The sequence below is a fragment of the Alcanivorax jadensis T9 genome, assembly GCF_000756655.1.
Taxonomy (GTDB): Bacteria; Pseudomonadota; Gammaproteobacteria; order Pseudomonadales; family Alcanivoracaceae; genus Alcanivorax; species Alcanivorax jadensis.
The window spans coordinates 1-112691 of record NZ_ARXU01000007.1 but is presented as its reverse complement, the minus strand read 5'-3'; the positions used below and the strand labels follow the sequence as shown (position 1 = coordinate 112691).

The 112691-nt window shown below is 60.1% G+C and carries 105 protein-coding genes, 1 tRNA gene, 1 other RNA gene and 1 pseudogene (1 of these 108 running past the window's edge); 64 read left to right on the top strand and 44 right to left on the bottom strand.

What is annotated here, in order from left to right:
- From tgt to secF, 4 genes are all read left to right on the top strand, one after another.
- Positions 1-741 carry the 3' portion of a tRNA guanosine(34) transglycosylase Tgt gene (gene tgt, locus T9A_RS10670; RefSeq protein WP_035248254.1) on the top strand. The gene continues 372 nt to the left of window position 1, outside the view, so the window shows 741 of its 1113 coding nt (coding positions 373-1113); its start codon lies beyond the left edge, outside the window; its stop codon occupies positions 739-741.
- Positions 742-764: 23 nt separating this feature from the next.
- Positions 765-1121: a preprotein translocase subunit YajC gene (gene yajC / locus T9A_RS10665; protein ID WP_269530044.1), complete on the top strand. Its 357-nt coding sequence runs from the start codon at positions 765-767 to the stop codon at positions 1119-1121.
- 126 nt (positions 1122-1247) lie between these two features.
- Positions 1248-3128 (top strand): protein translocase subunit SecD, encoded by a 1881-nt coding sequence (gene secD / locus T9A_RS10660; protein ID WP_035248168.1) that lies wholly within the window; start codon positions 1248-1250, stop codon positions 3126-3128.
- A 13-nt stretch (positions 3129-3141) separates the two neighbouring features.
- Positions 3142-4065, top strand: coding sequence for a protein translocase subunit SecF (gene secF / locus T9A_RS10655; RefSeq protein ID WP_084573474.1), 924 nt, complete (start codon positions 3142-3144; stop codon positions 4063-4065).
- An 88-nt stretch (positions 4066-4153) separates the two neighbouring features.
- On the opposite strand, the gene T9A_RS10650 is transcribed toward secF, so the two are convergent.
- The 7 genes from T9A_RS10650 to T9A_RS10620 form a co-directional block, all read right to left on the bottom strand.
- Positions 4154-5362: a pyridoxal phosphate-dependent aminotransferase gene (locus T9A_RS10650; protein WP_035248164.1), complete on the bottom strand. Its 1209-nt coding sequence runs from the start codon at positions 5360-5362 to the stop codon at positions 4154-4156.
- A 66-nt stretch (positions 5363-5428) separates the two neighbouring features.
- Complete coding sequence (locus T9A_RS10645; protein ID WP_035248162.1) at positions 5429-6835, bottom strand: amidase; 1407 nt, start codon at positions 6833-6835, stop codon at positions 5429-5431.
- 77 nt (positions 6836-6912) lie between these two features.
- Entirely contained in the window at positions 6913-7884 is a 972-nt protein-coding gene (locus T9A_RS10640) for a D-2-hydroxyacid dehydrogenase (RefSeq protein ID WP_035248160.1), read from the bottom strand.
- Between the two features lie 36 nt (positions 7885-7920).
- Positions 7921-9207 (bottom strand): aspartate aminotransferase family protein, encoded by a 1287-nt coding sequence (locus tag T9A_RS10635; RefSeq protein ID WP_052042811.1) that lies wholly within the window; start codon positions 9205-9207, stop codon positions 7921-7923.
- Between the two features lie 37 nt (positions 9208-9244).
- Positions 9245-10384: an isocitrate/isopropylmalate dehydrogenase family protein gene (locus tag T9A_RS10630; protein WP_035248158.1), complete on the bottom strand. Its 1140-nt coding sequence runs from the start codon at positions 10382-10384 to the stop codon at positions 9245-9247.
- 173 nt (positions 10385-10557) lie between these two features.
- Positions 10558-12012 (bottom strand): NAD-dependent succinate-semialdehyde dehydrogenase, encoded by a 1455-nt coding sequence (locus T9A_RS10625; protein ID WP_035248155.1) that lies wholly within the window; start codon positions 12010-12012, stop codon positions 10558-10560.
- A gap of 315 nt (positions 12013-12327) precedes the next feature.
- Complete coding sequence (locus T9A_RS10620) at positions 12328-13146, bottom strand: inositol monophosphatase family protein (protein WP_035248152.1); 819 nt, start codon at positions 13144-13146, stop codon at positions 12328-12330.
- A 184-nt stretch (positions 13147-13330) separates the two neighbouring features.
- On the opposite strand from T9A_RS10620, the gene T9A_RS10615 reads away from it, so the two are divergent.
- Together T9A_RS10615 and cysE are read left to right on the top strand one after the other, a co-directional pair.
- Entirely contained in the window at positions 13331-14104 is a 774-nt protein-coding gene (locus tag T9A_RS10615) for an RNA methyltransferase (protein ID WP_035248151.1), read from the top strand.
- 50 nt (positions 14105-14154) lie between these two features.
- Positions 14155-14922 (top strand): serine O-acetyltransferase, encoded by a 768-nt coding sequence (cysE, locus tag T9A_RS10610; RefSeq protein WP_035248149.1) that lies wholly within the window; start codon positions 14155-14157, stop codon positions 14920-14922.
- A 193-nt stretch (positions 14923-15115) separates the two neighbouring features.
- Here cysE and ychF read toward each other — a convergent pair whose 3' ends face one another.
- Positions 15116-16207: a redox-regulated ATPase YchF gene (ychF, locus tag T9A_RS10605; RefSeq protein WP_035248147.1), complete on the bottom strand. Its 1092-nt coding sequence runs from the start codon at positions 16205-16207 to the stop codon at positions 15116-15118.
- 184 nt (positions 16208-16391) lie between these two features.
- Between ychF and T9A_RS10600 the strand changes: the two genes are divergently transcribed.
- Positions 16392-17132, top strand: a complete 741-nt coding sequence (locus T9A_RS10600) for a glutathione S-transferase family protein (RefSeq protein ID WP_035248145.1) — start codon at positions 16392-16394, stop codon at positions 17130-17132.
- A gap of 134 nt (positions 17133-17266) precedes the next feature.
- Here T9A_RS10600 and pth read toward each other — a convergent pair whose 3' ends face one another.
- From pth to T9A_RS10565, 7 genes are all read right to left on the bottom strand, one after another.
- Positions 17267-17854, bottom strand: a complete 588-nt coding sequence (gene pth / locus T9A_RS10595; protein WP_035248247.1) for an aminoacyl-tRNA hydrolase — start codon at positions 17852-17854, stop codon at positions 17267-17269.
- 14 nt (positions 17855-17868) lie between these two features.
- A complete protein-coding gene (locus T9A_RS10590) occupies positions 17869-18513 on the bottom strand; it encodes a 50S ribosomal protein L25/general stress protein Ctc (RefSeq protein WP_035248143.1) in 645 nt (214 codons plus the stop codon).
- Between the two features lie 284 nt (positions 18514-18797).
- The gene (locus T9A_RS10585) at positions 18798-19757 is read right to left on the bottom strand and encodes a ribose-phosphate diphosphokinase (RefSeq protein WP_035248141.1); all 960 of its coding nucleotides are present in this window, start codon (positions 19755-19757) and stop codon (positions 18798-18800) included.
- 69 nt (positions 19758-19826) lie between these two features.
- Positions 19827-19902, bottom strand: a tRNA-Gln gene (locus T9A_RS10580).
- 21 nt (positions 19903-19923) lie between these two features.
- Positions 19924-20832 (bottom strand): 4-(cytidine 5'-diphospho)-2-C-methyl-D-erythritol kinase, encoded by a 909-nt coding sequence (ispE, locus tag T9A_RS10575; protein WP_035248139.1) that lies wholly within the window; start codon positions 20830-20832, stop codon positions 19924-19926.
- Entirely contained in the window at positions 20829-21413 is a 585-nt protein-coding gene (gene lolB, locus T9A_RS10570; RefSeq protein WP_035248136.1) for a lipoprotein insertase outer membrane protein LolB, read from the bottom strand. Before lolB ends, ispE begins: the two co-directional genes overlap by 4 nt.
- The gene (locus tag T9A_RS10565; RefSeq protein ID WP_035248134.1) at positions 21410-23113 is read right to left on the bottom strand and encodes a tetratricopeptide repeat protein; all 1704 of its coding nucleotides are present in this window, start codon (positions 23111-23113) and stop codon (positions 21410-21412) included. The genes lolB and T9A_RS10565 overlap by 4 nt, the downstream gene beginning before the upstream one ends.
- A gap of 289 nt (positions 23114-23402) precedes the next feature.
- On the opposite strand from T9A_RS10565, the gene hemA reads away from it, so the two are divergent.
- From hemA to T9A_RS10545, 4 genes are all read left to right on the top strand, one after another.
- Positions 23403-24674 (top strand): glutamyl-tRNA reductase, encoded by a 1272-nt coding sequence (hemA, locus tag T9A_RS10560; protein ID WP_035248132.1) that lies wholly within the window; start codon positions 23403-23405, stop codon positions 24672-24674.
- 17 nt (positions 24675-24691) lie between these two features.
- Positions 24692-25777 (top strand): peptide chain release factor 1, encoded by a 1086-nt coding sequence (prfA, locus tag T9A_RS10555; protein ID WP_035248130.1) that lies wholly within the window; start codon positions 24692-24694, stop codon positions 25775-25777.
- 1 nt (position 25778) lies between these two features.
- Positions 25779-26615, top strand: coding sequence for a peptide chain release factor N(5)-glutamine methyltransferase (prmC, locus tag T9A_RS10550; protein ID WP_035248128.1), 837 nt, complete (start codon positions 25779-25781; stop codon positions 26613-26615).
- A gap of 99 nt (positions 26616-26714) precedes the next feature.
- A complete protein-coding gene (locus tag T9A_RS10545; RefSeq protein ID WP_035248126.1) occupies positions 26715-27458 on the top strand; it encodes a HesA/MoeB/ThiF family protein in 744 nt (247 codons plus the stop codon).
- Between the two features lie 167 nt (positions 27459-27625).
- Here the strand turns inward: T9A_RS10545 and T9A_RS10540 are convergent, their stop codons facing one another.
- The 6 genes from T9A_RS10540 to gatC all read right to left on the bottom strand — a co-directional run bounded on the left by T9A_RS10540 (position 27626) and on the right by gatC (position 33068).
- Positions 27626-27823, bottom strand: coding sequence for a hypothetical protein (locus tag T9A_RS10540; RefSeq protein ID WP_035248124.1), 198 nt, complete (start codon positions 27821-27823; stop codon positions 27626-27628).
- Between the two features lie 118 nt (positions 27824-27941).
- Positions 27942-28724: a cyclic nucleotide-binding domain-containing protein gene (locus T9A_RS10535; RefSeq protein ID WP_035248123.1), complete on the bottom strand. Its 783-nt coding sequence runs from the start codon at positions 28722-28724 to the stop codon at positions 27942-27944.
- Between the two features lie 241 nt (positions 28725-28965).
- The gene (locus tag T9A_RS10530) at positions 28966-29781 is read right to left on the bottom strand and encodes a crotonase/enoyl-CoA hydratase family protein (protein WP_035248121.1); all 816 of its coding nucleotides are present in this window, start codon (positions 29779-29781) and stop codon (positions 28966-28968) included.
- Between the two features lie 83 nt (positions 29782-29864).
- Positions 29865-31304, bottom strand: coding sequence for an Asp-tRNA(Asn)/Glu-tRNA(Gln) amidotransferase subunit GatB (gatB, locus tag T9A_RS10525; protein ID WP_035248119.1), 1440 nt, complete (start codon positions 31302-31304; stop codon positions 29865-29867).
- Positions 31301-32761, bottom strand: coding sequence for an Asp-tRNA(Asn)/Glu-tRNA(Gln) amidotransferase subunit GatA (gene gatA / locus T9A_RS10520; protein WP_035248245.1), 1461 nt, complete (start codon positions 32759-32761; stop codon positions 31301-31303). The genes gatB and gatA overlap by 4 nt, the downstream gene beginning before the upstream one ends.
- Before the next feature lie 19 nt (positions 32762-32780).
- Positions 32781-33068 carry an Asp-tRNA(Asn)/Glu-tRNA(Gln) amidotransferase subunit GatC gene (gene gatC, locus T9A_RS10515; RefSeq protein ID WP_035248117.1) on the bottom strand — a complete coding sequence of 96 codons (288 nt, stop codon included), beginning with the start codon at positions 33066-33068 and terminating at the stop codon, positions 32781-32783.
- 241 nt (positions 33069-33309) lie between these two features.
- Between gatC and T9A_RS10510 the strand changes: the two genes are divergently transcribed.
- The 9 genes from T9A_RS10510 (at position 33310) to T9A_RS10470 (ending at position 44504) form a co-directional block, all read left to right on the top strand.
- Positions 33310-34347 (top strand): rod shape-determining protein, encoded by a 1038-nt coding sequence (locus T9A_RS10510; RefSeq protein WP_035248243.1) that lies wholly within the window; start codon positions 33310-33312, stop codon positions 34345-34347.
- Positions 34348-34353: 6 nt separating this feature from the next.
- Positions 34354-35208: a rod shape-determining protein MreC gene (gene mreC, locus T9A_RS10505; protein WP_035248115.1), complete on the top strand. Its 855-nt coding sequence runs from the start codon at positions 34354-34356 to the stop codon at positions 35206-35208.
- Positions 35198-35689, top strand: coding sequence for a rod shape-determining protein MreD (gene mreD, locus T9A_RS10500; RefSeq protein WP_035248113.1), 492 nt, complete (start codon positions 35198-35200; stop codon positions 35687-35689). The genes mreC and mreD overlap by 11 nt, the downstream gene beginning before the upstream one ends.
- A 127-nt stretch (positions 35690-35816) precedes the next feature.
- Complete coding sequence (locus T9A_RS10495; protein WP_035248112.1) at positions 35817-36404, top strand: Maf family protein; 588 nt, start codon at positions 35817-35819, stop codon at positions 36402-36404.
- 2 nt (positions 36405-36406) lie between these two features.
- Positions 36407-40234: a YhdP family protein gene (locus T9A_RS10490; RefSeq protein ID WP_035248111.1), complete on the top strand. Its 3828-nt coding sequence runs from the start codon at positions 36407-36409 to the stop codon at positions 40232-40234.
- A complete protein-coding gene (locus T9A_RS10485) occupies positions 40231-41079 on the top strand; it encodes a carbon-nitrogen hydrolase family protein (protein WP_035248110.1) in 849 nt (282 codons plus the stop codon). Before T9A_RS10490 ends, T9A_RS10485 begins: the two co-directional genes overlap by 4 nt.
- On the top strand, positions 41069-42511 hold the full coding sequence (gene tldD, locus T9A_RS10480; protein ID WP_035248108.1) for a metalloprotease TldD: 1443 nt from the start codon (positions 41069-41071) through the stop codon (positions 42509-42511). The genes T9A_RS10485 and tldD overlap by 11 nt, the downstream gene beginning before the upstream one ends.
- Complete coding sequence (locus T9A_RS10475; protein ID WP_035248106.1) at positions 42511-42972, top strand: Crp/Fnr family transcriptional regulator; 462 nt, start codon at positions 42511-42513, stop codon at positions 42970-42972. Before tldD ends, T9A_RS10475 begins: the two co-directional genes overlap by 1 nt.
- Positions 42973-43004: 32 nt before the next feature.
- Positions 43005-44504 carry a C13 family peptidase gene (locus T9A_RS10470; RefSeq protein ID WP_035248104.1) on the top strand — a complete coding sequence of 500 codons (1500 nt, stop codon included), beginning with the start codon at positions 43005-43007 and terminating at the stop codon, positions 44502-44504.
- A 184-nt stretch (positions 44505-44688) separates the two neighbouring features.
- On the opposite strand, the gene yjgA is transcribed toward T9A_RS10470, so the two are convergent.
- Positions 44689-45228 carry a ribosome biogenesis factor YjgA gene (gene yjgA / locus T9A_RS10465; RefSeq protein ID WP_035248101.1) on the bottom strand — a complete coding sequence of 180 codons (540 nt, stop codon included), beginning with the start codon at positions 45226-45228 and terminating at the stop codon, positions 44689-44691.
- An 84-nt stretch (positions 45229-45312) separates the two neighbouring features.
- Here yjgA and pmbA point away from each other — a divergent pair, with 84 nt between their 5' ends.
- Positions 45313-46668 (top strand): metalloprotease PmbA, encoded by a 1356-nt coding sequence (gene pmbA / locus T9A_RS10460; RefSeq protein WP_052042809.1) that lies wholly within the window; start codon positions 45313-45315, stop codon positions 46666-46668.
- A 59-nt stretch (positions 46669-46727) separates the two neighbouring features.
- Complete coding sequence (locus T9A_RS10455; RefSeq protein WP_035248239.1) at positions 46728-47480, top strand: BPSS1780 family membrane protein; 753 nt, start codon at positions 46728-46730, stop codon at positions 47478-47480.
- 68 nt (positions 47481-47548) lie between these two features.
- Here T9A_RS10455 and mgtE read toward each other — a convergent pair whose 3' ends face one another.
- The 11 genes from mgtE to T9A_RS10400 form a co-directional block, all read right to left on the bottom strand.
- Positions 47549-48913 carry a magnesium transporter gene (gene mgtE, locus T9A_RS10450; protein WP_035248098.1) on the bottom strand — a complete coding sequence of 455 codons (1365 nt, stop codon included), beginning with the start codon at positions 48911-48913 and terminating at the stop codon, positions 47549-47551.
- Between the two features lie 112 nt (positions 48914-49025).
- Positions 49026-49295: an HPr family phosphocarrier protein gene (locus T9A_RS10445; protein WP_035248097.1), complete on the bottom strand. Its 270-nt coding sequence runs from the start codon at positions 49293-49295 to the stop codon at positions 49026-49028.
- Between the two features lie 14 nt (positions 49296-49309).
- Complete coding sequence (gene rapZ / locus T9A_RS10440) at positions 49310-50161, bottom strand: RNase adapter RapZ (protein ID WP_035248096.1); 852 nt, start codon at positions 50159-50161, stop codon at positions 49310-49312.
- A 97-nt stretch (positions 50162-50258) separates the two neighbouring features.
- Positions 50259-50732, bottom strand: coding sequence for a PTS IIA-like nitrogen regulatory protein PtsN (gene ptsN / locus T9A_RS10435; protein WP_035248095.1), 474 nt, complete (start codon positions 50730-50732; stop codon positions 50259-50261).
- Positions 50733-50748: 16 nt separating this feature from the next.
- Positions 50749-51051, bottom strand: a complete 303-nt coding sequence (hpf, locus tag T9A_RS10430) for a ribosome hibernation-promoting factor, HPF/YfiA family (protein ID WP_035248094.1) — start codon at positions 51049-51051, stop codon at positions 50749-50751.
- 39 nt (positions 51052-51090) lie between these two features.
- Positions 51091-52557 (bottom strand): RNA polymerase factor sigma-54, encoded by a 1467-nt coding sequence (locus T9A_RS10425; protein WP_035248093.1) that lies wholly within the window; start codon positions 52555-52557, stop codon positions 51091-51093.
- A 263-nt stretch (positions 52558-52820) separates the two neighbouring features.
- Positions 52821-53546: an LPS export ABC transporter ATP-binding protein gene (gene lptB / locus T9A_RS10420; protein WP_035248092.1), complete on the bottom strand. Its 726-nt coding sequence runs from the start codon at positions 53544-53546 to the stop codon at positions 52821-52823.
- Positions 53543-54100 carry a lipopolysaccharide transport periplasmic protein LptA gene (lptA, locus tag T9A_RS10415; RefSeq protein WP_052042806.1) on the bottom strand — a complete coding sequence of 186 codons (558 nt, stop codon included), beginning with the start codon at positions 54098-54100 and terminating at the stop codon, positions 53543-53545. The genes lptB and lptA overlap by 4 nt, the downstream gene beginning before the upstream one ends.
- Positions 54084-54641, bottom strand: a complete 558-nt coding sequence (lptC, locus tag T9A_RS10410) for an LPS export ABC transporter periplasmic protein LptC (RefSeq protein ID WP_035248090.1) — start codon at positions 54639-54641, stop codon at positions 54084-54086. Before lptC ends, lptA begins: the two co-directional genes overlap by 17 nt.
- Positions 54638-55141 (bottom strand): KdsC family phosphatase, encoded by a 504-nt coding sequence (locus T9A_RS10405; protein ID WP_035248088.1) that lies wholly within the window; start codon positions 55139-55141, stop codon positions 54638-54640. The genes lptC and T9A_RS10405 overlap by 4 nt, the downstream gene beginning before the upstream one ends.
- Complete coding sequence (locus tag T9A_RS10400; protein WP_035248086.1) at positions 55142-56110, bottom strand: KpsF/GutQ family sugar-phosphate isomerase; 969 nt, start codon at positions 56108-56110, stop codon at positions 55142-55144. It abuts the gene before it with no gap.
- 183 nt (positions 56111-56293) lie between these two features.
- On the opposite strand from T9A_RS10400, the gene T9A_RS10395 reads away from it, so the two are divergent.
- From T9A_RS10395 to T9A_RS10365, 7 genes are all read left to right on the top strand, one after another.
- Positions 56294-56938 carry an MlaC/ttg2D family ABC transporter substrate-binding protein gene (locus T9A_RS10395; protein ID WP_035248084.1) on the top strand — a complete coding sequence of 215 codons (645 nt, stop codon included), beginning with the start codon at positions 56294-56296 and terminating at the stop codon, positions 56936-56938.
- Positions 56939-57063: 125 nt separating this feature from the next.
- On the top strand, positions 57064-57318 hold the full coding sequence (locus T9A_RS10390) for a BolA family protein (RefSeq protein WP_035248083.1): 255 nt from the start codon (positions 57064-57066) through the stop codon (positions 57316-57318).
- A gap of 40 nt (positions 57319-57358) precedes the next feature.
- Positions 57359-58621: a UDP-N-acetylglucosamine 1-carboxyvinyltransferase gene (gene murA / locus T9A_RS10385; protein ID WP_035248081.1), complete on the top strand. Its 1263-nt coding sequence runs from the start codon at positions 57359-57361 to the stop codon at positions 58619-58621.
- A gap of 18 nt (positions 58622-58639) precedes the next feature.
- Positions 58640-59284: an ATP phosphoribosyltransferase gene (hisG, locus tag T9A_RS10380; protein WP_035248079.1), complete on the top strand. Its 645-nt coding sequence runs from the start codon at positions 58640-58642 to the stop codon at positions 59282-59284.
- Positions 59285-59463: 179 nt separating this feature from the next.
- On the top strand, positions 59464-60762 hold the full coding sequence (gene hisD, locus T9A_RS10375; protein WP_035248076.1) for a histidinol dehydrogenase: 1299 nt from the start codon (positions 59464-59466) through the stop codon (positions 60760-60762).
- Positions 60763-60960: 198 nt separating this feature from the next.
- Positions 60961-62049, top strand: coding sequence for a histidinol-phosphate transaminase (gene hisC / locus T9A_RS10370; RefSeq protein WP_035248074.1), 1089 nt, complete (start codon positions 60961-60963; stop codon positions 62047-62049).
- Positions 62050-62411: 362 nt separating this feature from the next.
- Positions 62412-64007 carry a DUF4139 domain-containing protein gene (locus T9A_RS10365; protein WP_035248072.1) on the top strand — a complete coding sequence of 532 codons (1596 nt, stop codon included), beginning with the start codon at positions 62412-62414 and terminating at the stop codon, positions 64005-64007.
- Positions 64008-64182: 175 nt separating this feature from the next.
- On the opposite strand, the gene T9A_RS10360 is transcribed toward T9A_RS10365, so the two are convergent.
- Entirely contained in the window at positions 64183-65295 is a 1113-nt protein-coding gene (locus T9A_RS10360; protein ID WP_035248071.1) for a S1C family serine protease, read from the bottom strand.
- A 123-nt stretch (positions 65296-65418) separates the two neighbouring features.
- Between T9A_RS10360 and T9A_RS10355 the strand changes: the two genes are divergently transcribed.
- The gene (locus T9A_RS10355) at positions 65419-66174 is read left to right on the top strand and encodes a Nif3-like dinuclear metal center hexameric protein (protein ID WP_035248069.1); all 756 of its coding nucleotides are present in this window, start codon (positions 65419-65421) and stop codon (positions 66172-66174) included.
- 28 nt (positions 66175-66202) lie between these two features.
- Positions 66203-67075 carry a diacylglycerol/lipid kinase family protein gene (locus T9A_RS10350; protein ID WP_035248066.1) on the top strand — a complete coding sequence of 291 codons (873 nt, stop codon included), beginning with the start codon at positions 66203-66205 and terminating at the stop codon, positions 67073-67075.
- 293 nt (positions 67076-67368) lie between these two features.
- Here the strand turns inward: T9A_RS10350 and T9A_RS10345 are convergent, their stop codons facing one another.
- On the bottom strand, positions 67369-67899 hold the full coding sequence (locus T9A_RS10345; protein ID WP_035248065.1) for a Z-ring associated ZapG family protein: 531 nt from the start codon (positions 67897-67899) through the stop codon (positions 67369-67371).
- Positions 67900-68334: 435 nt separating this feature from the next.
- Here T9A_RS10345 and T9A_RS10340 point away from each other — a divergent pair, with 435 nt between their 5' ends.
- The 4 genes from T9A_RS10340 to T9A_RS10325 all read left to right on the top strand — a co-directional run bounded on the left by T9A_RS10340 (position 68335) and on the right by T9A_RS10325 (position 72898).
- Positions 68335-68970: an alpha/beta hydrolase gene (locus T9A_RS10340; protein WP_035248063.1), complete on the top strand. Its 636-nt coding sequence runs from the start codon at positions 68335-68337 to the stop codon at positions 68968-68970.
- A gap of 64 nt (positions 68971-69034) precedes the next feature.
- Positions 69035-70117 (top strand): cell division protein ZapE, encoded by a 1083-nt coding sequence (gene zapE, locus T9A_RS10335; protein WP_035248061.1) that lies wholly within the window; start codon positions 69035-69037, stop codon positions 70115-70117.
- Positions 70118-70275: 158 nt separating this feature from the next.
- Positions 70276-71421, top strand: coding sequence for an acyl-CoA dehydrogenase family protein (locus T9A_RS10330; RefSeq protein ID WP_035248235.1), 1146 nt, complete (start codon positions 70276-70278; stop codon positions 71419-71421).
- 187 nt (positions 71422-71608) lie between these two features.
- Positions 71609-72898, top strand: a complete 1290-nt coding sequence (locus T9A_RS10325; RefSeq protein WP_035248059.1) for an OmpP1/FadL family transporter — start codon at positions 71609-71611, stop codon at positions 72896-72898.
- Positions 72899-73073: 175 nt separating this feature from the next.
- Here T9A_RS10325 and T9A_RS10320 read toward each other — a convergent pair whose 3' ends face one another.
- From T9A_RS10320 to T9A_RS10305, 4 genes are all read right to left on the bottom strand, one after another.
- A complete protein-coding gene (locus T9A_RS10320) occupies positions 73074-73811 on the bottom strand; it encodes an SGNH/GDSL hydrolase family protein (protein ID WP_052042804.1) in 738 nt (245 codons plus the stop codon).
- Positions 73812-73814: 3 nt separating this feature from the next.
- A complete protein-coding gene (locus T9A_RS10315) occupies positions 73815-75440 on the bottom strand; it encodes a phytoene desaturase family protein (RefSeq protein WP_035248057.1) in 1626 nt (541 codons plus the stop codon).
- A complete protein-coding gene (locus tag T9A_RS10310; RefSeq protein WP_035248055.1) occupies positions 75437-76048 on the bottom strand; it encodes a TetR/AcrR family transcriptional regulator in 612 nt (203 codons plus the stop codon). The genes T9A_RS10315 and T9A_RS10310 overlap by 4 nt, the downstream gene beginning before the upstream one ends.
- A gap of 395 nt (positions 76049-76443) precedes the next feature.
- Positions 76444-77481, bottom strand: a complete 1038-nt coding sequence (locus T9A_RS10305) for an aldo/keto reductase (protein ID WP_035248053.1) — start codon at positions 77479-77481, stop codon at positions 76444-76446.
- Between the two features lie 246 nt (positions 77482-77727).
- On the opposite strand from T9A_RS10305, the gene rplM reads away from it, so the two are divergent.
- The 7 genes from rplM (at position 77728) to T9A_RS10270 (ending at position 82431) form a co-directional block, all read left to right on the top strand.
- Positions 77728-78156 carry a 50S ribosomal protein L13 gene (gene rplM / locus T9A_RS10300; RefSeq protein WP_035248051.1) on the top strand — a complete coding sequence of 143 codons (429 nt, stop codon included), beginning with the start codon at positions 77728-77730 and terminating at the stop codon, positions 78154-78156.
- A gap of 11 nt (positions 78157-78167) precedes the next feature.
- Positions 78168-78563 carry a 30S ribosomal protein S9 gene (gene rpsI / locus T9A_RS10295; protein WP_035248049.1) on the top strand — a complete coding sequence of 132 codons (396 nt, stop codon included), beginning with the start codon at positions 78168-78170 and terminating at the stop codon, positions 78561-78563.
- A 212-nt stretch (positions 78564-78775) separates the two neighbouring features.
- Positions 78776-79363 (top strand): ubiquinol-cytochrome c reductase iron-sulfur subunit, encoded by a 588-nt coding sequence (gene petA / locus T9A_RS10290; protein ID WP_035248047.1) that lies wholly within the window; start codon positions 78776-78778, stop codon positions 79361-79363.
- Positions 79360-80643, top strand: a complete 1284-nt coding sequence (locus T9A_RS10285) for a cytochrome b (RefSeq protein WP_084573472.1) — start codon at positions 79360-79362, stop codon at positions 80641-80643. The genes petA and T9A_RS10285 overlap by 4 nt, the downstream gene beginning before the upstream one ends.
- Positions 80643-81299 (top strand): cytochrome c1, encoded by a 657-nt coding sequence (locus tag T9A_RS10280; protein WP_035248045.1) that lies wholly within the window; start codon positions 80643-80645, stop codon positions 81297-81299. The genes T9A_RS10285 and T9A_RS10280 overlap by 1 nt, the downstream gene beginning before the upstream one ends.
- Before the next feature lie 92 nt (positions 81300-81391).
- The gene (gene sspA / locus T9A_RS10275; protein ID WP_035248043.1) at positions 81392-82030 is read left to right on the top strand and encodes a stringent starvation protein SspA; all 639 of its coding nucleotides are present in this window, start codon (positions 81392-81394) and stop codon (positions 82028-82030) included.
- A gap of 2 nt (positions 82031-82032) precedes the next feature.
- Positions 82033-82431, top strand: a complete 399-nt coding sequence (locus tag T9A_RS10270; RefSeq protein WP_035248041.1) for a ClpXP protease specificity-enhancing factor — start codon at positions 82033-82035, stop codon at positions 82429-82431.
- Positions 82432-82912: 481 nt separating this feature from the next.
- On the opposite strand, the gene T9A_RS10265 is transcribed toward T9A_RS10270, so the two are convergent.
- Genes T9A_RS10265 through T9A_RS10250 form a run of 4 tightly spaced genes read right to left on the bottom strand, consistent with a single transcriptional unit; the run spans position 82913 to position 86354 of the window.
- On the bottom strand, positions 82913-83500 hold the full coding sequence (locus T9A_RS10265) for a BON domain-containing protein (RefSeq protein ID WP_035248038.1): 588 nt from the start codon (positions 83498-83500) through the stop codon (positions 82913-82915).
- Positions 83501-84088, bottom strand: coding sequence for a phosphoheptose isomerase (locus tag T9A_RS10260; protein WP_007150375.1), 588 nt, complete (start codon positions 84086-84088; stop codon positions 83501-83503).
- Positions 84089-84124: 36 nt separating this feature from the next.
- Entirely contained in the window at positions 84125-84502 is a 378-nt protein-coding gene (locus T9A_RS10255; protein ID WP_035248037.1) for a YraN family protein, read from the bottom strand.
- Positions 84483-86354: a penicillin-binding protein activator gene (locus T9A_RS10250; protein WP_035248035.1), complete on the bottom strand. Its 1872-nt coding sequence runs from the start codon at positions 86352-86354 to the stop codon at positions 84483-84485. The genes T9A_RS10255 and T9A_RS10250 overlap by 20 nt, the downstream gene beginning before the upstream one ends.
- Positions 86355-86435: 81 nt before the next feature.
- On the opposite strand from T9A_RS10250, the gene rsmI reads away from it, so the two are divergent.
- The 19 genes and pseudogenes from rsmI to lpxC all read left to right on the top strand — a co-directional run bounded on the left by rsmI (position 86436) and on the right by lpxC (position 106636).
- Positions 86436-87272 carry a 16S rRNA (cytidine(1402)-2'-O)-methyltransferase gene (gene rsmI / locus T9A_RS10245; RefSeq protein WP_035248032.1) on the top strand — a complete coding sequence of 279 codons (837 nt, stop codon included), beginning with the start codon at positions 86436-86438 and terminating at the stop codon, positions 87270-87272.
- A 190-nt stretch (positions 87273-87462) separates the two neighbouring features.
- An RNA gene (gene rnpB, locus T9A_RS16645) (RNase P RNA component class A) lies at positions 87463-87828 on the top strand.
- Between the two features lie 165 nt (positions 87829-87993).
- Entirely contained in the window at positions 87994-88800 is an 807-nt protein-coding gene (locus T9A_RS10240) for an oxygen-binding di-iron domain-containing protein (protein ID WP_035248030.1), read from the top strand.
- Positions 88801-89126: 326 nt separating this feature from the next.
- Positions 89127-89567 (top strand): division/cell wall cluster transcriptional repressor MraZ, encoded by a 441-nt coding sequence (gene mraZ / locus T9A_RS10235; protein ID WP_035248027.1) that lies wholly within the window; start codon positions 89127-89129, stop codon positions 89565-89567.
- A pseudogene (rsmH, locus tag T9A_RS10230) lies at positions 89567-90503 on the top strand (16S rRNA (cytosine(1402)-N(4))-methyltransferase RsmH). The gene mraZ and the pseudogene rsmH overlap by 1 nt, the downstream one beginning before the upstream one ends.
- Positions 90503-90769, top strand: coding sequence for a cell division protein FtsL (gene ftsL, locus T9A_RS10225; protein WP_035248025.1), 267 nt, complete (start codon positions 90503-90505; stop codon positions 90767-90769). Before rsmH ends, ftsL begins: the two are co-directional and overlap by 1 nt.
- Positions 90766-92487, top strand: a complete 1722-nt coding sequence (locus T9A_RS10220; RefSeq protein ID WP_035248023.1) for a peptidoglycan D,D-transpeptidase FtsI family protein — start codon at positions 90766-90768, stop codon at positions 92485-92487. The genes ftsL and T9A_RS10220 overlap by 4 nt, the downstream gene beginning before the upstream one ends.
- Positions 92484-93956, top strand: a complete 1473-nt coding sequence (locus T9A_RS10215; RefSeq protein ID WP_035248021.1) for a UDP-N-acetylmuramoyl-L-alanyl-D-glutamate--2,6-diaminopimelate ligase — start codon at positions 92484-92486, stop codon at positions 93954-93956. The genes T9A_RS10220 and T9A_RS10215 overlap by 4 nt, the downstream gene beginning before the upstream one ends.
- A complete protein-coding gene (locus T9A_RS10210; protein WP_052042801.1) occupies positions 93953-95311 on the top strand; it encodes a UDP-N-acetylmuramoyl-tripeptide--D-alanyl-D-alanine ligase in 1359 nt (452 codons plus the stop codon). Before T9A_RS10215 ends, T9A_RS10210 begins: the two co-directional genes overlap by 4 nt.
- Entirely contained in the window at positions 95311-96393 is a 1083-nt protein-coding gene (gene mraY / locus T9A_RS10205; protein ID WP_035248018.1) for a phospho-N-acetylmuramoyl-pentapeptide-transferase, read from the top strand. The genes T9A_RS10210 and mraY overlap by 1 nt, the downstream gene beginning before the upstream one ends.
- Positions 96394-96410: 17 nt before the next feature.
- The gene (murD, locus tag T9A_RS10200) at positions 96411-97736 is read left to right on the top strand and encodes a UDP-N-acetylmuramoyl-L-alanine--D-glutamate ligase (protein ID WP_035248015.1); all 1326 of its coding nucleotides are present in this window, start codon (positions 96411-96413) and stop codon (positions 97734-97736) included.
- Complete coding sequence (ftsW, locus tag T9A_RS10195; RefSeq protein ID WP_052042798.1) at positions 97729-98886, top strand: putative lipid II flippase FtsW; 1158 nt, start codon at positions 97729-97731, stop codon at positions 98884-98886. The genes murD and ftsW overlap by 8 nt, the downstream gene beginning before the upstream one ends.
- Entirely contained in the window at positions 98883-99956 is a 1074-nt protein-coding gene (gene murG, locus T9A_RS10190) for an undecaprenyldiphospho-muramoylpentapeptide beta-N-acetylglucosaminyltransferase (protein ID WP_035248013.1), read from the top strand. The genes ftsW and murG overlap by 4 nt, the downstream gene beginning before the upstream one ends.
- Positions 99946-101376 carry a UDP-N-acetylmuramate--L-alanine ligase gene (murC, locus tag T9A_RS10185; RefSeq protein ID WP_035248011.1) on the top strand — a complete coding sequence of 477 codons (1431 nt, stop codon included), beginning with the start codon at positions 99946-99948 and terminating at the stop codon, positions 101374-101376. The genes murG and murC overlap by 11 nt, the downstream gene beginning before the upstream one ends.
- Positions 101369-102292 carry a D-alanine--D-alanine ligase gene (locus T9A_RS10180; RefSeq protein WP_035248009.1) on the top strand — a complete coding sequence of 308 codons (924 nt, stop codon included), beginning with the start codon at positions 101369-101371 and terminating at the stop codon, positions 102290-102292. Before murC ends, T9A_RS10180 begins: the two co-directional genes overlap by 8 nt.
- Positions 102285-103058 (top strand): cell division protein FtsQ/DivIB, encoded by a 774-nt coding sequence (locus T9A_RS10175; protein WP_035248007.1) that lies wholly within the window; start codon positions 102285-102287, stop codon positions 103056-103058. The genes T9A_RS10180 and T9A_RS10175 overlap by 8 nt, the downstream gene beginning before the upstream one ends.
- Positions 103059-103077: 19 nt before the next feature.
- Positions 103078-104313 carry a cell division protein FtsA gene (gene ftsA, locus T9A_RS10170; protein WP_035248224.1) on the top strand — a complete coding sequence of 412 codons (1236 nt, stop codon included), beginning with the start codon at positions 103078-103080 and terminating at the stop codon, positions 104311-104313.
- A 125-nt stretch (positions 104314-104438) separates the two neighbouring features.
- Positions 104439-105608, top strand: a complete 1170-nt coding sequence (ftsZ, locus tag T9A_RS10165; RefSeq protein ID WP_035248004.1) for a cell division protein FtsZ — start codon at positions 104439-104441, stop codon at positions 105606-105608.
- A gap of 110 nt (positions 105609-105718) precedes the next feature.
- Positions 105719-106636, top strand: coding sequence for a UDP-3-O-acyl-N-acetylglucosamine deacetylase (gene lpxC, locus T9A_RS10160; RefSeq protein WP_035248002.1), 918 nt, complete (start codon positions 105719-105721; stop codon positions 106634-106636).
- A gap of 329 nt (positions 106637-106965) precedes the next feature.
- Here the strand turns inward: lpxC and T9A_RS10155 are convergent, their stop codons facing one another.
- Complete coding sequence (locus tag T9A_RS10155) at positions 106966-107424, bottom strand: hypothetical protein (RefSeq protein WP_035248000.1); 459 nt, start codon at positions 107422-107424, stop codon at positions 106966-106968.
- Positions 107425-107525: 101 nt separating this feature from the next.
- Here T9A_RS10155 and T9A_RS10150 point away from each other — a divergent pair, with 101 nt between their 5' ends.
- The 3 genes from T9A_RS10150 (at position 107526) to argJ (ending at position 112661) form a co-directional block, all read left to right on the top strand.
- Positions 107526-108458, top strand: a complete 933-nt coding sequence (locus T9A_RS10150) for a M23 family metallopeptidase (RefSeq protein ID WP_035247997.1) — start codon at positions 107526-107528, stop codon at positions 108456-108458.
- 173 nt (positions 108459-108631) lie between these two features.
- A complete protein-coding gene (gene secA, locus T9A_RS10145) occupies positions 108632-111346 on the top strand; it encodes a preprotein translocase subunit SecA (RefSeq protein WP_035247996.1) in 2715 nt (904 codons plus the stop codon).
- A gap of 112 nt (positions 111347-111458) precedes the next feature.
- Positions 111459-112661 carry a bifunctional glutamate N-acetyltransferase/amino-acid acetyltransferase ArgJ gene (argJ, locus tag T9A_RS10140; RefSeq protein WP_035247993.1) on the top strand — a complete coding sequence of 401 codons (1203 nt, stop codon included), beginning with the start codon at positions 111459-111461 and terminating at the stop codon, positions 112659-112661.
- The last annotated feature ends 30 nt before the right edge of the window (positions 112662-112691 follow it).

The window sequence follows — 112691 nt, the reverse complement described above, 5'->3', positions numbered from 1 at the left end:
GAAAAGGCCATGCAGGTGCAGCGTTCCCTGGGCAGCGATATCTGCATGATCTTTGACGAATGCACGCCATTCCCTGCCACCGAGCAGCAGGCCCGGGATTCCATGCAGCTGTCCCTGCGCTGGGCCCAGCGTTCAAAAGAGGCTCATGAGGGTAATGATGCGGCCTGTTTCGGCATCGTCCAGGGTGGCATGTACGACAACCTGCGCCAGGAGTCCCTGGCCGGGCTGGTGGATATCGGTTTTGACGGTTATGCCATTGGCGGCCTCAGCGTGGGCGAGCCCCAGGAAGAGATGCTGCGCACCTTGGGTGCCATTGCCCCGCATATGCCGGAAGATCGTCCCCGTTACCTGATGGGCGTGGGCAAGCCGGACGACATCGTTGAGGCGGTCCGGCGCGGTGTGGACATGTTCGATTGTGTGATGCCCACCCGTAATGCCCGTAACGGGCACCTGTTTACTGCCGAAGGCGTGGTGAAAATCCGCAACGCCCGGCATCGTCACGATCTGGCTCCCCTGGAGTCGGATTGTGACTGCTATACCTGCCAGCATTTCTCGCGCAGCTATCTGCATCACCTGGATCGCTGCAACGAAATGCTGGGCTCCCAGCTCAATACCATCCACAACCTGCGTTATTATCAGCGGCTGATGGCTGGATTGCGGGGGGCCATTGAAGGGGGTACATTGTCCGCCTTTGTGGACGACTTCTACGCAGCGCGAGGCCAACAAACCCCCGCGTTGTAGCTATTTGAAAACTGGAGTAATCAATGAAAATCGCAATGCGTTCCATCCTGGCCCTGTTGGCCACGGCCCTGATCTCCCCGGCGTACGCTGCTGCGCCTGCCGGCCCCGGCGGTGTGGAGCTGATCATGCTGGTGGTGATGATGGTGGTGTTCTACTTCTTCCTGATTCGCCCTCAGCAGAAGCGTGCCAAGGAACACAAGAACCTGGTGGAAAGCCTGAGCAAGGGTGATGAAGTGGTCACCAGCGGTGGCATTCTGGGCCGGATTACCAAGGTCACCGATGATTTCGTGGTAGTGGAAATCAGCAACAACCTGGAAATCAAACTGCAGAAAGGTAGCGTCCAGGCGACCCTGCCCAAAGGCACCATGAAGTCCATCTAAAAACAACGGTCAGCCCCGTCGAGTACGGGGCTTTTTGCAGGCCAGTTGATGCCTGTATTGCCAAGGGATTGAGAGCTCAGCGTTTTCAATACCCAGCCCAAAGGACCGGCACCACCGGAAAGAACTATGACCCGCTACCCCCGCTGGAAATTTTTCCTGCTAATGGCTGCGCTGATTGTCTGCGGCCTTTATGCGCTCCCCAATCTGTATCCCGATGCGCCTGCCATCCAGATCAGCCATGCCGAAGCCGGTGGCGAAGTCACCGATGTGGCACGTCAGCGAGTGCTTGGCGCTCTGGATAATGCCGGCCTCAACCCGGGCCCTGGCGAGAGTGTCGGCACCTCTTTGCTGGTACGCCTGAGCGATACGGAAGCGCAATTGCGTGCCCGGGAAATCGCCTCCAACCTGCTGGGTGATAACTATGTGGTGGCCCTGAACCTGGCCGCGACCACCCCGCAATGGCTGCGTGCCGTGGGCGCCAGCCCGATGAATCTGGGTCTGGATCTGCGTGGCGGGGTGCACTTCCTGCTGCAGGTGGATATGGAAGAGGTGGTGACCAGCCGCATGGAAGCCTGGGCGGGGAATGCCAAGCTGACCCTGCGCGATGCCGGGGTTCGCTATCGCGGTGTAGAGGTTGATGGCACTACCATCACCGCCACCTTCGCCGATCAGGTGGCAGCCGATGCCGCCCGGTCGCCGTTGCGTCGGGCACTGGACAACTTCTCCATGAAGCCTGCCGGTGATAGCCCGGAAGTGGTGCTGACATTGAACGATGCCGCGCTCAAGGAAATGCAGGACTATGCGGTGGATCAGAACCGCACCGCCCTGAACAAGCGTGTCAACGAACTGGGTGTGGCTGAAGCGGTGGTGCAGCGTCAGGGTTCTGATCGCATTGTCGTGCAGTTGCCGGGGATTCAGGATGCCTCCCAGGCTCGCCGTATTCTCGGTCGTACCGCCACCCTGGAATTCCGTTTGGTGGATAACAGTGTGTCTTCCGCCCGCTTGCGCACCGGTGTAGCGCCGCCTGGGCTGGAATTCTTCCCCTTCAAGGGTCAGCAAGGCCGTATTGTGGCGTTGAGCAAATCCAAGATTGCGACCGGCGATCAGGTGATTGATGCGCGCATGGGCTTCGATCAGCAGAACGGGTCACCGGAGGTGAACGTGACGCTGGATGCGGATGGCGCCAAACGCATGCAGCGCATCACCGGCAAGAATGTGGGTAACCCCATGGGTGTGCTGTTCATCGAAACCAAAACCGATGTTCAGACGTCTACCGATGCCGATGGCAATACCGTGGACAAGATGGTCAGCACCACGGAGAAGTATGTGATCAACGTGGCGACCATTCAGGATACCCTGGGCAGTCGCTTCCGCATCACCGGCCTGGATAATCCGGCGGAAGCCTCCGAGCTGGCGCTGCTGCTGCGCGCCGGGTCCCTGGCGGCGCCGGTGAGTATTGTTGAAGAGCGTACCGTGGGGCCAAGCCTGGGTGCGGAAAATATTGAAGCCGGTCTTAAATCCATGGCGCTGGGTCTGGCCCTGGTGCTGATCTTTATGGCGGTCTGGTACAAGGTATTCGGGCTGGTGGCCAATGTGGCGCTGCTGGGTAACCTGGTAATCATCGTTGGCATCATGTCATTGATTCCCGGTGCCACCCTGACCCTGCCCGGCATCGCCGGTATCGTGCTGACCGTGGGGATGGCGGTGGATGCCAACGTGCTGATTTTCGAGCGGGTGAAAGAAGATCTGCGCCGGGGCCTTAAACCGCTTCAAGCCATTGAAGAAGGCTACGGCAAAGCCTTTACCACCATTCTGGATGCCAATATCACCACCCTGATCGTGGCGGTGATCCTGTTTGCTGCCGGTACCGGATCGGTACAGGGCTTCGCGGTAACCCTGTTCATCGGCATTCTCACTTCCATGTTCACGTCTATCATCGGCACCCGTGCCATGGTGGAAATGATCTACGGTCGCGGTGCCCGTGCACCGGCCAAACTGAGTATCTAAGGCGGTGATGGCGATGAGTAAGGAAGAAAGGAACATCAATTTCATGGCTGCCCGGAAACCCCTGGGCATGCTGTCCATTGCGCTGGTGGTCATCTCCGTGATTCTGTTGGTGACCCGTGGCCTGAACCTGGGCCTGGATTTTACTGGCGGCACCACCATCGTGGTGAAAAGCCCGGTGGATGTGGAGCTGTCCCAGACCCGGGCGGACCTGGCCGAAGCCGGCTTTGGTGATGCGGTGGTTCAGCATTATGGTTCGCCCAAGGAAGTGAATATTCGGGTGGCCCCCAAGGACAGTGTCGATGCGGACAAGATTGGCTATGTCGTGTTTGACGTGCTCAAGGCGGGCAACGGTGATCTGGAATTGCTGAAGGTGGAATTTGTTGGCCCGCAAGTGGGCGATGAGCTCCGCGATGAATCCGGCACCGCCATGTTGCTGGCGCTGGGGCTGATGATGCTCTACGTCTGGTTCCGCTTTTCCAACAAGTTCGGGGTGGCCACTGTAGTGGCCCTGTTCCATGACGTGATTGTTGTGCTGGGTCTGTTTTCATTGTTGCAATGGCCGTTTGATCTGACGGTGCTGGCGGCAGTGCTGGCGCTTATCGGTTACTCACTGAACGATTCCATCGTGGTGGCGGACCGGATTCGCGACGAGTTCCGCAATACCCGTGAAACAGATCCGGTGGCCATTATTAATGGTGCGGTGAACCAGACCATGACCCGAACCATCAACACCTCGTTGACGACGTTGCTGGTGCTGGTGGCATTGTTCTTCTTCGGTGGCGAAGTCATGAAGGCGTTTTCTGAAGCGCTGATCGTGGGTGTGCTGGTGGGGACGTATTCCTCCATCTACGTGGTGACCAACATCCTGTTCATGATGAAGGTCGACAAGGAAGACTTCCTGATTCCGGAACCGGAAGAACTGGATGAAACACCATAAAAGACAGTGAATAGTAAACAATTAATAGCTAAACCAAAAAAGCCGCGATTGTTCGCGGCTTTTTTGTGTCTGGCGTTTTGGTGTTTTATTACCCGAAATTTTGTTTTTTCATCCATGGGATAATGCGTTCAAAGGCTTCCTCGATCTGGTCCAGGGAGGTGGAATAGCTGATGCGCAGGGCGTTTTTGCCGGCTTCGCCGAAGGTGTCGCCGGGGATGGTGCAGACGCCGGTCTCGCGTAGCAGTTTCAGGGCCACATTGGCGCCATCCACGCCGTCCGGCAGGGACGGGAACAGGTAGAAAGCGCCGTCCGGTCGGTAGCCGGTCAGGTATGGGGTCTGCTCCACCAGTTCCACCAGCCGGTCGCGACGGTGCTGGTATTCCGCCACCATGCCGTCAATAAAATCATTGCTGCCGCGCAGGGCGGCGACACCGGCCCACTGACAGGGAGTGTTGGCCACGGTAGTGGTGAACATGTGGTAACGCCGCAGTTTCTTGATGGCGCCCTGGCTGCCGATCAGCCAGCCGATGCGCATGCCGGCCATGGAAAACGTCTTCGAAAAACTGCTGATCACCATGACATGGTCCAGGTCCGAGCAGCATGACAGCACGCTGGGATAATCCCGGCCATCATAGATCAGGTGGTCATAGACCTCGTCGCTGATCACATGAATGCCCCGGTAGGCCGCTTCTTCCACGATGGCTTCGATGGTCTCCCGTGGATAGATGGTCCCTGTTGGGTTGCTGGGGGAATTGAGTACCACGGCAAAGGTATTTGGCCCCATGGCATCAATCACTTCCTGGGGGTCCAGTTGGTGATTGTTCTCTGCGCGGGTAGCAATGCTCTTTACAGTGCCGCCATTCATGCGGATCAGGGGGCCGTAAAGCATGAACGACGGGTCTGGGACGATGAACTCCCGTCCGGGTGCGGAAGTGGCCGTGAGCGCCAGATAGATTGCCTCGGTGGCGCCAGTGGTGATCATCAGGTTTTCCGGCACCAAAGGACGTTGGTATCGGTGGCTGTAATATTCGGCCAGGGCTTCGAGCAGTTCCGGGAGGCCCGCGTCCATGGTGTAGCCGGTTTGCCCTGCGTTCAGTGCGTCCACGGCGGCCTGGATGACATGGTCAGGTGGCTTGAAGTCCGGTTGGCCAATGGAAAGGTGAATCACGTTATCCAGGTCCGACGCCAGATTCACCATGCGGCGAATGCCCGGCACCGGAATGGTGAGCAGCGCCGGATTCCAGATCGGGTCTTCGCTTTCGTAGAAATCCGTATCCAGATTGATATTGCCCATCATGTGCTCCTTCTCTTTGATTCGCTGCTCTGTAGAGGTGTCGACTACGCCCCTCGCAAAGACCTTTTTTTAGTTTTGCAGCAACGGTGGCAACACGGTAAACGGCTTGGCTTGCTCGAAGGCGTGGCCGGCAGCCAGGACCCGGGCATCATCGAAACGCGCACCCACAATCTGCAGCCCCATGGGCAAACCGTTGCTGTCCAGCCCCATGGGCACTGACAGTGCAGGCTGTCCGGTAAGGTTGAACGGATAGGTAAACGGGGTCCAGGTGGGCCAGCGGGTGCTGGGCCAGTCCACCGGCACTTCGCGGTTGGTGTCGAACGCCCCCAGGGGCAGCGTCGGGGTGATCAGCAGATCGTATTTGGTGTGGAAGACCGCCATGCGTTCACTGACCGCCATTCGCTCGTTCATGGCGCCCAGATAATCCAGCATGGAGAGTTTCTCGGCCTTGGTGGCAACTTCAATCAGCGCCGGATCCATCAGGCTACGTTGGCGCTCACCGAGATCACGCATGGCATTGGCCGCACCGCTATAGAAAAGGTGGCTGAAGGCGGCCAGCGGGTTGCTGAATCCGGGGTCGGCCTCGGTGATGGTCGCGCCCAGATCTTCAAATACCTTGGCCGCGTCCTTGAACGCTTTCTCGATGTCCGGATCCACATCCACATAACCCAGATTGGTGCTCATGGCGATTTTCAGCCCTTTCATGGGCTGGTCCAGAGCCGCCAGATAGTCTATATGACGGCGGGGTGCGGCCAGGCTGTCGCGGGCATCGGCTTCGCACATCACGTTCATCATCAAGGCCGCATCCGCTACGGTGCGCGTCATCGGGCCGGCGTGGGCGAGGGTGCCAAACGGGCTGGCGGGCCAGTGAGGGACTTCACTGAAGGTCGGCTTGTGGCCGACGATACCGCAGAAGCTGGCGGGGATGCGGATGGAGCCGCCGGCATCGGTGCCGAGAGCCAGTGGGGCCATGCCTGCGGAGACCGCGGCGGAACTGCCGCCGCTACTCCCGCCGGCGGTTTTAGAAGGATCCCAGGGGTTGTTGGTGGGCCCGCACATGGGGCTATCGGTAATGCCCTTCCAGCCGAACTCCGGGGTTGTGGTCTTGCCCAGAGGAACATAACCATGGCGTTCCAGAGCGGCTACTGCCGGCGAACGCTTGTTCAGCGTGGAGGCCGGATCGATGGTTCTGGAGCCTTTCAGGGTCGGCCACATGGGGGTGAGGAAGACATCCTTGACGGCCACAGGTACGCCATCCAGCAGCCCTTCTGATGTGCCTTGCTGATAGCGTTGTTCTGATTCCCGCGCCCATTGCAGGGTGGTGTCGCGGTCAATCAGGCACCAGGCATTCAACGCCTGATCATGTTTCTCGATATGGTCCAACAGGTTGGAGCAAACCTCCACTGGGGATAGGGCGCCGGTCTGGTAGGCGGCTTTCAGCGCCTGGGCGCTCATGGTCAGTAGTTCCTTGCTCATCGGCATCGCTCCTGGTTGACGCTAATCCTGTCTTGCTCTGCGCAGTACGCTGCTGGGGTTCTTGTCTGGCTCAGACCTCAGGCATTACTGACATAGCCGTGTTCCTTGCTGACCGGGTTGTTCAGGGGCTCTCCCTTCTGCCAGCGTTGAAAGTTATCGACAAATTGTTGCCCCAGCGCCGCACGCCAGCCAATAAAATCACCAGCCATATGAGCGGACAGCATCGCGTTGGGTTCATCCCAGAGCGGGTGGTTGGCGTGCAGGGGCTCTTCTTCGAATACATCCAGAGCGACCCCTCCCAGGCGTCCGCTTTGCAATGCGGCAAGCAGAGCCGAGGTTTCCACGATCGGGCCGCGACCCACATTGATCAGTACCGCGCCAGGTTTCATGCGCAGGAACTGGTCGGCGTCGAACAACCCTTCGGTCTGCGGCGTCAGTGGTGCAGTGATGATGACGTAGTCTGCTTCCGGGAGAAGATCAGGCAGATCCTGTTGGGCATGAACCCGCTCGAAAGCCGCATCCTCCCGGGCGTTACGGGCGGTGCCCACCACGCTGACACCCATGGCGCCCAGTACGGTTGCCACTTCCCGGCCAATGGAGCCGGCCCCCACGACCAGTGCCCGACTGCCTCGCAGCAGACGGGTTTCCCGATGTTGCCAGCGATGCTGCTTCATCAAAGACAGGTTGGTGAGCGTGTCTTTGGCAAACAGCAGCATGGCGCCGAGCACATATTCGGCAATACCGCGGTCAAAGATACCTCTGGCATTGGTGACTGGGATATCGCTGTCACGGACCGGTGGAATCATCAGGGCATCCACCCCCGCACTGGTGGCATGTATCCAGCGTATGTTGCAGGGATCCGGCCAGACTTCCTGCAGCATGTCGGTGCGAAAATCCGTCACCAGCAGAATTTCCGTTTCCGGAAGTGCCGCTTCCAGTTCCTCCCGATGCCGTGCCTCGCGAACCACCGCTTGCCCTTCAAGGGCTTCAAGCCCGGGCATGGGCGGCTCATCTTCGGCCATCAGTACCGTAATTACCGGTTTGCTCATAATGTGACTCTTTCACTTTCCGGTGGCTTTCGAATGTTAGCTTTTGCAGCTTGAGCAGCGCTTATCCTGATTCTTGCACGTGCTGGCCAGCGCCTTGGCGAAGGCGCCCACGGCGATATCGATTTCCTCCCGTGTCACGTTGAGCGCAGGAAGCCAGCGAACCACCTGTCCCTTGTGACCACAGCGAAGCAGCAGGACGCCATCATCCTCGCAGGCCTTGAGAATGGCAGCAGCGTGGTCGCCATCCGCCACGCCCGGTGAGCTGGTGATCTCGGCGCCGAGCATGAGGCCCTGGCCGCGTATCTCTTCGATACAGGGGAAATCCTGTTGAATGGCGGTGAGTTTTTCCAGCAGGTAGTCACCCATCTCGCGGGCGTGCTCTACCAGCCCTTCTTCTTCGATCACGTCCAGTGTGGCGATGGCTGCGGCACAGGCAACCGCATTGGCGCCGTAGGTACCGCCCTGGGAGCCCGGGTAGCCCTTGTCCATGAGAGATTTGCTGGCAGCAATGGCAGACAGCGGATAACCACTGGCCAGCCCTTTGGCTGTGATCAGGATATCGCCGGATACTCCGCTGTGTTCGTGGCTCCAGAACTTGCCGGTGCGCCCATAGCCAGCCTGGATCTCGTCCATAATCAGCAGGATGCCATGTTCCTTGCAACGTGCCTGCAGGCCTTCCATGAAGCGTTTCGGCGCCGGGTAGTAGCCGTATTCACCTTGAACCGGTTCGATGATGATGGCCGCAGTGTCCTTGGGGTTGCACTCGGTAATCATCAGGTGGTCGAGTTCTTCCAGACAGAAGTCCACCGTGGTGTCTTCGTCCCAGCCATAGCGGTAAGAATGCGGGAAGGGAGCAACCGACACGCCGGCCATCAGCGGGGCCCAGCCGGTGCGCACCTTGTTGTTGGAGGTAGTCAGCGAGGCCGCGCCCATGGTCCTGCCATGGAAGCCGCCCCGAAACACCACAATGTTGGGGCGACCGGTAGCCTGGCGTGCCAGGCGAAATGCCGCTTCCACGGATTCACTGCCGGAATTGGAAAACGCGACAGCATCCATATGTGCTGGGAGATGCTTGTAGAGCCGGTCAGTCAGTTCAAGCAGGTTGGGATGTTTGACGGTGGCATATTGCGCATGGACCAGTTTGCCGACCTGCTCCTGAGCGGCGGCCACCACTTTGGGGTGACAGTGCCCGGTGGAGGTCACACCGATACCGGAGGTGAAATCCAGCCAGCGATTGCCATCCTGGTCGTAGAGCCAGTTTCCTTCGCCGCGCTCCGCACAAATACCGCTGGATTGCACCAGCAGGGGGGACAGGTGACTCATAGTGCCTCCTTTCTGTTGTTGGCTTGCCAGCGCCGCTTCAGGCTGCCAGCCACTGACATAGCCGTTGTCCGGTTTCCCGGGTGCCCGAAAAGGCTTCGCCGTTTGCCTCGCGGGCTAGGTCTGCCTGGATCAGGTCATGCAGATGTTGTGCCGCGCTGCCGATGGCCGGGTGATGGTGGGCCAGATTGTCTAGCAGCATGGCCAGGCTCATCAGGGTAGCGCGGGGGTCGGCCAGGTTCTGGCCGGCAATATCCGGGGCGCTGCCGTGCACGGGTTCGAACAGTGCCGGCAGCGACGGTTCATCCGGGTTCAGGTTGGCGGATGGGGCCAGGCCCGGGCCGCCACACAGTACCGCCGCCAGGTCGGTAAGAATGTCGCCGTGCAGATTGCTGGCGACGACCACGTCGAAGCGCCAGGGGCACTGTACGAACTTCATGCAGGCGGCATCCACCAGCTCGTGATGGATGTCCACATCGGGGAACTCGGCGGCGATGCGGTGAAAGGTGTCGGTGTACAGGTCGCCCCAGAAGGGCTGGGCGTTGCGTTTGGTGATCAGGCACACCTGGGCGTGCTTGTCGTTCTTGAACTGGCGCGGAACCTCCCGCTGGGTGGACCGTTGACGGGCCCGTCGGAACGCATGGCGGATCAGCCGTTCGGTGGCGCGGGCGGTGAACACTTCTACCTGGGTGGCCACTTCCTGTGCTGTACCCGGGGCGAGCCGGCCACCTTGGCCGCTGTATTCGCCTTCACTGTTTTCGCGGATTACCAGCATGTCCACCTCTCGGGCGCGCGGGTCGGCCAGATACTGGGGCGCGCCGGGCAGCCAGCGGGCCGGGCGTTCGCAGGCCCACAGGTCCAGCTGTTTACGCAGGGCCAGTAATGGCGCCAGCGAGACGCTGTCGGAAAGGACAAAACGGGAAGAGTCTTCCAGCGGCCCCGGGTCACCCAGGGCGCCCAGCAGCATGGCATCAAATTCGCGCAGTTGTGCAACCCCGTCGCTGGGCATCATCTGGCCGTGGCTCTGATGCCAGGCATGGGAAGGCCAGTCAAAGCGGGTATGCCCCAACGGCAGCTGGTAGCGCTGTATCAGCAGGTCCAGCACCGCCTCCGCCACGTCCATTACTTCCGGGCCGATGCCGTCACCGGGGAGCAGGGCGATGTTCAACGCTTGTCCCATTCCGCCTCCTTATCAGCTGCAGGTCGCTATCTCCACGCTGCAATACAGGCTGTCTGGGCCGTGGCGGCAATGCGTGCCCGCGATGCAAGCCTGTTTGTGTGGAGGTGAAGCGCTCCGGTTTCTGCAAGCGATGCGATAAAGCCCAGCTTGCAGTCTGTCTTGTGAAGCTGTTGTTAGCTACCCATACACAGGTACTTGTCTTCCAGGTATTCGTCCATGCCCTGGTGGGAACCTTCGCGGCCCAGGCCGGATTCCTTGACCCCGCCGAAGGGGGCGGCGGCGTTGGAGATCAGACCTTCGTTGACGCCCACCATGCCGCTTTCCAGTGCTTCTGCCACGCGCCAGCAGCGGTGGATGTTGTCGCTGTAGAAATAGGCGGCCAGGCCGTAGGGGGTGTCGTTGGCAATGCGAATGGCGTCCTCTTCCGTGCGGAATGGAATCACAGCGGCCAGCGGGCCAAAGGTCTCTTCCTGGCAGAGTTGCGCATCGGTGGTCACGCCGGTGATCAGGGTGGGCTGCACGAAGTTGCCACCTCGCTGATGGCGTTGACCGCCGGTAACCACTTTGGCGCCCTTGCCCAGGGCATCTTCCAGATGCTCCATGACCTTGTCGGCGGCATCGCGGTTGATCAGGGCCGCCTGGCTGACGCCATCTTCCAGACCATCACCGACTTTCATGGCCTCGATGGCGGTTTTCAGCTTTTCCACGAAAGCATCGTGGATGCTGTCCTGTACCAGAAAGCGGTTAACGCACACGCAGGTCTGGCCAGTGTTGCGGAACTTGCTGGCCATGGCGCCTTCCACGGCCTTGTCCAGGTTGGCATCGTCAAAGACGATAAAGGGCGCGTTGCCGCCCAGTTCCAGGGACACTTTCTGAATGTGCTTGGCGCACTGGGCCATCAGCTTGGAGCCCACTTCGGTGGACCCGGTAAAGCTCAGTTTGCGAAGAATGGGCGAGTCAGTGAGGGCGGTGGAAATGGCCCCGGCGCTGCCGGTAATCACATTGAACACGCCAGCGGGAATGCCCGCGCGCTCGGCCAGCTCAGCCAGCGCCAGGGCGGAGTAGGGGGTGGCGCTGGCGGGTTTGACCACCATGGTGCAGCCGGCTGCCAGAGCGGCCCCGGCCTTGCGGGTGATCATGGACGAGGGGAAATTCCAGGGGGTGATGGCGGCGGTGACGCCGATGGGTTGTTTGATCACCACAATCCGCTGGCCCGGCTTGGGGGCAGGGATGGTATCGCCGTAGGCGCGCCGCGCCTCCTCGGCAAACCATTTCAGGAAGGAGGCGGCATAGGCGATTTCGCCCTTCGCCTCGGCCAGGGGCTTGCCCTGTTCCAGGGTCATCAGTCGCCCCAGATCATCCTGGTGTTCCATCATCAGGTCGTGCCAGGCCTCCAGTAAAACGGCCCGTTGCGCGGCGGGCAGATCCCGCCAGGCAGGAAAAGCCCCGTGGGCGGCATCGATGGCCTGGCGGGTTTCTGCTTCGCCCATCCGCGGCGAGGTGCCCAGGCTTTCATCAGTGGCCGGGTTGGTCACGGTGAAGGTGGCGCCGTCATCCGCATCGCACCAGCGGCCATTGATATAGCACTGCTGGCGAAACAGGGCGTTGTCAGTGAGGGTAACCGTCATCGTACATCTCCCGAGCTTTTTGCAGCGTGTTGCGTATTACGCTAGCAAAGCAAGGGCAGATGTCCATGCCGGAAGAGAAAAATCGGTTCGGGGTCTAAGGAAAAGACAGGAAGGCGCAGGGAGGGCGTTGCAATAACGCGGCCGTAGGAGCGCCGCTTGAGGCGCGAATGATACGGAGCGAGTACCGAGAAGCGAGTAACGAAAATCAAAACCGAAGTTCGTATCGCCTTTCGCGACTCGCTTCTCGGTACTCGCCTCGAATTTTGCCGATTCGCGCCTCAAGCGGCGCGCCTACAACGACGTCCGATAGAAAATCTATCGACGCAAACCGTCGTTCAGGTGCGGCTTGATCTTCTGCAGCAGCCCCTTGAAGACTTTCGGGCTGCCGGCAACGATGCCGCCGCTTTCCAGGAATTTGTGGCCACCGCTCAGGTCGCCCACCAGGCCACCGGCTTCGGTGATCAGCAGGGCGCCGGCGGCCAGATCCCACTCGGACAGGCCGAATTCGAAGAAGCCGTCCAGGCGGCCAGCGGCCAGCCAGGCCAGGTCCAGGGCCGCAGAGCCCGGGCGGCGCAGGCCGGCGGTGGCAGCAGCGATGTCGGCAAACATGCCCAGGTAGGCGTCCATGTGTGGCGCCTGGTCCTTGCGGAACGGGAAACCGGTGCCGATCAGGCAGCCTTCCAGACCGGGGCGGTTGGTGCAGCGGATACGGCGGCCGTTAAGGGCAGCGCCGCGACCACGGCTGGCGGTAAATTCTTCATCCCGGTTGGGATCGTAAATGACCGCGTGTTCCAGCTTGCCGCGGTATTTCAGGGCAATGGAGACGCAGTACTGGGGAAAGCCATGAATGAAGTTGGTGGTGCCATCCAGCGGGTCGATCACCCACTGATAGTCAGCTCCGTCACCCTTGCCGCGGGTTTCGCCGGATTCCTCGGCCAGGATGCTGTGATCCGGGTAGGCCTTGAGGATGACCTCGATGATGCGCTGCTCGGCGGCACGATCCACTTCGGTGACGAAGTCGTTCATCCCTTTCTTGCTGACAGATAACGGGTCATTGCTTTCGGCGGCACGACGAATCAGGTTACCCGCCTGACGGGCGGCTCGCAGGGCAATATTCACTTGCGGCGCATGCATGCATCTGTCCTCAAAAAAGTATTAGGGCTGTCAAAGAGCGCCCGGCCAAATAAACCGGGGCGCGGATTGTAGCAGAGCCTGCGCGATCAGGGCAGCGTTAGGCGCCACTTAAGGGATTATTCAGTGATTCCCATGATAACATTGCCGCCTTTTCCGGCCAGACCCGAGTACAGGTACCTCTTCCATGCTAGAAAATGTGCGTATTGTGATGGTGGAAACCACCCATCCCGGCAATATTGGTGCCGCAGCCCGGGCCATGAAAACCATGGGCATGTCGGACCTGAGACTCATCCAGCCCCGTGATTACCCGTCCGTGGAAGCCACTGCCCGGGCTTCCGGGGCAGGAGACGTGCTGGAAGCCGCCCAGGTCTGCGAGACCCTGGATGAGGCTCTGGAAGGCGCCACCCTGGTGATCGGTACCAGCGCCCGCCAGCGGCGTATTCCCTGGCCCTGTCTGACGCCCCGACAACTGGCGGCGCAATTGTCCCACGAGCCGGATGACACCCGTATTGCGGTGCTGTTCGGTCGTGAGGACCGGGGGCTCACCAATGACGAGCTGCGCCGCTGTAATCTGCATGTGAGCGTGCCCACCAATCCCGAGTACGGGGTCTTGAATGTGGCGTCGGCGGTCCAATTAATCAGTTATGAGCTGCGCATGGCTCTGCTGGGCGATGATTTCGATCTCAAGGAATCCCGTTCCCGTCGCGAGGCCATGCCGCTGCCGGAGATGTTCTGGGATGAGCCGCTGGCCAGTAATGAAGCGGTGGCCGGTTTCCTGGATCATCTTGAGAAGGTCATGGCGCAGAGCGGTTTCCTCAATCCGCAGCAGCCTGGCCAGGTCATGACGCGCATGCGCCGTTTGTTTATGCGCGCGCGACCGGACAAAATGGAAATGAGTATTCTGCGTGGTGTGCTGGTGGCGCTGGAAAGAAAAATGCCGAGCAATGACGGGAAGTAGCACGCGCTCCCCCGTGTTATCCAACCGGCTATGCCCAAGACGAGGTATCTATGTTTGATCGAGTACGCGAGGACATCGCGTCGGTATTCCACCGGGACCCCGCGGCGCGCAACACGCTGGAAGTGTTGCTCAATTACCCTGGCCTGCATGCGGTGCTGTTTCATCGTCTTGCCCATGGCTTGTGGAGGCGTAATTTCAAGCAACTGGCGCGCTTCGTTTCCACCTTCGCCCGCTGGATGACCGGCATCGAAATTCATCCCGGCGCCAAAATCGGTCGACGTTTCTTTATCGACCACGGCATGGGGGTGGTGATTGGTGAAACCGCAGAAATTGGCGATGACGTGACGCTCTATCATGGCGTCACTCTGGGTGGCACCAGCTGGAGCAAAGGCAAGCGCCACCCGACCCTCGAGGATGGCGTGGTGGTCGGTGCCGGTGCCAAGGTGCTGGGTCCGTTCACCGTACACAAGAACGCCAAGATCGGCTCCAACTCCGTGGTCACCAAGGAGGTGCCGGAAGGGGCGACGGTGATAGGCATTCCCGGCCGGGTGGTCAGTAAGCCGATTACCGAGACGGAAAAGAACCGTCAGGAAATGGCAGAGAAGATCGGCTTTCAGGCCTATGGTGTCAGCAACGACATGCCCGACCCGGTGGCCGAAGCCATTCATCTTCTTCTGGATCACATGCACGCGGTCGACAACAAGCTGGACCGGGTCTGCAATAATCTCAAGAAGCAGGGGATTCAGGGGTGTGACGAGAAGTTACCGGAGTTGAAGGATGAAGACTTCGAGCCGGTCAACGCCGGCGGAACAGACTAAGCTATTGGCACCGTAGGAGCGACGCTCTCTGTGCTCTGCAAGGATGAGTCGCGAAGCCCAAAGGGGACGTCCGGGAAAGCATTCGCAAGTACGTTCGCGGCTCGAGCGCCGCTCCTACGAACAAAGAAAAGGCCGCCCCGGAAGGGTGCGGCCTTTTTTGTTGAGCTAGAAGCTCGCGGCTAGTCGCTATGCTTCAGACGTTAAACCGGAAGTGCACTACGTCGCCGTCCTTGACGATATATTCCTTGCCTTCCAGGCGCCATTTGCCGGCATCCTTGGCGCCGGCCTCGCCGTTATTCTCGACATAGTCATCGTAGGCGGTGACTTCGGCGCGGATGAAGCCCTTCTCGAAGTCGGTGTGGATCACGCCGGCAGCCTGGGGGGCGGTGGCGCCAACGCGAATGGTCCAGGCGCGGACCTCCTTCTTGCCCGCCGTGAAGTAGGTCTGTAGACCCAGCAGGTTGAAGCCGGCGCGGATGACCCGGTTGAGGCCCGGCTCTTCCATGCCCAGGTCGGCCAGGAAGTCGGCTTTCTCTTCGTCGTCCAGCTCGGCAATTTCCGATTCGATCTTGGCGCAGATGGGCACCACGGAGGAATTTTCCTTCTCGGCCAGTTCGCGCACGGCGTCCAGCAGGGCGTTGTCCTCAAAACCGCCTTCGTCCACGTTGGCGATGTACATGGTCGGCTTCAGAGTCAGCAGGTTCAGACTCTTGATGGCCTTGCGCTCATCATCGGTCAGATCCACGGAACGTGCCGGTTCCCCTTCGTTGAGGGCGGGCAGTACCTTGTCCAGCACGGGCAGCAGGCCCTTGGCGTCCTTGTCCTGCCCCTTGGCGGCTTTGGTGGCACGCAGGTGGGCCTTCTCCACGGTGTCCAGATCGGCCAGCGCCAGCTCGGTGTTGATGATGTCGATATCATCCAGTGGCGAGACCTTGCCGGACACGTGGATCACATTTTCGTCATCGAAACAGCGCACTACGTGGGCGATGGCATCTGTCTCGCGGATGTTGGCGAGAAACTTGTTACCCAGGCCTTCGCCCTTGGAGGCCCCGGCCACCAGGCCGGCGATATCCACGAATTCCATGGTGGCAGGCATTATCCGCTCCGGGCTGACAATGGCGGACAGCTTGTCCATCCGCGGGTCAGGAATCGGTACTACCCCGGTGTTGGGCTCAATGGTGCAGAACGGGAAGTTCTCGGCATCAATCCCCGCTTTGGTCAGCGCGTTGAACAGGGTGGATTTCCCCACGTTGGGCAGACCGACGATACCGCATTTGAAACCCATGACAGACCTCCGTTTTTCGAGGCCGCAATGCTACGCAAGCCGGGGCAAAAAAGCGACCGTGGCAGGTGTGGGATCAGGGTGAAACCGGGTTGCTGGCGGGACGGACGTGTCAGGCGCTGTTGCCGCTAACGATGGGGCGGGGTGCGGCTAGACTGCCAGTCCGCAAAACTGAACAAGAGTCACCATGGCCGAGCGTATTCTTTACCAGTTCCCGATCTCCCATTATTGCGAGAAATCCCGCTGGCAGCTGGACCACAAGGGTCTGGCGTACCGTACCGTTAATCTGCTGCCGGTGACGCATCGGGTGCGTACCCATTGGCTGGCCCGTACCAATACGGTGCCGTTGCTGCGCGATGGCAAGCGTCGGGTGAGCGATTCCACCAAAATTGCCTATTACCTGGAAAAGTATTACCCCGACCAGCCGCTGTTGCCCAAGGCCGGTGATGCGCGTGCCCGGGTGATTGAGCTGGAGCAGCAGTTTGACCGTTACGGTGTGCATGTCCGGCGCTGGGTGTACGGTCAGATTCTGGATCGATCGGAAGTAATGACGGCCCTGGTGGGCGACTGCGGCCTGCCCGGCCCCTTGGAGCGGTTGGCCAAGCCGCTGGTTCGTGAAGCAATACGTCGAGGTTATGCCATCAACCCGCAACGGGTGATGCGGTCCGAGCAGCGGGTGGAAGAGGCTTTGGTGTTGCTGGAAAGCGAGTTGAAGAAAGGCCAAGGCCAGTATCTGGTGGGCGACCGCTTCAGCCTGGCAGATATCACCGCTGCCAGCATGCTGGCGCCGTTAATTAGCCCGCAAGGCTCACCCTGGGATCTGTTCGATGAAACAACGCTGTCGCCGACATTGCGCAAGCAGATGGAAAATTGGCGAGCCCGGCCGGCGGGTAAGTGGCTGTTGGCGATGTACGCGCAGGATAGATAATAATCAGCTACGAGCTAAGCTCATTGGATAGGGAAGGGGCATTTCTACGAGGCCGCAGTAGGAGCCCATGCTTGCATGGCGAACCGTGCGAAGCACGGAATCGTCCGTAGGGCGATCAAAGCTAGAAGCTACCGTCAGGCTTTAAACCCGTTCAGTCGATTCATCGCCCCGTTCAAATCCCCGCGCAGCATATCGGCGGTGTGATAGGCCGCTTCGTCAATGGCGCGGTCGATCAGGTCGCGGTCGGCCTGGGAGGGCTTGTTGAGTACATGGGGAGTGACGCGGTCGGCGGAGCCGGGGTGGCCGATGCCGATGCGTAGCCGGTAGAAGTCGCGGCTGTTGCCATGCCTGCTGATGATGTCGCGCAGACCGTTATGGCCGCCATGGCCGCCGCCTTGTTTGAAGCGGGCACAACCGGGGGGCAGGTCGAGTTCGTCATGGGCGACGAGCATCTGCGTGACAGGAATCTTGAAGAAATTCGCCAGAGCGGCGGTGGCCTGACCACTGCGGTTCATGAAGGTAGTGGGGACCAGTAGACGAACGGTTTCGCCTTCGAAGGTAAAGGTGCCGGTAAGGCCGAAGTATTTCTTGTCTTCAGAAAGGAAAACGCCCTGGCGACGAGCCAGGGCGTCCACATACCAGACGCCGGCATTGTGGCGGGTGTCCTCGTATTCGCGACCCGGGTTACCCAGGCCTACGATCAGTCGAACCGGTTCCGCCACAGCCACAGTGCGTCTTATTCCTCGCCAGCGGCTTCAGCTTCGCCTTCGCCGTCTTCGTCGTCAGCAGAAGCACGAACTTTCGGCGCGTGAACCGCGGCTACCGGCTGGTCGTGGTCGTCGCCCAGCGCGAGCTGAGTCAGTTCCACGCCTTTCGGCAGTTTCAGATCGGACAGGTGGATAATGGTGTCCAGCTCGGCCGCTGCCATGTCCACTTCGATGAACTCTGGCAGGTTCTGGGGCAGACAGCTGATCTCCACCTCGGCGATGTTGTGCTGGATCTCGCCGCCCTGTTTCTTAACGCCAATGGAGCTTTCTTCATTGGTGAAGTGCAGGGGCACGTTCATGGTGATCTTGTGGGTCTTGTCGACGCGCAGGAAATCCACGTGCATCGGGTGACCTTTGGCCGGATGACGCTGCATATCGCGCAGGACTGCCTGCACCTCGGTGCCATCCAGTTTCAGGGTCAGTACGTGGCTGTAGAAAGCTTCGGTTTCCAGAGCCTTTTTCAGTTCGCGCAGTTCCACACTGATCATCTGCGGCTCGTCTTTGCCACCGTAAATGATGCCGGGAACACGTTCTTGCAGACGACGCAGGCGGCGGCTCGCACCTTTCCCCATGTCGCTGCGGCTTTCAGCGAATAGCTGGAATTCATTGGACATGATATGTCTCCATTAAGCTCTCGGGCGTCCCGCGACCAGGTCGGCCAGAGAGGTTGATAAACCACGGAGGATTCCGCGGGGGCGCGATTATGAACGAAAAGGACGCCAGACGCCAGACGGAGAGGCGGGTTGCGAGTTGAAAGTTCCAGGTTGCAACGCGGGATAGGCTGGTACTAGCGCAAATGCAGGAGGCCGCGCCCCAAATGGGTGCGCGGCCTCTGCGGTGGCGGTACAAGAGGGTCCTGTCCGCGCTTCAACTTTTCCCTTTCAGCTGGAAACCGGGGTTATACCAGCTCCAGGCGGTCGAACATGGCGCTCAGGGATTCTTCGTTGTTCACCCGGCGTACCGTTTCGGCCAGCATGGGGGCCAGGCTGAGCACGCGGATGTTGGCGCAGGCGCGGCCGGCTTCGGACAGCGGGATGGTGTCGGTGACGACCAGCTGGTCCAGCGCGCTGTTGGCAATGTTGTCGATGGCCGGGCCAGACAATACCGGGTGGGTAATGTAGGCGTAGACCTTGGCGGCGCCGTGGTCTTTCAAGGCCTGGGCAGCCTTGCACAGGGTGCCGGCGGTATCGACCATGTCGTCCACCAGGATACAGGTGCGACCTTCTACTTCACCGATGATATGCATCACCTGGGAAATATTGGCCTTGGGGCGGCGCTTGTCGATGATGGCCAGGTCGGCATCGTTGAGCTGCTTGGCCAGGGCGCGGGCACGAACCACGCCACCCACGTCTGGGGATACCACCATCAGGTCATCGTGGTTCTGGCGTTCGATATCCGCCACGATCAGCGGGGTGGCGTAGACGTTGTCCACCGGAATATCGAAGAAGCCCTGAATCTGGTCAGCGTGCAGGTCGACGGTAACAACCCGGTCGATGCCCACAGCGGTGATCATGTCGGCGACCACCTTGGCGGTGATCGGCACCCGTGCGGAACGCACCCGGCGATCCTGGCGGGCGTAACCGAAGTAGGGCATCACGGCGGTGATCCGGCCTGCAGAGGAACGACGCAGGGCGTCGGCCATCACCAGCAACTCCATGATGTTGTTGTTGGTGGGGTTGCAGGTGGATTGCACGATAAAGACGTCTTTGCCGCGCACGTTTTCCTGGATTTCCACGGCCACTTCACCATCGCTGAAGGTGCCCACATCGGCGTTGCCAATGGGCAGGTTCAGGTGTTTGACCATGGCCTGGGCCAGTTCGGGATTAGCGTTACCGGTGAAAACGACGAGTTTGGACACTGGCGTCCCTCTTGAGTCGTGAATTTCGGGAGCCTCCGAGGAAAGGGGGGAGGGCTCCGGGCAAGAAAATGGCTGGGGTACCAGGACTCGAACCTGGGAATCACGGGATCAAAACCCGTTGCCTTACCAACTTGGCTATACCCCAACACTCGGTCTCAGGTCTGCACTATTTACCAATTTGTGCAGATTTTCCTGAATTCTGTGTCTCTCGAAACTTCGCCAGTGTCTCTCCCAGTATCTGGTGGAGAGGAGAAGTATTACAGCCTCGAGCGACGAAACCTGTCCAGTGTTGTGGCAACTGTTGCAGCAAATGCTGCCCCTGTTGCACTTCGGCAAGGCGTGCAAAACAACAAGCGCCAGTGCCGGTCATACGGGCATTTCCCGTATGTTGCTTGAGCCAGTGAAGCAACTCCCCGATTTCTGGAAATTGCCGTATTGCTGCCGCTTCACAGTCATTGCGAAAGTCGCGGGTCAGCACCACCTCAAGCGAGGCCGGTAATTTACTGACGGGGGTATCCCTTGTCAATTGCCGGTCGCCGAAAATTCGAGCAGTTGACACATGAATTCCGGGATGAATGACCAAAAAAGCGTCGTTCGGCAGAGAAACCGGGGTGATTCGCTCGCCGATCCCTTCCGCCCAGGCACTTTTGCCGCGCACAAAGACCGGCACGTCCGCCCCCAGCGACAGCCCCAGTTCTGCCAGGGTGTCCTCGGACAGGTTCAGCCCCCATAGCGCATTGAGTCCCAGCAGGGCGGAAGCCGCATCGGAGGAGCCCCCGCCGACGCCACCGCCCATGGGCAGGTGTTTCTCCAGGACGATGCGGGCACCTTGCTGGCAGCCGGTATGGGTCTGCAGCAGGCGGGCGGCGCGCAGGATCAGATTGCTGTGGTCGGTGGGTACCTCGGCCTGATCGCATTCCAGGGTCAGGGTGTCCGCCGGAGCAAAGTGCAGGGTGTCGCCTTGATCGAGCAGGGCGAACAGGGTTTGCAGCTCATGGTAGCCGTCTGGTCGACGGCCGGTGATATGCAGGAACAGGTTCAGCTTGCCGGGGGCGGGAAGGGTCAGCATGGTCATTTTTCGGCGCCGGGCTGCCAGTCCTTGATCAGCAGGGTGAAGCGATTACCGTTCTGCCGTGCCTTGATGCGATAGGGCAGGGTGACGCCGGCGACCGGCTGGTAACGGTCGAACTCCAGGCTCCAGCCCAGTTGCTGCAGGGTTTGCAGGTGGCCGCCTTCGTCATAGGCTGCCTCGCCGTGGGCGCCGGGCCAGGGCAGGCCACGGGCCCAGTATTGCAGGGCGGAGACCGGCAGCCAGAAGCCGGTCAGGTGCCAGGCCAGCTCGCCGGGGCTGCGCGCCTGATACTGCTCCTTGGCGGTAATCAGTTCGGCTCGGCCACTGTCCCAGCGCAGGTCGGCGCTACCGAAACCCAGCGGGCCGGAAAAGCGGATCTGTCCCCGATTGGGTTTCTGGGTCCAGTCGAAGGAGGCGCTGCCGCCGTCATTGGCGGTGCGGTAGCCGAGCTTCCCGCTCATCGCCCAGCGGTCGATCTGGTTCGGATGCTCGAAGGTGCCGGTGGTAGTGGGGCGCAGCTGACAGGCGCTCAGGGCCAGGGCGACAAATACCAGGCTGATGATGCGGATGGGGCTCAGGGTCACAGGCGGGCTCCGAGTTTTTCCATGACTTCACGGATATGCGGGGCGTCCGGGTTGCTGTCCAGGGTGTCACGCCATACCTGGCGGGCCCGGTGCTGGGCGCCCAGTACCCAGAGGACTTCGCCGTAATGGGCGGCCACTTCCGGGTCGGGGAATTTGTCGTAGGCCCGGCGGAGGTAGTCCCTGGCGGCTTCCATCTCGCCACGTTTGTAGAGTACCCAGCCCATGGAATCCAGGATGGCCGGATCGTCCGGGCGTAATGCCAGAGCTCGGGAAATATAGTCGTAGGCTTCGTCCAGGCGCTGGGTGCGGTTGGCCAGTGTATAGCCCAGGGCGTTGAGGGCGCTGGCATCGTCTGGCTTGATGGACAGTACCCGCCGCAGATCGCTTTCCAGTTTTTCCATATCGCCAGTCTTTTCCGCGATCATGGCCCGACTGTAGAGCAGTTCGGTGTTATCCGGTTCTGCCTTCACAGCCCGGTCAAGCAGGACAAGGGCGCCTTGAGGGTCACCGATATTGTTACGCATTTCCGCTTCGGTGACGGTGAGGCTGGTGGCCAGCTCCGGATGCTGCTTGGCCAGGCTGGCCATCAGCGCGCTGGCCTGATCGCTGTTGCCCTGCTGGTAGAGCAGACGGGCAGCCTGGACGCTGGCGCGAACCGCCTGGGGCCCCTGGACTTTGAGGTAATGGTCCACTGCCTGGTCCGGCTGTTCGGCCTGTTCGGCGGCCTGGCCCAGATAGAGGTGCATGTCATCGGGTCGATAATTCTCGGCCAGCAGGGACTGGAGTTGCCGGCGGGCCGGTTCGGTGGCGCCCGCTTCCAGGGCCAGCAGGGCCAGCGAGAAGCGCAGATCCAGATCTTCCGGATGCTGCTCGGCCATGGTGACAAGCTGTTTCTCTGCCTTGCCGGTTTCACCGGCGGCCAGCAGCATGCGGATGTAGGCAATCCGGGGGCGCCGTGCCTGTGGATATTTGCGAACCAGTTTTTTCAGGTGGCGCAGGGCCTGCTTTTCTTCGCCAAGTTTGTGCAGTAACTGGGCTTTGAGAAGCAGGGCATCTTCGTGACGGGGCATCAGATCCAGCGCCCGTTCGTTTGCCTCAAGGGCGCCGGCATAATCGTTTTCATGTTCCAGCCACAGGGCGCGGGCGTACCACAGTGGTGCCTGTTTCGGATAACGGTCGGACAGTTGCGCCAGTGCCTGTACCAGTTGCTGGTTGCCCTGGGCATCCAGCCCGCGCGCCTGGCTGACCAGTCGGCCCAGGGCGTCGCCGCCGTGTTCGCCGAGCAGGGTGTCCAGATAGCGGCTGGCCGCGTCGATGTTGCCCAGACGAATTTCCGAAAGAATGGCCAGTTGCAGGGCCTCTTCGTTGGCGGGGGCCTTCTCCAGCCACAGCTGACTCAGCGCCAGGGTCTGCTGGTGATCTTCCAGATAATGGGCCAGTTGTGCCGCCTGGCTGATCACCTGTGGATCGCCGGTGGTACGGGCCGCCTGGCTGTAATAGGCGAGGGTCACGCCCAGAGACTGCCGCTGGGCGGCCACTTCCGCTACCAGCAGGTCCGAAAGGGTCTCGCTGTCATAGCTCGGGGCGCTCTGGGTGGCCGCAGGTGGCTCAGGGTCGGCGGGTGTCGGGGCCGGTGTCTTGCTGGCGCAGCCGTTGAGCAGCAGGGCGCCGCACAGCGGCAAAAAAGCGAATCGCGTCATTAACCAGTATGCCTGTTTGATGGTCCGGCTATCATGGCACAGCGATCCGGGATTGCCCAAACCCGGTCGTTATAAGTCCTTCCTATGCCGTTGATCAGCGGGGTCGTCATTGTTTTGGAGGGCGCTTTCACGCAAAATGCGTGACCCTTGCGTGGCCTGTTTTCACCGGGCTATTGCCTTCTGACGGGTGCGGCAGGCAGACAGTTCCATAATGATCGCTCCATGAACTGCCGCCCTTGTGTAAACCGGTGAGGAAAGTGGCCCGGGTCTGCTGCGGGCACGAGAGTCTATGAATCTAGTCGCTGTTGGCGTAAATCACACCACCGCGGATGTGGAGTTGCGTGAACGTCTGGCGTTCTCCACGCAGCAGGCGGAAGCGGCGCTGGCCAGCCTGCGAGACATGCCCGGGGTGCGCGAGGCGGCCCTGCTTTCCACCTGTAACCGTACCGAACTGTATTGTCTGGTTGACGAGGCAGTGCCGGATTTTGCTGCCTGGCTGGCGCAAAGCCGCCACCTGCCGGTGGACAAGCTGGTGTCCGTGCTCTATCAGCACCAGGGCGAGCAGGCCCTGGAACACATGATGCGGGTGGCCGGCGGCCTGGACTCGCTGGTACTGGGCGAGCCGCAGATTCTGGGTCAGATGCGAGAAGCCTATGCCCGTGCCCATGAGGCGGGGTTGTTGAATGGCGAGTTGTCGCGGCTGTTCCAGGAAGTGTTCTCGGTGGCCAAACGCATCCGCACCGAAACCGGTATCGGCGCCAACCCGGTATCCGTGGCCTATGCAGCGGTGTCCTTTGCCCGCCATATCTTTGCCGACCTGAAAAAGAGCCGCGCTCTGTTGATCGGCGCCGGGGAGATGATCGAGCTGGTGGCGCGTCACCTCAACGAACAACAGGTCAGCGAAATCACCATCGCCAACCGTACCCAGCAACGGGCTGCGGAGCTGGCTGCCAGTGTCGGCGGTCGCGGCATCAGCCTTGAAGAGTTGCCGGTGGCTCTGGAGCGGGCGGATATCCTGATTTCCTGTACCGCTGCGCCCCTGCCTATCCTGGGTAAGGGGATGATCGAACGAGCCCTGAAAAAACGTCGTCACAAACCCATGTTCATGGTCGATATCGCCGTGCCTCGCGATATCGAGCCCGAGGTGGGTGACCTGGATGATGTCTATCTGTACACGGTGGATCATCTGCAGGAAGCGATTCAGGAAAATGTTCGTGCCCGACAGCAGGCCGCCCAGGAGGCTGCCGAGCTGATTCGCGATGCCATCGTCCGCCACCGTCGCCAGCGCCGTGAGCAGGATGCGGTGAGCGTGCTGCGAGAGTATCGCCAGCAGCGTACCAGCCTGGCCGAGAGCGAGCTGGAGAAAGCGCTCCAGCAGCTGCACAACGGCGGAGACCCGGAGCAGGTACTGCGCAAGTTTCAGCATTCCCTGGTCAACAAGTGGCTGCATACGCCCAGTGTGACCCTGCGCAAGCTGGCGGCGGAGGGCCGGGCAGAATCATTGCTGCTGGCCCGCGAGTTGCTGCTTGACGACCCGGACACCCCGTCCGAACCGAAATAAATCCCTCTGAGGGCCTTATGAAAGCGTCTTTGCAAGGCAAGCTGGAAAAGCTGGCCGACCGTTTTGAAGAATTGTCCGGCCTGTTGTCGGACCCGGAGATTATTGGTAACCAGAAAAAGTTTCGGGACCTGTCTCGAGAATATTCGGAAATCGATCCGGTGGTGAAGTGTTATCAGGATTACCTGAAAGTCGCTGCCAACCTGGACGCCGCCAGGGCAATGCAGGATGACAGTGATCCTGAGATGCGCGAAATGGGCCAGGAAGAAGCCCGTGACGCGACCACCAGGATGGATGCACTGGCTGACGAGCTGCAGAAGCTGATGTTGCCCAAGGACCCCCGCGACGGTGCCAATGTGTTTCTGGAAGTACGCGCCGGTACCGGCGGTGATGAGGCGGCGATTTTTGCCGGTGACCTGTTCCGCATGTACAGCAAATATGCCGAGCAGAATGGCTGGAAAGTCGAGCTGGTGAGTGCCAGCGAAGGCGAGCATGGCGGCTACAAGGAAGTGATCGCACGGGTCATCGGTGATGGTGTCTATTCCCGCTTCAAGTTTGAATCCGGTGCCCATCGGGTGCAGCGAGTGCCCGCGACGGAATCCCAGGGGCGTATTCATACCTCCGCCTGTACGGTTGCGATCATGGCGGAAGCCGAGGATCTCGGTGATATCCAGATTCGCACCGAAGACCTGCGTATCGACACCTACCGTTCCTCCGGTGCCGGTGGTCAGCACGTGAACACCACCGACTCCGCTGTGCGTATTACCCACCTGCCCACCGGCGTGGTGGTGGAATGCCAGGACGAGCGTAGCCAGCACAAGAACAAGGCCAAGGCCATGAGCCTGCTCAGCGCCAAACTGTATGATGCCCAGCAGAATGCCGCCCATGCGGAGCAGGCGGCCGAGCGTAAATCCCTGGTGGGCTCCGGGGATCGTTCCGAGCGTATTCGTACCTATAATTATCCCCAGGGTCGGGTGAGCGATCATCGCATCAACCTGACGCTTTACCGGCTCGGTGAAATCATGGAAGGGGACCTGGATGAATTGCTGGGTGCGCTGATGTCCGAACACCAGGCGGATCTGTTGGCGACCCTGGGCGACAGCTGAGATGCGCATTGATGCGGCCCTGCGTCAGGCCCGTGAGCGGCTTGCAGCGTCTCCCAGTGCGAGCCTGGACGCCCAGGTGCTGCTGTGCCATGTGCTGGCGCGGCCGCGCAGCTATCTGTTCACCTGGCCGGAAAGAGAGCTGGATGCGCAGCAGCAGCAGCGATTTCTGGCCCTGCTGACTCGCCGCGAACAGGGTGAGCCAGTGGCTCACCTGACCGGCGAGCGTGAATTCTTTGGCCGTCGTTTCACCGTTACCGCCGACACCCTGATCCCCCGCCCGGACACCGAAACCCTGGTGGAGCTGGCTTTGCAGCTAGGGCCCGCCGGCCCCGCCCGGGTCGTGGACCTGGGCACCGGTACTGGTGCCATTGGCCTGTCCCTGGCTCTGGAGCGCCCCCAGTGGCAGGTGACCCTGATTGATCTGAGTGCCGAGGCCCTGTCGGTGGCCCAGTGCAACGCCCGTGACTTGTTTGCCCGGGTCACCTTGCAGCAGGGCAACTGGCTGGAGGGCTGCGATGGCCCGTTCGACCTGGTCGTCAGCAACCCGCCCTATATCGACCCGACGGATCATCACCTTGAAGAAGGCGATGTGCGCTTCGAACCGCGCTCTGCGTTAGTGGCAGATCAGCGGGGCCTGGCGGACCTGGCCACCATCATCAAGCAGTCTTCAGGCTGTCTGGTTGCCGGTGGCTGGTTGCTGCTGGAACATGGTTACCAACAGGGCAGTGAGGTGCGAGCACTGATGGAAGAGGGCGGCTTTGACGCGGTGCGCACCGAGCAGGACCTGGGGGGGAATGAGCGGGTGACGGTGGGGCAGTTAACAGTTAATAGTGAATAGTTAACAGCGAAAACCCCGAACACCGAATCAGTAGGGTGCACTGAGCGCAGCGAACTGCACCATGGAATGCCAGAGCCTTTGCGTGCCAGCGAGATGACGATGCTCAACGATGACCAGCTACTTCGCTACAGCCGCCAGTTGATGGTGGAGGAATTTGATCTGGCCGGGCAGGACGCCCTGGCCGGGGCGCGGGTGTTGGTGGTGGGCTGTGGCGGGCTGGCCAGCCCGGCAACGTTATACCTGGCTGGTGCCGGGGTCGGCGAGCTGGTGCTGGCAGACGATGATGCAGTGGAATTGAGCAACCTGCATCGGCAGGTGGCCTTTCGGAGCGCAGATGTGGGCCAGTCCAAGGCCGAGGCCCTGAAGGCGCAATTGCTGGCGCTGAACCCGGAGGTGTCGGTGCAAGCGCATACCCTGCGGGTCGACGTCGACTGGCTGGACCGGGAGGTGGCAGCGGCCAGTGTGGTGCTGGACTGCACCGATAATTTCGCCACGCGTCAGAGCATCAATCAGGCCTGTGTGGCTCACCGGAAGCCGCTGATCAGTGGCGCCGCCATCCGCATGGACGGGCAATTGGCGGTGTTCGACCTGCGCCAGGCGGACAGCGCCTGCTACGCCTGCGTCTACGGCGATGGCACCGACGGCGATCTGGCCTGCAGCCAGGCGGGCATCGTCGGCCCGGTGGTGGGTACCATCGGCACCCTGCAGGCCTTGGCTGCCATACAGGTGCTGCAGAGCAAACCTTTGCCCGCCACCCTACGGTTGTTTGACGGTCGAACCCTGTCCTGGCGGGAAATGCGCTTTCATAAAGATCCGACCTGCCCGGTCTGTTCCCGGCCATAACCGCAGGGCCTGGCTTGTGTTGGTAGACGCAAGTCTTGAAGGGCAAGGCTCTCGGCTATAGTAGTTTTCTGCTCTTAACTTCTCGCCCCTCGCCCCTCGCCCCTCGCCGTCAGCCGTTCCGTTTGTGGATCCTCCCGGTGCAGTCTGTGTCCGCCAGAGAGCCGGGATCAGTACTCTGCGGGCGAGGACGTTTCACCGGGATTATCCTGGCGGCTGGAAGCGGATTGCGGTGTGGTAACGGTTTGCTGCTCTGGCTCCAGGATAAAGCCGGGCTGGGTGATCTCGGGCTCGGAGTCAGACAGGAAATAGACCGCCACCAGAATCAACAGGCAGATAATGATGGCGATGGAGAGAATATGGCGCATGGTCGGGACCTCCCTGGCTGTGGACGAAGGTCGGCCTTGCGAGAAGTTGTCCGGGCCAACCTCTGTGACTCCAATATAGGCCCCTGTTCCGGGAGGGACAATACAGGACCTTACAGGCTCAGGCGGACAGCTGGACCACCTGACTATTGAGATCGGTGACCTGCCGAGCCATGTCGGTAAGCAGGCTGTGGATCATGCCAGGGTTGGTGCGGATCAGGTCCTTGAATTGATGCTTGGGCACCTTGACCACGGAGCAGCGGCGTTTTGCCCTCACCGTGGCGCTGCGCGGTGAGTGGGTAAGCAGGGCGATAGCGCCGAGGACTTCGCCTTCGCTGACATGGCCCACGACCACATCATCCACCAGCACATCCGCCTGACCTTCGAACAGGCTGAAGACATAATCCGCCGGTTCCCCCTGGCGGATGATCACGTCGCCGGGTTCAAAGTAGGCAAAGCCTGGGGTGGTATGGCTTTCTTCCGGCACATGGGCCGCCAGCAGGCGTACCAGCATGGCCTGCTGGATGGTGAGGATGCGTGTCCACAGTCGCGCCAGTTGTTCATCGGCCAGCGCCGCTTCCACCAGTTTTACGGTGGGGTAGGCGGCCAGTAACACTGCGCTTTCTGCGTAGTAGTTGACCTCGTCGCTGCCAGCGTCTGGGAGAATCATGTCCCCCTCGTCCCAGGTAAACAGTTTGCGAGTCTGGCAGCGCATGCCCAGCATGCCACCTTTCACCACATAGGTGGTGTCGGCACACATGCCTTGCTGGAAGGCATCCTCGGTGGGGGCCAGAGGGAATGACTGGGGTTGCAGCGGGAGCTGCCCGATAAATTCATCGACCAGACGTTTGTACATGCGGGTCAGGGCGGAAAAGCCGCCGCTGGCTTCGGCCACGGAAATCATGCTGTGCCTCAACAAACTCAGATTTTTGCCTGAGTATGCCGTAAGAAGCGGCTACGAAACAGGGGTGAGTTGGCAGTGGATGGTGCTGGATGGCAAAAGTTGGAGACAGGGTGGCAAAGAAAACAGCAAGGACGCCTGATGCGGGGCGCCAGACCGGTCAAAACAGATAAAGCGCGTGGCGTGGAAAAGGCGTCCTTACGCTGCTCAGGGGCTGGCGTCAGGCGTCAACTCAGAGATTCCCTCAGTAGTCCCGCTCGCGGGGGCCGAATTGCGGTGCTTCCTTTTTCTGTCCCGCCTGCAGGGCGCGACGATAGTTTTTGCCGCGCAGCAGCTTGAACTGCAGTTTGCTTTCGGTATCGAAGGCTTGGGCTTCCGGTGCATTCCAGGTTTGCTGGAACAGACTCTTGGCCGCGCTGATGCCATCCGGGGAACGGGTCTTGATGGCCTCGGCCAGTTGCTCGGCTTCCGCCAGTGGGTCGTCGGCAACCCGGGTGACCAGATTCAGGGTCTTGGCTTCGTCACCCTTGAACAGGCGGCCGGTCATGGTCAGTTCTTTGGCCACATCCATGGGAACCAGTTCGCGCACGGTGACACTGCCTGTCATGTCCGGGATCAGCCCCCACTTGATTTCCATGATCGACATTTCGCAGTCCGGGGTGCTGATACGGAAATCCGCTGCCAGGGCGATCTGCATGCCGCCACCGTAGCAGTAACCATGCAGCACAGTGATGACCGGAATGGGCAGCTCGCGCCAGCACCAGCAGACTTCCTGAAACAGGTTGGTTTTCTTGACGCCGTATTTGGTGAAACCTTTCAGTAATTTCAGCGGCTGTTTCATCACCGTGCCGAAATCCAGCCCGGCACAAAAGGCCTTGCCTTCGCCCTGCATGATGACCACGCGCAGGCTCTTGTCCTTGCGTACGGCTTTGGCAGCTTCCACCAGTCCTTCCATCATGGCGAAATCCAGGCCGTTGTACTTGTCGGCCCGGTTCAAAGTGACATAGGCAATGTCATTTTTCTTTTCCAGGGTAACGCGGTTCTGGAAGGTGGTGGTCATATAGCCTCCGGCTGGCTGGCACGCCACACGCTTCACGCCAGCACGCAAAAAGCGTGACGAGTGGAGCGTGTGGGTGTGATGCGTTATTGCAGTTTTTTCTGCAATAACTGGTTCAATTGCTGCGGGTTTGCTTTGCCCTGTGTCGCCTTCATTGCCTGGCCCACAAAGAAACCGATTTTTTTCTTTTTCTTGGCATCGTCAGAGTTGCGGTAATCTTCAACCTGGGCGGCGTTGTTGGCGATGATGTCATCGACGATTTTTTCCAGCTCGCCGCTGTCGCTCATCTGTTTGAGGCCCTTGGCTTCAATGATGGCATCCGGGTCACCTTCGCCGGCCCAGCAGGCTTCGAATACCTGCTTGGCAATTTTGGAGCTGATGGTGCCGTCCTTGAGACGGGCAATCAGTTGCCCCAGTTGTTCGGCAGAAACAGGGCTGTCGCTGATGGTTTTTTCTTCCGCGTTCAACCTGGCGGCCATTTCACCCATCACCCAGTTGGCTGCCAGCTTGGCGTCGCCGCCAGCCTTGGTGACCGCTTCAAAGAAGGTGGCGGTGGCGACGGAGCCGGACAACAGATCGGCGTCGTACTCGGACAACTGATAGTCGTCGATGAAACGAGCCTTGCGCGCATTGGGCAGTTCCGGCATGGCGGCTTTCAGTGCCTCGATATCTGCGTCGGTAATGGCTACCGGGAGCAGATCCGGGCAGGGGAAGTAGCGGTAGTCGTTGGCATCTTCCTTGCTGCGCATGGAGCGGGCGGTGTGCGTGTCGCCATTGTAGAGACGGGTCTCCTGCACGATTTCGCCGCCGTCTTCGAGCACATCAATCTGTCGTTCCACTTCCAGCGCAATGGCTTTTTCCATGAAGCGGAAAGAGTTCAGGTTTTTGGTCTCGGTACGGGTGCCCAGTTCATCGCCGGGCTTGCGGATGGATACGTTCACATCAAAACGCATGTTGCCCTGGGACATGTCGCCATCGCAGATGCCGATAGAGGTGACGATGGCGTGTAGTTTGCGAGCGAATGCCACCGCTTCTTCGGCATTGGACATATCCGGTTCCGTGACCACTTCGATCAGCGGCGTGCCGGCCCGATTCAGGTCGATGCCGGTCATGCCATGGAAGTCTTCGTGCAAGGATTTCCCTGCGTCTTCTTCCAGATGCGCATGGTGGATGCGCACGTTTTTCTTTTCGCCGCTTTCCAGCTGAATTTCCACGACGCCGGCACCGACAATAGGTTCGGCTAACTGAGTGGTTTGATAGCCCTTCGGCAGATCCGGATAAAAATAATTTTTCCGTTCAAACACACTGTGGCGACAGATGTCCGCATTGATGGCCAGACCGAACAGTGCGGCCTTGCGCACCGCTTCCTTGTTCACCACCGGCAGGGTGCCGGGCATGCCCAGGTCTACCAATGATGCCTGGGTATTCGGCTCGGCGCCGGTGGACAGTTTGCTGCCGGAAAACAGTTTGCTGACGGTGTTGAGCTGGACATGAATTTCCAGACCGATCACGACTTCCCAACTCATTGGTCACCTCCAAAAGCGGGTGCCTGTTTATGCCAGTCGGTGGCCTGCTGATATTTGTGCGCCACGTTGAGGATTTGTCCTTCCCGGAAATAGTTGCCGATCACCTGGGTGCCGGTGGGTAGGCCATTGATAAAACCGGTGGGCATGGACAACGCCGGCAGGCCGGCCAGGTTAACGCCGATGGTGAACACGTCGGCCATATACATGCTCACCGGGTCGTCTTTCTTGGCGCCCAGTTTGAAGGCGGTTTCCGGAGCGGTGGGACCCATCAGCACGTCCACTTTTTCGAAGGCGCGTGCAAAGTCATCACGAATCAGGCGACGGACCTGCTGGGCGCGGCGGTAGTAGGCATCGTAGTAGCCGGCTGACAGGGCGTAGGCACCGACCAGAATACGGCGTTTCACTTCGTCGCCGAAGCCTTCGGAGCGGGAGCGTTTGTACAGGTCTTCCAGATCTTTCGGGTCGTCACAGCGATGGCCGAAACGCACGCCGTCGAAGCGGCTCAAATTGGAGCTGGCTTCCGCCGGGGCGATCACATAGTAGGCCGGTACCGACAGCTTGATGCTGGGCAGCGATACGGACACCACCTTGGCGCCCAGTTTTTCCAGTTCGCGAATCGCGGCGCGGCTGTTGTCGGCGATGGCGCCATCCAGCGTGTCCGGGAAAAACTCTTCCGGGATGCCAATGGTCAGGCCACTGATGTCGTTGTTCAGGGCGCCGAGATAGTCATCCACCTTTTCATCGAGGCTGGTGGAGTCACGCTGGTCGTGACCGGCCATGGCCTGCAGCATCAGGGCGCAGTCTTCAGCGCTCTGGGCCATGGGGCCAGCCTGGTCCAGGCTGGAGGCGAAGGCGATCATGCCCCAGCGGGACACCCGGCCGTAGGTGGGCTTGAGCCCGGTAATGTTGTTCAGGGCCGCTGGCTGGCGAATCGAGCCGCCGGTGTCGGTGCCGGTGGCACCGGGGGCCAGGCGTGCACCCAGGCAGGCGGCGGCACCACCGGAGGAGCCACCGGGTACCCGCTCCAGGTCCCAGGGGTTTTTCACCGGGCCGTAGTAGCTGGTCTCGTTGGAAGAGCCCATGGCGAACTCGTCCATATTGGTCTTGCCCAGCATCACCGCGCCTTCGGCGGCCATCTTTTCCACCACCGTGGCGGTATAGGGGGCAATAAAGGAGTCCAGCATCTTCGAGCCGCAGCTGGTGCGCACGCCCTCGGTGCAGAAAATGTCCTTGTGGGCGATGGGCAGGCCGGTGAGCAGGCCGCCGTTGCCAGCCGCGAGGGCAGTATCGGCGGCATCCGCCTGGGCCAGTGCCTGCTCTGCGGTCACGGAAATGAAGCTGTTGAGCTCGCCGTCGTGTTGCTGAATGCGGGCCAGGAAGTGCTCGGTGAGCTCCCGGGAGGAGAAGTCCCCGGCAGCCAGACCGGCCTTGAGTTCTGTCAGTGTCTTGTTGTGCATGGCGTTGCTCATCACCTTTTTACTCAATCACCCGGGGAACCAGGAAACAGCCGTCTTCGGCAGCGGGGGCGATGTCCAGTGCCTTGTCGCGCACGTTGGGCTCGCTGACTTCGTCTTCACGCAGGGGCTGGGTGACGTCCAGCGGGTGGGCCATGGGCGCCACATCAGTCACATCGGCCTGCTGCAGTTGGTCCACCATGGCAAGAATGTCATTGAGGCGGTCAGACAGGGCGCCGCTGTCTGATTCATCCACTTTCAGGCGCGCCAGATGCGCCACCTGGGCTACCACCTTGGAATCAATGGCCATGATTCTCTCCGTTGGGATTCTCTGCGCTGGGCAGAGATAAGCTAATGCGGGTCTGGAAAGCCGCAAAAAGTACCATAGACCGCCTGTCCGGGGCCACTGCCCACCAGCGTAAAAGCCGTAGTGTCAGCTTGCCCAATGCCCCTGCCATTGCTAGAGTTGCGCCATCTTGTGAGATGCCCGGTTTTTTCCCGCCCGGTGTCGTTTTTTCGCGAAAATTTCAGGAAACACGCCAGAGATGTCCATGATCAAGCGTATTCGGGGGATGTTCTCCACCGATTTGTCCATCGATTTGGGGACCGCCAACACCCTTATATATGTACGTGGCCGCGGCATCGTCCTGGACGAGCCGTCCGTGGTGGCCATTCGTCACCATGGCGCCCAGAAGAGTGTGGCTGCCGTGGGGGCCGATGCAAAGCGTATGCTGGGTCGTACTCCCGGCAACATTACCGCCATCCGTCCCATGAAGGATGGGGTGATCGCTGACTTCGATGTCACCGAGAAAATGCTCCAGTACTTTATCAAGAAGGTCCACGACACCGGGTTCTTCCCGCCGGCGCCCCGCGTGCTGGTGTGCGTGCCCTGCAAATCCACCCAGGTGGAGCGTCGGGCTATCCAGGATTCCGCCTACGGCGCCGGGGCCCGCGATGTCTATCTGATTGAAGAGCCCATGGCTGCGGCCATTGGTGCCGGTCTGCCGGTAGAGGAAGCGCGCGGCTCCATGGTGGTGGACATTGGTGGTGGTACCACCGAGATTGCCCTGATTTCCCTGAACGGCGTGGTCTATTCCGAGTCCGTGCGTATCGGTGGCGACCGTTTCGACGAAGCGATTGTGGCCTTTGTGCGTAAGGAATACGGCTCGCTGATCGGTGAATCCACCGCCGAGCGTATCAAGCATGAAATCGGTACCGCCTATCCGGGTTCCGAGATCCGCGAGATCGACGTGCGCGGCCGTAACCTGGCTGAAGGGGTGCCGCGCAGCTTCACCCTGAATTCCGAGGAAATCCTGGAAGCGTTGAAAGAACCGCTGGCGGCCATCGTCAATGCGGTGAAAAACGCGCTGGAAGCCTCGCCGCCGGAACTGGCCTCCGATATCGCCGAGCGTGGCCTGGTGATTACCGGTGGTGGCGCCTTGCTCCGTGATATCGACCGGCTGATCAGCGAAGAAACCGGTTTGCCGGTGATTGTCGCCGATGATCCTCTGACCTGTGTGGCCCGTGGGGGCGGCAAGGCGCTGGAGCTGATGGACAGCCAGGGTTTCGATATGCTGGCCATGGGGTAATCGCCCATGGCTGCCCCGGCCAATCCTACCTACCGACTGCTGATCGCGCTGGTTCTGGCCATCATCATGATGGTGCTGGACCAGCGCACCCCCTGGGCTGCGCCCGTGCGGCATGTGCTCGGCTATCTCACCGCCCCTATTCATTATCTGGCCCACCTGCCGGTGGACTCCAGTGAGTGGCTGTCCGAACAGACCCAGAGCCGCGGCTCCCTGATGGATGAAAACCGGCGTCTGCAGCGCCAGGCCCTGATTCTGGAACAGAAGGTTCAGCGTCTGGCGGTGCTGGAAGCGGAAAACGTGCGTCTACGTGAGTTGCTTAACTCCTCGGCGGATCTGGATGCCAATGTGCTGGTGGCCGAGATCATCGGCGTGGATCCGGATCCGAACCGCCAGGAGCTGGTCATCAACAAGGGCCGGGGTGATCAGGTTTCCCGGGGGCAGGCGGTGCTGGATGCCCAGGGGTTGATCGGTCAGGTGGTGGATGCGGGGCCGCTCAGCGCCCGGGTGCTGCTGGTCACCGATGCCAGCCACGCCATGAGCGTACAGGTGAATCGCAACGGCGTGCGTGCGGTCCTCGCCGGCACCGGTCAGTCCGATGGGCTCAAGCTGCTCTACGTGCCGGATACGGCGGACATCCGCGAGGGCGACCTGTTGGTGAGCACCGGCTTGGGCCAGCGTTATCCGCGCGGCTATCCCGTGGCCACGGTCACCACCGTGCGCCACCAGTCCGGTGCACCTTTCGCGGAAATAACCGCCCGGCCCACCGCCCGGGTAGACCGGGCCAGCCATGTGCTGCTGGTGCAGCCCACAGAGAAACCCCTGATTCCGGTACCTGATCCGGAGGCCGTCAATGATGCATGATCGTCCCGCCGGTACCGGTGTCATTATCGTCACCTTGCTGATCGCCGCGTTGCTGGAAGTGGTGCCGCTACCGGAAAGCGTCAACTGGGTGCGCCCGGAGTGGATGCTGCTGGTGCTGGTTTACTGGGTGCTGGAATTGCCCAGCCGCATCGGTGTGTTGTGGGGCTTCTTTGTTGGCCTGTATCACGATGTGCTGGTGGGTACCACGCTGGGGCAATGGGGGCTGGCCTATGCGCTGGGTGCCTTTGTGATGCTGGCCGCCTACAAGCGCATGCGGGTATTTACCTCGCTGCAGCAGTGTGCCGTGGTCTTCCTGCTAGTGGGTACCGTCAGCCTACTGGCATTTCTGGTGCAGGAATCTGTGGGCCGTACCCTGTATCCGCCTTACACCATTCTTTATGCTTCCCTGACCAGCGCAGTGCTTTGGCGTCCGGTCTGTGCGCTATTGCGCTGGGTGCAGCTGCGTTTTCTAGTACGCTGAAGAGCAATTGACAGTTGATAATTGAGAATTGATAGCGAAAACCGCCAACTGCTCGTAGTAATACGTGGGTGCTCCGTCAGTTTCGTTATCAATTACCCATTATCAATTATCCATTTTTTCTGATCCTATGATTCTTTATCTCGCCTCAGGTTCGCCACGTCGGGCAGAGCTGCTACGGCAGATCGCTGTTCCCTTTTCCGTGCTGCCCGCTCCGGATATCGATGAAACCCCGTTGCCGCAGGAGCCGCCCCTGGAGTATGTCTGCCGGATGGCCCGGGAGAAGGCCCAGGCCGGTGCGGTGGCAGCCCATGGCCAGCCGCTCGGCGCTGTGCTCGGGGCTGATACAGCAGTGGTGCTGGGTGACGAGATACTGGGCAAGCCGGCGGATAAGGAACAGGCGCTGGCCATGCTGAAGGCTCTCAACGGGAACGAGCATCAGGTCATGTCTGCGCTGGCGTTGTCGCACCGGGGACAGCTGGAGGTACGGTACGCCATTACCCGGGTGCAATTCCGCCATCTTGATGAGGTGCACCTGCAGGCTTATGTGGATACCGGCGAAGGCGCTGACAAGGCGGGAGGTTATGGCATTCAGGGGCTGGGCGCAGCGCTGGTGGCCTCGTTGACGGGCAGTTACAGTGGGGTAGTCGGCCTGCCGCTGGAACAGATGGTGGAACTGCTGGATCAGGTCGGCATTCGTTATTGGCAAACCAACTGACTATGGCCTCGACCCGACCCAATCGCTGGCATCGACTTTATCCGTCCCTCTGGTGGCTGACGGTGGCCTTGCTGCTGCTGATGGCGGCCTATGTGGTGGTCGGCCGCCAGTTGATGCTGCTGGTACCGGATTATCGCGAACGGCTGGAAGTGCTCTTTGAAGAACGTATCCAGACACCGCTGACCATCGCCGAGCTGGACGGCAAGATGTCCGGCCTGGTGCCCCAGTTTGTGGCCCGTCAGATTCGCCTGCCGGCCCCTGAAGGCGACACCGCGCTGGAGCTGGACGAGGTGGTGCTGGGCATCGACGTGTTCCGTTCTTTGTTGCACCGGGATCTGGTGCTCAAGGAGCTGCGCATTCATGGGGTGGAGCTGCATCTGGTGCGCGGCGAGGATGGCAGTATCCGTCTGCGTGGCCTGGAGGCGCTGGGCAGCAATGACCCGGAGCAGCGGCCGCCGCTGGAGCGTATTCTCACCCTGTTTTACCGCCAGCAGTTGCTGGTGATCAGCGATGCCCGTTTGTCCATGGAGTGGCCGGGTATGCCGCCACTGGCGGCCTCCGAGCTGGAAGCCACCCTGATCAATCGGGGGGATGAGCACCGGCTGGCGCTGAATCTGGAGGCCCGTGATCGGCCCCTGTCCCTGCAGGCGCGCATTCATCTGCATGGCGATGCGTTTTCCCTGCAAGAGGTGGAAGCGGATCTCTACGCCAGCCTCAAGGGCGAGCGGCTGCATGAGTGGCTGCCCGAGGAACTGGGCTGGCCGGTGCAGGTGGCAGCCCTGGATGGCCGCCTGAAGGTATGGTCAACCCTGAAACAGGGGCAGCCCCATGATGCCCGCATCAATCTCAATCTCCCTGCCCTGACTTTGCAGCAGAACGGTCAGGACTGGCCCATGACCGAGCTGTCGGCGCGGCTGGCCCTGGTTCGTGACGGCGAGAGGGCGACTCTGTCCCTGACCAACCTGGCCGCTGATTCGCCGGCCGGCACCCTCAACCTGGGAGACCTGGCGCTGCGCTGGCAGACCCGGGGGGAGCAGCGGCAATGGCAGTTCCGGGGCAATGAATTGCCTCTCCATGCGCTCAGTCAGCAGTTTCAGCAGTGGCCTTTTGCCGTGCCCGGGAACCTGCAACAGGTCCGTGAACGTTTGACGGTGCAGGCGCCACGGGGGCTGCTGGATGGTGTTTATGTGCAGGGCCGTGCCCGGCAAGTGGAGAAATTCCAGTTGCGCTTCACGGGTCTGTCGAGCCAGGCGCAGGACCGGATACCCGGTGTACAGGGGCTTTCCGGCTGGGTGTCGGGCAGTCCTTCCGAAGGGCAGGCGCATCTGCACAGCGACAATCTGAGCCTGCAATTTCCGCGGCTTTATGACCATGCCCTGGGTGGCCAGGTCAGCGGGCTGCTGGACTGGCGGCGTGATGGCGAGCAGCTGTTGGTGCGCTCCGGGCGGTTGCGCGTGGTCAATCCGGATGCCCATGGCGAGGCGCTCATGCAGCTCAGTCTGCGCCCCGAGCAGATTCCGCAATTGCGCCTGGCGGCAGAAATCTACGAAGGCAATGGTGCCCGCGCCAGCCATTACATGCCGCTCAAGCGGTTACCCGAGGGGTTGTCTGGCTGGCTTGGGCAAGCTATCCAGGGCGGCCATCTGCAGCGTGGGCAGATTCTTTATCAGGGGCCGGTGAAAATCGACAAGAGCCGCCAGCAGGATCGCACCTTGCAGATGCGTTATCAGGCCAGCGATGTGCGCTTGTCTTTTCTGCCGGATTGGCCGGTAGCCAGTGACGTGTCGGCGGATGTGCTGATCAACGGCCGCCAGGTTCGCGGGCTGGCTCGCAGCGGGACATTGCTGGGTAGCGAGCTGCAGGACGTACACGTTGATGTGCCGGATTTTGCCACCGGCGAGACGCCGAGGCTGATTATTTCCGGTCGGGCTCGAGGGCCGGTCAAGGATCTGGATACGCTGTTTCAGGATACCCCTCTGCGTAAACAGCTCCCTGAAGAACTGCTGGATTGGCGTTTCCGAGACGGCAGCATGGCGGGGTATCTGTTGCTGGATATTCCCCTGCAAAAAGGCAGCGGCACACCGGTGGTGATTGTGGATGCCCAGGTGAACGATGCCACTCTTAACAATACGCCGCGCAAACTGCAGGTAACCGAGGCCTCGGCACCGGTCTATTTTCATTCGCGTGATGGCATGCAGATCGACCGCCTGCAGGCCCGGGCCCTGGGGGGGCAATTCGGTGGCCAGTGGCTGACCCGTGATGGCCGCAGCCGCTTGCAGCTCGATGGCAGCCTGCCCATGAAGCAGGCGGCAAACTGGCTGGGCTTTCCCTGGCTGAAGCCTCTGTCCGGGCAATTACCGCTGGGGCTGACTGTGCAGATTCCCTGGCAGGGCACCCCGTTTTCCCTGCGAGCGGCCTCGTCGATGAAAGGGATTACCGTGGATGCACCGGCGCCGCTCGGCAAGTCTGCCGAGGCAACCCGACCGCTGGATATCCGGCTCAGTAATCCGGGCAGACGTCTGGCGCTGGACATGGAATACGGCGGGCTGCTGCGAGGGGCGTTTCGCATCGACAAGCGCGTGCGTGGTGATCTGCTGCTGGGCAGCGGCACCTTGCAGGTGCCCGCCGAGGGGATTCAGGTACGCGGCCGGCTGGCTAACGCCAGTGTGGAGCCCTGGATCGACTTTATCGGTAACCGGCTGATGCCTTCACTGAATGCTGGCAGTGGTGGCGGGGTGGCTACCGCCGATGCCTCCCTGAGCAAGGTCAGCCTGCAGGTGGATCGCCTGGATCTGTTTGGCATGGAGGTAGCCGATACCCGGCTCTCGGTGCTGCCGGCGGTGGCTGGCTGGGATATGGCGCTGAGTAGCCGTGCGGTGGCCGGGTCTGTGCGCATTCCGGATGGCTTCACGGCCCGGGGTGAGGCGCCGCTTGCCATGTCGGTGTCCCGCCTCAATCTGAAGCTGCCCGAGGGAGCGCTCGGCGATGACGGGGAAACCGCACCGGTGTCGCCGCTGACACTGCCGCCGCTGGATGCGGATTTCAACAGTATCGTTATCAACGGTGAGGACTACGGCCAGTGGCAAGGCAAGGTGCGGCCGGTGAAACAGGGCGTGCGTATTTCCGATCTGGACGGGCGCTGGCGATCCAGCCGTTTTCAGGGCACGCTGGACTGGACCGAGGAGGCCGGCAAGTCTTACAGCCGCTTCAACGGCAGCCTGTCCTCGGACAATCTTGGCCGCTCCCTGAACGCCTGGGGTATGCCGGCACTGATCGAGTCCGACGATGCCCGCGCGCAAGTTGTGCTTGGCTGGACAGACTGGCCGTTGAATATGAATTATCTGGCCCTGGAGGGGCAGACCCAGGTGGATATCGGGGAATGCCGGATTCCGGATACCGATACCAAAACCTCATTCCTGCGCCTGCTGGGTATTCTCAATATCGGCACGATCCAGCGTCGTTTACGGCTGGATTTCTCGGACCTGTACAAGAAGGGCATGAGCTGCGACAGCATTACTGGCGACTTCTCCATTGATGGCCCCCGGGTGGCTACATCCAATCTGGCCATTGATTCGCCCTCAGCCGCGATTCGCGTCAAGGGTGCCATTGATCTGGAAAAGGAAACCCTGGATCACAACATGGAGGTGACCCTGCCATTGTCCAGTAACCTGTATGCGGGCTGTCTGGCAGGGCCGGCAGCCTGTGCGGGTATTTTTGTGGTGGAGCGGATCTGGGGCGACCGGCTCGACAAGACAACCACCATGGAATACCGGGTAACCGGTAACTGGAGCAGCCCACAAGTGAAAGAAACCGAGGGGATATTCGAATGACGGTGCAACGCTATCAAATTGCCGCCATCCAGATGACCAGCGGCAAGCAGCCCGATGACAACCTGCGCCAGGCGGGAGCGCTACTGGCCGAGGCCCGGCAAAAGGGTGCCGAGCTGGCCGTGTTGCCGGAAAATTTCGCCGGCTACGGCGTTGATTACCGGGTGCTGGGTGAGCGTCATGACGAGCTGGTCGGCTGGTTGTGTGAGCAGGCCAGCAGCCTGGACATGGCGATCATTGGCGGCAGTCTGCCTGCACTGCAGCGCCCGGATAGGCAGCCGGTACCATCACCACTTGTGCGCACCTGTTCCATCGCGGTAAACGCTGCCGGGGAATGCCTGGCCCGCTACGACAAGCTGCACCTGTTCGATGCGGATGTGCAGGATGCCCAGGGTCGTTACCGTGAGTCGGATTTTTTTGAGCCCGGCCAGGAGGTGGTGACCACCACTCTGGGTGATCTGCAGGTGGGCATGGCGATCTGTTATGACCTGCGCTTTCCGGCGCTTGCCCAGCGGCTGGTTGCCGCCGGGGCGCATCTGTTGGTGTATCCCTCTGCCTTTACCGCGGTCACCGGCGCGGCCCACTGGCAACTGCTGCTGCGTGCCACGGCGGTACAGACCGGCTGTTATGTGCTGGGCGCCAACCAGTGCGGCCAGCACGGCCCGCGTCGGGCCACCTATGGGCATTCCATGCTGGTGGACCCCTGGGGCCGGGTGGTGGATAGTCTGAGCGATTCTCCCGGTGCTCTTGTGGCCGAGCTGGACCTTGCTACCATGAATGAGCTTCGGCAAAGCATGCCGGTTCAACAGCATCAACGATTCCGAATTGAAGGACCCTATGACACATAACGACGCCCTATCCATTGCCGAGTCCGTACTGCTGGCGCCGGCAAACCTGCACACCCCGCAATTGGCGTCGCTGCTGAACGGCAAACTGACCGGCCAGGCAGATTATGCCGACATGTATTTCCAGCACAGCCGCCATGAGGCCTGGGTGCTGGAAGACGGTATCGTCCGTGATGCCAGCTTCAATACCGAGCGCGGCGCCGGTGTGCGCATTGTCCAGGGCGATAAGACCGGGTTTGCCTATAGTGATGACATCACCCTGGACGCGTTGCAGCAGGCCAGCGGTGCCGCCCGTGCCATTACCCGACATGGTCAGGACCGGCAGATCCAGCTTGCCAGTCGGGCGGTGCCGGCCCGTTATGCCGCCATTGATCCGCTACTGGGCTGGCCCGCCGAAGACAAGGTGGCCCTGCTGCAACGTATCGATGCCTTGGCCCGCTCACTGGACCCGGCCATCGTGGAAGTCACGGCCAGCCTCAGTGCTGAACAGGATGTGATCATGGTGGTCGCCAGTGACGGCACCCTGGCGGCGGATGTGCGGCCATTGATCCGCTGCAATGTGAGCGTGATCGCCGAACGCAATGGCCGCCGCGAGCGCGGCAGTGCCGGCGGTGGTGGTCGGGTGGCCTACGACTGGCTGTTGCAGGAAGAGCGTATCGAAACCTGGGCCCGGGAAGCCGTACGTGGCGCCTTGCTGAACCTGGAAGCCGAAGCAGCACCGGCAGGCACCATGCCGGTGGTATTGGGGCCGGGCTGGCCCGGTGTGCTGTTGCACGAAGCGGTGGGCCATGGTCTGGAAGGCGATTTCAATCGCAAGGGCACTTCCATGTTTGCCAAGAAATTTGGCCAGCAGGTGGCGTCGCCCCTGTGTACCGTGGTGGACGATGGCACCCTGCCGGATCGCCGAGGCTCTCTGACCATCGACGACGAAGGCACCCCTACCGCCTGCAATACCCTGATCGAAAACGGCAAGTTGGTGGGTTTCATGCAGGACAAGACCAGCGCCCGGCTGATGGGTGTGGCGCCCACCGGTAACGGCCGGCGGGAATCCTATGCCCACCTGCCCATGCCACGCATGACCAACACCTACATGCTGCCCGGTGAGAGTGATCCGCAGGATATTGTTGCCAGTCTCGATCGCGGCATTTACGCGGTGAACTTCGGAGGTGGCCAGGTGGATATCACGTCCGGGCGTTTTGTCTTTTCCACCAGCGAAGCCTACCTGGTGGAGAAGGGCAAAATCGTCTGCCCGGTGAAAGGCGCCACCCTGATCGGTAGCGGCGCGGAAGTGATGAGCCGCATCTCCATGGTCGGTAATGATCTGGCCCTGGACAGTGGCATCGGCGTTTGCGGCAAGGATGGCCAGTCCGTGCCGGTGGGCGTGGGTCAGCCCACCCTGCGTGTGGACGCCCTCACCGTGGGGGGCACTGCCTGATGTCCCAGGTACTGGACGTTCTGTCACGCATGCGTCTGTTCGCCGGGCTCAGTGATGAAGAACTGGCGGTACTGGAAAAGCTGGTATTTGTTAACCGGGTTCCTGCCGGGGAACCGGTATGCCGGGAAGGGGACCGCAGTGATTTTGTCTGCTTTGTGGTGCGCGGTTGTCTGGATATCGTCAAGAACAGCGAAGCCGGTGGCGAGGTGGTGATTGCCCATTTACGGCCGGGTGATTCCATGGGCGAGATGGCGCTGGTGGATAACGAGCCCCGATCGGCTACAGTCCGTGCCGCCGAGGATGCCACCCTGATCGTGCTCACCCGCAAGGGTATCGAGCAATTGCGTAAACGCAGCCCCCATGCGGTCAGTCTGATCATGGAAAACATTGCCCGCCTGTTATGCCTGCATCTGCGTCGCACTTCGTCACAGCTGGCCCAGTTCAAATTACCGGTAGGATAACAAACGCTAATAAACACGTTACGGGTTTGCCGATGAAAGTATTCTGCCTTGGAATGGTTCTGGTTGCGCTGGTTGGCTGTGATCCGGTGCAGTGGCCGGCGGATGTGCGTTTGCCGGACGGGGCGGTGTATGACGGCGATACCCGAGATGATCTCTTCCACGGCGAAGGTACGCTGACCTGGCCGGATGGTCGCTACTACGAAGGGGAATTCCGCGAAGGGCGGCTTAATGGTCACGGCAAGCTGGTGGATCGGCGCGGCTGCGCTCATCAAGGTCAGTTTGTCGACGGCGTCCTGCACGGGGAAGGGCAGTTCACCTGTGACGATGCCACCTGGCAGGGGCGCTTCGAACAGGGTGAGCTGATTGAGGGCACCGTCAGCTATGAGAGCGGCGGCTCTTACCAGGGCAAATTCCGTGATTTCGCCCCCCATGGCCAGGGAATCTGGGTCACCGAGGATGGCGCGCACTATGAAGGCCGGTTCGAGGATGGCGAGCTGCTCAAGGGCACTTACCGGGATGAGGAAGGTTACCGCTATGAAGGGGAATTTCGCTATTTTTCCTATCACGGCCAGGGGGTGCTGACCCGCCCGGATGGCGTGGTGATTCGTGGCAAGTTTGAAAACGGCCATGCTCACGGCAGCGGCACGCGCACTCAGCCGGCTGAGGGCGACGGTGAGCCGCAGGAAGAAAAAGGGTATTTCGTGCGTGGACGCTATTACGCCAGTGAGCAGGTCTACCGGGAAAATCGCCATGCCCGGGCAGCAAAAATGGAGGCCCGCCTGTACACCGAATCCAGCCGTTTACAGTCGGTGTTGTCATCCTTGGCGCCACAGCGGCCGGGAGTGCGTGATGTTTACCTGCTGGTGGTAGGTGGCGATGGCACCGAGGCTGTGTTTGCCCGCGAAGTGGACTGGGTGGCGGAACGGCTGGGCTCGGTATTTGATCTCAACCGCCGGCAGGTGCGTTTGATCAACGGCGGCAGCGATGATCTGCCTCTGGCGACCCGAACCAGTGTACGTGAAGCGCTGCAAGCGCTGGATGCCCTGCTGGATCCGCAAGAAGATCTGCTCATGGTGCATCTGGTCAGCCATGGTTCCAAAGAGGGCGCCCTGTTACTGGATGATCGAAATCTCAAGCTTAATGATCTGAGCGTGGCGGACGGCAAACAGTGGCTGAATGGCCTGCAGGCAAAGCATCAATGGCTGGTGGTGTCGGCCTGCTATTCCGGAAAATGGGTAGACGCCCTGGCTTCACCGCAGCGGGTTGTGTTTGCTTCTGCAGCGTCGGATCGTACCTCCTTCGGTTGCGGTGACGACTCCGACCGTACCTGGTTCAGCAAGGCGTTGTACGGTGAGGATATGGTGGCCGGCATCGCCGATCCGCAGGCCTGGTTTGCTGCTGCCAACGAGAAGGTCTCGGGGATGGAGGAAGAGCAAGGCATTGAGGGCGATGCGCACTCCATGCCGCAAAAGGCAGTGGGGGAGGCATTTTTGCGCTGGTGGCAGGGAAATAAAGCAGTTAACAGTGAATAGCGAAAACCCGTGAGTGATCGGAACGTAGGGTGGATTAGCCTAAGCGTAATCCACCTTCGGTTTCGCACATGGTGGGGGCAATGCGGGGAAAACATGGTGGATTACGCTTAGGCTAATCCACCCTACGCCACCCGGATGGGTGTTGCGTGTAGATGTGTTGCTCGCTGTGTGCAGGCAGCGCTTCTCAGTACAGCGGCGCGGTTTTGTCCAGTTGGTTCAGGTAGCTCATCAGCTTGCGTCGCTCGCGTTTGAACTTGTCTTTTTCCGCGGCGGAAGCCGTGGTCGGGTCGGCAATGCGGGCCTTGAGCGCGTTACGGCTCAGGTTGCGCAGTTGCTGGCGGTCACCGTGGGGGAAGAAGTCCAGGACTTGCTGCAGGGTGCTTTCGGCGTCCCTAGGCTGGTCGCAGGCCATGATCTGTTCTACCCAGTTGGTCAGCCGTTGCTGGCGGAACGGATCATGAAACGCTTCCAGCGCCTGGATGATCTGCTCGCTGTTGGATTCGCGCATCAGGCGGCCGATGTACTGGGCATGGCGACGGCGAGCCTCGTGGTGGTTGATGCGGGCTGCTTCGTCCAGGGCTTTTTTCAGTTCATCGCCCAAGGGCAGTCGCTCGCGCTCCGCCGGCTTCATGTCCATTAACGAGAGTCCCAGCTCCTGCAAAGCACTGTCATCGCGTTTTTGTTGTGTCTTGCTGGTCAGCAGGTCGTCGTTATACTCGGTCATTGGATTTCGGCTTTCCTGTTTTGCGTGCGGCGTGTTGCGTGAAGCTTGCCGACGGACTTTTTCTGATTACGGAACCGCTATTTTATGTCTGATTCCCCCGCAACGACAGCAGAACTGGATATTGCCCAATTACGCCAGGCGGAAGATACCGCCGCCTGGGTGCTGGAAGAGGCGAAACGGCAGGGTGCCGATGGGGCAGAAGTGAATGTGAGTCTGTCCCAGGGATATTCGGTCAATGTGCGCCAAGGGGAGGTGGAAACCGTGGAATTCCACCGCGACCGGGGGGTGTCGGTGACCCTGTTCCGCGGCCAGCGCAAGGGCCACGCCAGCAGTTCCGACGACAACCGTGACAGCCTGCGCGACACCATTCAGGCGGCGGCCTCCATTGCCCGCTACACCGAGGAAGATCGTTATGCGGGTCTGGCACCGGCCTCGATGCTGGCTCGGGAGGTGCCGGACCTGGACCTGTATCACCCCTGGGCAATGGATACCCAGGCGGCCATCGACGAGGCATTGCGCTGTGAAACCATTGCCCGCAATGATGAGCGTATCGTCAATTCTGAAGGCGCGTCCATCAACAGTGGCGCCAGCCTGCGGGTCTTTGCCACCTCGGAAGGTTTTCTGCACGGCTACCGTGGTACCCATCATAGCCGGGTCTGCAGCGTGGTGGCGGAAGACGATGATGGCATGCAGCGTGATTACTGGTACGACGGAGGCCGCATCGGTGAGCGGCTGGCCAGCGCCGAAGAGATTGGCGAAAAGGCCCGCGAGAGAACGCTGGCACGGCTGGGGGCGAGCATTCCGGAGACCGGTGAATTGCCGGTGATCTTTGCGCCGGAAGTGGCATCCGGCCTGCTGGGTCACCTGGTGTCCGCCATCAGCGGCGGCGCCCTGTTCCGTCGCAGCTCCTTCCTGCAGGACAGCATTGGGACTGCGGTGTTGCCCAAGGGCTATGCCCTGACGGAGAACCCGCATCTGTCTGCCGGAAACGCCTCCGCCCCTTTCGATGGCGATGGCCTGCCCACCTGCGCCCAGTCTTTCGTGGAGGACGGCGTGCTGCGCCAGTATGTACTGGGCCTGTACGCCGGTCGCCGTTTGCAGATGGACCCCACCGGCAATGGTGGCGGGGTACGTAACCTGTCTATCACCGATACGGGCGAGTCACTGGCAGCGTTGATGGCCCGGGTGCCGAAAGGCATTCTGATCACGGAAGTCATGGGGCAGGGAGTAAATCTGGTGACAGGAGACTATTCTCGTGGCGCCAGCGGTTTCTGGTTTGAGAACGGCGTCATACAAGGAGCGTTGCAAGAGTTTACCATTGCGGGGCATTTGGGGGAGATGCTCAAGGGTATTCAGGGTAGCGGCACCGATGTGGATTATCGGGGTAACATCGCCAGCGGCTCGCTGTTGCTGTCGCCGATGAAAATCGCAGGGCGATAGCGACAGGTTGTATCCGGGCATTTTCAATGGATGAATTTTTTTCGGGAAAGGAGCAAACCGTGAGTGAAATCAATCCGTATCAACAGCCGCAGGCCGAGCTGATTGATGACAATAATCCGCCGGCACAGCCGCTGACCATTCTGGCCGAGCCGCGCAAAATCAGTGTGGGGGACGCGCTGGGCTGGATCGGCAGTGGTCACAAGATGCTGCCGGGACACTGGGGTGTGGTGCTTGGGGCCCTGGTGGTCACCGTGCTGATCACCTCTGCCTTCCAGATCATTCCGTTGCTTGGCATGATCGCTCAGATTCTGGCGACGCCTCTACTTTACGCGGGGATCGTGAAAATTTTCCATCGCATGGAAACCGAGGGCAACTCGGATTTTGCCGACTTGTTCGCCGCGTTTTCTGATCGAACCGGTCCACTGATTCTGATGGCACTGGCTCAGCTCGGTGTGATGCTGCTGCTCGGGGCTGTTTTCGGTGGCCTGGGGTATGCGTTGGGTGCCGGAGGCGCTGGTACTGGAGCGATGATAGTGATTGGCCTGTTGGGTCTGGTAGCCATGTTTGGCTTCGTCTATCTGTTCTATTTCACCGTGCCGCTGATCTTTCTGGGCAACAAGGGTGTGGGCGAAGCCATGAAGCTGAGCCTTCGCGGCTTCACCCGCAATGTAATTCCCATGATCGTTTACCTGCTGGTCACCATGGTGATCGTGCTGGTGGCTGCCTTGCCACTACTGCTGGGGTGGCTGTTCGTCATGCCGATTCTGGCCGGCGCCTACTACGTCTCTTTCCGGCAGATTTTTGTGGAATAAATTTCGTAGTAGAGCATGACAAAAAAGGCGCCAATCAATGGCGCCTTTTTTATGGGTGAACGCAACAGTCAGACCAGCAAATGTGCGTAAAGCACGGTGGCCAGGCCCAGGAAGGCAAAGAAGCCGACAATATCGGTGATGGTGGTGAGCACCACGGAGCCGGCCAGGGCCGGGTCGATGCCCATCTTTTTCATGATCATGGGCAGCATGGCGCCCGCACAGGCGGCCATGATCAGGTTGATGATCATGGCGGTGGCGATGACCATGCCGATACTGGGGTCGTCGAACCATAGCGCAGCGGTAATGCCAATCACCGTGGCCCACAGCACGCCATTCAATGCCCCCACGGATAGTTCCTTGACCAGCAGATAGCGCGTATTGCTCGACTGGATCTGCCCCAGTGCCATAGCGCGGATCACCAGGGTCAGGGTCTGGCTGCCAGCGATGCCGCCCATGCTGGCAACGATAGGCATGAGGATGGCCAGCGCCACCACTTTTTCCAGGGTGGCTTCGAACAGCCCGATGACGGCGGAGGCGGCCAGGGCGGTCAGCAGGTTGATCCCCAGCCAGACAGCCCGGCGGCGAGCGGTCTGCCAAACGGAACCGAAGGTGTCCTCGTCTTCATCCAGACCGGCCATACTCATCAGCGAGTGGTCGGCTTCCTCGATAATCACGTCGACCACGTCATCAATGGTAATCCGGCCGACCAGCATGCCGTCTTCGTCCACCACCGGTGCGGTTACCAGATCCTGACGTTCGAAGATCTTGGCGACTTCATGAGCGGGCAAGGTGGCAGGGATGGATTCGGCGTCGGTGATCATGGCCTCCCGCACGGTGGTGCCGGGGTCGCTGATCAGGACCTTGGTCAGCGGCAGCAGCCCGATAAACTGGTTGCGGCGATTGACCACGGCCAGGTTATCGGTGGTACGGGGAATTTCACCCCGCCGACGCAGATAGCGCTGTACGACCTCGAAGGTGATTTCCGGGCGGATGGTAATCACATCCGTGTTCATCAGGCCCCCGGCAGTATCCTCCGGGTAACTCATTACCTGTTCCAGCCGGTCGCGATTCTGTTCATCCAGGCTGGCCATGACCTGGCTGGTAACGTGGTCCGGCAATTCCTGCAGGAGGTCGGCCAGGTCATCGGTGTCCAGCTCTTCCACCAGCGAGACCAGCTCGTCGGTGCTCAGATTGCGCAGCAGCTCAACCCGCACTTCCTCGCCCAGATACTGGAGGACCTCGCTTTCCTGATCCTTGCTCAGCAGTTGCCAGAGAATTTCCCGTTCCCGGGGAGGGAACGATTCCAGCAAATGCGCCGCCTCAGCACCGGGCAGATTATTGAACAGCTGACGGACCTGGGTATAGGTGCCGCTGGACAAGGCGCGGTTGATGATTTTGTGGTGCTGTTGGCTACGGCTGGTATCGGCGGGCATAAATAGGACAGGCAGTTGACAGGTGATAGTTGACAGTGGACAGCTAAAAACAGGCTGGCCGCGAGCGAGCCCCTAACTGTTAACTGTCAACTATCAACTATCAACTGTTTTTTCATTCTTCTTCGTCAAAGCGGCGGCCGAACAGATCGGTGAGTTCTTCCATGGCGGCGGTTTCATCGTTGCCGTCAACCTGAAAGGTAACGCTGGTGCCCTTGGCGGCGCCAAGCATCAACAACCCCATGATGCTTTTGGCGTCGATGGGGTTGCCGTTGTGAATGACGTGAATGCGGCTTTCATAGCGTGAGGCCACGCTGACCACCTTGGCGGCAGCACGGGCATGCAGGCCAAGCTTGTTGATGATATCCAGTTGCTTTTCGATCATTGAGTGGTGGAAGCCTAATCCAGTTCGCGGTGGCGGACCTGAAGGGTGGTGCCCTCATTGCGTAGCCGTTTTGCCAGTTGCTCGGTAATGAATACCGAACGATGGCGGCCACCGGTGCAGCCGATGGCGACCGTCACATAGCTGCGATCGCTGTCAGCAAACGCCGGCAGCCAGCGTTTTACGAAATGATGAATGTCATCAAGCATGTCGTGGCTGGCCTGGTGCTGCTGGAGGAAATCGATGATGGCGTCATCGCGGCCGGTAAAGGGCCGCAGGTCGGCCCGCCAGTGCGGGTTGGGCAGTACTCGCACGTCAAACACCAGATCGGCATCGTTGGGCAAGCCGTTCTTGAACCCGAAGGATTCCAGTTGCAGGGACAGGGCCGCGCTGCGATTGGCTACCCGCTCGCGCATCAGGTTGCGCAGGCTGTGAACGTCATAGTTGCTGGTGTCGATCACCAGGTCGGCACGCAGGCGGATATTGGAGAGCAATTCCCGCTCATGCTGAATGGCTGCCTCCACGGAGCCCTGCTGGGCGCCCAGCGGGTGACGCCGCCGGGTGGCGCTGAAGCGCTTCAGCAGAGTGCTGTCGTCCGCATCCAGGTAAATAATTTCGGTCTTTACCTGCTGCTGGTGTAGTGCATCAAGGATGGCATCAAAGGCCAGCAACTGGGTGGGCAGGTTGCGGGCATCAATGCCTACTGCCGCTCGTTCTATGGGTAGCTCACCCTGATCAAGCTGCTCCGCCAGTGTCGGGAGCATGCCCACCGGCAGATTGTCGACGCAGTAGTAGTTCTGGTCTTCCATGGCTTGCAGGGCGGTGGTTTTCCCCGAGCCGGATCGGCCGCTGATGATGGTGAGTTTCATGGTTGCACCGCTTGCATGCTATTTGCCGCACGTTGACACGCAAAATTGATAGACGAGGGGATATCCCGGGTGATGCCTGAAAGTGTGTTGCGTTCCTTCATGATGCCAGTCGCAGCTCCGCTTCGGATTCCACGGCGGTGTGATAAAGGTGATGATCGTTCTTGCTCAATCGCAGTTCGTCACGGTAATCGTCGTCGTTGAACAGGGAAGCCAGGTGGCTGAGGGTTTTCAGGTGCTGTTCAGGGTTTTCCTGGGGAACCAGCAGCACAAAAACCAGATCTACCGGACGACCGTCAACGGCGTCGAAATCGATGGGGGTAGACAGTTTCAGCAGCAGCCCGATGGGTTGCTGGCAGTGACCAAGACGGCAGTGAGGAATGGCGATGCCTTCACCGATGCCCGTGGAGCCCAGCTTTTCCCGGGCTACCAAGGCATCGAAGACCTCCTGTTCGTTGAGGCTGTCGCAGCCGGCCGCGGCCAGCTGCGCAACCTGGTCCAGCAGCTGTTTCTTGCTGCTGGCCTGCACCTCGCTATGGGTGCGTGCTTCGGTGAGTAGTTCGCGAACTCGCATAATTGTCGCTTTGGGTTCAGTGGCCGCCGTGCTTGTGGCTGACAGCCTTTTCCTTGTGTTTGAGGATCTGGCGGTCGAGCTTGTCAGTCAGCTTGTCGATGGCAGCGTACATGTCCACTGCTTCAGCGGTGGCGAAGACGTCGGCCCCGGAAATATGGATGGTGGATTCTGCCTTGTGGGTTTTGGGTTCCGGAGAAAGAATCACCTGGACACTGGTAATCTGGTCGAAATGCCGTTCAAGACGGGAGAATTTGTCTCCTACGTAGGCTCGCAAAGCATCGGTAATTTCCAGGTGATGACCGCTGATATTAATTTGCATGGCTGACTCCTTTACCTGCTCGTTGGGCCGTCCCGGCGCCTACACCAAACGCTTGCGGGCGCTGGATGACGGTATTCTCATCGCCTCACGATACTTGGCGACTGTCCGGCGCGCCACGTTGATCCCCTGCTCGTTCAACAAGCTAGCCAGCTTGTTGTCGCTAAGCGGCTTGCGGGGATTCTCGGCAGCGACCAGCTTCTTAATAATGGCACGAATAGCGGTGGAGGAACACTCACCGCCGCCGTCTGTTCCCACGTGGCTGGAGAAGAAATACTTGAGCTCAAAGACGCCGCGGGGTGTCATCATGTATTTCTGGTTGGTGACCCGACTGATGGTCGATTCGTGCATCTCGACGGCATCAGCAATCTCGGCCAGAACCAGCGGTTTCATTGCCTCCTCGCCATAGTCAAAGAAGTCTTGTTGAACTTCAACGATGCGGGTGGCCACCTTCAGCAGGGTGTCGTGGCGGCTTTGGAGGCTCTTGATGAACCACTTGGCCTCCTGCACGCAGTTGCGCAGGTACTGACCATCCTCGCCACCGGCCTTGCGGGCCATGGAGGCGTACTGCTGCTGCAGGTTGACCTTGGGCAGCACTTCCTCATTCAGGCTGACCTGCCAGCGTCCCTGGTGCTGGCGCACAATCACGTCCGGCACCGCGTAATCCACCTGGCTTTCACCGATCTGTTCGCCGGGTGCCGGGTCCAGGGTGCGCAGCAGCGAGAGCGCGTCGAGCAGGTTTTCTTCGCTGATCTGCAGTACCCGGCGCAGGGCGGCGTAGTCGTGCTTTTCCAGCAGCGCGAGATGCCCCAGCAGGGCCAGGGCATAGTCCAGAAAGGGAGTGTCTGTGGGGAGTTGGCGCAACTGCACCCGCAGGCAGTCGGCCAGATCCAGGCTGGCGACCCCTACCGGATCGAATTGCTGCAGGCGGTGCTGAACTGCCAGTACTTCATCGGCTTCCAGTTCGTCGCCTTCGGTGAGCAGGTCATCCTGGGCGTTCATCATCGCTACGATCTCGTCCACGGTGACGGTCAGGTAGCCGCGATCGTCCAGGGACTCGATGATGGTCATGGCGATAATGCGGTCTACATCGCTCATGGGGGTCAGATTCAGTTGCCAGAGCAGGTGGTCCTGAAGATTGCCGGCAATGCTATGGCGTTGTTGCCAGTCGTCGGCATCGTCGGGGAGGGCGCTGGAGGCACTGCTGGTCTGGCCGGAATAGACATCGTCCCATTCCGTTTCGATGCCGGGTTCGTCGTCCACGAACTCTTCCAGAGCGTCGTCACGCTCGGTATCCAGCTCCTGTTCGTCCTGACGTTCTTCGTCAGCGTCAGGCAGGGATTCGTCACCGAAATCATCAGCCAGCTCCAGCAACGGATTGCTTTCCACTGCCTGCTGAATCTCCTGACGCAAGTCCAGCGTGGATAGCTGCAAGAGGCGAATGGCCTGCTGCAGCTGCGGTGTCATGGTCAGCTGCTGGCCGATTTGTAGTTGTAGGCTTGGCTTCATACTGCTCAGGCTGATGTCATCCCCAAAACACGAGAATAACAGCCTATGCATAAGGCAAGCAATATTTGTGCCAATGATGGTTGTGTGCTAGAGAGCAAAGTTGACAGTTGATAGTGGACAGTTGACAGCGTCGCGGGGAATCCTGTCTTTATCTGCAATGTCTGAGGCTGCGTTTAAAGTTTGGGCGCGGCCCTCAAAGGGCTTCAGAACCAAGTGCCTTTATCGCGTAGCTGTCAACTGTCCACTATCAACTGTCAATTTGTTTACAGCCTGAAATCGGCCCCCAGGTACACATCCCGCACCTGCTGGTTACCGAGAATGGTGTCGGCGTCGCCGGAGGCGATAATGTGCCCGGCGCTGACAATATAGGCGGTGTCACAGATATCCAGGGTTTCGCGCACGTTGTGATCGGTGATCAGCACGCCGATGCCGCGCTCTTTCAGGTGGCGGATGATGCCCTTGATGTCGTTCACGGAAATCGGGTCCACGCCGGCGAAGGGTTCATCCAGCAGGATGAAATCCGGGTCGGTGGCCAGACCGCGGGCGATTTCTGCCCGACGTCGTTCACCGCCGGACAGGCTCATGCCCAGGGAATCACGGATATGGGTGATATGGAATTCCTTGAGCAGGCTCTCCATGCGCTCGTGGCGATCCGCCTTGCTGAGCTCCTTGCGGGTTTCCAGGATCGCCATGATGTTTTCTTCCACGGTCAGGCGGCGGAAGATGCTGGCTTCTTGTGGCAGATAGCCGATGCCGCGCTGGGCGCGGCCATGCATGGGCAGATGGGTGATATCCGCCTCGTTGATGTCGATTCGCCCGGCGTCCGCTTCCACCAGGCCGACAATCATGTAGAAGCAGGTGGTCTTGCCGGCGCCATTGGGGCCGAGCAGGCCGACGATCTGGCCGGCCTCCACGTCCAGGGAGACATCCTCGATGACTCGGCGACCCTTGTAGCTTTTTGCCAGGTGGTGGGCACGTAAATGGCTCATAGGGTGTTTGGCTCCGCCTCGGAGGAGGGCTCTACGGGCGCCTCTTCGTTTGTATTGTTGTCCGCAGGAGTGTCTTCCTTGGGCGTCTGATTTTCGGCAGGGATCACCAGTCGCACACGCTTGTCGCCTTCGCTGCTGGCGTCAACCCGCTTGGAATCCAGGCTGTACTCCACCTTGGCGCCTTCGAAGGTGTTGCCCAGGTGTTCAATGTAAGCGTCGCCGGTAAGTACCAGGGTGCGTTGGCGAATATCGTAGACCAGGTTGTTGGCGTGGGCCTGCAGGTCCTCACCTTCTTCCATGCGCACCGGGGTGCCGGACGCTTCCACGCGGATCAGTTCGCCATTGCGGGTAAACAGGCGCATTTCGTCTGCAAACAGTTTCCGCTTGCCCTGTATCAGTTCCACATTGCCGCGATAAAGCCCGCTGCCGGCGTCCTGTTCGAAACGCCCCGAGTCGGCGGTGACGGAAACTGGCATTTGCGGTGGGGCGGCCACTGTGCTCACCGGCAGGGCCGCAGCCAGGGCGATGGTGCAGGTTCTAAGAAGCCGGCGCATCAAACTCACTCTTTACTCCTTTTTCAAGGGTCAGTATGCCCTTGTCGAGATCGGCCTCCAGCGCACCCGCGCGGGTCTTGCCGGATTCAAATTCTATGTCAACATCCCCGGGAGAGCTGGCGATGTTGGTCTCGCTGAGAAAGCGCAGCTCCTGGGTATCCAGGGTGATTTTCTGTTGCTGATTGCTGGCTGTCACGTCGCCGGAGAAAACAATCAGGTCGCCATTTTCCTGCACCACGCCCTGCTCGCTGACAATGGTCCAGCTGCCTTTGTCGTTGGCCATTTCCAGCTCAGGTTGCTGCATTTCCGTGAGCGGGTTGTGGTCGTACTGGGTCAGCGTCTCGGCGGTGAGATAGTACTGGAGACGGCCGTCATCTTCACTAAAGGCGCGTGCTGTAATGTCCTTGGCGACGATGGCTGGCGCGGTGAGGATGGCATCCTCCTGGCCCGGCAGGGAGTCATCCCACTCGTGCAGGGTCATCAGCATGACCAGCCCCAGCATCAGGATGCCGGTGGCGCTGAGCAAGCCCTGGCGCTTCATGCTGGGCTCCGTTGCGCGAGGATGGCGTCGCAGATTTCGCGAACCGCGCCTTCGCCGCCGCGCCGTTCGGTAATGTGGTCGGCAGCTGCCTTGGCGCAGTCATGGGCATTGGCCGGGGCAAAACTGAGCTGGGCCCAGTCCAGGGCGCTCACGTCGGGTTCGTCATCGCCGGCATAGCCGGTCTCGCTGGCGGCGATGCCTAGCTGTTGCGCCAGATCGGCCAGGGCCACCCCCTTGTCTTCGCGGCCCTGTATCACATGAGCGATGCCCAGGTCGGCGGCGCGTTTGGCCACCATGGGCGTGTTGCGACCGGTGATGATGGCCAGGGTGACGCCGCTGGCGGCCAGTTTTTTCAGGCCGTGGCCGTCCAGGGTGTTGAAGACCTTGATGGCTTCGCCTTCCGGGCTGAAGTAGATGCGCCCGTCGGTCATCACCCCGTCCACGTCGAAGGCCATCAGGCGCAGGTTCTGTGTATCAATGGACGACAGTTGCATGGGCATTTACACCACCCCCGCGCGCAGTAGGTCCTGCATGTTGAAGGCACCAAGAGGCTTGTGGTCCTTGTCGCAGACCATCAGGCCATTGATCTTGCGGGTTTCCATGATCTGCAGGGCCTCGGCGGCCAGGTGGCCGGGTTCGATGGTGATCGGCTGAGCCACCATGACCTCATCGATGGTGGCCTTGCGAATGTCGATATCCCGATCCAGCATGCGGCGCAGATCGCCATCCGTAAAGATGCCGGCCAGGGTGCCGTCGTCCCGGGCGATGGCGGTCATGCCCAGCCCTTTGCGGGTCATTTCCAGCAGGGCTTCGCTGAGCGGAGTGCCCGAGGCAACCACCGGCAGGCGCTCGCCAGCATGCATGATATCGTCCACCTTGAGCAGCAGGCGGCGGCCCAGGCTGCCACCGGGGTGGCTCATGGCGAAGTCTTCAGGGGTGAAACCGCGTGCTTCCAGCAGCGCGATGGCGAGGGCATCGCCCATGGCGAGAGCCGCCGTGGTGGAGGAGGTGGGCGCCAGATTGTGCGGGCAGGCCTCTTCGTTGACTGCCACGGTCAGGTGTACGTCGGAGAGTTGCGCCAGCGCGGATTGCGGACGACCGGTCATGCCGATCAGGGCGGTGCCCTTGCGCTTTATCACCGGCAAAATGGCCAGCACTTCGGCGGTTTCGCCGGAATTGGACAGGGCCAGCACCACGTCATCGGTGGTGATCATGCCCAGGTCGCCGTGGGAGGCTTCACCCGGGTGAACAAAGAAAGCGGGGGTGCCGGTGCTGGCCAGGGTGGCGGCCAGTTTGCTGCCCACATGGCCACTTTTGCCCATGCCGGTAACAATTACCCGGCCACGGGCGCCAAGCATCAGGTCGCAGGCGGCGGAGAAGCTGTCATCCAGGCTGTCTTTCAGGGCGTCCACGGCTCTGGCTTCGATGTCCAGAACCCGTCGGCCCACGCCGATGTGGTTGTGACTCATTCATCTCTCCTCTGGTCGGGGCCGATTATACATTGCTGGGCAGGCCACGTTGACCCGAATTCTGTTTCATTTGGAACCGTTGTGACATCTTGGGACTCCAATAAAGCAGATGCGGTTCAGTGTGTTACTGGACATCAGCGGTATAAAACCGTAAAACCGCCGGACATTAACAGGGAGTTTTCTATGCATTTGCAGCGTGTGATCCGGATCTGGCTGGCGATGGTGCTTACCGCCATGGCCTCTTTGGCGGCGGCGGAAAATGATCCGCGGCAAGTGGTGATGGAAGCGGTGGAGCGCATGACATCCCGCATTGAAGCGGAGCGGGAGCAACTGGAAACGAACCCGGACCGGGCCAGGGAACTGGTGCGCGAGGAGCTGGGCGACCTTGTGGATTTCAAGCGTATCACCCGCATGGTGATGGGCGATTACTTCGGACCGTCCAGCAAGGAGCAGAAGTACCGCTTTCTGGATGTGTTCAAGAACAGCCTGATCAACACCTATGCCTCCGGCATCACCCTTTATGAAGGTCAGAAGATTACCACCCTGCCCATGCAGGAAGGGGACCGTAAGGGCGACTATGCACGGGTGCGCATGGAGGTGAAAACCAACTCCGGCAAGACCGTGCCGATCTATTACACCCTGTTCCAGCGTGATGATCAGTGGCGGGTGATCAATGTCTACGTCAACGGTCTGGATTTGCGCGATACCTTCCAGAGCCAGTTCGCCCAGGGTATGCAGCAGTACAACGACATCGACAAGGTGATCGACAACTGGTCCGCGGACGCCAAGATCGACGCCGGCATCGAGGGTGAAGACCAGAAGAGCTGATTGTTCGGCCGCCGCCGCCGTGGCAAGGGGGCGCCGGCTCGCGTATTATTGCCGTTTTTACCGAGGAGCGGGTCTGTCCCGCTCCTTGCTGTTCGGGCCGCTGTCGGCCCCGATGAGGAGCGAACATGAATCCGGAAGAGGTAAAAGCGCTGGTCGAAGCCGGTTTTGATGATGCCGACGTGGCGGTGGAAGGCGGCGGCGACCGGTTCCAGATTCGCGTGATATCTACCGCCTTTGACGGCCTGATGCCGGTGAAGAAGCAGCAGCTGGTGTACGCGACCATCAACGAGCAGATCCAGAGCAATACTATCCACGCGGTGCAGATCATTACCTATACCCCGGCCGAGTGGGAAAAAGCCCAGAAAATGGGTATCGGCTGAGGCATTGCGCCCGGCCTTCTGACAAGCCTAGAGACAGTTCATGGATAAATTGATCATCACCGGCGGTCGGCGTCTGGACGGCGAAATCCGTATTTCCGGCGCCAAGAACGCAGCACTGCCGATTCTGGCCGCCACCCTGCTGGCCGACGAGCCGGTCACCGTGGGCAACCTGCCGCATCTGCAGGATGTCACCACCCTGATCGAGCTGCTGGGTCGCATGGGCGTCCACGTGGTGATCGACGACCGCATGAACGTGGAAGTAAACGCTACCACCATCAAGGAACTCACCGCTCCCTACGAGCTGGTGAAGACCATGCGTGCGTCCATCCTGGTACTGGGCCCCATGGTGGCTCATTTTGGCAGGGCCTCAGTGTCCCTGCCCGGTGGTTGTGCCATTGGCTCGCGGCCGGTGGATATTCACCTGCGCGGGCTGGAGGCCATGGGCGCCACCATCGAAGTGGCCAACGGTTATGTGCACGCCTCTGTGGAGGGCCGTCTCAAGGGGGCTCGCATTGTCATGGATACGGTGACCGTGACTGGTACCGAAAACCTGATGATGGCGGCGGCGCTGGCGGAAGGCACCACCTACCTGGAAAACGCGGCCCGCGAACCGGAAGTGGTGGATTTGGCTGACTTCATCAACACCATGGGTGGCAAGGTCAGTGGCGCCGGTACCGACACCATCACTATTGAAGGGGTGGAGAGTCTTCACGGCGGTCATCATGAAGTGATCGCCGACCGTATCGAAACCGGTACCTACCTGATTGCCGCTGCTATCACCGGTGGCCGTATCAAGACCAAGGACACCGTGCCAGGCATTCTCGATGCGGTGCTGCAAAAGCTGGAAGAAGCCGGCGCAAAAATTACCACCGGTGACGACTGGATCGAGCTGGACATGGAGGGTCGTCGGCCCAAGGCCATCTCGCTGCGGACCGCGCCGTACCCGGCCATGCCCACGGACATGCAGGCTCAGTTCATGGCCCTGAACCTGATCGCCGAGGGCACCGGCACCATTGTGGAAACGGTCTTTGAAAACCGCTTCATGCATGTGCAGGAAATGAACCGCATGGGCGCCGATATCGAAGTGCAGGGCAATACCGCTATTTGTCGCGGTGTGGAGCAGCTTACCGGTGCGCCGGTGATGGCCACCGACCTGCGCGCCTCCGCCTCCCTGGTGATCGCGGCGCTGGCGGCGCAAGGGGAAACCACGGTAGACCGTATCTATCACATCGATCGCGGCTATGAGTGTATTGAAGAGAAACTGCAATCGCTGGGTGCGGTGATTCGCCGCGTCCCGCGCTGATCGGGAAAGAGCGTCGTAATGACCAAGCCGTTGACCATCGCCCTGTCCAAAGGGCGCATCCTCAAGGAAACCCTGCCGCTGCTGAAAGCGGCGGGCATTGAACTGCTGGAAGATCCGGAAGCGTCACGCAAGCTGATCTTCGATACTACCCGCGATGATGTGAAAATCATCATTATTCGCGCCACCGATGTGCCCCCCTATGTGCAGCACGGTGCGGCGGATATCGGTGTGGCCGGCAAGGATGTGCTCATGGAGCATGGCGGCGACGGCGTGTTCGAACCCCTGGATCTGAATATCGCTCGTTGCAAATTGATGGTAGCGGCGGTGAAGGATGCCCCGGATGCGGGGGGACGCCTGCGCGTGGCCACCAAATTCGTCAACGTGGCCAAGGCCTACTACGCCCAGCAGGGCAAACAGGCAGAAGTGATCAAGCTTTACGGTGCCATGGAGCTGGCGCCGCTGGTGGGTCTGGCCGACCGTATCGTGGACATCGTGGACACTGGCAACACCCTGCGCGCCAATGGTCTGGAGCCCACAGAGCTGATCGCCCATATTTCCACCCGGGTGATCGTCAACCGCGCCAGCATGAAAACCCGCCACGGGGACATTCAGGGCATCCTGGATCAGCTGGCCGAGGCGGTGGAGGCCCGTAAGGCCGGTTAAAGGCTTTTCACCACAGAGGTCACAGAGCATACAGAGTAAAAAAAACTTACCGGTTCGGTGTGCTTTTGAGCGAGAGGCTTTGTTGATCTCTGTGATAGAAAAAGACCCGCCTTCCTTTCACTGAACTCTGTGCCCTCTGTGGTAAAAAACAGATTGTGACTTTGACAACGGTGCCAACCATGGAAACCACCTGGCTTAACGCCCAAGACGCGGATTTCGATGCCAAGCTGGCCGCCCTTACCGCCTGGTCCGAAGAGCGGGACGAGGAAGTGGCGGATCGGGTGCGCGGTATTCTTCGTGATGTGGCCAAACGCGGCGATGCGGCGCTGGTGGAATACACCAACCGCTTTGACCGCCGTGACGTGGCCGGCATGGATGAGCTGGTGGTGGGGCATGATCAATTGCAGGCGGCACTGGATCGTATTCCCGCCGAACAGCGCCAGGCGCTGGAAGCGGCCGCCGAACGGGTGCGTCGCTATCATGAAAAGCAGAAGCAGGATTCCTGGCAGTACCGGGAAACCGACGGCACCCTGCTGGGCCAGCAAGTCACCCCGCTGGACCGGGCCGGTATTTACGTGCCCGGCGGCAAGGCCGCCTATCCCAGCTCGGTGCTGATGAATGCCCTGCCGGCCAAGGTGGCCGGCGTCGGTGAAATCATCATGGTGTCTCCGGCCCCTGATGGTGAAATCAATGACATGGTGCTGGCGGCGGCGGCCATTGCCGGGGTGGACAAGCTGTTCACCCTTGGCGGTGCCCAGGCGGTGGCAGCACTGGCCTATGGCAGCGACACCGTCCCTGCCGTGGACAAGATCGTGGGACCCGGCAACATCTATGTGGCGGAAGCCAAGCGTCAGGTGTTCGGCAAGGTGGGCATCGACATGATCGCCGGCCCGTCGGAAATTCTGGTGGTATGCGACGGCAAGACCGACCCGGACTGGATCGCCATGGATCTGTTTTCCCAGGCAGAGCATGACGAGGAAGCCCAGGCCATTCTGGTCAGCCCCGATGGCGACTTCCTGCAGCAGGTGGCCGAGTCCATGGAAAAACTGGCGGTGACCCTGGAGCGGGAAACCATCATCCGCACGTCCATGAAAAACCGCGGGGCCATGATTCAGGTGCAGGATCTGCAGCAGGCCATCGCCCTGGCCAATACCATCGCCTCCGAGCACCTGGAGTTGTCCATCGACGACGCGGAACAGTGGGCAAAGCAGATTCGTCATGCCGGCGCCATCTTCCTGGGTCGTCATACTCCGGAAGCCCTGGGTGATTACTGCGCGGGCCCCAACCACGTGTTGCCCACCAGTGCGACGGCACGGTTTTCTTCACCCCTGGGTGTCTATGATTTCCAGAAGCGCAGCTCGCTGATCGGCTGCTCCCCGGAGGGTGCCAGTGAACTGGCGAAAATCGCCTCACCGCTGGCCCGCGGCGAAAGCCTCACCGCCCACGCGCGCAGTGCCGAGTATCGGATCAAGAAATAAATAGTTTTCACCACAGAGGCCACAGAGTAAAAAAACAGTGCTCTTGTCTGAAGTCGGGAAGAGTCTGTGGTGTGGGTGTACTGAGCGTAGCGAACGGCACCCTACGTGGGCCTTCTATGATCGCGATAGGAAACGAGCTGTCTCTTCCTCAATGAACTCTGTGCCCTCTGTGGTAAAAAATCTTTTGGCTGAAGGTCTATGAGCAAATACTGGAGCGATTTCGTTCACCACCTGGAACCCTACGTCCCCGGCGAGCAGCCGAAGATGGAGAGGTTGGTGAAACTGAACACCAACGAGCACCCGCTGGGCCCTTCGCCCAAGGTGATCGAGGTGATTCGTGCGGGGGCGGACGAGCGACTGCGCTTGTACCCGGACCCGGACAGCAGCCAGCTCAAGCAGGCCATTGCCGATTACTATTCCGGTAAAGGCCATGACATCAAACGCTCCCAGGTATTTGTCGGCAACGGTTCCGATGAAGTGCTGGCGCATCTGTTCATGGGCTTTTTCAAACAGGATGAACCGCTCCTTTTTCCGGATATCACCTACAGCTTTTATAAAGTGTACTGCGGGCTTTATCAGATCGACTATCAGGCCGTACCGCTCAATGCCGAGCTGGCCATTGATGTCGGTGACTATCTTGATGAAGAAAAGCCGCGTCCCAACGGCGGGATTATTTTCCCCAATCCCAACGCCCCCACCGGCAGGTTGTTACCACTGAGTGAGATTGAGCGTCTGCTGCAAGCCAATACCGAGTCATTGGTGGTGATTGATGAGGCTTATATTGATTTCGGCGGCGACACGGCCATTAGCCTGGTCAATCGCTACCCGAACCTGCTGGTCACCCAGACCCTGTCCAAGTCTCGTTCCCTGGCCGGTTTGCGCATCGGTCTGGCGGTGGGCGACGAAGCACTGATCGATGGCCTCAACCGCATCAAAGACAGCTTCAATTCCTATCCGCTGGACCAGCTGGCCATTGCCGCTGGCGCTGCGGCGTTTGAGGACCAGGAATGGTTCGCACAGGGCTGTGAGCTGGTAATCAGTCAGCGGGATTGGCTCAATGAAAAACTGGCGGCACGGGGCTTCGAGAGTCTGCCGTCAGCGGCGAACTTCCTGTTCACCTTTCACCCGCAACACAGTGGTTCCTCCCTGGCTCAGGGCCTGCGAGAGCAGGGCATCATCGTGCGTCACTTCGGTAAACCCGAGCGCATTGCTGATTACCTGCGAATTACTGTTGGTACGGTAGAGCAGAATCAGGCCTTGATTGAGGCGCTGGACACGCTGCTCTGATTCCCGCTGCGGAAAAATCTTTTTTCACCACAGAGGGCGCCGAGCACACAGAGAAAAAGGCTGGCTCGGTAACCTGTGGTGAAAGCCTTTCGTGTAGGAACGTCGCTGGCGGCGCGATTCTGCCGTTGATAAAACATCCATTGCAGAATGCGTAGGGTCCAGTTCGCCTTAGGCTCAGTGCACCCTACGCGGGCCGCCCGGGTTTATCTTTTTCTCAGTGAGCTCTGTGTCCTCTGTGGTAAAAAAATCTTTTGCTACACAAGGAGAGAGATCGCGCCAACCAGCGCCGCAAGCGTCCCCGCTTGAACCTTTCCGCATCCCTGCGGTACTAACAGGTATCGCCCAACGGAAAGGCCCCGATAATGAAAAAAACCTTACTGCTTGCCTGCGCGCTGTTGCCGGCCCCTCTTTTTGCCGCCGATTTCACTGTTGCCGCCCCGGTGACCGATGCGGTGCTGTTTCCCGCCCAGGCCCACCTGACTCGCGCTCTCAGCCAGCCTCTGCCTGCCGGTGAACACCAATTGCTGGTCAGCGGCTTGCCGGAGCTGGATCTGGACAGCTTGCAGGTGGCAGTGGAAGGGGCTCAGTTGCTGGGCATTCGCCAGGGATTTGCCATCAATAAAGCCGATGTATCAGCCCGTCGCGCCGAGCTGGATACAGCCATCCGCGAGCTGGAACATTCCATGGCCGCTGCCAAGGCGGCTGATGGCCTGGATCAGCAGCAGATCAATCATCTGCAATCCCTGATGGGGCAGGCTCCCCAGGGGCAGGCAGTGTTTGCCCAGGTGCCAGTGGAAAAGTGGTCCAGCGCCTGGGAATCCATCGGCAAGGCGGTGGAAAAACGTCAGGCGGCCATCAATCAGCGGGCGGTGACGCGTCACGATCAGCAGCAGACACTGGATGCCCTGCGCCAGGAGCGCCAGCAACTGGGCCAGGGGCAGACCCGCAGTCGCGAGCTGGTTCTCACCGTCAGCACGGCCAAGCCTTCCACTGCGCGGGTTCGACTGCAGTATTTTACCGGGCAGGCCGGCTGGCAGAACCAGCTGCGCGTGGATATGAATAGCGGTAGTGAAACCGTGGCGGTAACCGGTATTGCCCTGATTCATAACCGCACCGGTGAAGATTGGCAGAATGTCAGCGCTACCCTGGGGCTGGTGCCCGCCGGCTACCGCCACTTGCCGGACCCGCAGCCCTGGATCGTACGTCTGGCAACGCCACAGCCGGAAATGCGCAAGCAATCATTGCGAGCGGTAATGGCCGAGCCTGCTGCCTATGAGGCGGACATGGCGAGCGGCAACAGCATGCCGATGGCGCCTCCTGTTGCGCACGGTTTCGATATGCGCGTGCCGCTCTCGGCGCCGCTGTCCCTGGCTAGTGGCGACGCCAGTGCTCGGGTACCCTATCAGCAGGCAGAACTGCCGGTGACGCTGAGCCGGGAAAGCTATCTTTGGCAGCAGCCTGCGGTGTTGCTGGTTGGGGAGTGGAAGAACACCAGCCCGCTGCCCTGGCTGGCGGGCAGCGTCACTTTGCTGCGCGATGGTCAGCGCCTGACCCGTTATCACCGCAGCGAGAGCATCAAGCAGGGCGAGCAGATAAAAATGAGCTTCGGTGATGACCCGCGCCTGCAGATCGATGTGGTCCGCGAGCCTTCCCGGGAAGGCGAGACCGGCCTGATCAGCAAGGAAAGCACTCTGTCGGCCCTGAAGAACATTACTCTCACCTCCCACTACGACAAGTCGATCACGGTAAACCTGCTGGACCGTTTGCCGGTGGCCGGCAACGATGACATTACCGTCACTGCCAAAGGCAAGCCCGCCGATGACCGCGATGTGGATGATGTGAAGGGCCTGCAACGCTGGCAATTCACCCTGCCCGCCGGCGGAGAGGAAAGCTTCAAGCAGGGCTTCGAGATTCGTTATCCGGCGGGGGAGAGTTTGAGTGGGGTGGAAGGGCTTTGAAAGGCAATTGATAGTTGATAATGGATAATTGATAACTGCGCGATCAAGCGCAGGAATAATCTGAAAGCAAAGAGGCCGCGCTCAAGTCATTGGACGCGGCCTCTTTGCTTTCAGGATAACCGCAAGACAGGCTCGCGACGTTATCAATTATCCATTATCAACTATCAATTAACCCTCATTCCGTTTCCGCCGGCGGCCGTGTACCAATGACCACATCCACGGTCAGGGGCTGGCGATTGCGGACGATGTTGAGGCTGACTTTCTCGTCCGGTTTCATGCCGGCGATGCGGTTCATGGCTTCGTAGCCGTCGGCCATGGCGATGTCGTTGATGCCCACCAGCACATCGCCGGGTTGCAGGCCGCCCTTGTGGGCGGGGCTGTCGATGACCACTTCGGTGATCACGCCGCCACGGACCTGATCCATGCCGAAAGTTTCGGCCAGGGATGGGGTAATATCCTGCACGGTGACGCCCAGGTAACCGCGAATTACCCGGCCATGGTCGATCAGGTCGCGCATCACTTCCCGGGCAATGGAGGCCGGGGTGGCGAAGCCGATGCCCTGCCAGCTGCCATCCGCCGAGAGAATAGCGGTGTTGATGCCGATCAGATGGCCGCGGGTATCAATCAGGGCGCCGCCGGAGTTGCCCCGGTTGATGGCCGCGTCGGTCTGGATGAAGTTTTCGAAGGTGGCAATGCCCAGATGGCTGCGCCCGGTGGCGCTGACAATGCCCATGGAGACGGTCTGGCCCACGCCTAGCGGGTTGCCGATGGCCAGCACCACATCACCTACCTGCACCGGGCCGTTGCCATTGAGTTCCACTTCCGGCAGGTCCTCCAGCGCCACATGGAGCAGGGCCAGATCGGTTTCCGGGTCAGTGCCGACTACCCGTGCCGGGGCGTCGCGACCATCGCGCAGGGCTACCAGGATTTCGTCCGCATCGCGGATTACGTGATAACTGGTGAGGATGTAGCCTTTGTCGTCCACGATTACCCCGGAGCCCAGGCTGTTCAGTGCCCGTTCCCGGCGGGGTTCTTCCATGAAGCGGTTGAATAGGGGGTCTTCCGGCACATCCTCGCTGGCGAGAATCTGGGTCGTGAAGATATTGACCACCGCCGGGGCGGCGTGGTTGACCGCGCCGGCATAGCTGGCGGTGCCGCTGTCATAGCGACCGGGTCGGGCATTGGGGCCCCACTCGTACCACCACAGCACAGCCAGGCCCACGGCCAGGCCCGCCAGGATCGGTCCGGCAAAAAAACGAAAGGCTCTGATCACCGACAATGCCCCCATGCGCTCGCTTTGGCCCGTGCTATTGCCTTGCGCAGCCGACGAGACGGGGTGCGAACGAGACAAGCGCGGGTCTGGATAGGTAAACTGCGCGCAATATTATCAGATCATTGCCCGGTAGGTGTCATGCTCAAGCGCGATTACATGCTGACCTTGCTCGACCAGGAGCTGGCTGCGGATCACTTTCAGGATTACTGTCCCAATGGATTGCAGGTGGAAGGCCGCGAGCAGATCCGGCGGGTGGTCAGCGGGGTTACCGCCTGCCAGGCCTTGATCGATGCAGCAATCGTGGAAGACGCGGATGCCATCCTGGTCCACCATGGCTACTTCTGGAAGGGCGAAAACCAGCGGGTGCGGGGCATGAAAAAGCAGCGCCTGCAGACTCTGTTACGTCACGATATCAACCTGTTTGCCTATCATCTTCCTCTGGATGCGCACCCGACTCTGGGTAATAACGCCCAGCTCGCCCGGCGTCTGGGTTTCAGTGTGGAAGGGGGGCTGGACGATTCGCCGCGCCCCATCGGCAATGTGGGGCGGCTGGACAGCCCCATGTCTGCGGCGGAGTTCGCCGCCCACGCGGAAGCGGTGCTGGGTCGGACCCCGCTGCATGTGGGGGATCCGGGCGACGAAATAGAAACCATCGGCTGGTGCACCGGCGGTGCCCAGGGCTTTATCGACAAGGCCCAGACCCGGGGTGTGGACGCCTATCTGAGTGGTGAGATTTCCGAACCCACCACCCACTTTGCCCGGGAAACCGGCATGCATTATTTCGCCTGTGGTCATCATGCCACCGAACGCTACGGGGTCCAGGCCCTGGGGCAATGGCTCAATGAGCGGTTCGGTGTGGAACATATCTTTATCGATATCGATAATCCGGCCTGAAACAGGTTCTGAGGAACACCCTGATCCCATGAAGATTACTGTTGTATATAACCCGACCGCCGGTGGTGGTCGGGAGAAGCTGCTTTGCCGCTTTGTGGCCGAACTGGAAAAACAGGGCGCCCGGGTGCGCCTTTACCACACCCGTGGGCCGGGTGATGCCACCGAGTACCTGCAGGGCCTGGAAGATCAGGGCGACTGTGTGGTGGCGGTGGGCGGTGACGGCACCACCAACGAAGTCCTCAATGGTCTGGCTCCCGGTGTGGCCCTGGGCGTCTTTGCCACTGGTACCGCCAATGTGCTGGCAAAAGAGCTGCAGTTGCCCAGAACGCCGGAGCTGGCGGCTCAGATCGTGGTCAATGGCAAGAATGTGCCGGTGACGCCGGCCCGGCTCAACGGCCGGCGCTTTATCATGATGTGTGGCATCGGCTATGACGCCTGGGTGGTGAACGGGGTGAATCTGGCGGTGAAGGAGCGCTTCGGCAAACTGGCCTATGTGCAGTCCATGCTCGCGCAGATCCGCCGTTACGGTCAGCGTCATTACCGGGTCATGGTGGATGGCCGTCCGCTGGACTGTTTCTCCGCCATTGTCACCAATGGTCGCCATTACGGCGGCAGCTTTGTGCTCAGCCGGGAAGCCAACATCCTGCGGCCCCAGGTACAGGTGCTGTTGTTCCAGAAGCCGGGAGTCAGTTTCTTGCTGCGTTGCCTGGCTGCGCTGTTGCTGGGGCGTATGGAGCGGGTCGACGGCGTTGCCAGCCTACGGGCCCAGCGGGTGGAGATCCGCTGTGAGGGCGCCGATGAGCCGATCCAGGCCGATGGCGACCCGGCCGGCCAACTGCCGGCGGAGATTGTGATGGAAGATGAGCCGGTACCCATGCGGGTGGCGGATACGTTCCAGTAATTCATGGCAAGGCGTCTTTGAATAACCCGGCTCCCAGGATCGCCATCGAAATCTGTGATGGTTCATTCCCTGCCGGATAATTGCAGCCGGGAAAGGTCCCGGGAGTGTTGGGCCGTTACTACTAGGCCTGACTACAGGGCCACGAGAAGTCAAAGCGGAACTGTCAGGCCACTCGGCCAGGAAATAAAAAAGCCCGCGAAAGCGGACTTTTTTTATTCGGCGACAAATGCAAAACAGGAACCGGTTGACGCGGTAAGGCGGTTGCATGACGCCTGTTGCGCTTCAGTTTCCTCTCATTTCTTCTCTTCCGGCGGGCAACCCTGTTCGTCACAGCCTTCCGCATAATCACGTGGCGGCTCGACGATGTTGTCAGGTACCGGGCTGTCTGCCACATCCACCGGTGTGAAAGGCCCGGTGGCTTTCTGTTGCAGGCCGAAATCCTCGGCGAGGGTGCCGCCCTTGGCGCTGGGGGCATAGTCCAGCGGCGGCGCCACCGGTTCATCGCTGCCTTTTTGCGGGGCGGAATCCAGGGATTTCGCCACCGCCCGTTTGCGACCCACTTCGGAGCACAGTGCCTGAGCGCCCTTGGAAAGATGTTCGTGGACAGAGCGATAGGCCTGCGTCATATCGTTGACCAGCTCTGCGGTGTGCAGGAAATGGTCATCCACCTGATCACGATAATGATTGAGGGCCTGGCGGGCCTCATCGCGATCACGGATCAACTGGCCGGCCTGACGCCGTGCCGGTAACAACCAGAACAGTAATCCTGCGCCCACTACCACGCCGGCGGCGAAGCACAGCACCCCAGTTGTCAGCATATCCATGGCATACTCCTTCTGAATTCCAGCTATTCCAGCACAGTGCCGGGCAGTCGCCAAGGGTTAGAGCCTATTCAGGGTCTCTTCACAACCGCGTTGCCGCTAAAAATGGTCCCAGGCAAGGCATGAACCGCAGGGCCTGACGGGTCAAGTTCAAGGTTCATAACACAGCATGGGGCCATTTTTAGCGGCAACCCGAAGGGCCGGGCCCCTTTTGCCGCCAGCCCGCGATGGCGCTTGTTCATGTAGAATGACTACACTACAAAATCGCCATCACGAGCTGGCAACAAAATTGACTCCGGCGCGGTTGTGAAGAGGCCATGAATAGGCTCCAAGGTGTAAGAGACTGTTGATACTCTTGAAGTCCTTGATGCGGCGTAAGGTTTTGCGTCCGGGTGCAGCAGCTGGTCGGCAGGGCAAGAAATGCGAGAGAGGTGAAATATGGCAGCACAACAGCGGCAAAGTCTCTCCGGGCCGGCGGGCAATCTTGAGGCCGTGGTGGAACAGGGTAGTGACACGCCCTCATTTGTCGCCATTGTCTGCCACCCGCACCCCCTGTTTGGTGGCACCATGGACAACAAGGTGGTGACCAGCCTGAGTCGCCTGGCCCGGGACCAGGGCGCGGTGGTGGTGCGTTTCAACTTCCGCGGCGTCGGCGAAAGCCAGGGGGCCTATAGCGACGGCATCGGCGAAACCGAAGATCTGCTGGCGATACACAGTTGGCTGACTCATACCTGGCCGGATCTGCCCCTGTGGCTTGCCGGTTTTTCCTTCGGCAGCTTCGTGGCCGCCCGCGGGGCGGAAATACTCAAGGCCAACGGTATGCCTGCCCGGGAGCTGTTGCTGGTAGCGCCGCCGGTACACCATTATCCCTTTGATGATATCGAGCAGACCGGTTGCCCGGTGACTGTGGTCCAGGGGGACGATGATGAAGTGGTCCCGGCGGAGCAGGTGTTTCGCTGGGCAGAAGCGACGCCGTTGGCGCCGGATTTAATCCGTTTCCCGGATTGCGGCCACTTCTTCCATGGCAAGCTGGTAGAGCTGAAGCAGGCCGCCGCCAGCCATTTGCTTGGCTGACAACCTTGTCAGTCCCCTTTGGCGACGCTACATTGCCCCGTCCGAGCAGCAGGCCCCGAGACCCATGACGCCTCTTGAGCAGTATAAAGCCGACCTTCAGCGCGAAGATTTCTTCCAGGACCCCGCCCAGGAAAGGGCGGTGGCAGAGCTGGATGAGCTCTATCACCGGTTGCTGGCAGAGCCCGTCGGTGGGGGCTTTCTGTCACGTTTCCGCAAGCCCCGTACCCTCACGGGGCTGTACATGTGGGGTGGCGTCGGCCGCGGCAAGACCTACCTGATGGACGTGTTCTTCCAGGCGTTGCCGTTCAAGGAAAAACGCCGCATGCACTTTCACCGTTTCATGCAGAAGGTGCATCGGGAAATGCGTGAGCGCCAGGGGGAAAAGAATCCGCTGGTCAGCATCGCCCGGAAATTTGCCAGTCAGGCCCGGGTGCTGTGTTTTGATGAGTTCTTCGTCACTGACATCACCGATGCCATGATCCTGGCCGGGCTGATGGGTGAGTTGTTTGCCAATGGCGTGACCCTGGTGGCGACGTCCAACATCGAGCCTGATGGCCTCTACAAGGATGGCCTGCAACGGGCGCGCTTCCTGCCGGCCATCGAGCTGCTCAAGGAATACACCAAGGTGCTCAACGTGGACGGCGGCAATGACTACCGTCTGCGGCTACTGGAGCAGGCCGAGTTGTACCATTGTCCGCTGGGCAAGGCTGCTGATGCGTTTCTCCGCGAACGGTTTCATACCCTGGAGCCGGATCATTCCCGCCACCGTGACCACGGCAATGTGCTGATCGAGGGGCGCAAGATCTCCTCGGTCATGTGTGCTGATGACGTGGTCTGGTTTGAATTCAAGGCTCTGTGTGATGGGCCGCGCAGCCAGACCGACTACATTGAAGTAGCGCGGGAGTTTCATACCGTGCTGGTCTCCAATGTGGAGCAGATGGGGGCCGGTAAGGATGATATGGCCCGGCGTTTTATCAATCTGGTGGATGAGTTCTACGATCGGGCCGTGAAGCTGGTGATTACCGCAGAAGTGCCCATCGAAGACATCTATGCCGGTGGCCGTCTGGATTTCGAATTCGAGCGAACCCGCTCCCGCCTTCAGGAAATGCAGTCCTCCGAATATCTGGGCCTCGAGCACCGGGCCTGAGACCGTTTTCGTCATTGGCCGGAATTGTCATCGCTGCCCAGCGTTGAACATTTCGGTCATTGCCCGCTGGCAGGCTAAATGCACAGAATGTGGCATTCTTTGCCCCGGCCGAGCCCGGTATCGGGGCCACCCCTGATAACCTGATACCGGAGAGCATGATGATTCCCCGTACGTTGTTCAGTTCTGACCATGAAACCTTCCGCGATACCGTGCGCAAATTCCTCGAAAACGAGGCAGTACCGCATCATGAGGAATGGGAGCAGACTGGTGTTGTGCCGAAAGACGTCTGGCTGAAGGCGGGTGAGCAGGGCTTCCTGTGCCCCATGGTCGAAGAAGAGTACGGCGGTATCGGTGCCGACTTTCTCTACAGTGTGGTGATCGGTGAGGAAGTGTCCCGCCTGGGCCTGACCGGTATCGGTTGGGGCCTGCATACGGAAATCGTGGCCCCCTACATCGAGCACAATGGCTCCGAAGCCCTGAAGCAGAAATACCTGCCGAAAATGGTGACCGGTGAAGTGATTGGTGCCATCGCCATGACCGAACCGGGTGCCGGCTCAGATCTGCAGGGCGTGAAGACGTCTGCCGTGAAAGAGGGCGATCACTACATCCTCAACGGTTCCAAAACCTTTATTACCAACGGCCAGAATGCGGATATCGTCATCGTCGTGGCGAAAACCGATCCGTCCAAAGGTGCCAAGGGCATCAGCCTGTTTGTGGTAGAAACCGACTCTGAAGGCTTTGAGAAGGGCACCAACCTGAAGAAAGTGGGCATGAAGGCCCAGGACACCTCCGAGCTGTTCTTCCAGGACGTGAAAGTACCGGCGGAGAATCTTCTGGGTGAGGAAGGCATGGGCTTTGTCTACCTGATGCAGGAGCTGCCGCAGGAGCGTCTGGGGATTGCCATCGGTGGTCTGGCCATGGCGGAATCCGCGCTGGAACATACCATCAATTATGTAAAAGAACGTAAAGCATTTGGCAAGCCAGTCGCCGCTTTCCAGAACACCCAGTTCAAGATCGCCGAGATGCACACCAAACTGGAAGTGGCCCGCGCCTACGTGGATCGCTGTCTGGAGCTGCACCTGAAAAAGGAACTGGATATTCCCACCGCTGCGGCGGCCAAGTATTACATCACTGATTTGCAGTGCGAAGTAATCGACGAGTGCGTGCAGTTGCATGGTGGTTATGGCTACATGTGGGAATACCCGGTAGCGCGCATGTTTGCAGATTCACGCGTACAGCGGATCTATGGCGGCACCAATGAGATCATGAAAACGATTATTGCCAAGGCAGTTCTGGCTGACTGAAGCCGGTGGCATGATCGCAAATAAAAAAAGGCAGCATTCGCTGCCTTTTTTTTATTTTCTCTTTCTAATACGAAAGGCTGAGTGAACGGGATTCCTTGCGTGTATCGCGGCCTATTGTGTATAAGTGGATTGCTGTTCTTTTAATCATTTCGACAGCATTACTTTGCGAGGAAGAGGGAGAGAAATCATGAAAAAAACAGGTGCCGTTCTTGTCGGTTCCGCATTGAGCCTGGTTGCCGGGCACGCGGCGGCAAGTGGCTTTTCCGTGTCCTATCAATCCGTGTCCGCTCTGGGTACCGCCTATGCCGGTGCCGGTGTACTGAGCGAGAACGCCTCTAACCAATGGTACAACCCGGCTACCCTGGCAGGGCTGAAGCAGGCAGAGCTTTCTGCTGCAGCTCATCAGGTGTGGGTCGATACGACGTTCGAAGCTGATAATGACGGCAGCTTTGCAGGTTTGATTCCCCAGTCAGGCGTTGGACCTGGTGATTTCGAAGACGTGGAGCCTTTCGTTGGTAGTCTTTTCCTGGCTGTCCCGCTCAGCGACATGATGACTTTCGGTTTGGGCGTGAATGCGCCGTTTGGAACCAAAATCGAGTACGAGAAAAACTGGGGTAATAGTTATCTGACGCCTCTGGGCCCCATTACTGCTGGGGACTTGTACTCAACAGAATCAGACCTTAGAACGTATAATATTAATCCGTCACTTGGTGTTCAGCTGACTGACTCTCTGAGTGTAGGGCTGGGCCTGAGTTACCAGCGACTGGATGCGGATATTCGCAACGCCGCGACTCGTCTTGAAGGTGATGATGATAGCTACGGCTGGAATCTTGGGCTGACTTACAGCCCGGATGACAATAACCACTTTGGTGTCGCCTATCGTTCCAAAATTGAATATGACGTGGAAGGCGATATCACTTTCAGTCAGCTCGGTGCCAACTTGACCAATTTCCAGGCAGGTGCGCCAGTTGTCGCGGCTGGAACCTATGAAGGCGAGGCTTCCATTGATTTGCCGGCATCGCTGCAACTGTCCTATGCGGGTGACCTCTCTGATCGCACTCAGATCCTGATGGGTGTTGAATGGATGGAGTGGAGCAGCCTGGACAAGTTGGAGGTAGAGAGCGATCAGCTTGCGTTCAACCCGACCGAAAATTTCGACTGGGAAAACACCGTGCGCTACTCCCTTGGCGTCCGTCATGCCATGAATGAAACTACCGTGCTGCGTGCCGGTGTGGCGAAGGAAGAATCCACTCAGGGCACTGATAATCGCTCGGCGATCTCTCCGGATTCCGACCGCGTTTGGCTTACTCTGGGCGCTGGTTTCACCCCGGTGGAGAACATGACCATCGACGTGGGTTATGCGCATATCTTTGTGGAAGATGCGGATATCAACCGAGCGGATAAAGGCGCTCAGTTGAAAGGTACCTATGAACTGGATGCGGATGTGATTGGCGCGCAGCTTAGCTACCGCTTCTAATCCCTTGCTACGTTCCAGCAAAAAAGGCCCTGCTTGCAGGGCCTTTTTTTATGTTTGCTATGCACTCGGGTAAGGGCGGTAAAACCTTCCCGACAATGTAGGGTGAATTAGCCGCAGGCGTAATCCTCCATGTTTGAATTCCGTACCGTGGCTGCCGAGAGAAGGTGGATTACGCTCAGGCTAATCCACCCTGCGTTTCCTTCGATCTCAGCAGTGTTGCGGTCAGGGCCGGCGCCAGCGCGGTAGCCATGGCCTGATACCCCTTGATGCTCGGGTGGTAGCCGTCTTCGGCCAGCAGGGCCGGGTCGTTCATTGGCGGATAGCTCAGATAGATAAAGTCAGCGGGCCGCTCCCGCGCCAGTTGCTGCTGGATGGCATCCAGTTGTCTGGCCCGCCAGCCCAGCAGCTGGCGCAGGGGCGAGGGCAGGGCGGTAAAGCGGTGCATGGGCGGTACGCTAAGCAGGTACAGGGGGCCTGGCAGTCGGGCGTTCAGGGCCAGCAACTGTTGACGGTAACGGCGCCTGGGGGTCAGCCCGGTGGTGTCATTGACTCCCATGCTCAGCAGAATGGCGTCCGCCTCCGGTAGCTCGATGGTTTTCAGGTTGTCCAGCAGGGCCTGCAGGCGGATACCGTTAATGCCATGGCTGTGCCAGCCAATGGTGTGAAGGCTTTGCTGCTGTAGCTGCCGGGCCAGTTGGCTGGCCAGGCCATCTTGATGATGCGCCACGCCCACCCCCGCAGCGGTGGACTCGCCGATCACCAGCAGTCGCCGTGTCGGCTCGCCGTCACCGTACTGGCCGTGTTGTGCACCGCCGGCTTCCGGCAGGCGCGGGGTGGTACGGCGGGTCCGTTTGCCCTGCCAGACCAGCAGCGGGGCAAGCAGGGCGGTGCTGAGCCAGAAGGGCAGGTGCATGGGCTATCCCACAAACATTTTCTTGGCCAGCGGCAGGCCTTTCAGGCCGCTGACAGCAACGGTGGTCAGCAGGCCGCCGATCATGGCGCCGACCACCCCGCAGGTCATGATGTCCTGGCCGGTCAGGTACAGGCCGGGGAGGCGGGTCTTGGGTTTCAGCCAGTCCTGTTCAAACCGTTGTGGCGTGTGGTCCAGCCCGTAGATTTCGCCTGTGCTGTAGCGGCAGAAATAGTCCGTGGACAGTGGCGTGGACAGTTCGTAGTAATCCACCTTGCCACGCAGGTGCGGCATTTTCTCATAGAGCTTTTCCAGCAGGCGCTGGGCATAGGCTTCCTTCTTCGCCTCGTAATCCTCGCCGCGTTTCCCCCAGGGTTGGTCCGCCCAGTCCTGATACCACTCGAATGGCCCCGGGGCCACGATCTCGATGGTGGCCCGGCCCGGGTAGCGCTCTGTGAAGCTGGGGTCCTTGGCGGAGGGAAAGGAAATATAGGTGAGCGGAATATCGTGGCTGTCCGGGGCGGCGAGAAAACTCTCAACCTGACCGCGGTAATCCGCGCCCGGGTAAATCCAGAAGTTGGTTTTCGGCAGCTTCAGGTTTTCCGCGGTGTCCTGCAGGCCGATATACAGGCAGACGCTGGCCATGGAGCGTTGCACCTGCCCCAGTTTGTTTTGATAGAAGGCTTTGTGAGGAGCGCTCTCCGGCAGCAATGGCCCAAAGGTGTTGAAAACGCCGGCGTTGCTGATCACGGCGGGGGCGTGGATGGCCTGGCCGTCGGCCATGCGCACGCCCACCGCCTTGCCATTGTCGATCAGGATTTCCTTCACGTCTGCATAGGTGAAGACTTCGCCACCACCTTGCTGGATCACCGGAATAATGGTCTTGGCCATTTCCGAGGCGCCGCCCACCGGGTAGTAGCCACCGTAGAGGTAATGCCGGGCGATCAGTGCGTGGATGATAAAGCTGGAGTCATCGGGCACCAGACCATTGTCGCCCCATTGGCCGGTGAGGGCGGCAATCAATTCCTGGTTGCCGGTGAGGGTTTCCAGTACTTCCCGGGTGGTGCGATTGAGAAAGTCGGGAGCCTTGCGGCGAGCAAGATGCCGGAACGGCCGGGCCAGCAGGTTCGGCAGTATCTTGGCCAGCGTCACCCCGGGCATGGCCTTGGCCACCTGGGAGAGGTAATCCAGATAGCTGTCGATGGCCTGCTCTTCGCCGGGAAACTGGGTTTTCAGTTCGTTGGCAAAGGCCTCGGGCCCGGCGACCAGATCGATCTGGCGATTGCCGATGAACAGGCGGTCGTAGTGATCGTCCATGGCCGCCCATTGCAGTTTGCTGTCGGTGACGTAATCGAACAGGCGGCGGGCCAGAGTGTGTTTGGCGCCCATATCGCCGATGTAGTGCACGCCCACATCCCATTCGTAGCCGTTGCGGTCATAGCTGTGGGTGAAACCGCCGGCGGTATAGTGCTGCTCCAGCACAATCACCTTCTTGCCCATTTTGCTCAGACAAGCGGCGGCGGTCAGGCCGCCGATACCGGAGCCGATGATGATGGCGTCATAGGGGCCATCGAGGCGATTGGCCCGATAACGTCGGCCAACGCGCAGGGTGCTCGGTGTGGGGCTGCTCATGGGGTGGGCTCCTTGTTGGAACGTTCAATGCTGCCGTCCAGCAGCAGGGCGGTGATGCCCGCTGCCAGTTGCGGTTCGTTGTCATGGCCGGGAAGGTGGCCGTCGATGGTCAGTTGCGACAGTCCGTGCACCAGGGACCAGGCGGCGGCGGTCAGCAGGGCCAGGGGCGCAGCTTTCAGGTAACCCCTTTGCTGGCCGTTTGCCACGGTGTCTTCCAGTACCTGGAATGCCGCCAGCCCGGCCTGATCCAGTCGCGGGTGGGCGCCACGCGGCAACACTCGCCCGCCGAACATGAGTCGGTACAGGTTGGGCTCCTCCCGGGCGAAGGCTACGTAGGCCAGGCCGATGCCGATCAGGGCGCTGCGGCTGTCTTGCTGGTCCACGGCCAGCAAATGCTGACGCAGGGTCTGGAAACCGCTGATCGCCAGTTCGGCCAGCAGGCTTTCCCGGTCGGCATAGTGGCGATACAACGCCGGCGTGCTAACGCCGATCTGCCTGGCCAGGGCGCGCAGGCTGATAGCGCTGTCGCCCTGCTCACGAACAATGGCCAGGGCCTGCTCATGGGCCTGCTGGTAAAGGTCGCCGTGGTGGTATGCCGTGCGTGCCATGATTTCTCATTTGCTGAAGTTAACGCCGTTAACATTGCATGAGCAAGACTGTATCGTCAACGGTTCTATGCGGGTCGCTTGGTGGCTCCGGAGCTGCTGTAGGAGCGGAGCGTAGCGGAGTAACGCACGTATTTCCGTGCGGCCCGAAGGGTGAGCGAAGCGAATAACACCTCTGGAGGCGCGAACCACGCGCCAGCGTGGAAATCGCCCGCGGGCGATCAGGGATGTCAGCGCTAGACAGGTTTCAGGAAGAACAGGGTTTTTGAAACCGCTGTCGCCTCGCTGCGCTCGGTTCGTCCCCAGGATGGGAACTCCTACCGTCGAGGCGGAGGTGTATTGAGGCCTTCAGCTGTGACGCACCGCGCCCGGGCATTGGGCGCGGCGAGCTGTTGATGTCAGGGCGCCGGGTAGGGGAAACGGGTGTGGATGGCCTCCAGGGCCTTTTCCAGGTCCCGGTCCCAGGGCAGGTCCACGCTCTTCAGGTTTTCCTCCAGCTGGGAAAGGCTGGTGGCGCCGATGATATTGCTGGCCACAAAGGGGCGGGTAGTGACGAACTGCAATGCCAGTTGGGTCGGGCTCAGGCCGCGTTCCTCTGCCAGTTGGCAGTAGGCCTCGGTGGCAGCACTGGCCTGGTCGTTGGTGTAGCGGCTGAACTGTTTCACCTCTGTCAGCCGGGCACCTTTGGGCCACTGGTTGTTGCGGTATTTGCCGGTCAGCATGCCGAAGGCCAGGGGCGAGTAGGCCAGCAGATCGACGTGCTCGCGATGGGCGATTTCCGCCAGGCCCACTTCAAAGCTGCGGTTAAGCAGGGAGTAGGGGTTCTGGATGCTGGCCGGCGGTGCCAGGCCGATCTTCTCGGCTTCGCGAAGAAAGCTCATGGTGCCCCAGGGGGTTTCGTTGGACAGGCCCCAGTGGCGGATTTTGCCGGCATCCACCAGTTCCTTGAGCGCAGCCACGGTGTCGCTGATGGCGATGCCGTCTTCCCCGTCGCGATGCTTGTAACCCAGGCGGCCAAAGTAGTTGGTGGTGCGCTCCGGCCAGTGCAGCTGATAAAGGTCGATGACATCGGTCTGCAGGCGCTTGAGGCTGCCTTCCACGGCCCCCTGCAGGCTGTGGCGGTCGAATCGCGGGCCGCCGCGTATATGCTTTACATAGTCGCCGGGACCGGCGGCCTTGGTGGCCAGGATCACCTTGTTACGGTTGCCGGTGCGGGCGAACCATTCGCCAATGATGGTTTCCGTACGGAATGAGGTGTCCGGGCTGGCTGGCACCGCGTACATCTCGGCGGTATCAAAAAAATTGATGCCGTGGTCCAGGGCCATATCCATCTGGGCATGGCCTTCCTCCGCCGTATTCTGGCTTCCCCAGGTCATGGTGCCCAGGCACAGGCTGCTGATTTTCAGGTCAGTGCGTCCAATACGGCGGTATTCCATGGTGTACTCCTTGCAAAGGGGCCGGTAGGCACGGGTAGAATAGGCGCCAATCTCATCATGCTGCCTGTTGCGGCACAATGGTGGGAACTGACCTGCAGCCAGGCAGTAAACGACATGACAACAAAAGCCCCCGAACCGCTTGTGTTCTTTGGGGGGCTTGGGTAGAATTCGCGCTCTCTTGCCCGGCGGAACTGACGCCGGCGGGTGTTTGCTACCCGTAACATATTGAATTTAGGGCAGAATTCCATGAAGACCTACAGCGCAAAACCGGAAAGCGTAAAGCGCGACTGGTATGTGGTAGACGCCTCCGGCAAAACGCTGGGTCGGTTGGCGACCGAAGTCGCCAGCCGTCTGCGCGGTAAACACAAGCCGGAGTTTACTCCACACGTCGATACCGGTGATTACATCGTCGTAGTCAATGCCGATAAAGTGGCCGTTACCGGTAACAAGGCAAATGACAAGATGTACTACCGTCACACCGGTTACCCGGGTGGCCTGAAAGAAGCCAACTTCTCCACTCTGCAGGCCGAAAAGCCTGAAATGATCATTGAGAAGGCGGTGAAGGGCATGCTGCCGCGTAACCCTCTGGGTCGCGCCATGTTCCGCAAACTGAAAGTTTACGCCGGTACTGAGCATCCGCACACCGCTCAGCAGCCGCAGCAGCTGGAAATTTAAGGGGTTTATTGATGGCAACTGTAGAAACCAACTACGGAACCGGTCGCCGCAAGACCTCTTCCGCTCGCGTTTTTCTGCGTCCGGGTAGCGGCAAGATTTCTGTTAATGGCCGCCCGCTGGATGTTTACTTCGGTCGTAAAACCAACCAGATGGTAGTTCGTCAGCCGCTGGAACTGATCGAAGTGACCGACAAGTTTGATGTGCTGGTTACCGTAAGCGGTGGCGGCAACAACGGTCAGGCTGGCGCCATCCGTCACGGCATCACCCGTGCGCTGATGGAGTACGATGGTGAGCTGCGTGGTCAGCTGCGTCGTGCCGGTTACGTGACCCGTGATGCGCGTGAAGTTGAGCGTAAAAAAGTGGGTCTGCGCAAGGCGCGTCGTCGCCCGCAGTTCTCCAAGCGTTAAGCTTTACAACAGCTGTTCACAAAAAAGCCCAGCAATGCTGGGCTTTTTTGTGTTCAAATCAGGCGTTTAGCGACTCTGGCCGGGGAATAACCGGTTGTCAGGTGTGGGCTTTTTCTTTACCATTTGCGCCGCCTTACTCCGCCCGGAGCGCGAGGTAGTACCTCGAGTCTCGGACTATTCCCGAGCGTGGGATCTAAGGGGAGAATAACTGAATGAGCAACGACGGCGTTAATACCAGCCGCCGCACCTTCTTGATCGGCTTGACCTCGGCTATTGGTGCCGCAGGTGCAGTTGGCGCGGCTGTTCCTTTTGTGAAATCCTGGCAACCCAGTGCCAAAGCCAAGAATGCCGGTGCGCCGGTAACGGTGGATATTGGCAAACTGGAGCCCGGTCAGCGTGTGGTTGAGGAATGGCGAGGCCAGCCCGTGTGGGTGGTGCGTCGTACCGACGATATGCTGCAAACCTTGCCTCAGCTGGAAAACAAGCTTAGTGACCCTGCGTCTGAAGCTGACCAGCAGCCTGCCTATGCGCAGAACGAGTGGCGCTCTATCAAGAAAGAGCTGCTGGTGCTGATTGGCACCTGTACCCATCTGGGGTGTTCGCCGTTGTATGAGGACGAGCCTACGGTGGAGCTGGAGCACGGTGGTTTTTTCTGCCCCTGTCACGGTTCCAAGTTTGATCTGGCCGGTCGCGTCTACAAGGGCGTGCCCGCACCCACCAACCTGGTGGTGCCGCCGCACTCCTATCTGAGTGAAGGTGTCATCATTGTGGGTTCTGAAGAAGGGGAGACCGAGGCATGATGGGATTGGTGAATCGTGTTGTCGACTGGGTAGATGCCCGTCTGCCCGTGGTGGACGCTTACAAGCGCCACATGTCCGAATACTACGCCCCGAAGAACTTCAACTTCTGGTACTACTTCGGTGTGCTGTCGCTGGTGGTCCTGATCAACCAGCTGCTCACCGGTATCTGGCTGACCATGTTCTACTCCCCCAGCGAAGGTTTTGCCTCGGTGGAATACATCATGCGTGATGTGGAGTGGGGCTGGTTGATCCGTTACATGCACGCGGTAGGGGCGTCCGCCTTCTTCGCGGTGGTCTATATCCACATGTTCCGTGGTTTGATGTACGGCTCCTACAAGCCGCCGCGGGAACTGGTGTGGATCTTCGGTATGCTGATCTACCTGGCGCTGATGGCGGAAGGTTTCCTCGGCTATGTGCTGCCCTGGGGCAACATGTCCTATTGGGGCGCCCAGGTGATTATTTCCCTGGCCGGTGCTATTCCCTTTGATCTGTTGCCGTTTATCGATGCCGCTGAAGCGAAGGAAATCGGTGAAGGCCTGACGACCTGGGTACGTGGTGACTATCTGCTGTCCACTGCGACGGTGAACAAGTTCTTTGCCCTGCACGTGGTGGCGATTCCCATCGTTCTGCTGGCTCTGGTGGTACTGCACATCCTGGCGCTCCACGAAGTGGGCTCCAACAACCCGGATGGCGTGGAAATCAAGCAGAACAAGGACGAAAACGGTATCCCGGTAGATGGCATTCCGTTCCACCCCTACTACACCGTGAAGGACCTGCCCGGCGTGATCGTGTTCCTGATGATCTTTGCCGTGGTGATCTTCTTCTTCCCGGATGGCGGTGGCTACCTGCTGGAGAAGCCGAATTTCGAGCCGGCTAACCCGCTGAAGACGCCGGATCATATTGCACCGGTATGGTATTACGGTCCTTACTACGCGATGTTGCGTGCCGCGACCTTGGATATCATCATGCCTGCCAAGGCCTGGGGCCTGGTGGCTATGGGTGGTGCTATCGTGATCCTGTTCGTGATCCCCTGGCTGGATCGCCACCCGGTTCGCTCCATCCGCTATCGTGGCTGGTTGAGCAAGCTGTTCATGACGATCTTCGTGTTGGACTTCCTGATGCTGGGTTATTTTGGTACTCAGCCGGCGACTCCTGCTAAGACCATGATGGCTCAGTTCGGTACGATCTATTACTTCAGCTATTTCCTGTTGATCATGCCGTTTGTTCACAAATTCGAAAAATCCAAGCCGGTTCCGGAACGGGTAACGGGGGGTCACTGATGAAGAAATTAGCGGTCGTTCTTTTCAGCTGCCTGCCGTTGGTCGCCTTCGCGGCCGGTGGTGGCAAGAGTGAGTATGAAGTACCGGCACCGGTCAATCTGCAGGATAAAGTGAGCCTGCAGAATGGCGCCAAGCTGTTTGTAAACTACTGCATGGGCTGTCATGGTCTGCAGTATCAGCGCTACAGCCGACTGGCTGAAGATCTGGAAATTCCGGAAGAGCTGGTGCAGGAAAAACTGAATTTCACCACCGACAAGGTGGGTGATCAGATGCGTACAGCCATGGCATCGGAAGATGCCAAGGCTTGGTTCGGCAATGCACCGCCGGATCTCACCATGGTGACCCGTTATCGTTCAGAGGATTGGGTGTATTCCTACCTGATCAACTTCTACGAAGACGAGTCTCGTCCCTTCGGTTACAACAACCGGGTGTTCGAGAACGTGGGCATGCCCCATGTGATGGCAAGCCTGGAAGAAGAGCTGAGCGAAGAGGAGTTCAAGCAGGAGATGGGTGATCTTACCAATTTCCTGGCTTACACCGCGGAGCCGGTTCGTCCCCTGCGTGAGCGTCTGGGTGTGTATGTATTGGTGTTCCTGGGCATTCTGCTTGTCCCGGCATACCTGCTCAAGAAGGAATACTGGAAAGACGTGCACTAACGATTAGTGCCCCTTTTCAGCGTTGAACAGGGTATCCGTGTAAGCGGTTACCCTGTTTCTGTTATAGCTATTTGTGCGGAGATGATTCGACCATGGGTGTGGTGACCAAGCGTTCTTCAATGACTTTCTTTTCTTCCCCGGAAGATCATTACAGCCATCGCGTACGTATCGTGCTGGCGGAAAAAGGGGTCACAGTCGATATCGTTGATGTGGACAATAACAGCAAGCCGGAAGATCTGGCGTCGCTGAACCCTTACAACGAAGTGCCTACCCTGGTGGACCGTGAACTGACCCTGTATCAGTCCACGGTCATCATGGAATACCTGGATGAGCGTTTCCCGCATCCGCCGTTGCTGCCGGTTTACCCGGTAGCCCGTGCCCACAGCCGTCTGCTGATCCATCGGGTCGAGCGTGACTGGTGTGGCCACGTTGATGCGATTCTGGCCGGTGAAGAAAAAGAGGCCAGCCTCAACAAGCGTCGCAAGGAACTGCGCGAAGCGATCATTGCCACTGCGCCGATCTTCAGCGAGCTGCCGTACTTCATGAGCGAAGAGTTCACTCTGGTGGACTGTGTGGTTGGCCCCATCCTGTGGCGGTTGCCGGCCCTGGGTATCGAGCTGCCGGCCAAGCAGGTCAAGCCGTTGCTGGATTATGCCGAGCGTCTGTTCGATCGTGATGCCTTCCAGGCCAGCCTGACCGATGCCGAGCGCGAACTGCGCAACCCGCTGTAATCATGTCTGATATGTCCCCCAATCGCCCGTATCTGATACGGGCGATCCACGAGTGGATCTGTGATAACGGCCTGACCACCCACCTGGCGGTGAATACCTCCTATCCCGGTGTGGAAGTGCCTCAGGACTTTGTTCAGGACGGTCAGATCGTCCTGAATATTGCGCCTAGGGCAGTGACGCAGTTTATTGCCGGCAATGACGAGATTACGTTCTCTGCTCGTTTCGGCGGCATGCCCATGACTATCCGGGTGCCGGTGAACGCGGTGGTAGCGGTCTTTGCCCGTGAAAACGGCCAGGGTATGGCCTTCGATCCGGCTGAGACGCCTCCCGAGCCGCCGCCCCCGGAACCGGAAAAGGACGACAGCAAGGGAAAGGTCAGCCATTTGAAAGTGGTGAAGTAAAAAAACCGGCGAAAGCCGGTTTTTTTTAGCTACGAGCTACGAGCTACGAGCTACGAGCTACGAGCTACGAGCTACGAGCTACGAGCTACGAGCTACGAGCTACGAGCTACGAGCTACGAGCTACGAGCTACGAGCTACGAGCTACGAGCTACGAGCTACGAGCTACGAGCTACGAGCTACGAGCTACGAGCTACGAGCTACGAGCTACGAGCTACGAGCTACGAGCTACGAGCTACGAGCTACGAGCTACGAGCTACGAGCTACGAGCTACGAGCTACGAGCTACGAGCTACGAGCTACGAGCTACGAGCTACGAGCTACGAGCTACGAGCTACGAGCTACGAGCTACGAGCTACGAGCTACAAAAAAACCGCACCCTTCGGGCGCGGTTTTTTTTGGGGGGGCAGCGCGGGCTCGGCGTTCCGGTTGGGGAGGGCCTTTCTTCGTGTTGCGGCTTGAAGCTTGTCGCTTGCAGCTGCTCTTTAGTCGATATACTCGATAATCTTCACGATCTTCTGCACACCGTAGACTTTCTGCACCTGTTCGACGACCGCAGTAGCCTCTGCGTGGGTCAGCAGGCCCATCAAGTAGACTACACCGTTTTCTGTTACCACTTTGGTGCGCCAGCCGGGTGCATCGCCGTTGATCAGTAGTCGGCTTTTGACCTTGCTGGTCAGCCAGGTGTCATTGGTCCGTGCCAGAAAGGAGTTGGACCCCACCACCTGCAGTTCGTTGTGCACATGGCGGACATGACGAACCTTCTCGGCGATATTTCCGGCCTGAGTCTTCAGGTCTTCGCTGGCTACCTGGCCGGCAAGCAGGACGTTGCCGTTGTAGCTCACCGTCACAATGCGTGACTCGTCCAGCTCGGCACTGGCCCGGGCCAGATTCACTGCGACCTTGCGTTCAATATTGCCGTCCTCGACAAAGGCCCCAAAGGTGCGTTTGCCGTGATTTTGGTCGACCGGATCATCGGACATGCCCTTGGACAGGGAGACACAACCGGTGCTGGTAACAAGCATCAAGAACAGAGTCAGAATGCTGCTCAAACGGGTGAAGCGTGCGGCCATTTACTGGCCTCCAAAGAGTTGCTGGTCGATGTAATCGCACAGGGAGTGAATCACCAGCAGGTGAACTTCCTGAATGCGGGCGGTGGAGGTGGCGGGCACCCGGATCTCGATGTCGTTGGGGCCATACAGGTTGACCATTTCGCCGCCTTCCTTGCCGGTCATGGCGACAACGCGCATTTCCCGGTCGTGGGCGGCCTGTATGGCCTGTATCACGTTGGCGGAGTTACCGCTGGTGGAAATGGCCAGCAGGATGTCGCCGCTGCCGCCCAGGGCGCGCACCTGTTTGGAGAAGATTTCGTTATAGCTGTAATCGTTGGCGATGGAGGTGAGTGTGGAGGAGTCCGTGGTCAACGCGATCGCGGGCAATGCAGGACGCTCCATTTCGAAGCGATTGAGCAGCTCGGAAGAAAAATGCTGGGCATCGCCGGCGGAGCCGCCGTTACCACAGGTGAGGATCTTGCCGCCGTTGAGCAGGCATTCCACCATGGCCTGACCGGCCGCCTCGATGACGGTGGGCAGTACTTCGCCGGCCTTGGCTTTGGTTTCGATGCTTTCGGCAAATAATTGCCGGATACGGTCCACGCTCATAATTACCTCATTGTTCTGCGCGTTCGATTATTGGGGCTATTCGCTGTAGAACGCGTTTTGTATCCACTGATAACGGACAGTGTCGTTGTTGTCCGGTTCCATTCCCAGTACATCAAAGCGGCAGGGGCGATCATGGTATTGCGGGTGACGGGCCAGGTAATGCTGGGCCGCCAGGATCAGCCGGCGTTGTTTGTGGTGATCCACGGAAGCCAGTGCACCGCCATGACTTCGGTAGCTGCGCCAGCGCACTTCCGTGAACACCAGGGTGTTGCCGTCCTGCATAATCAGGTCGATTTCACCTTGCCGGCAGCGGAAATTGCGGGCCACAACCTCTAGTCCCTGCTGCGTGAGCCAGTGTGCAGCCTGTTTTTCCGCTTCGCCACCGGAATTTTTGTTACTGCGCGGTAATTTCACGGGTTCTGCTGTTGTTTGCAGGTTCGGCTACCTTGGGCAGGGCGCGTGCCTCGCCATTGATAAAGACGCCCCAGTTCAGTTCGCGCACGATACGTTGCTGTTTCATGCTCAGGCGGCCGGTGACTCCGGGCAGTTCACTGGAGGGCAGGGTGCTTAGCAGGAAAACACGGCTTTGCAATCGATAGGCATCAATGCCCATGGCAAACAGACGCTCGTAGCGGCCGTGGCCTTCGGGCCATTGCTCGTTGCTCATTCGGCGTAGCTGAGAGTCTTCGTTGCTGAGCATCCAGGGCATGTCCACAAAGCGTACCCCGTTCAGGTCCTGGTCGCGCCTCGGGTTGGATTCGCCGCTGTGAACCAGGGCCGTGGAGTAGACCGGCAGATCCTTGGCGTAGTGGAAATTCAGCGCCGGTTTGACCTGGCGTCCCTGGTTGGGATTGGCGAGCAGAAACAGGAAGCCCATATCCTGGCGACGACGTGGCTGGATATCCATGTCCAGGCTGGTGAAGCGGCTCACTGCCTGGCCGCGGCTCTGGCTCTGCGCCACCAGCAGCAGTTCCTTGACGGTGTCGCCCAGAGTGGGGCCTTCCTGGTAGGTACGAGTCACGGTCACGGTACCACCGAGGGATTGCCATTCTTGCGCAAACGCCTGGGCAACCCGTTCACCCCATTCCCCTTCCGGGTAGAGGATGCCGGCCTGGCTTGCGCCTTCGCGAGCACCTTGCAGGGCTATCTGGCGAGCTTCGTCTTCCGGCGCGAGGCCGAACTGGAAGAAATTCTCTGGCAGTTCGCCCTGATCAATATAGTTCAGCGCCAGGGTGGTAACAGGCAGGGTGCCCTGGTTGGCAATGGTGGCTGCCTTGTCCTTGGCCAGCGGCCCGAGGATGAAGTCGGCGCCGTCCTGAACGGCCTGCTGGTAGAGAGCGAGGATGTCGTCACCGCCGGAATCGTAGAAGCGCAATACCGGTGGGTTGCCGTCCTGTTTGTGCCGATAGTAGGCCGTCATGATGCCTTCCTGGAGTGCCTTGCCGGCATTTTTCAGCGGGCCGGTGGCAGGCAGCAGAATGGCAACCTTGCTGGGGCGTTCGCTGACAGCTTTTTCCAGGGCGTCGAGCATATCGGGAACGTCATCGGTGGCCGGGTGGGTGCGCCACTGGGCGCTCCATTGATTCAGCCGGCTGACCTGGGCATCGAGATCGGCGATCGGGTCCCGGTAAAGCTGGGCCAGGGTGAGCCAGCCGAGTAAATCACCACGGCTGTCCTCAATGGCATCGGCCAGTTCGGAGCTGGACAGTTGCATCAGCAGTTGCCAGATCATGCCGTGGTTATAGTCTTGATCTTCATCTTCCAGCAGGGGGTGTGTGGCCACCCGTTGTTGCAGGCTGCCGGTCAGATCACCCTTCATTGCCAGGGCGTCGGCTTTGAGCAGATCCAGCCCTGCCTGTTGCTCGGCGGGATACTGAAGAATGTCATCTTCGTGACGTTGCAGCAGGGCCAGCGCGTCGTCGGGTCGTTGGTCACCCAGCTGGGCGCGACCGCTGAGCAGTATCCAGGTAAACCGTTGTTCGTTGTCCATGGCCTGAGGATTCAGATCGGCGAGCAACTGGCCGGCATCACCGGGTCGCTGCTGATCCAGATAATGTTCCGCCCACTGCAGCGCGGCACCGATGCGTGCATCGGTTTTCATGGTGGCCAGTTGACTGCGGGCAGCGGACAGCGCGGTGGGAGCGGTGCCAACCTTGGCAGCCGACGGCTGTTCATAAACCGTGGTGCGCGTAGGAGTGGTGGTAGAACAGCCGGCGATGACTGCGGCAGCAAGCAGGGCTGCCAAACGGGCCTTTCTGAATTCCATGGCGAGACGTTCGTATTACCAGAATGAAGCCGCTATTGTAGGCGCTTCATTGGAGCCCCACCAGTTGAGTCGTGCACAGATATGAGTGGAACTTTGTATATTGTCAGTACACCGATCGGAAATCTGGATGACATCAGTCGTCGGGCGATAGCGGTACTGGGGGAGGTGGACTGGGTGGCGGCGGAGGATACCCGGCATAGTCAGCGCATGCTGGAACAGTTGGGAATCCGCAGTCGGTTGATTAGTTGTCATGACCACAACGAAAGTGCGCGCAGCGAAGAGTTGGTGGCTCGTTTGCAGTCAGGTGAGCAGGGTGCCTTGATCAGTGATGCGGGCACGCCGCTGGTCAGTGATCCCGGCTATCGTCTGGTGCGCGCCTGCCACCAGGCTGATGTACGGGTGGTGCCGATTCCCGGTGCGTCGGCACTGTTGGCAGCGTTGGCGGCGGCGGGGCAGCCATCTGATCGTTTTCTTTTTGAGGGTTTTGTGCCGGCCAAGGGAGCGCCTCGCCAGCAGGCCATCGAGCGCCTGGCCAAGCTGTCAGTCACAAGTATTATCTACGAAGCTCCTCACCGGGTGCTCTCTTTCCTGGAGGCGCTGAAAGCGTCAGTTGAAAAAGATCGTGAAATCTCGCTTTGTCGTGAGCTGACCAAGCAATTTGAGACGATTCGCATGGGAACCGTGGCTGATATTTGTGACTGGGTGGCATCAGATCGCAACCAGCAACGCGGCGAGTTGGTGCTGGTGCTGTCGCCCGCCGCACAAACCGCAGACTGGAGCGAGCAGGATCAGGCCCTGGCAAAATCCCTGCTCGCGGAACTGCCGGTATCCCGGGTGGCGAAAATCATGGCCGCCCACACCGGGCTGAAGCGGCAGGCGGTGTATGCGCTGTTGGAAGGGATGGGGAAAGAAAATTGATAATTGAGAATGGATAATTAATAACGACGCGGACTGGCGCTTTGCTGTCTTTGAACGCAAGAGGCCGCGACCAATCGTTTGGACGCGGCCTCTTGCGTTTCTGGACTTGGCGCCCTGTTCCGCAAGTTATCAATTATCCATTCTCAATTATCAATTGGTGTTTTTCATTGCCGTCCCCTAAACTCCGCCCCGGATCGGTCAGACAGTCGCTGGCGGCGTAGCCGCTGGAGGAAAGTCCGGGCTCCACAGGGCAGGGTGCCAGGTAACGCCTGGGGGCTACACTGGTGACGGTGTGGCTACGGCTAGTGCCACAGAGAAGATACCGCCTGTTCCCTCCTTTGGAAGGAACCGGTAAGGGTGAAAAGGTGCGGTAAGAGCGCACCGCGCCGCTGGCAACAGTGGTGGCAGGGTAAACCCCACCCGGAGCAAGACCAAATAGGGATCCGTTGGCGTGGCCCGCGCTGGATCCGGGTAGGTTGCTAGAGGTTTGTGGCGACGCAAGCCCCAGATGAATGACTGTCCACGACAGAACCCGGCTTATCGACCGGTCCACCTTTTCAGTATGAGATGCGAGTTGCGAGAAGCGAATACCCGAACCGGGGTTTGCCTTTCGTGACTCGTCGCTCTCGCCCCAAAACGCTTCCTCTTCTTGATCTGAGTCATTATCCAGTGATGCGATGTCGTCAGAATTGCCGGGCTTACAATCTGGCAGGAGTCCGACATGGCGCAGACCGATACCCTCTATCTCGACAATAATCACGAAGTGCTGCGCTTTTCCGATCTGGTTGTCGGGGAGGGAGTGCAGGCCAACCAGTTCTGCATTCGCCACGGGGACCGTGCTGCGCTGATTGATCCGGGTGGGGATCTGACCTACACCCCGCTAACCATTGCCTTGAGTCGCCGAATCAGTCTGGATGGTCTGGACTATATTCTGGCATCACATCAGGACCCGGATATTATCGCGTCCCTGCCGCGCTGGCTGATGCACACGCGCAGCCAGGTGGTAGTGAGCAGGTTGTGGTCCCGGTTTCTGCCTCATCTGGCTTCCTCCTATGTGACTGGCAAAATGGGCGAGCAACTACAGTCGCGTATCCAGGGTGTGGCGGACGAGGGCAAGGTGCTGCCGTTTGCTGATACCGAGATCTGGGTGTTGCCTGCGCATTTCCTGCACTCGGTGGGTAATTTCAGCTTCTACGATCCGCTCAGCGGCATCCTGTTTTCCGGCGATATTGGTGCGTCTCTGGGGGGCGAGGAAGGGCAGGTGGAAAACTTTGCCGACCACCTGCACAGCATGACGGGGTTTCATCGCCGTTATATGGCCAGCAACCGGGCCTGTCGACTGTGGGTGGCCATGGTGCGCAAGCTGGCGCCGCGTATGATCGTTCCCCAGCATGGTGGCTACTTTGTGGGGGAGCAGGTGGGGCATTTCCTTGACTGGTTGGCGGCGCTCGAGTGCGGCGTGGACCTGCTGGATAGCCAATCCTATCGCTTGCCCGTGTCCGAACAAAGCTTAACCTTTAATAAGTGAATATAAAAAAAGTTAGTAATAACTAATCCGTCTAACACTTAAAGTGCTTTCTCACCTGCACGTTCCAGCGCTCTGATTCGTCTCGAAACTCCCTCCGTTCGTCTCTTCGTCCATTCCGTGTGACACAGCTAACAGGCTGATTTGTCTGGAAATTCTTTTACGTTTGCCCAGGTGTCGACGCTTGACTTGGTGTTCCCAGTGGCCATAGAGTGTCTCAATGTGGTGAAAAGTGGGAAAAAGTGGGAATTTCTTGGCGGCCGGTGTCGCAAAGTGGGGTAAACAGAACCCCCGGGAAGGAACCGAATAATCGAGCATGAGGACGGCCAGTGTTTACTGGAAGCACATCACTCAATCTGGATGCCAAGGGGCGGCTCACCATGCCGACCCGTTATCGCGCTTCGTTGAACGAAGCCTGCGGCGGCCAGCTTGTGCTTACCCGTCACCCCTATGACGAATGCCTCGCGCTTTACCCACGTGATGAATTTATGGAAACCGCCGGCAAACTGTCCGCCCAGCGAGACTCCAGTCCGCAGGTGCGTCAGCTGAAGCGTCGCTTCCTCGGCCAGGCGGTGGAAATTGACATGGATAGCAATGGCCGGCTGCTGGTGCCGCCGGAATTGCGGGCGGCCATCGGCCTGGAGAAGCAGGCCATGCTGATCGGTCAGATGCACCGTTTTGAGATCTGGAAAGCAGAAAGCTGGTTGGAAGAGGACGGCACCCTGGACCCGGATGCATTGCCGGAAAGTGTGCAGGAGTTGTCCTTCTGATGACCGACAAGGGCGCGCAGTACGAACACCAGCCGGTGATGCTGGAAGAGGTACTGGATATGTGGTTCAGCCGTGGTGATGGCTTTTATGTGGATGGCACCTTTGGGCGAGGTGGCCACAGCCGTGCACTGCTGGAAAAGCTGGACGCACAGGGGCGCCTTGCCGGTATCGATCGTGATCCCCAGGCCGTTGCCGCGGGTGAGCAGCTGGCATCGGAAGATGGCCGTTTCCAGATCGTGGCCAGCCGCTTTGACTGCCTGCCTGATGTGGTAGACCAGGTGGGTCGCCCCATTGATGGCCTGTTGCTGGATCTGGGTGTGTCGTCGCCGCAACTGGACGATGCCGGTCGTGGCTTCAGCTTTCTGCGTGATGGGCCGCTGGATATGCGCATGGACCCAACTCAGGGTGAAAGTGTTGCGCAGTGGTTGGCCCGGGCCGACGAGCAGGATATTGCCAATGTGCTGTATCGCTATGGCGATGAGCGCAAGTCGCGTCGGATTGCCCGGCGTATCTGCGAAGAGCGCAAGGAGCAGCCGATTACCCGCACCTTGCAGCTGGCCGATCTGATCGAGTCGGCCATTGGCCGCGGCGAGCCGGGCAAGCACCCGGCCACACGCAGTTTTCAGGCATTGCGAATACATATAAACGGGGAGCTGGATGCGCTGACCCAAGTGCTCGAACAGTCCCTGGAGACGCTCGCCATCGGGGCGTCTCGCCATTATCAGCTTCCATTCTCTGGAAGACCGGATCGTGAAGCTGTTTATTCGCGATCACTCCGGCCGGGCTCCCAAGGGGCGCGGTGGTTTGCCGTTGGGCGACGAAATGCCCCAGCGGCTGGAGCCGATTGGCAAGGCTATTCGTGCCAGCAAGGCCGAGCTGAAAGTGAATGTTCGCTCGCGCAGTGCGGTGTTGCGGGTAGCGGAGAAGGTGGCCTGATGAGCGTCCCCTGGCTGATCCGCACCCTGGTGATGCTGGTAGTGATCTCCGCGCTGGCGGTGAGTTACAGCGTCCATGAGGCGCGTCGACTCACCGACGAGAGCCAGAAATTGAAGCAGCAGCAAACTCGACTGGAGAGCCAGTGGAGTCAGCTGCTGTTGGAGCACAGCACCTGGGGCAGCTATGCCCGGGTAGAACGCTTGGCTCGCGAGAAGCTGGGCATGAAATTACCGAAAACCGATGAGAGAGTGCTGATCCGGCCATGAAACGCCAGGCTCGCAAGACACGGCAACCCAATCACCAGATGCGCTGGCGCTTTGTGCTGGGCTTCTGGCTGGTGTGTGCCTGTGTCCTGGTGGTACGGGCGGTGGACCTGCAAGTGATCCAGCATGACTTTCTTGCCCATCAGGGGGATATCCGCAATTTGCGAGTGGAACCCCTGGCTGCACATCGGGGCGTGATTCGTGATCGTGATGGCCGTCCCCTGGCGGTCAGTACACCGGTGGTCACCCTCTGGGCCAATCCCCGTGAAGCCCTGGAAAACCAGGAGCAATGGGCGCGTCTGGCGGGCAATCCGGTGATCAGCCAGCAGGATTTCGCCAGCAAGGTGCGTCGTCACGAATCCCGTGAGTTTATCTATCTGGGTCGCGGTCTGGCGCCGGAAGCGGCCAAGGCCGTGCTGGATCTGAATGTTCCCGGTATCCATTCGCTGACCGAATACCGTCGTTACTATCCAGCCGGTGAAGTGACTAGCCACGTGGTGGGCTTTACCAATATTGACGATCAAGGCCAGGAAGGCGTTGAGCTGGATATGGAATCACACCTGTCTGGCAAATCCGGTCGCAAGAAGGTGGTTCGTGATCTGCTGGGTCGGGTAATTCAGGATATTGAAGTGCTGGAGCCGGCGGAGCCCGGTGAAGACGTAACGCTGAGTATTGACCTGCGTCTGCAGTACCTGGCTTACCGGGAGTTGCTCGGCGCCGTGCAGCAATTCAAGGCCAAGGGCGGCAGCGCAGTGGTGCTGGATGTGCGTACCGGTGAAGTGCTGGCCATGGTGAATCAGCCCGCCTACAACCCCAACAATCGCGGCAATCTGGATACCGGTGCCCTGCGCAACCGGGCAGTGACAGATCTGTTCGAGCCCGGCTCCACCATGAAGCCCTTTACCGTGGCGGCGGCCATGGAAATGGGCATGGTGACCCCGTCGACTACCATCAATACCCATCCCGGCACCCTGCGGGTTGGAAGCAAGACCATTCGTGACCATCGCGACTACGGGGTGATTGATATCACCACCGTGCTCACCAAGAGCTCCAACGTGGGCACCAGCAAACTGGCCCTGGCCATGGAGCCGCTGGCGCTGCCCAACTACCTGGAGCGTTTCGGTTTCGGGCAGGCCACTGCCATCGATTTTCCCGGTGAAAGCAACGGCATGCTGCCATTGCGTAGCCACTGGCGGGAAGTGGAGCGGGCGGCGCTTTCCTATGGTTACGGTTTGAGCGTGTCTGCGGTACAGCTGGCACAGGCGTATGCAGTCATCGCCAATGACGGCGTCAAAGTGCCGCTGACTCTGAAGAAGGTTGCCAGCCAGCCTGCTGGTGAGCAGGTGCTGGGCAAGCCGGTTGCCCGGCAACTGGTGCAGATGCTGGAAACCGTGGTCAGTCAGGTGGGGACCGCCAGCCGCGCCCAGGTGCCCGGTTACCAGGTGGCTGGCAAGACCGGCACCGTGCACAAGGTAGTTTCCGGCGGTTATGCAGATGACAGCTATATCGGTCTGTTTGCTGGCCTGGCTCCGGCCACCGATCCCCGTATCGTCACCGTGGTGGTTATCGACGACCCTCGCAGCGATGCCTACTACGGCGGTCTGGTTGCCGCTCCGGCCTTTTCCCGAATCATGGGCGGGGTGTTGCGGACATTGCATGTACCACCAGACAGACCCGAAGGGCTGCTGGCCGGCAGCCCGGATACGGAGGACCGCTCATGATGCGCCTCCAGCAACTGCTCCCCGAGCACAACCTGCCTGCCCAAGTGGCAGGTCTTACCATTTCCGGGCTTCAGCTCGACAGCCGCCGCCTGCAGCCCGGCGAGGTGTTTGTGGCTGTACCTGGCGTGGCCAGTGATGGCCGCCATTTTATCCCTCAGGCTATCAGTGCCGGTGCTGCCGTGGTGTTGGCAGAGGCGGAGACGTTCTCCGTGGATCTGCAGCAGCCGGTGCCCTGCGTGCATCTGCCGGGGCTGGCGGGGCAGGTGGGTGATCTGGCCGCGCGCTGGTTCGGTGAGCCGGCCAATCGCCTGCGCATTACCGGTGTGACGGGCACCAACGGCAAGACCAGCATCACCTGGTTCCTGCGCGATGCACTGAATGCGCTGGGGCACCGCTGTGCCCTGGTGGGTACCCTGGGGTTGGGGCTGAAAGGCCAGGAGCAGACCACCGGTCATACCACCCCGGACCCGATTACCCTGCAGGCCGGATTGGCGACAGTGCGCGATGCTGGTGCCGATACCGTAGCCATGGAGATTTCCTCCCATGCCCTGGACCAGAATCGTCTGGGCGGCACCCTGGTCACCACCGCGGTATTCAGCAATCTGAGCCGGGATCATCTGGATTATCACGGCGACATGGAATCCTACCTGGCTGCCAAGGCCATGCTGTTTACCCGCGACGGGGTGCAGCTGGCGGTGATCAATTGTGATGATCCGGCAGCACAAACCCTGATCGCCTGCCTGCCTGATGGGGTTCGTTGTGTCACCTTCGGCAGCCAGCAGGGTGCCACCGTGCGTTGCCAGTCCGTGCAATGCACCGCAGAAGGTATCGACGCGGAGCTGTTTGTGGGCGGCACAGTGGTGCCGTTGAGTCTGCCCCTGTTCGGTCGTTTCAATCTCAGCAATGTGATGGCCGTGGCGGCCATTCTGCATGGCCAGGGTGTGGCCGCTGAGGCGCTGGGTGGAGCATTGGCCGCCATTACTCCCGTACCGGGGCGTATGGAACCTGTGCAGGCCGATGGCTGTCCGACGGTGATCGTGGATTATGCCCACACCCCGGATGGCCTGGAAAAAGCCTTGCAGGCATGCCGGGATCACTTTGCCGGCCGCCTGTTCTGTGTGGTCGGCTGTGGCGGTAACCGAGATGAGGGCAAGCGCCCGCAGATGGCGGCAGTGTCGGAAAAGCTCGCCGATACCGTGGTGCTGACCAGCGATAACCCGCGCAGCGAAGACCCGCAAACCATTATTGATCAAATGCGTGCCGGTCTAACCGGGGCGCAAGCGGTCCACGAAAATGTGGATCGTGCCGAGGCGGTTCAGGAAACCGTCAACAGCGCCCAGGCCGGCGACGTGATTCTGCTGGCCGGCAAGGGCCATGAGGACTACCAGGAAATCGACGGCGTGCGTTACCCCAGTGATGACAGAGAACTTGCCCGCCAGGCGCTGGCCGCCCGGGGAGGTGCGTCATGATGTGGTTGTCGCAGATCGCCCAGTGGACCGGCGGCACCCTGATCGGGGAAGACCGCACAGTCAGTGCTGTGGTGACTGATACCCGTGACATGGCGCCGGGCTGCCTGTTTGTGGCGCTCAAGGGCGAGCGTTTTGACGCCCATGAGTTCCTCGCCAGGGCCGCCGAGAGTGGTGCTGTCGCCGCCCTGGTGGACCGTGAGCAAAGTGACTTTGCCAGCGCCGTGCAAGTAGACGATACCCGCCTGGGTCTGGGCCGCCTGGCCAGTGGTTATGCAGATCAGTTTACCAGCGAGCGCCTGGCGGTAACCGGTAACGCCGGCAAGACCACCGTCAAGGAGATGGCTGCCGCCATGCTGGGCGAGAGCACCCTGGCCACCCGTGGCAACTTCAATAATGACATCGGTGTGCCGCTGACGTTGTTGCGCTTGGCCGGCGAACACCGTTATGCGGTGATTGAGCTGGGCGCCAATGCCCCCGGTGAAATCGCCTGGACCAGTTCCCTGGCCAAGCCGCGAGTGGTGCTGGTGACCAATGTGACCGGCGCGCACCTGGAAGGTTTTGGTTCCATGCAGGGCATTGCCAACGCCAAGGCGGAAATCTTCGGCGGTTGTCAGGCCGGCGGTCAGGCGATTATCAACAACGATGACAGCTTTGCCGATTTCTTTGCTGGTGAGGCGGAAAAGGCTGGTCTTACCGTGATCCGTGTGGGCAGCCAGGCGCCCGCGGATCTGTACGCCGACACTATCCGGCTACATCAGGACCGGGTGGAATTTGTCCTTCAGCCGCTGGGCGAGACGGTGACAGTGCCGCTGCCCGGCGCCCATCAGGTCAGCAATGCCTTGCTGGCCTGCGCGGCTGTGCGCGCCCTGGGCGTAAACCTGGGCGAGGTGCTGCCGCGCCTGGCGCAACTCAAGCCGGTGCCAGGCCGCATGAATCTGCATGCGGTGGGTGATGGCGTGCTGGTGGATGACACCTACAACGCCAATCCGGGTTCCGTGCGTGTCGCCATCGACTGGCTGGCCGTGCAGCCCGCTCCGCAGATGCTGGTGCTGGGCGCCATGGGCGAGCTGGGTCCGCAGGCGCAGCAGCTGATCGAAGAGCTGGGTGGCTATGCCCGCCAGGCGGGGATCAGCGATCTGGTAGTGATGACCGGCGCCAGTGCGGCCGCCGAGGGCTTTGGTGAAGGTGCCAGGACGGCAGAGAACGATCAGCAGGCGGCAACCTGGAGTGCCCCGGTTCTGCAACAGGGTGGAACCGTGTTGGTGAAAGGTTCGCGCAGCGCCGGTATGGAAGCGGTGGTGCAGCGACTGATCCTGGGCGCAGGCCCTCACAAATCGAAACAGGGGGCACTCTGATGTTGCTATGGCTGGCTGAGCTTCTGGCAGAATTTCACAGCGGTTTCCTGGTGGTGCAGTACATCACCCTGCGCGGCATTCTCAGCGTGCTGACGGCCCTTTTTATCGCCTTCTGGGTGGGCCCGATCATGATCCGCAAACTGCAGGAAAAGCAGGTGGGCCAGGCCATTCGTGACGATGGCCCCAAGAGTCACCTGAGCAAGGCCGGCACCCCCACCATGGGTGGGGCGCTGATCCTGATTGCCATCGTCATTTCCACCCTGCTGTGGGCAGACCTCAGTAACCGCTTTATCTGGATCACCCTGGGTGTGCTGTTCGTGTTCGGCGCCGTGGGCTGGGTGGATGACTGGCGCAAGGTGGTGGAAAAAAATCCCCGCGGCCTGCCGGCCCGCTGGAAATACCTGTGGTTGTCCATCGGTGCTCTCGGCGCGGCCTTTGCCCTGTTCTTTACCGCCCAGAGCCCGGTGGAAACCCAGCTGATCGTGCCCTTCTTCAAGAATGTGGTCATCAACATGGGCTGGTTCTACATCGTGCTGACCTATTTCGTGATCAATGGAACCAGCAATGCAGTGAACCTGACCGATGGCCTGGATGGCCTGGCGATCATGCCGGCGGTATTGGTGGGCGGCGCCCTGGGTATCTTTGCCTATGCCGGTGGCCATGCGGAATTTGCCCCGTACCTGCAGATTCCCTATGTGGCCGGGGCTGGCGAGCTGGTGATTATTTCGGCTGCCCTGTGTGGCGCCGGCCTCGGCTTCCTGTGGTTCAACGCTTACCCGGCACAAGTGTTCATGGGCGATGTGGGCGCGTTGGGCCTGGGCGCGGTGCTGGGTGTGATGGCGGTGATCGTCCGCCAGGAAATCGTACTGTTCATCATGGGCGGCGTGTTCGTGATGGAAACCGTTTCGGTGATGCTGCAGGTGGGTTCGTTCAAGCTCACCGGCCGCCGTGTGTTTCGCATGGCGCCGATTCATCACCACTTTGAACTGAAAGGATGGCCGGAGCCGAAGATCATCGTGCGCTTCTGGATCATCACCGTAATTCTGGTCCTGGTGGGTCTGGCGACCCTGAAAATCCGATAGGGGATTGAGTTAACTTTATGGCGAAAGACGGGTTTGATCTGGTAATTGGCCTGGGAGTATCCGGGCGTTCCGTGATCCGTTATCTGACGGACCAGGGGATGCCTGTGCGCGCCCTGGACACCCGTGCCGAACCCGCCGGCCTGGAAGCGCTGCGCGTCGAATTCCCCAACGTGAAAATCCATACCGGCGGTTTCAAGTCCGGTTGGATGAACAACGCCCGTCGCCTGATCGTCAGCCCCGGCGTGGCTGTAGCGACTCCGGCCATCGCCGAGCAAGTCGTCGCCGGCAAGGAAGTGATCGGTGATGTGGAGCTGTTCGCCCGCGCCGCCAGTGAGCCGCTGGTGGCAATTACCGGTTCCAACGCCAAGAGCACGGTGACCACACTGCTGGGGCAGGTGGCTGAAGCCTGCGGCATGAACCCGGGGATCGGCGGCAATTTGGGCGTGCCCGCTCTGGAGCTGCTGGACGATCAGGCCCGCCTGTACGCCCTGGAGCTTTCCAGTTTCCAGCTGGAAACCACCTACAGCCTGAGTGCGGAAGTGGCGACCATTCTCAATGTGTCCCAGGACCATCTTGATCGTTACGCCAGCTTTGCCGATTACGTGGCCGCCAAGCAGCGCATCTATGATGGCTGCCAGGTAGCGGTGTGGAACCGGGATGACCTGGCGACCCGCCCCCACGCCGGGGTGCCGCGTCAGATCAGTTTCGGTGCTCATCCGGAGGCGGATTACCGTTTGGACACGGAGAACGCCCAGTTACTGTGCCGTGGCGAGCGGCTGCTGGCCCTGTCCGAATTGGCGCTCACCGGTCATCACAACGCCATGAACATCCTTTCCGTGCTGGCCATCAGTGATGCCTTGTCCCTGAACCGTGACAAGGCGCTGGCCACGGTGAAAGCCTTTACCGGCCTGCCGCACCGCTGCCAACTGGTGGCTGAAGCGGGTGGCGTGCGCTGGTTCAACGATTCCAAGGCCACCAATGTGGGTGCCACCCTGGCAGCCCTGACCGGTATCGGTGAAAGCATCGACGGCAAGGTGATCCTGATTGCCGGTGGCCAGGGCAAGGGCCAGGATTTCTCGCCGCTGACGGAGCCGGCGCGTCAGTATCTGCGTGCCGGCCTGCTGATGGGTGAAGATCGCAGCACCCTGGCTGAGGGTATGTCCGCTGCGCCCTGCGAACTGGTAGCGGACATGGAAGCGGCTGTGGCCCGGGCCCATGCACTGGCACAACCCGGTGATGCGGTCTTGCTGTCGCCAGCCTGTGCGTCTTTCGATATGTATTCCAGCTTTGTTGCCCGTGGTGATGACTTCTCCGCCCGGGCCAGGGAGGTGTGCCATGACTGAGCGCATGATCCTCAAGCTGGATAACCGGGGCCTTGACAAGACGCTGATGTGGACAGCGATTCTGTTGGCTCTGGCCGGCCTGGTGATGGTCTCGTCTGCGAGCCTGCAGATTGCCGAAACCCGGCTGGGCGACCCCTTCTATTATGCCCTGCGCCACGGCATCTATCTGTCGCTGGGGCTGGCTGCCGGGGCCTTTGTGTATTTCGCAGTGCCTTTGGCGTTGCTGGAGCGGTTGCGCTTCTTGATGTTGCCGGTGGCGTTGGTGGTACTGGTGATGGTGTTCATCCCCGGTCTGGGGCGCACGGTGAACGGCTCCACTCGCTGGATTGCGCTGCCCGGCCTGACCATTCAGGCCTCGGAAATCGTCAAACTCTGTTTCGTCCTTTACCTGGCAGGGTATATCGCCGAGCGCAAGGCAGCCCTGGAAACCGAGTGGAAGGCCTTTCTGCTGCCCCTGGCGTTGCTTGGCGTGCTGACCATCTTGCTGCTGCTGGAGCCGGATTTCGGTGCCGTGGTGGTACTGGGCATCACCGCCATGGGCATGTTGTTCCTGTCCGGTGTACCGACCCTGCGTTTCTTGCTGATTGGTCTGGCGGCGGTGGCACTGGGGGCCCTGGTGGCCTTTGCCGAACCCTATCGGGTGGCGCGGCTGATGACCTTTACCGATCCCTGGGCTGATCAGTTCGGCTCCGGCTATCAGTTGACCCAGAGCCTGATCGCTTTCGGCCGTGGCCACTGGGATGGCGTAGGCCTGGGCAACAGCGTGCAGAAGCTGTTCTACCTGCCGGAAGCTCATACCGATTTTGTTTACGCGGTGATGGCCGAAGAGCTGGGCCTGCTGGGGAATCTGGCGTTGATCAGCGGCTTTGTGCTGCTGGGCTGGCGCATCTTCCGCCTGGGTCACAGCCTGGAAACCCGCGGTCTGCTGTATCACGCCTATCTGGTTTATGGCTGCGCCTTCGTCTTGTGCTCCCAGGTCTTTATCAACCTGGGTGTAAACATGGGCCTGTTGCCCACCAAGGGGCTGACCTTGCCGTTTATCAGCTATGGCGGCTCTTCACTGCTGATCTTCTCCGCCATGGTGGGGCTGATCCTGCGCGCCGGCGCTGAAGCCGAGCAGCTGAAAGCGAGAGGGAGGGCGGCACGATGAGTGGCACCATCCTGATCATGGCAGGCGGTACCGGCGGGCATGTGTTCCCGGCACTGGCAGTGGCGGATCAATTGCGTGAGCGCGGTTTCCGGATCCTCTGGCTGGGCGCGGAAAACGGGATGGAAGGCAAGCTGGTGCGTCAGTACGGCTACGAGATTGCCGAACTGGCTGTATCCCGGCTGCGTGGTGGCGGACTCAAGCGCAAGCTCACCGCCCCATTCAATCTGCTGCGTGCGGTATTGCAGGCGCGCAGCCTGATCAGCCAGCGCCAGCCGCTGCTGGCGGTGGGCTTTGGCGGTTTTGCCAGTGGCCCCGGTGGCCTGGCCGCGCGGCTTTGCAAGGTACCGGTGGTGGTCCACGAACAGAACGCGGTGCCGGGGCTGACCAACCGGTTGTTGTCCAGCATGGCTACCGTGACCCTGGAAGGTTTTCAGGGCGCTTTCGGCAAGCAGGATGCCTGCTGGGTGGGCAATCCGGTACGCGCCGAGATTGCCAGCCTGGAAGAGCCGGCCCGACGTTATGCCCAGCACCAGGGCAGTCTGCGTGTGTTGGTACTGGGCGGCAGCCAGGGTGCGCTGATATTGAATCAGGATCTGCCGGAACTGCTGCTGGCGGTACTGGGCCAGGATATCCAGGTGCGTCACCAGTGTGGTGCCGGCCGTACCGGCGAAGCGGCGCCGATTTACCAGGCGCTGGGGCTGGACGCCCAGGTCAGTGAATTTATCGACGACATGGCGGAAGCCTACGGCTGGGCAGATCTGGTGATCTGTCGGGCCGGGGCCCTGACCGTGGCGGAAGTGGCTGCCGCTGGCGTGGCGGCCCTGTTCGTGCCGCTGCCTAGCGCGGTGGACGATCACCAGACATTGAATGCCCGCTGGCTGTCAGACCGGGGCGCGGCCCTGTTGCTGCCCCAGCGGGACATGAGTGCCGCCAGCCTGGCGGGCACATTGAAACCGGTTGCAGAACGCGGGCTGCTGGCGCAAATGGCGCAGCGTGCCCGTGAGCAGGCCGTGGCCGACAGCGCCGAGCGCGCGGCCACGCTGTGTGAGGAGGTGGCCAATGGCCGATAACGACAACATCCATATCGTGCCCGAGATGCGGCGTATCAGCGGTATCCACTTTGTGGGTATCGGTGGCGTGGGCATGTGTGGCATCGCCGAGGTGCTGGCCAACCAGGGCTATGCCATCAGCGGTAGCGACATCAAGGAATCGGCGGTGGTAGAACGCCTGCGCGGCCTGGGTGTGCGGGTGGAAATCGGCCATCGGGCGGACAATATCGACGGCGCCGACGTGGTGGTGACCTCCACGGCGGTGACCACTGAGAACGAGGAAGTGGCGGAAGCCCATGCCCGCCGGATTCCGGTGGTACCGCGGGCCCAGATGCTGGCCGAGCTGATGCGCTTCCGTCACGGCATTGCGGTGGCCGGCACCCATGGCAAGACCACTACCACCTCCATGACGGCGGCGATCATGGCGGAAGCGGGCCTGGATCCCACCTTCGTGATTGGCGGGCGGCTGAACAGTGCCGGCACCAATGCACGCCTGGGGCAGAGCCGTTATCTGGTGGCGGAAGCGGATGAGTCCGATGCCAGCTTCCTGCACCTGCAGCCGATGAGTGCCATCGTGACCAATATCGAAGCGGACCACATGCACACCTATGGCGGGGATTTTGCCCAGCTGGAGAACACCTTTATCGAATTCCTGCACAACCTGCCGTTTTACGGTGTAGCAGTGATGTGCGTGGATGACCCGGTGGTGCGCAAGCTGCTGCCACGGGTCAATCGTCAGGTGATCCGTTACGGCTTCAGCGAGGATGCGGACCTGCGCGCCGAGGACGTGCAGCAGCAGGGTATGACGACATCCTTCCGGGTAATCCGCAAGGAAGGCGAGCCGCTGGATGTGGTGTTGCACATGCCGGGCAAGCACAACGTACTCAATGCCCTGGCGGCCATTGCCGTGGCCGCCGATGAAGGCGCCAGCGATGAGGCCATTATTCGCGGCCTGAACCACTTTACCGGAGTGGGCCGGCGCTTTGATGTACAGGGCGAATATCACTTTGAAGGCGGTAGCGCGACCCTGGTGGACGATTACGGTCACCATCCCAGCGAAGTGGCCGTCACCATCGATGCGATCCGTGCCGGTTGGCCGGGCCGTCGTCTGGCCATGCTGTTCCAGCCCCACCGCTATACCCGTACCCAGGACCTCTACGAGGACTTCGTGGACGTGCTGTCCGGGGTGGATGTGCTGTTGATGCTGGAGGTCTACGGCGCCGGTGAAGACCCGATTCCCGGTGCGGATGCCCGCGCCCTGTGCCGCAGCATTCGCAAGCGTGGCCGGGTGGAACCGGTATTCGTGGATGATCCGGCCAAGCTGGCAGAGATTCTGGCTACCCAGCTGCAGGACGGCGATCTCCTGGTAACTCAGGGCGCCGGGAATGTGGGTGCTATCGCCAAAGAACTGGCTGAGCAGGGAGGCGCCAAGCGTGGATAAGGTGCTGCTGAAGAAGCAACTGGCCAGCGTGGGCCGGGTAGCGGTACTGGCCGGCGGCAAATCCGCCGAGCGTCCCGTGTCACTGAAAAGTGGTGCGGCGGTTCATCAGGCCCTGCGCAATCTGGGGCTGATCGCCGAGCTGGTAGATCCGGCTTACAAGAGCGTGGATACCCTCAAGGGTTTCGATGTGGCCTTTATCGCCCTGCATGGCCGGGGCGGCGAAGACGGTGTGATTCAGGGGGTCCTGGAGCACCTGGGCATTCCTTATACCGGCTCCGGAGTGATGGCCTCGGCTATCGGCATGGACAAGGTGCGTACCAAACAACTGTGGAAAGGCGCCGGCTTGCCGACGCCGGCGTTTTATGTGGCCGGCCGCAATGATACCGACCTGGGCTTCCCGTTGATGATCAAGCCGGCCCATGAAGGCTCCTCAATCGGCATGGCCAAGGCGGATAACGCCGAGCAACTGGCCCAGGCGCTGAAAGAAGCGGAAAAATTCGATTCCGATGTGCTGGTGGAAGCCTGGGTCAACGGCCCGGAATACACCGTGGCCATCCTTGGCGACGAGCCGTTGCCGGCGATCCGCCTGAAGACACCGAATGCGTTTTATGACTTTGAAGCCAAGTACCAGTCCAACAGCACCGAGTACCTGTGCCCGGCCGGACTGGACGAGTCTGATGAGCAGGCCCTGCGCCAACTGGCCCTGACCGCTTTCCGGGTAGCTGGCTGCCACGGCTGGGGCCGGGTGGACGTGATGCGTGACGAGCAGGGCAACTGGCAGTTGCTGGAAGTGAACACGGTACCGGGAATGACCGATCACTCCCTGGTGCCCATGGCGGCCAAGGCCGCCGGGCGGGATTTCGACACCCTGGTGGGCGAAATCCTGCTGGATGCGCTGGAAAGAGGTGATGGCTAAGCAGGCCGCGACCCCGCGCGGGGCCCGCCGCAAGCCGGTGAAAAAAGCCGGCGTACCGCTCAATGAGCGGTTGGCAGCAGCGGTGCCCTGGATGCTGGTCGGCACCGTGGCGGCGGTGTTGCTGGTCGGTGTGATCTATCTGCCGGCAGCACTGGACGGCTATCCGGTGCGCAAGGTGGGTGTGGACGGTGTCACCGATGTGCGCCGTCAACAGCAGATCCAGACCGCCCTGGCGGCGCTGGTTCGCGACGAAAATTATTTTTCCGTGCCGCTGGAAGACATCTACCAGCAGGCACAGGGCCTGAGCTGGGTGGAGCGGGTTTCCGTTCGCCGGCAGTGGCCCGACACCGTGGTGTTGACCGTGGAAGAGCGGCGCCCGGTGGCGGTGTGGAATGACACCGTGCTGATTTCAGACAGCGGCGAGCCGTTCAAGGCGCTCAAGCAGTATGACCTGAGCGGCCTGCCGCGGCTGAGTGGACCGCAACAGCGGCTGGAAGAAGTGATGGGGTTCTATCACAGCATGGGCAAGATGCTGGCAGATGTGGACCTGGGGATTCGCAGTATGGAGGTCAACGCACGACTGACCGCGCGACTGACCCTGAACAACGATATGCAGCTGGTGGTAGACCGTGAAGCGTACACCAGCAAACTGCGCCGCTTTGTGCGGCTCTATCGCGGTGTGCTGAGCACGGACAGCCGCCGGGTAACCCGGGTCGACCTGCGCTATGCCGATGGCATGGCGGTGACCTGGGGCGAGCAAAGCTAGTTTTAGGAGAATGGATGACATGGCAAACGCATCAGAAAACATGATTGTCGGACTCGACATTGGCACCTCCAAGGTGGTGGCCATCGTCGGTCAGTCATCCGCCGATGGCACCATGGAAATTGTCGGCATTGGCTCCCAGCCGTCCCGGGGGATGAAGAAGGGCGTGGTAGTGGATATCGAAGCCACTGTGCGCTCCATCCAGCGGGCAGTGGAAGAGGCCGAGCTGATGGCCGGTTGCCACATTCATACGGTGTATGCGGGCATCGCCGGTTCCCATGTGCGTAGCCTCAATTCCCACGGCATCGTAGCCATTCGCGACCGGGAAGTGGCCCAGGCGGATATCGACCGGGTGATCGACGCGGCCCAGGCGGTGGCGATCCCGGCAGATCAGAAAACCCTGCACGTGCTGCCCCAGGAATATGTGGTGGACAACCAGGAGGGTGTGCGTGAGCCCATCGGCATGAGCGGTGTGCGTCTGGAAGCCAAGGTGCATCTGGTGACCTGTGCCGTGAACGCCGCCCAGAACATCGAGAAATGTGTGCGCCGCTGCAACCTGGAGGTCGATGACATCATCCTTGAGCAGTTAGCGAGTGCTCACGCCGTGTTGACCGAGGACGAGCGCGAACTGGGTGTCTGCATCGTCGATATCGGTGGCGGTACCACGGATATCGCCATTTTCACCGAAGGCGCCATTCGTCACACCGCCAACATCCCCATTGCCGGGGACCAGGTGACTAACGATATCGCCATGGCTCTGCGGACCCCCAAGCAGCACGCAGACGAGATCAAGATCAAGTACGCCTGCGCGCTGACCCAGCTGGCCGGCGCGGACGAAACCATCAAGGTGCCCAGCGTGGGCGACCGGCCGCCACGTACCCTCAGCCGCCAGAATCTGGCCGAGGTGGTGGAGCCGCGTTACGACGAGCTGTTCACCCTGATCCAGGCCGAGCTTCGTCGCTCCGGCTTCGAGGACCTGATCCCCGGTGGCATCGTGCTCACCGGTGGCTCCTCCAAGATCGAGGGCGCGGTGGATCTGGCCGAAGAAATCTTTCACATGCCGGTGCGTCTGGGGTCCCCGCAGGGTATCTCCGGGCTCATTGATGTGGTCAAGAACCCGATCTATTCCACCGCGGTGGGCCTGCTGTTGTATGGCCAGCGCATGGAAAAGGACGGCACCAGTGCCCGCGCCCTTGCCGGTGGCGGGGAAGTGAACTGGGTAGAGCGTTTCAAAAACTGGTTCAAGGGCAACTTCTAGTTTCCTGAGCCGGTTAACAGTTTTTGCGGAAGCGGCAGTTCCGGGCCGCAGCAACATCACCGGGACAATTCGACGTTAAATGACGTTCAAAGTAGTAACAGGGAAGCAATAACGGGAGATCAACCATGCAATTCAAACTGGAAGACAGCGTACCGCATGGCGCGGTCATTAAAGTGGTAGGTGTCGGTGGTGGCGGCGGTAACGCCGTGGATCACATGGTGCGTTCCGGTGTGGAAGGGGTGGATTTTATCTGCGCCAACACCGACGCCCAGGCACTGCGAAATGCCTCCTCCAAAACCGTGATTCAGCTGGGCAGCCAGGTGACGAAGGGGTTGGGTGCAGGCGCAAACCCGGAAATCGGTCGTCAATCCGCTCAGGAAGACCGTGACCGCATCGCCGAGCTGCTGGACGGCGCTGATATGGTGTTCGTTACCGCCGGTATGGGCGGCGGCACCGGCACCGGCGCCGCCCCTGTGGTGGCTGAAATCGCCAAGGAACTGGGTATCCTGACCGTGGCGGTGGTGACCAAGCCGTTCCCCTTCGAGGGCAAGAAGCGCATGCGCTCCGCCCAGGAAGGTATCGAGGAGCTGAAGGAGCATGTTCACTCCCTGATCACCATCCCCAACGAGAAGCTGCAAGCGGTTCTCGGCGGCTCCACCAGCCTGCTGGACGCCTTCAAGGCGGCCAACGAAGTGCTGCAGGGTGCCGTAAAAGGGATTGCCGACCTGATCGTTCGCCCGGGCATGATCAACGTGGATTTCGCTGACGTGCGCACGGTGATGAGCGAAATGGGTACGGCCATGATGGGTACCGGTACTGCCAGCGGCGAAAACCGGGCGGCAGAAGCGGCCCAGGCAGCCATTTCCAGCCCGCTGCTGGAGGATGTGGACCTGCGCGGCGCCCGCGGTATCCTGATCAACATCACCGCCAACGAGTCCATCGCTCTGGACGAGTTCTCCGAAGTGGGTGACATCGTCAGCGAACTGGCCAGCGATGACGCCAACGTGATCATCGGCACCGCCATCGACCCGGACATGGGCGACAGCATCAGTGTCACCGTGGTTGCTACCGGCCTGGGCGCCGCCGCCCAGCAGGAACTAAAAGTGGTACGTGGTCGTCAGACCCCCGTCACCGCGGATGGTCGGGTGGACTACAGCGACCTGGATCGCCCGGCAGTGGAGCGCAAACGCGCGGCCCAGCAGGCGGCCAGCGGCCGTGGTCAGCAGGCGGTGAGCACCGCGGAAGATCTGGATTTCATTGATATCCCGACCTTCCTTCGTCGCCAGGCCGACTAACGGTCTGGCGCCAAGGGTGCAAAATCAGGGCATTGCAGTATAATTACGCCCTAATTTTGTGTTGAGGAAAGCGGTATCCTGCAGGATACCCGCAGCTGTGTGACAGACTGATGATCAGACAACGAACGCTGAAAAACGTGATCCGCGCCACCGGCGTGGGACTTCACACCGGCGAAAAGGTCTACATGACCGTACGCCCGGCACCGGTGGATACCGGTATCGTGTTCCGGCGTGTGGACCTGGATCCGGTGGTGGAGATCAAGGCGTCTGCCGATGCCGTCCGCGAGACCACTTTGTCGTCGACCCTGGTTCAGGATGGCGTGAAGGTGGGCACGGTGGAGCATTTCCTGTCTGCCATGGCAGGGCTGGGCATCGATAACGCCTTCGTGGAGCTGTCCGCGCCGGAAATGCCGATCATGGACGGCAGTGCCGGTCCTTTTGTGTTCCTGCTGCAGTCTGCTGGCATCAAGGAGCAGGAAGCGGCCAAGAAGTTCATCCGCATCAAGAAAGAAGTCACGGTGCGTGAGGGCGACAAGTCAGCGACTTTCGTTCCCTTTGATGGCTTCAAGGTGACCTTCTCCATCGAATTCGACCACCCGGTGTTTGAAGAGCGTAACCAGGTGTCCAGCATCGACTTCTCCACGACCTCGTTTGTGAAGGAAGTGGCGCGGGCGCGGACGTTCGGCTTCATGCGCGATATCGAGTTCCTGCGCAGCCAGAATCTGGCGCTGGGCGGCAGTGTCGATAACGCCATCGTGGTGGATGAGTATCGCATCCTCAACGAGGACGGGCTGCGTTACGAGGACGAATTCGTCAAGCACAAGATGCTGGATGCCATCGGCGACCTGTATCTGCTGGGTCACAGCCTGATCGGCGAGTTCATCGGTCACAAATCCGGCCATGCCCTCAACAATGCCCTGCTGCGCGAGATTCTCCGTCAGGAGGATTCCTACGAGGTGGTGACCTTCGAAGATGCCACCGATGCGCCAGTGTCGTACATGCGACCCGTGCTCGCGGCGGCCGAGTAATACCCGGCTGCACGCTGTAAACGTCGAAACCCTGTTGCCACCCGGCGGTTCTCCCGCCGCCGGGTGGTTTTTCGTTTCAGGGAAGACAAGATTTTTTTGTAGGAGCCATGCTCGCATGGCGAACCTCGCGCAGCGAGGAAATCGCCCGCAGGGCGATCAGGAATATCCGGGCTCGACAGGTCTCACTGGATAGATCGGGAGCAACCCGCACCGCCTTGTCCTCGCTGAGGCTCGTTTCGCCATGCGAGCATGGGTTATTAGCTGTGCTCACCCCTACGGGGCCGCCCTGTGGGCGTTACTTCGCTACGCTACGTTCCTACATACGCGAATTATTCTGATTCACCGCGGCTGGCCAGCCGCTGCAAGGATGCCTTGAGGCCTTTGTCCTCAATGGTGTCAGCCAGATCGGCAATTTGTCTGGCGCTTTCTCTGGCCAATCTGGGCTTGTCCTGTTGGTTGGCACGGACGTTGCTTTTCTGCATCTGGCGTTTGCCGCCCACCACGATCTTGATCTGCTGGCCGGGCAGGGCCTGCTGCAGTTTGGGCAGATGAAAACGCAATAGCTGCGCAGTGGCGCTGGTTTCGGCAATGGCCAGCCAGCGCATGCTGTCTTCCACCAGGGTGACCCGCTCGCGCAGTGCCGGCGGCAGGCAGTCAAGCGGGTCGGGGGCTGCTGCGGTGTCCGGCTCCTGGCGAGCGGTCTTTTTGGCCTCCCTGGTTAGACCAGAGAGAGTAGGATGACCACTTAGCAGTGCGAGCAGGGCTTTGGGCGAAGTTGTCTTGCTCATAGGTTTTACTTAGACTAGCCTGCAAATTGTAAAAAACAATCAAGAAAACCAGTGCAACTATTTGAATTTCTTAATTTTTGGCCGGTGCGTTACACGAATTTATGAATATCTTAGTCATTAACAGCAAGCGTGGCCATTCGCGCACACTTCCGGTTCCGCGACACTGGCCCTGGTTACTGGCTGCCGTGCTGGTGGTTGTGCCGGTGCTGATGGGTGTTGGCGGCTACCTACTGGTGTCGCAACTCAGCGATCAGCCCGAGTATACGCCGGTAATGACCGAACGTTTCTCCACCCATCTGGAAGAGCAGCAAAAAGCCCTGGAATCCCTGGATCGACTCAGCCAGGAGCAGTTCCGGGCACTGACCCTGAAATTGGCCCAGGCCCAGGCTCGTCTGGTTCGGCTGGATGCGCTGGGTGAGCGGCTGGTGGAAGTGGCCGATATTGACGGCGAAGAGTTTGATTTCAGCACTGTCCCTGGCTTGGGTGGACCGGAAGGCTCGGAGGAGGGTGCCAGCTACGAATTGCCTTCCTTTATGGAAGCGGTGAACCAGATGGCGCAAACCCTGGAACGCCGCGAGCGTCAGCTGGAGATTCTGGAAAACCTGCTGGCCGGCAAGCAGATCCAAGACCAAACCTACCTGTCCGGCCGGCCGTTGGCCAAGGGTTGGATGTCCAGCCGCTTCGGGCGTCGTTCTGATCCGTTCACCGGCCGTGTGGCCTGGCATAAAGGGGTGGATTTTGCCGGCAAGGAAGGCACACCGATTATTGCCACCGGCGCCGGTGTCGTGACCTATTCCGGTGACCGCTCCGGCTATGGCCTGATGGTGGAAATCAACCACGGCAATGGTATTGCCACCCGCTATGGGCATGCCCTGGAATTACTGGTGGAGCCGGGTGAGATTGTTCGCACCGGGGACGTTATCGGCAAAGTAGGCAATTCCGGTCGCTCCACCGGCCCGCACATTCATTATGAAGTGCTTAAAAATGGCGCTCAGGTGAACCCTCAGCCCTATATTTACCGCGCCCGACGTTGAATAACAGGCGAAAAACGGCCCCTACAAGGGGCCGTTTTTGGTTAAGCACCCTTGATAACCGGGAATACCACCTTATCTCTTCATCTTATTGTGTTTAGAATGGCTCACCTTGCGGCCAGCACTTTGCCGCCAACGGGCTATTTGTCCTGACTTTTTACCGAACCGGAAGTTGTATGCTGGGTACCATCGTAAAAAAAATCATCGGCACCAAGAATGATCGTGAGCTGAAACGCATGGCCAAGTTGGTCGAAACGATCAACAGCCACGGGGAAGCGCTGGCACAGCTCAGCGAAGCGGACCTGCAGCTCAAGACCCGTGAATTCCGTCAGGCGTTCCAGGACGGCAAGACCCTGGATGAATTGCTGCCGGAAGCCTTTGCGGTGGTGCGCGAAGCCTCCACCCGGGTGATGGGTATGCGTCATTTCGACGTGCAGATGATGGGCGGTATCGCTCTGCATGAGGGTCGTATTTCCGAAATGCGCACCGGTGAGGGTAAAACCCTGACCGCGACCCTGGCGGCGTATCTGAATGCGCTGTCCGGCGAAGGCGTGCACGTGGTCACAGTGAATGACTATCTGGCCGAGCGGGACGCTAACTGGATGCGGCCCCTTTACGAATTTCTGGGCCTCAGTGTTGGTGTGATTCTTTCCCAGCAGCCCACCGATGAGAAGCGGGCGGCCTACGCGTCTGATATTACCTACGGTACCAACAACGAGTACGGGTTCGACTACCTGCGCGACAACATGGCCTTTCGCCTGGAAGACCGGGTTCAGCGTGGTCTTAACTACGCGATTGTGGATGAGGTGGATTCCATCCTCATCGACGAATCCCGCACTCCGCTTATCATTTCCGGGCCGTCAGCCGATTCCTCCGAGCTGTATGCGGCCGTCAATAAACTGATGCCAAGACTCACTGCCGAGACGGAAGAGCAGGAAGGCGATTACTTTGTTGATGAAAAGCAGCGTCAGGTCGAGTTGACGGAAACCGGACATCAGAAGATTGAGGCGCTGCTGGTCAGTAATAGCCTGCTGGAGCAGGGCGAAAGCCTTTACGCAGCTCATAACCTGGCGCTGCTTCATCATGTTCATGCGGCGCTGAAGGCCCACGCTTTATTCCATGTGGACCGGGACTATATTGTTCAGAACAACCAGATCGTTATCGTTGACGAGCACACCGGCCGTACCATGCCCGGACGTCGCTGGTCCGAGGGCATTCACCAGGCGATCGAAGCCAAAGAAGGGGTGAATATCCAGCAGGAAAACCAGACCCTGGCATCTACCACCTTCCAGAACTACTTCCGCCTCTACAACAAGCTGGCGGGTATGACCGGTACGGCTGATACCGAGGCCCTGGAATTCCGTCAGATTTATGGCATGGATGTGGTGGTGGTGCCGACCAATCGGCCCATGGTCCGTGTTGATGCCAATGATCTGGTGTATCTGACACTGGAAGAAAAATTCGACGCCATCGTCAAGGAAATCAGCGAAGCGGTGGCCAAGGGTGCCCCGGTGCTGGTGGGTACCGCGACCATTGAATCGTCCGAGTATCTCTCCCAGCGCCTGAAAAAAGACAAGATTGCCCACGAGGTACTGAACGCCAAGTTCCACCAGCGTGAAGCACAGATTATTGCCCAGGCGGGTCGTCCCGGTGCGGTAACGATCGCCACCAACATGGCGGGTCGCGGTACCGATATCGTGCTGGGGGGCAATCCGGAAGAGCAGATCAAGCACATGGATACCCCCTCGGACAAGGAAGCGGAAAAAATTCGCTCCGAGTGGCAGGGTAACCATGACACCGTGATGGAAGCTGGCGGCCTGCATATCATCGGCACAGAGCGTCACGAGTCTCGCCGTATCGATAACCAGCTCCGCGGTCGTGCCGGTCGTCAGGGTGATCCGGGCTACACCCGCTTCTTCCTGTCAATGGAAGATGACCTGATGCGGATTTTCGCCTCGGACCGCATTCGCAACATGATGCGCTCCCTGGGGCTGGAGAACGGCGAGGCCATTGAGCACCGCTGGGTGACCCGTGCCATCGAGAATGCCCAGCGCAAGGTGGAAGGGCGTAACTTCGATATCCGCAAGAACCTGCTGGAATACGATGACGTGGCCAATGACCAGCGTCGCGTGATCTACACCCAGCGCGACCAGATTCTGGAAACCGACGACCTGCGCACCTCCGTGCAAGGCATTCGTTATGATGTGGTGACCGAGCTGGTGCACAGTTACTTGCCGCCGGGTTCCGTGGAAGACCAGTGGGATGTGCCGGGCCTGGAGAAAACCCTGGAGGCAGAATTCCAGTGCAATGCACCGGTGGGCCAGTGGCTCAACGAAGACAACCAGATGCACATAGACGGTGTCATCGAGAAGCTGGTAGAAGCCCTGGAGCAGGACTATCTGCGCAAGGAAGGGGAGATCGGCGTCGAAGACCTGCGCAAGATCGAGAAACACCTGATGCTGCAGATCCTCGACCGTCACTGGAAAGAGCATCTGGCCAGCATGGACCACCTGCGTCAGGGCATTCATCTGCGCGGCTATGCGCAGAAGAACCCCAAGCAGGAATACAAGAAAGAGTCTTTCGAGTTGTTCCAGGGGCTGCTCAACCAGATCCAGCATGAGCTGATTCGAGTGCTGCACAGCTTCCAGGTTCGACGTGATGACGAAGTGGAGCGCCTCGAGCAGCAGCGCCAGGAAGAAGCCCTTCGTCAGGCAGAAAAAATGAAGATGCAGGCGGCTCCGGAACCGGGCACTGATGGTACGGCCGGCCAGAACAATCAGGCTGATGGTACCAAGACCGTGGTTCGCGAAGGTCGAAAGGTGGGTCGTAATGAACCTTGCCCTTGTGGCTCGGGCAAGAAATACAAGCAGTGCCACGGCAAGATTGAATAACAGCTGCCTCAAGCTACAAGCTGCAAGGAAAACCAGAGCACCGGCAACGCCGGTGCTTTCTTTGTTTGGGCTTGTGGCTTGAAGCTTGTCGCTGAACGCTAAAGGATTGGTTATGACACAGACAGAATGGTTGCCCGTCCCCGGTATCCGTCTTGCCGCTGTTGAAGCTGGCATCAAGAAGGCCAACCGCAAGGATCTGGTGGTGCTGGAGCTGAGCGAAGATTCCCGTGTCAGCGGAATTTTCACCTTGAACCGTTTTTGCGCCGCGCCGGTGCAGGTGGCAAAAAGCCGTCTTGCCACAGGGGCACCCAGATACCTGATGATCAATACCGGCTATGCCAACGCGGGCACCGGCAAGAAGGGCATGGAAAACTGTCTGGCCAGCTGTCGCCTGTTGGCCGATGCGGCTGGTTGCGCCGAGGATCAGATCCTGCCGTATTCCACCGGGGTAATCGGTGAGCAGTTCCCGTTGCCGGCGTTTGCGACGGGCTTGCCCAAGGCATTGGCGGAACTGGATGAGCATCACTGGGGCCGTGCGTCAGAAGGCATCATGACCACCGATACCTACCCCAAGCTTACCAGCCGGCGGGTGGAGATTGACGGCGTGCCGATTACCGTCACCGGCATGGCCAAGGGCTCGGGCATGATCAAGCCGAACATGGCCACCATGCTGGGCTTTATCGCCACCGATGCGCCTATCGCCAAACCCCTGCTGGATCAGTGGGTGAAGGCCCTGGCGGACAAGTCCTTCAACCGGGTCACAGTGGACGGCGACACCTCCACCAACGATGCCTGCATGCTGATCAGCACCGCTGCGGCGGAGATGCCGGAGATTCAGGCGCTGGATGACCATAGCCAGGTACTGTATCAGGCTCTGGAAAGCGTGTTCGTCGAGCTGGCTCAGGCTCTGGTGCGCGATGGCGAAGGCGCCACCAAATTTGTGTCGATTACCGTGGCCGGGGCGGCCAGTGAATCCGACGCCCGTATTGTGGCGGAAACCATTGCCCATTCCCCCCTGGTGAAGACTGCGCTGTTTGCTTCCGACCCCAACTGGGGCCGTATTCTGGCTGCCATCGGCAGAGCCCCCATTGCGTCCCTGGACGTGGACAAGGTCAATGTCTGGCTGGATGACCTGTTGTTGGTGGAGCAGGGCGGTGTGGCGGATAGCTACGAAGAGGCGAAAGGTGCAGCGGTGATGGCCCAGCCGGAAATCAGCATCAGTGCGGATCTGGCCAGCGGCGATGCCGAGTGCACCGTCTGGACCTGTGATTTCAGCTACGACTACGTGAAGATCAACGCGGAATATCGCACATAATCTGAACGCCCGACGCCCGACGCCCGACGC

Excerpts from the sequence above, each read along its gene's own strand:
- yajC (WP_269530044.1), top strand. The coding sequence starts at position 765 with ATGAAAATCGCAATGCGTTCCATCCTGGCCCTGTTGGCCACGGCCCTG.
- secD (WP_035248168.1), top strand. The coding sequence starts at position 1,248 with ATGACCCGCTACCCCCGCTGGAAATTTTTCCTGCTAATGGCTGCGCTG.
- secF (WP_084573474.1), top strand. The coding sequence starts at position 3,142 with ATGAGTAAGGAAGAAAGGAACATCAATTTCATGGCTGCCCGGAAACCC.
- T9A_RS10650 (WP_035248164.1), bottom strand. The coding sequence starts at position 5,362 with ATGATGGGCAATATCAATCTGGATACGGATTTCTACGAAAGCGAAGAC.
- T9A_RS10645 (WP_035248162.1), bottom strand. The coding sequence starts at position 6,835 with ATGAGCAAGGAACTACTGACCATGAGCGCCCAGGCGCTGAAAGCCGCC.
- T9A_RS10640 (WP_035248160.1), bottom strand. The coding sequence starts at position 7,884 with ATGAGCAAACCGGTAATTACGGTACTGATGGCCGAAGATGAGCCGCCC.
- T9A_RS10635 (WP_052042811.1), bottom strand. The coding sequence starts at position 9,207 with ATGAGTCACCTGTCCCCCCTGCTGGTGCAATCCAGCGGTATTTGTGCG.
- T9A_RS10630 (WP_035248158.1), bottom strand. The coding sequence starts at position 10,384 with ATGGGACAAGCGTTGAACATCGCCCTGCTCCCCGGTGACGGCATCGGC.
- T9A_RS10625 (WP_035248155.1), bottom strand. The coding sequence starts at position 12,012 with ATGACGGTTACCCTCACTGACAACGCCCTGTTTCGCCAGCAGTGCTAT.
- T9A_RS10620 (WP_035248152.1), bottom strand. The coding sequence starts at position 13,146 with ATGCATGCGCCGCAAGTGAATATTGCCCTGCGAGCCGCCCGTCAGGCG.
- T9A_RS10615 (WP_035248151.1), top strand. The coding sequence starts at position 13,331 with ATGCTAGAAAATGTGCGTATTGTGATGGTGGAAACCACCCATCCCGGC.
- cysE (WP_035248149.1), top strand. The coding sequence starts at position 14,155 with ATGTTTGATCGAGTACGCGAGGACATCGCGTCGGTATTCCACCGGGAC.
- ychF (WP_035248147.1), bottom strand. The coding sequence starts at position 16,207 with ATGGGTTTCAAATGCGGTATCGTCGGTCTGCCCAACGTGGGGAAATCC.
- T9A_RS10600 (WP_035248145.1), top strand. The coding sequence starts at position 16,392 with ATGGCCGAGCGTATTCTTTACCAGTTCCCGATCTCCCATTATTGCGAG.
- T9A_RS10590 (WP_035248143.1), bottom strand. The coding sequence starts at position 18,513 with ATGTCCAATGAATTCCAGCTATTCGCTGAAAGCCGCAGCGACATGGGG.
- ispE (WP_035248139.1), bottom strand. The coding sequence starts at position 20,832 with ATGACCATGCTGACCCTTCCCGCCCCCGGCAAGCTGAACCTGTTCCTG.
- T9A_RS10565 (WP_035248134.1), bottom strand. The coding sequence starts at position 23,113 with ATGACGCGATTCGCTTTTTTGCCGCTGTGCGGCGCCCTGCTGCTCAAC.
- hemA (WP_035248132.1), top strand. The coding sequence starts at position 23,403 with ATGAATCTAGTCGCTGTTGGCGTAAATCACACCACCGCGGATGTGGAG.
- prfA (WP_035248130.1), top strand. The coding sequence starts at position 24,692 with ATGAAAGCGTCTTTGCAAGGCAAGCTGGAAAAGCTGGCCGACCGTTTT.
- prmC (WP_035248128.1), top strand. The coding sequence starts at position 25,779 with ATGCGCATTGATGCGGCCCTGCGTCAGGCCCGTGAGCGGCTTGCAGCG.
- T9A_RS10545 (WP_035248126.1), top strand. The coding sequence starts at position 26,715 with ATGCTCAACGATGACCAGCTACTTCGCTACAGCCGCCAGTTGATGGTG.
- T9A_RS10540 (WP_035248124.1), bottom strand. The coding sequence starts at position 27,823 with ATGCGCCATATTCTCTCCATCGCCATCATTATCTGCCTGTTGATTCTG.
- T9A_RS10535 (WP_035248123.1), bottom strand. The coding sequence starts at position 28,724 with ATGATTTCCGTGGCCGAAGCCAGCGGCGGCTTTTCCGCCCTGACCCGC.
- T9A_RS10530 (WP_035248121.1), bottom strand. The coding sequence starts at position 29,781 with ATGACCACCACCTTCCAGAACCGCGTTACCCTGGAAAAGAAAAATGAC.
- gatB (WP_035248119.1), bottom strand. The coding sequence starts at position 31,304 with ATGAGTTGGGAAGTCGTGATCGGTCTGGAAATTCATGTCCAGCTCAAC.
- gatA (WP_035248245.1), bottom strand. The coding sequence starts at position 32,761 with ATGCACAACAAGACACTGACAGAACTCAAGGCCGGTCTGGCTGCCGGG.
- gatC (WP_035248117.1), bottom strand. The coding sequence starts at position 33,068 with ATGGCCATTGATTCCAAGGTGGTAGCCCAGGTGGCGCATCTGGCGCGC.
- T9A_RS10510 (WP_035248243.1), top strand. The coding sequence starts at position 33,310 with ATGATCAAGCGTATTCGGGGGATGTTCTCCACCGATTTGTCCATCGAT.
- mreC (WP_035248115.1), top strand. The coding sequence starts at position 34,354 with ATGGCTGCCCCGGCCAATCCTACCTACCGACTGCTGATCGCGCTGGTT.
- mreD (WP_035248113.1), top strand. The coding sequence starts at position 35,198 with ATGATGCATGATCGTCCCGCCGGTACCGGTGTCATTATCGTCACCTTG.
- T9A_RS10495 (WP_035248112.1), top strand. The coding sequence starts at position 35,817 with ATGATTCTTTATCTCGCCTCAGGTTCGCCACGTCGGGCAGAGCTGCTA.
- T9A_RS10490 (WP_035248111.1), top strand. The coding sequence starts at position 36,407 with ATGGCCTCGACCCGACCCAATCGCTGGCATCGACTTTATCCGTCCCTC.
- T9A_RS10485 (WP_035248110.1), top strand. The coding sequence starts at position 40,231 with ATGACGGTGCAACGCTATCAAATTGCCGCCATCCAGATGACCAGCGGC.
- tldD (WP_035248108.1), top strand. The coding sequence starts at position 41,069 with ATGACACATAACGACGCCCTATCCATTGCCGAGTCCGTACTGCTGGCG.
- T9A_RS10475 (WP_035248106.1), top strand. The coding sequence starts at position 42,511 with ATGTCCCAGGTACTGGACGTTCTGTCACGCATGCGTCTGTTCGCCGGG.
- T9A_RS10470 (WP_035248104.1), top strand. The coding sequence starts at position 43,005 with ATGAAAGTATTCTGCCTTGGAATGGTTCTGGTTGCGCTGGTTGGCTGT.
- yjgA (WP_035248101.1), bottom strand. The coding sequence starts at position 45,228 with ATGACCGAGTATAACGACGACCTGCTGACCAGCAAGACACAACAAAAA.
- pmbA (WP_052042809.1), top strand. The coding sequence starts at position 45,313 with ATGTCTGATTCCCCCGCAACGACAGCAGAACTGGATATTGCCCAATTA.
- mgtE (WP_035248098.1), bottom strand. The coding sequence starts at position 48,913 with ATGCCCGCCGATACCAGCCGTAGCCAACAGCACCACAAAATCATCAAC.
- T9A_RS10445 (WP_035248097.1), bottom strand. The coding sequence starts at position 49,295 with ATGATCGAAAAGCAACTGGATATCATCAACAAGCTTGGCCTGCATGCC.
- rapZ (WP_035248096.1), bottom strand. The coding sequence starts at position 50,161 with ATGAAACTCACCATCATCAGCGGCCGATCCGGCTCGGGGAAAACCACC.
- ptsN (WP_035248095.1), bottom strand. The coding sequence starts at position 50,732 with ATGCGAGTTCGCGAACTACTCACCGAAGCACGCACCCATAGCGAGGTG.
- hpf (WP_035248094.1), bottom strand. The coding sequence starts at position 51,051 with ATGCAAATTAATATCAGCGGTCATCACCTGGAAATTACCGATGCTTTG.
- T9A_RS10425 (WP_035248093.1), bottom strand. The coding sequence starts at position 52,557 with ATGAAGCCAAGCCTACAACTACAAATCGGCCAGCAGCTGACCATGACA.
- lptB (WP_035248092.1), bottom strand. The coding sequence starts at position 53,546 with ATGAGCCATTTACGTGCCCACCACCTGGCAAAAAGCTACAAGGGTCGC.
- lptA (WP_052042806.1), bottom strand. The coding sequence starts at position 54,100 with ATGCGCCGGCTTCTTAGAACCTGCACCATCGCCCTGGCTGCGGCCCTG.
- lptC (WP_035248090.1), bottom strand. The coding sequence starts at position 54,641 with ATGAAGCGCCAGGGCTTGCTCAGCGCCACCGGCATCCTGATGCTGGGG.
- T9A_RS10405 (WP_035248088.1), bottom strand. The coding sequence starts at position 55,141 with ATGCCCATGCAACTGTCGTCCATTGATACACAGAACCTGCGCCTGATG.
- T9A_RS10400 (WP_035248086.1), bottom strand. The coding sequence starts at position 56,110 with ATGAGTCACAACCACATCGGCGTGGGCCGACGGGTTCTGGACATCGAA.
- T9A_RS10395 (WP_035248084.1), top strand. The coding sequence starts at position 56,294 with ATGCATTTGCAGCGTGTGATCCGGATCTGGCTGGCGATGGTGCTTACC.
- T9A_RS10390 (WP_035248083.1), top strand. The coding sequence starts at position 57,064 with ATGAATCCGGAAGAGGTAAAAGCGCTGGTCGAAGCCGGTTTTGATGAT.
- murA (WP_035248081.1), top strand. The coding sequence starts at position 57,359 with ATGGATAAATTGATCATCACCGGCGGTCGGCGTCTGGACGGCGAAATC.
- hisG (WP_035248079.1), top strand. The coding sequence starts at position 58,640 with ATGACCAAGCCGTTGACCATCGCCCTGTCCAAAGGGCGCATCCTCAAG.
- hisD (WP_035248076.1), top strand. The coding sequence starts at position 59,464 with ATGGAAACCACCTGGCTTAACGCCCAAGACGCGGATTTCGATGCCAAG.
- hisC (WP_035248074.1), top strand. The coding sequence starts at position 60,961 with ATGAGCAAATACTGGAGCGATTTCGTTCACCACCTGGAACCCTACGTC.
- T9A_RS10365 (WP_035248072.1), top strand. The coding sequence starts at position 62,412 with ATGAAAAAAACCTTACTGCTTGCCTGCGCGCTGTTGCCGGCCCCTCTT.
- T9A_RS10360 (WP_035248071.1), bottom strand. The coding sequence starts at position 65,295 with ATGGGGGCATTGTCGGTGATCAGAGCCTTTCGTTTTTTTGCCGGACCG.
- T9A_RS10355 (WP_035248069.1), top strand. The coding sequence starts at position 65,419 with ATGCTCAAGCGCGATTACATGCTGACCTTGCTCGACCAGGAGCTGGCT.
- T9A_RS10350 (WP_035248066.1), top strand. The coding sequence starts at position 66,203 with ATGAAGATTACTGTTGTATATAACCCGACCGCCGGTGGTGGTCGGGAG.
- T9A_RS10345 (WP_035248065.1), bottom strand. The coding sequence starts at position 67,899 with ATGGATATGCTGACAACTGGGGTGCTGTGCTTCGCCGCCGGCGTGGTA.
- T9A_RS10340 (WP_035248063.1), top strand. The coding sequence starts at position 68,335 with ATGGCAGCACAACAGCGGCAAAGTCTCTCCGGGCCGGCGGGCAATCTT.
- zapE (WP_035248061.1), top strand. The coding sequence starts at position 69,035 with ATGACGCCTCTTGAGCAGTATAAAGCCGACCTTCAGCGCGAAGATTTC.
- T9A_RS10330 (WP_035248235.1), top strand. The coding sequence starts at position 70,276 with ATGATTCCCCGTACGTTGTTCAGTTCTGACCATGAAACCTTCCGCGAT.
- T9A_RS10325 (WP_035248059.1), top strand. The coding sequence starts at position 71,609 with ATGAAAAAAACAGGTGCCGTTCTTGTCGGTTCCGCATTGAGCCTGGTT.
- T9A_RS10320 (WP_052042804.1), bottom strand. The coding sequence starts at position 73,811 with ATGCACCTGCCCTTCTGGCTCAGCACCGCCCTGCTTGCCCCGCTGCTG.
- T9A_RS10315 (WP_035248057.1), bottom strand. The coding sequence starts at position 75,440 with ATGAGCAGCCCCACACCGAGCACCCTGCGCGTTGGCCGACGTTATCGG.
- T9A_RS10310 (WP_035248055.1), bottom strand. The coding sequence starts at position 76,048 with ATGGCACGCACGGCATACCACCACGGCGACCTTTACCAGCAGGCCCAT.
- T9A_RS10305 (WP_035248053.1), bottom strand. The coding sequence starts at position 77,481 with ATGGAATACCGCCGTATTGGACGCACTGACCTGAAAATCAGCAGCCTG.
- rplM (WP_035248051.1), top strand. The coding sequence starts at position 77,728 with ATGAAGACCTACAGCGCAAAACCGGAAAGCGTAAAGCGCGACTGGTAT.
- rpsI (WP_035248049.1), top strand. The coding sequence starts at position 78,168 with ATGGCAACTGTAGAAACCAACTACGGAACCGGTCGCCGCAAGACCTCT.
- petA (WP_035248047.1), top strand. The coding sequence starts at position 78,776 with ATGAGCAACGACGGCGTTAATACCAGCCGCCGCACCTTCTTGATCGGC.
- T9A_RS10285 (WP_084573472.1), top strand. The coding sequence starts at position 79,360 with ATGATGGGATTGGTGAATCGTGTTGTCGACTGGGTAGATGCCCGTCTG.
- T9A_RS10280 (WP_035248045.1), top strand. The coding sequence starts at position 80,643 with ATGAAGAAATTAGCGGTCGTTCTTTTCAGCTGCCTGCCGTTGGTCGCC.
- sspA (WP_035248043.1), top strand. The coding sequence starts at position 81,392 with ATGGGTGTGGTGACCAAGCGTTCTTCAATGACTTTCTTTTCTTCCCCG.
- T9A_RS10270 (WP_035248041.1), top strand. The coding sequence starts at position 82,033 with ATGTCTGATATGTCCCCCAATCGCCCGTATCTGATACGGGCGATCCAC.
- T9A_RS10265 (WP_035248038.1), bottom strand. The coding sequence starts at position 83,500 with ATGGCCGCACGCTTCACCCGTTTGAGCAGCATTCTGACTCTGTTCTTG.
- T9A_RS10260 (WP_007150375.1), bottom strand. The coding sequence starts at position 84,088 with ATGAGCGTGGACCGTATCCGGCAATTATTTGCCGAAAGCATCGAAACC.
- T9A_RS10250 (WP_035248035.1), bottom strand. The coding sequence starts at position 86,354 with ATGGAATTCAGAAAGGCCCGTTTGGCAGCCCTGCTTGCTGCCGCAGTC.
- rsmI (WP_035248032.1), top strand. The coding sequence starts at position 86,436 with ATGAGTGGAACTTTGTATATTGTCAGTACACCGATCGGAAATCTGGAT.
- T9A_RS10240 (WP_035248030.1), top strand. The coding sequence starts at position 87,994 with ATGGCGCAGACCGATACCCTCTATCTCGACAATAATCACGAAGTGCTG.
- ftsL (WP_035248025.1), top strand. The coding sequence starts at position 90,503 with ATGAGCGTCCCCTGGCTGATCCGCACCCTGGTGATGCTGGTAGTGATC.
- T9A_RS10220 (WP_035248023.1), top strand. The coding sequence starts at position 90,766 with ATGAAACGCCAGGCTCGCAAGACACGGCAACCCAATCACCAGATGCGC.
- T9A_RS10215 (WP_035248021.1), top strand. The coding sequence starts at position 92,484 with ATGATGCGCCTCCAGCAACTGCTCCCCGAGCACAACCTGCCTGCCCAA.
- T9A_RS10210 (WP_052042801.1), top strand. The coding sequence starts at position 93,953 with ATGATGTGGTTGTCGCAGATCGCCCAGTGGACCGGCGGCACCCTGATC.
- mraY (WP_035248018.1), top strand. The coding sequence starts at position 95,311 with ATGTTGCTATGGCTGGCTGAGCTTCTGGCAGAATTTCACAGCGGTTTC.
- murD (WP_035248015.1), top strand. The coding sequence starts at position 96,411 with ATGGCGAAAGACGGGTTTGATCTGGTAATTGGCCTGGGAGTATCCGGG.
- ftsW (WP_052042798.1), top strand. The coding sequence starts at position 97,729 with ATGACTGAGCGCATGATCCTCAAGCTGGATAACCGGGGCCTTGACAAG.
- murG (WP_035248013.1), top strand. The coding sequence starts at position 98,883 with ATGAGTGGCACCATCCTGATCATGGCAGGCGGTACCGGCGGGCATGTG.
- murC (WP_035248011.1), top strand. The coding sequence starts at position 99,946 with ATGGCCGATAACGACAACATCCATATCGTGCCCGAGATGCGGCGTATC.
- T9A_RS10175 (WP_035248007.1), top strand. The coding sequence starts at position 102,285 with ATGGCTAAGCAGGCCGCGACCCCGCGCGGGGCCCGCCGCAAGCCGGTG.
- ftsA (WP_035248224.1), top strand. The coding sequence starts at position 103,078 with ATGGCAAACGCATCAGAAAACATGATTGTCGGACTCGACATTGGCACC.
- ftsZ (WP_035248004.1), top strand. The coding sequence starts at position 104,439 with ATGCAATTCAAACTGGAAGACAGCGTACCGCATGGCGCGGTCATTAAA.
- lpxC (WP_035248002.1), top strand. The coding sequence starts at position 105,719 with ATGATCAGACAACGAACGCTGAAAAACGTGATCCGCGCCACCGGCGTG.
- T9A_RS10155 (WP_035248000.1), bottom strand. The coding sequence starts at position 107,424 with ATGAGCAAGACAACTTCGCCCAAAGCCCTGCTCGCACTGCTAAGTGGT.
- T9A_RS10150 (WP_035247997.1), top strand. The coding sequence starts at position 107,526 with ATGAATATCTTAGTCATTAACAGCAAGCGTGGCCATTCGCGCACACTT.
- secA (WP_035247996.1), top strand. The coding sequence starts at position 108,632 with ATGCTGGGTACCATCGTAAAAAAAATCATCGGCACCAAGAATGATCGT.
- argJ (WP_035247993.1), top strand. The coding sequence starts at position 111,459 with ATGACACAGACAGAATGGTTGCCCGTCCCCGGTATCCGTCTTGCCGCT.